The organism is Sphingomonas aerolata (genome assembly GCF_023935825.1).
In the GTDB taxonomy this organism is placed as follows: domain Bacteria; phylum Pseudomonadota; class Alphaproteobacteria; order Sphingomonadales; family Sphingomonadaceae; genus Sphingomonas; species Sphingomonas aerolata.
Map to the genome: position 1 here is coordinate 3,623,629 of NZ_CP098762.1, position 115,343 is coordinate 3,738,971.

Here is a 115,343-nt window from a genome sequence, read left to right on the forward strand (position 1 = left end):
GCTCGACCCGGATCGGCAGACGCCCCTGCAATTCGGGCAGCAGGTCGCTCGGCTTGGCGACATGGAACGCCCCGCTCGCGATGAACAGGATATGGTCGGTCTTCATCGGGCCGTATTTGGTCGCGACCGTCGTCCCCTCGATCAGCGGCAGCAGGTCGCGCTGCACGCCCTCGCGGCTCACCGATCCGCCGCGCCCGTCGCTGACCGCGATCTTGTCGATCTCGTCGAGGAACACGATCCCGTTCGCCTCGGCATCCGCCAGCGCGACGCGGCTCACCTCGTCCTGGTCGAGACGCTTGTCGGCCTCTTCCTCGACCAGCTTGTCCCACGCCGCGGTCACCGTCAGCTTGCGGCGCTTCAACTGCTGCCCGCCGCCGAGCGACTTCATCATCTCGCCGATGTTGATCATCTGCGGCGCACCGCCGGGGATCTCGAACGGCGTCGTCGGCGCCTGCTCGACCTCGATCTCGACCTCGGCCGCGTTCAGATGCCCGTCGAGGAACCGCTGCTTGAAGCTCTCGCGCGTCGCGGTGCTCGAATCCTTGCCGACCAGCGCGTCGAGCAGCCGGCCCATCGCCGCCTCCTCGGCCTTGTCCTTCACCGCGATCCGCCGGCGCTCCTTCTCCAGCCGGATCGCCTCCTCGACCAGGTCGCGCGCGATCTGCTCGACGTCGCGCCCGACATAGCCGACCTCGGTGAACTTGGTCGCCTCGACCTTGACGAACGGCGCATCGGCGAGCTTGGCCAGCCGCCGGCTGATCTCGGTCTTGCCGCAGCCGGTGGGCCCGATCATCAGGATGTTCTTCGGCGTCACCTCGTCGCGCAGATCCTCGCTGAGCTGCTGGCGCCGCCACCGGTTGCGCATCGCCACCGCGACCGCGCGCTTGGCGGCGGCCTGGCCGATGATATGCGCATCGAGCGCGGCGACGATTGCCTTGGGGGTAAGCTGGTCGTTCATGATCACTCTTCTTCGCCCCTCCCCTTCAGGGGAGGGGTTGGGGGTGGGGACTATCCGCGGGCGGAGCGCTTGATGAAGCCCCCCACCCCAACCCCTCCCCTGAAGGAGAGGGGCTTCCGGGTCTTCAGCTGGTCGAGTCCATCGACTCCACGGTCAGCCGGTCATTGGTGTACACGCAGAGCTCGGACGCGATTCCCATCGCCTTGCGGCACAGCACCTCGGCATCGCTCTCATACTCGACCAGCGCGCGCGCCGCGGCGAGCGCATAGTTGCCGCCCGATCCGATCGCCGCGACGCCGTTCTCGGGCTCGAGCACGTCGCCATTGCCGGTCAGGATCAGCGTCACGTCCTTGTCCGCGACGATCATCATCGCCTCGAGGTTGCGCAGGAACTTGTCGGTCCGCCAGTCCTTGGCGAGCTCGACCGCGGCCCGGAGCAACTGCCCCTGATGCTGTTCCAGCTTGCGTTCGAGCCGTTCGAACAGCGTGAAGGCGTCCGCGGTCGCGCCGGCAAACCCGCCGATCACCGACCCGTCGCCGAGCCGCCGCACCTTGCGCGCATTGGGTTTCATGACCGTCTGGCCCATCGAGACCTGGCCGTCGCCGATCACGACGACCTTGCCGCCGCGCCGGACCGAAAGGATGGTGGTGCCGTGCCAGACCGGCATGGCGTGGGGATCATTTGCACTCATGACCGCGATGTAGGGTGCGCTTTCGACCACGCAACGGTCCGCTGCACCCACCCCCTGCACCACCCCCTCACCCTCCCGCTCGACTTCCCCCTCAGCTTCCCGCTTTACGTCATCCTGACGAAAGTCAGGATCCAGAGCCCCGAACGCCACGGGCGCCGCTCCGATACCAGCCCCGCTCACCGCCGCTTCCCCCACTCACGCGCCGCGGTATACCCCAGATACCCTGTCCCGAAGAGCGCGTAGAGCGGCTCGGGGATCGCCCCCAGATACGCCCCCACGCCCGCCGCGATCGCCTGCGCCGCCGCCGGCCGCACCGCCGCGAGCAGCCCGACCGGGATCGCCCCCAGCAGCAACGCGTACATCACGTACAGGAACCCCGGCCGCGCCCGCGTCACCCACGGATCGGCGGGCAGCTCCGCCCCCTCCTCAACGCCTCTCGTCATGACACCCCCCTGGAAAAGTGGCGTTTTCCGCCTCACGCCCGGTTCGCGAGCCAGCCATAGAGAAACGCCTCGTTCGCCGGCCGCCGCTCCGCCAGCGCGACATAGCGCTCGCCCTGCAGCGCCTCGATCGCCTTCAGCAGCACCGCCTCGCCCCCCGCCCCGCGCCGCTTGAGGAACCCCGCCAGCGCCGCGAGCGTCCCCGGCCCGATCCGGCCATCGACGACGAGATCGGGATAATCGCTCGCCCCGCGATTGAGCGCGTTGAGCGCCCGCTGCAGAAACCCGCTCGCGACCGCCGGCCCCATATTGACCCCGGTATCGAACAATTCGCCCGCAATATCCGGCGCGAGCCGGCCAACCCCCTCATATCCGGGGTCAATCCAGTAAGCCTGCCGATAGATTGCGACCGCCGTCGCCCGCGGAAACACCCGCATGTCCCCCGCAAACCCATGCGCCCGCGCCACCGCCTGCGTAATCCCGAACCGCGTCGCCCCCCCGCGATCCGCCGGGTGGTCGCCGTACCCGCCCTCACGATCGATCACCGCCTCGATCAGCCCACCGATCTCCATCCCCGATCCCCCCGATTCGCCGCGCACCCTATAACCATATGGGTTATCCAAAAGCAAGATCAGCGGCGCAAATGGTAAAATACGAACACCCACTCCCATCCGTCATCCTGACGAAAGTCAGGATCCAGAGCCAATCAAACCCACCCCCTGATCACCCGGCAACCCACTCCCAGACCTCAGCTTTCCTCCCCATCCAGCCGCGCCCCATCCAGAACCCGCTCCCCCCGCGCCCGCTCCTCAGCATCCCGCGCGCGCTCCGCCTTGGTCCGCCCGAACGCCGCGCGGTTCGCGTCCGCCACCACCCCCGCCTCGCGCCGCACCCGCGCTTTGCGCGCCCGCCGCAAATTGATGATCTCGCCCATGAAAACCCCTGTCACACCGCTTGCCAGCACCCCGCCGGCGCTACAGACTGCCCCTCCTATGCGCCATCCCGTCCTGCTGTCCGCCCTCCTCCTGCTCCCCGCCGCCGCCTCGGCGCAGGCGCTGCCGCCCGGCGCCTGGGCGATCACCTCGACCGCGGTCGAGCTCGTTATTCCGGGTGCGCCGGGGTTTATCCTGCGGATGATGCGCGGAAAATCGAAGACCGAGCGCAAATGCCTGCCCCCCGAACAGGCATCGTCGGGCGTCGCCGCGCTGTTCGTCCCCAAGCCCGAGGCACGCTGCACCGTCGAGCGCGCGCAGTTCTCAGGCGGCCGGATCGACCATGTCATGACCTGTCCGCAGAAAAAGGGGTCGCCGATGCGGATCGTCCGCGCGGGCAGCTATGGCGCGACGGGTTTCACCGCGCGGATGACGATGACCGGCGAGACCGACAAGGGCGCGATGCGGATCGTCGCGGATCAGGTCGCGGCGCGCACCGGTCCTGTCTGCAAACGCTGACGCCAGGATCTGGAATGGCACGACATTTCGTGCCCGGGAGCGGCATCGCCTCTGGCGGCAGGCTCCGGAAATTTCTGGTCGGGGCGACAGGATTCGAACCTGCGACCCCCACACCCCCAGTGTGATGCGCTACCAGGCTGCGCTACGCCCCGACCGAAGGGCGCGCATTATGCGGATGTTGCGCGCGATGCAAGCACGCGATTGCGGCAAAGCCCATATTCGTCCGTCTCATCGCGGCCCGGCCACGCTTCACCGGCGCACATTGGTTGCGCGGGGCGGCAACCGGTGATAGCGGCATCGCCCATGCGAGCGCGGGCGTATGGCGCCTGCCCACCAGCCAAAACGGGACTCCATGTTCATTTCCCCAGCATATGCGCAGGCCGCCGGCGAGACGGCGACATCGGGCGGCATCGCCTCGTTCCTGAGCCTCGCGCCGCTCTTCCTCGTCTTCGTCGTCTTCTATTTCCTGATGATCCGTCCGCAGCAAAAGCGGATGAAGGCGCTTCAGGCGTCGGTCGCGGCGGTCAAGAAGAATGACAGCGTCGTCACCGCGGGCGGCATCATCGGCAAGGTGACCAAGGTCGAGGACGCGATCGTCGAGGTCGAGATCGCGCCCAATACGCGCGTCCGCGTCGTCAAGGCGACGCTCACCGACATCACCAGCCCGAACACGAAGCCGGCGAACGACTGATGTTGGATTTCCCCCGCTGGAAGGTCGCGTCGATCATCGGCCTGCTGGCCGTGCTCTGCGCGCTTGCGATCCCGAGCTTCTTCTCCGAATCGACGACCAGCAAGTGGGGGGCGATTCCGCATAAGCGGATCAACCTGGGTCTCGATCTGGCGGGCGGCAGCTATCTGCTGCTCGAGGCGGACACCGCCGATCTCGCCAATTCGCGGATCGAGGCGATGCGCGACAGCATCGCGGGCACGATGCGCAACGGCACGCCGCGGATCGCCATCGGCGATATTTCGGTGCGTGGCGGGCAGCTTAGCTTCCTGCTCCGCGATCCGAGCCAGGTCGATGCCGCGCGCGAGCGGCTGCTCTCGATCACCGGCGGTGGCGCCGGGATGAGCGGCCAGCGCGAATGGGACATCAACGTCGTCGATACGAGCCGGTTCGTGCTCAAGCCTACCGAAGCTGGACTCCAGCAGGCGATCGACACCGCGATGAAGGACGCGACCGAAGTCGTCCGCCGCCGCATCGACGAACTCGGCACCAAGGAACCGACGATCGTCCGCCAGGGCGCGACGCGTATCGTCGTCCAGGTGCCGGGCCTGCAGAATCCGCAGGCGCTCAAGAACCTGCTCGGCAAGACCGCAAAGCTCGAATTCAAGCTGGTCGACGAGACCGCGAACCCCGCAGATCTCGTCAAGGGCATCGCCCCCGTCGGCAGCCAGGTCATTCCTTATCCCGGCAATCCGCAGGGCATTCCGTTCATCGCAGTCAAGCGATCGGTGATCATCTCGGGCGATCAGCTCGCCGATGCCCGCCAGGAGTTCGAGCCGCAGACCAACGCGCCGCAGGTGGCGATCACCTTCGACGCGGTCGGTGGCCGACGTTTCGCCAAGGTCACGCAGGAGAACACGAACAAGCCGTTCGCGATCATCCTCGACAATTCGGTGATCTCCGCGCCCAACATCAACGAGCCGATCCTCGGTGGCCGCGCCTCGATCTCGGGCAATTTCACGGTCGAATCAGCCAATTCGCTCGCGATCTCGCTGCGGTCGGGCAAGCTGCCGATCAATCTGAAGATCATCGCAGAGAGCACCGTCAGCCCCGATCTCGGCAAGGATTCGATCCGCGCCGGCGTGCTGGCCAGCATCGTCGCGGCGCTCGCGGTAATCGTGTTCATGTTCGTCACCTATGGCCGGTTCGGCCTCTATGCGAACCTCGCGGTGGTCATCAACATCCTCGTGATCGTCGCCGTGATGGCGATGCTCAACGCGACGCTGACGCTGCCCGGCATCGCCGGCTTCGTGCTGACGATCGGTACTGCGGTCGACGCCAACGTGCTGATCAACGAGCGTATTCGCGAGGAACGCCGCCGCGGACGCAACATCGTCCAGGCGGTCGAGCTCGGCTATAAGGAGGCGTCGCGGACGATCTTCGAAGCGAACGTCACGCACGCGATCACCGGCGTGATCATGCTCCTGCTGGGCTCGGGCCCGGTCAAGGGCTTTGCGGTCGTGCTGCTGATCGGCATCTGCACCAGCGTGTTCACCGCGGTGACCTTCACGCGGATGCTCGTGGCGCTCTGGCTGCGCAAGAACCGCCCCACCACGATCAATATTTGAGGCGGGAGACATCATCATGCGCCTGCTGAAACTCGTACCCGACAACACCAACCTGAAGTTCGTCTCGCTCCGCAAATGGGCGTTCGGGCTGACCATCCTCCTGTCCGTTCTGGCGGTCGGATTGGTCGCGGTCCGCGGCCTCAACATGGGCGTCGACTTTGTCGGCGGCGTGCTGATCGAGGAGAATTTTGCCACCCCGCCGTCGATCGAGGCGGTCAGGACCGAGGTCGACCAGCTCGGACTCGGCGAAGCGTCGATCCAGTCCTTTAGCGATCCCCGGACGCTGTCGATCCGCCTGCCGCTGCCCGAGACGAACGACGAGGGTGCAACCAACGCGCTAGTGAAGAGGGTGTCCGACGACTTGGCCGTCAAGTTCCCGGGCGCAACCTTCTCGAAATACGACACGATTTCGGGCAAGGTTTCGGACGAGCTGATCCGCAACGGTGCGCTTGCGGTGGCACTGGCCATTCTCGGCATCGGCCTGTTCGCAGTGGTCCGCTTCGAATGGCAGTTCGGCGTGTCGACGATCGTCGCGATCGTTCACGACCTGTTGATGACGCTCGGCTTTTTCGCTTTGATGCGGGATTATTTTGAGGTCGATCTCAACATCGTCGCGGCGGTGCTGACGATCATCTCCTATTCGATCAACGACAAGATCGTCATCGACGACCGTATCCGCGAGAATATGCGCCGCTACCGGAAAATGGACATGCGCGAGATCATCGATCTGTCGGTGAACGAGACGCTGCCGCGTACCGTCATGACCTCGGTCACGATCCTGCTCGCACTGACCGCGATGCTGGTACTCGGCGGCCATGTGCTGCGCGGCTTCACCGCAGCGATGATCCTCGGCATCGTCGTCGGCACCTATTCGTCGATCTACGTGTCGTCGTCGCTGCTCATCACGCTCGGCCTGCGCGCCGAGCCCGAGGGCCGCAAGGGCGACCGCGACGACGCCGAGCGCGTGGGCCCGAAGGCCGGCCGCTGATGCGCGGCGGGCCCGGCGCGTGAGGACAAGCACGTGAGGATGGACAAGGAAAAGACCGACGGGCCGATGATCTCGGCGATCGGTCATGGCGGGTTCCGGGTCGACGACGGCTATTACACCGCGTTGCTGATCACCCCGTCGCGCGCCGACGGCTGGACCCCGCCGCCGTTCGAGACACTGGGCGCGGACGATGTCGCCAGCGTCCTCGCGCTGTCGCCCAGACCCGAATTCCTGCTGCTCGGCACCGGATCGCAGTTGCGCCAGCCCGCCGCCGCCTTCCGCCGCGCGGTCGAGGCGCAGGGCGTCGGGATCGAGGCGATGGACAGCCGCGCCGCCGCGCGCGCCTGGGCCGTGCTCCGTGGCGAAGGCCGCTGGATCGCCGCCGCGCTCTACCCGCTCGAAGGCTGAGGCTTTTCAGGCGCTTGGTCGGGCGCGCTAGGCCCCGCCCCCGACCAGCCCGGCCAGATGCGCGAACAGCGCGGCGCTGTTGGCCTCCCAGGTAAAGCGCGCCGCGACACGCCGCGTCGCCTCCCTCGCCGGCGGTGCCGCCAGGATCCCCGCGATCGCCGCGCCGAACGCCGCCGCATCGCGCGGCACGATCCGGCCCGCCTCGCCCGACGTGACCACCTCGCCTGCGCCGCCCGCATCGGTGATCACGATCGGCGTCCCGCAGGCGAGCGCCTCGACCCATGCGTTCGCGAGCCCCTCGGACGCCGAGGCCAGCGCCATCACGTCGGCGGTCGCGACCAGCCGCGGAATCGCCTCATGCGCGACGCTGCCGAGCAGCCGGACCCTGTCCCCCACGCCGAGCGTGCGGATCAGCGCCTCCAGCCGCGCCCGGTCGCCCCCCTCGCCCGCGATCCTCAGCGAGACACCCGGCAGGCGCGCGACCGCCTCGATCACCACGTCATGTCCCTTGCGCGGGATCAGCGCCCCGACCGACAGCACCAGCGGCCCCGTCACGCCCAGCCGCGCCGCCTCGGCCGCACGCGCCGCCGCGTCGATCGGGCGGAACCGGTCCTGGTCGACCCCGGTATGATGCACCCGGATCCGCGCCCCCGGCATCCCCATCGCGATCATGTCCGCCCGCATCGCCGCGCTGACCGCGAGCAGCCCGTCCGCCGCGCAGCCCGCACGCCGGATCTGCTCGCGTGTGCCGGCCGCGCAACCCCAGTGATGAATATCCGCACCGCGCGCCTTGATCGACACGGGCACGCCATAGCGTCGCCCGAGCGCGACCGCGGCGACGCCGTCGGGAAAAAAGAACGACGCATCAATGACATCGAATGGAAAATCCGACCGCACGGCGTCGAGCACCGGGATCAGCGCGCGGGTCAGCGCCGCGGCATGCCACCGCCCCCCGGTCGCAGGGATCGTCGTGAACCGCGGCCGCTGCACGCCCACCCCGCGCCACGTCTCTTCGAGCGGCAACCGAGCGAGCGGCGCGAAACGAGGCATCAGACGCAGCGGTCCGGGCGGCAGGCCGATCGGTGCAACGACACGCAGATCGACCCCCGGATGCGCCGCGAGCCCCAGCGTCTGCCGCTCGACGAAGACACCGAAATTGGGCCGGCTCGCATCGGGAAACAGCGTGGACAGGGTCAGGACGCGCATCATGGCCCTCGGTATCGCCGCCGGGTTAAGAACCCTGTCGCCGCGATTATTGCAGGTCGACCGGCCCGGTCGCGATCACCCCCGCGCGCAACGCATCGTCATAGAGCAGCGCGCTTTCGCGCTGCACCTGATGCGTCAGCCGCGCGAGCATCGCCTCGGCCTCGCCGCGGAACTCATACCAGTCCGCAGGCTCGATCGTCGGCAGCCAGTGCGCGATGAACACCCGCCATTCGCGCCGCAGCGCGTCGAGTTCGGCGGCCATGACCGCGACCGTCTCGGGCGAATAGTCCGCCTCGGTCGCGATCGCGGTCAGGTCGATCACCTCGTCCTCGACGCCCAGATGATCCGCGACCAGCACCGCGAGCTCGAGCAGCTTGCGCGACGCCGCCGCGCAATTATGCCCGCGCCGCTGCAACAGCGCGACAAGGTCGGCGCAGCGTTCGGCGATACGGTCATGATCGTCGATCAGGCGTCGCCACGACGTCCGGTCGTCACGCTGTTCGGCGAGTCTTTGTGAGGTGACTTCCATCGAACTTCTCCCCTTTTCAACGCGCGCCCTCGTCCGTCATGCCCCAACCCCCGACCGCCGGCGGGTGACGATGCGCGCTACTCCCGATAGGCGGTGGTTATCGCTTCGACTTCTGCCGGATCGCCCATGATCAGGCCGATCCGCTGGTGCAGGCTGCTCGGCTCGATCGACAGGATGCGCTGCTCGCCATCGGTGGCGGCGCCACCGGCCTGCTCCATCAGCATCGCCATCGGATTGCCCTCGTACATCAGCCGCAGCTTGCCGACCTTGCCCGGCTGGCGGACGTCGCGCGGGTACAGGAACACGCCGCCGCGCTTGAGGATGCGGTGCGCGTCGGCGACCATCGATCCGGTCCAGCGCATGTTGTAATCGGTGCCGATCGGCCCGTCCTTGCCCGCGATCCGCTCGTCGATGAACCGCGTCACCTCGGGCGACCATTGCCGCGCATTCGACGTGTTGATCGCGAATTCGCGCTTGCCACCGGGCATGCGGATGTTGGTGTCGGTCATCACCCACGACCCGATCTCGCGGTCGAGCGTGAACTCGTGCACCCCCGCGCCGACCGTCAGCACCAGGATCGTCTGCGGACCATAGACCGCATAGCCCGCCGCGACCTGGGTCTGCCCCGCCTGGAGGAAATCCTGCTCGGACACATCGGCACCCGACGCGGTCTCGGCGGCGCGCAGCACCGAAAAGATCGTGCCGACCGACAGGTCGACGTCGATGTTGCTCGACCCGTCGATCGGATCGAACAGCAGCAGATATTCGCCCTTGGGATAGCGGTTGGGGACGAGGTGGATCGTCTCCATCTCCTCCGACGCCATCGCCGCCAGATGCCCGCCCCACTCGTTCGCCTCGAGCAGCATCTCGTTCGCGATCACGTCGAGCTTCTTCTGCACCTCGCCCTGGACATTCTCGCTCTCGAGGCTGCCGAGCACGCCGCCCAGCGCCCCCTTGCCGATCGCATGGCTGATCGCCTTGCACGACCGCGCGACGACCTCGATCAGCAGGCGCAGCTGCGGCTGCAGCGTGCCGGCTTCGCGTTGCTGTTCGATCAGGAACTGGGTCAGCGTCTTGCGCTTCATGGGCAGGGTACCTTCGACCGGAATGGAGAATGCAATCGTGGTTAGCCAAGCCGATCCTGCTATACCATAGGAGAGAAATGCCCGATCCGTTCGAACGATCCCTCTTTATGACGGGGTGTTTCGGCCAACCGGCTCGCGCTGGCGCGGCATTGCCGTTAGAGGCTGCCGCGATGTCCGCGTTCGACCAGCATCATCGCGACCTCTCCGCGCTTGCCACGGCAACGCGTCGCCGCGCGCTGATCGCGCGGCAAGGGGTTGATTTCGCCTCCAATGACTATCTCGCGCTCGGCCAGAGCGGGCGGATCGCCGCGGCCGTCGCGGCGGCGCTCGCGCGCGGCGTCGCGGTCGGTTCGGGTGGATCGCGGCTGCTCCGCGGCAATGATCCCGAACACGCGCTGCTCGAAGCCGAGGCGGCGGCGTTCTTCGGCGCGGAGACGGCGTTGTACTTCTCGACCGGGTACGCCGCCAACGCCGCGCTGTTCGCGACGCTGCCGCAGACCGGCGACCTCGTCGTCCACGACGCGCTGATCCATGCGAGCGCGCATGAGGGGATGCGGCTCGGCCGCGCGGCGACGGTGTCGGCGGCGCATAACGACGTCACCGCCTTCGCCGATGCGATCGCGCAGTGGCGCCGGGCGGGCGGCACCGGCCGCCCCTGGATCGCGGTCGAAAGCCTCTACAGCATGGACGGCGACCGCGCGCCGCTCGACGATCTCGTCGCGCTCGCCGAGGCGCATGACGGCGTCGTCCTGATCGACGAGGCGCATGCCACCGGCGTGTTCGGCGACGATGGCAGCGGCCTCGCCGGGCATCTGGAGGGGCGACCCGACATCGTTACCTTGCGCACCTGCGGCAAGGCGATGGGGTGCGAGGGCGCGCTGGTCTGCGGCCCCGAAGTTGTCCGCGACTTCCTCGTCAACCGGGCCCGCGCGTTCATCTTCTCGACCGCGCCCTCGCCGCTGATGGCGAGCGCCGCGCGCGCGAGCCTGCAGATCCTCGCCGACGAACCCGAACGCCGTACCGCCCTGCGCGCGCTCATCGCCACCGCCGAAACCGTGCTCGCGCCCTACGGCGTCGTGCCGACCGGATCGCAGATCCTGCCGCTCGTGCTCGGCGACGATGCGACGACGATGCGCGTCGCGGCGGCGGTCCAGGCGGCAGGGTTCGACGTTCGCGGGATCCGCCCGCCGACCGTGCCCAAGGGCACGTCGCGCCTGCGGATCTCGCTCACGCTCAACGTCACCACACCCCAGATCGCAGGGCTAGGCGACGCGTTGCAAAAGGCCCTGTCATGACCCGTCTCGTCGTTACCGGCACCGACACCGATGTCGGCAAGACCGTCTTTGCCGCCGCGCTCGCGGGCGCGCTCGACGCAAGCTATTGGAAACCCGTCCAGGCCGGGCTCGACGGCGGCAGCGATGCGTCGCGCGTCGCCGCGCTGTCCGGCCTCGCGCGCGAGCGGATCCTCCCCGAGGCCTATCGGCTGATGACGCCCTGCTCGCCCGACCGCGCGGCGACGCTCGACGGCGTGACGATCGACCTCGACCGGCTCGTGCCCCCCGCGCTGCCCGGCCCGCTGGTGATCGAGGGGGCGGGCGGGGTGATGGTGCCGCTGACCGACACCCACGTCTTTGCCGACCTGTTCGCACGGTGGCGGCTGCCCGTCGTGATCGTCGCGCGCACCGCGCTCGGCACGATCAACCACAGCCTGTTGTCGATCGAGGCGCTGCGCCGCCGCGACGTGCCGATCCTCGGCGTCGCGTTCGTCGGCGATGCGGTCCCGCACAGCGAGGCGGCGATCGTCCGGCTGGGCGAGGTGCGGCATCTCGGCCGGCTGCCGATCCTCCCCCGGCTCGACGCCGCCGCGCTCGGCGCCGCCTTCGCCGCAAGTTTCCGGCTCGAGGATTTCCGATGACGTCGCCGATCTGGCATCCCTTCACCCAGCATGGTCTCGGCGATCCGATCCCCCGCATCGTCCGGACCGAGGGGGCGGCGCTCCACACCAGCGACGGGCGGCGGATCGTCGACGCGATCTCGTCCTGGTGGGTGACGACGCACGGCCACCGCCATCCCCGGATCATGGCCGCGATCACCGAGGAGGCGGGGCGGATGGACCAGATCATCTTCGCCGGCTGGACGCACGAGCCCGCCGAGACGCTCGCGCACGGCCTCGTCGCGATCATGCCCGAAGCGCTGCGCCACGTCTTCTTCTCCGATTCCGGTTCGACCGCGGTCGAGGTCGCGCTGAAGATGGCGCTCGGCTACTGGCGGAACCGCGACGAACCGCGCGACCGGATCCTGGTGCTCGAACACAGCTATCACGGTGACACGATCGGCACGATGTCGGTCGGTGAACGCGGCGTCTACAACCGCGCCTACGCGCCGCTGCTGTTCGACGTCGGCACCATCCCCTTCCCGCACCCCGGCGCCGAACAGGCTACGCTCGACGCGCTCGAGGCAGCGTGCCGCGCCGCGCCCGCCGCGTTCATCGCCGAACCGCTCGTGCTCGGCGCGGGCGGCATGCTGATCTATCCGCCGCGCGTGCTCGCCGAGATGCGCGCGATCTGCGCCCGTCACGCCGTGCTGTTCATCGCCGACGAGGTGATGACCGGCTGGGGCCGTACCGGCACGCTGCTGGCCTGCGAACAGGCCGGCGTCGTGCCCGACATCCTGTGCCTGTCCAAGGGCTTGACCGGCGGCGCGGTCCCGCTCGCGGTGACGATGGCAACCGCGGAGATCTTCGACGCGCACCTGTCCGACGACCGCGCACGGATGTTTTTCCACTCCTCGAGCTATACCGCCAACCCGATCGCCTGCGCCGCCGCCAACGCGAACCTCGCGATCTGGCGCGACGAGCCGGTGCATGACCGGATCGCGACACTCGGCGCACGACAGGCGGCGCATCTCGACCGCATCGCCCGCCTGCCCGGCGTGACCAACCCGCGCCGCATCGGCACGATCGCCGCAGTCGACCTGCAGGTCGGCGATCGCGGCTATCTGTCGGATCTCGGCCCGAAACTGCTGCGCTTCTTCACCGCACGCGACCTGTTGCTGCGACCGCTCGGCAACACCGTCTACGTCATGCCGCCCTATTGCATCAACGAGCCCGATCTCGACGCGATCTATGCCGCGATCGAGGAGGCGTGCGCGACCCTGCTCTAGTCCTCGCTGTAGCGTTCCTCGGCCCAGGGATCGCCGCGCCTGTGATAGCCATTGACCTCCCAGAAGCCCGGCTTGTCCGCGCCAAGGAACGCGATCCGCGAAATCCACTTCGCGCTTTTCCAGAAATAGAGATGCGGGATGACGAGGCGGACCGGGCCACCATGCTCGCGCGTCAGCGGCTTGCCCTGCCAGCTGTGGACGAGCAGCGCGTCCGCCGCGGCGAAATCGGCCAGCGGGACATTGGTGGTGTAGCCGTCATAGCCGTGTAGCGTCAGGAACGCCGCCGCATCGACCGGGCCGACATGGTCGAGCAGGTCGCGCGTCGCCACGCCCGACCAGTCATTGTCGTAGCGCGACCAGGTCGTGACGCAGTGAATGTCCGACCGCACCGCGGTCTGCGGCAACGCCATGAACCCCGCCCAGTCGAGCGTCACCGGCCGCTCGACCAGCCCGTCGATCGTCAGCCGCCACCGCTCGCGCGCGATATCGGGCTGCTGGCCGAGATCGAGCACCGGCCAGTCGCGGACCAGATGCTGCCCCGGCGGCAGGCGTTCGCCCTCCGCGCGGTTCGTCGCTCCCGTCAGGAACTTGCCCTCGCTTGCCCAGCGTTGCTTCGACCGCGTCAGCTTGGTCGGTTCGGACCTGTCATCATCGCTCATGCGGCACAGACTAGGCGGCTTGCGGCGACGGGGCCACTGTCGATTTTCCGGGGGATTTCCCAGGGGATTTCACGCTGCAGAGGGGGTATTCCCCGACAATGCCTCAACCGATCACCTTCTATGTCGGCCATCAGGGCCGCGGCCATGCCAATCGCGCGATGGCGATCATCGACGCGTTGCCCGCCGGCCGCGCCGTCACGATCCTGACCGCACGCCCCGCATTGTTCGACGGGTTCGCCCGCGCCGTCACGCTGGTGCCCCTGCCCGACGAGGGCGCGGTCAGTGACAGCCCCCCGCCGGCCCTCGCCGCGCAGCCCACCCCCGACATCCTCCACCGCGCACCGATCGGCGACGCGGCGATCCGCGCGACGATGCGGACGATCCTCGACCATCTCGATGCGGTCGATCCCGCGCTGTTCGTGGTCGACGTCTCCGCCGAGATCGCGCTGCTGGCCCGCATCGCCAGCGTCCCCGCGATCGGGATCCGGATGCACGGCAACCGCGGCGATGCTGCGCATCTCGCCGGCTATCGCGCCTGTGTCGGCCTGCTCGCGCCCTTTGACGAAGCGCTCGAACAGCCCGAGACCCCTGACTGGATCCGCGCCATGACCCATTATGCGGGCGGGTTGTGCACCGCGCAGGACGTCGTGCCGGGCAAGGCGGAGGCGCGGGCGATGCTCGGCCTCTCCCCCGACCGTGAGATCGTCGTCGTGCTGACCGGCGGCGGCGGCGCAGGCACGCCCTATGCACCGCTCACCATGGCCGCGCGCGCGCTGCCAGAGACCGACTGGCTGGTGCTCGGCCCCGTCCAGCGCGAAGGCCATGAGACCGGTTTCGGCAATCTCCACCTGCGCGGCTGGGTCTCGACGATCACCGCGCACATCGCCGCGGCCGACGTCGTCGTCGCCTCCAGTGGTGATACCATCGTCCACGAAATCGCGCGCGTCGGCCGCCCCTATGTCTGCACGCCCGAGTGGCGCTATTTCGACGAACAGATGCGCAAAGGCGAACGCCTGGCCGAACTCGGCGCCGCGATCCTGGTGCCAAGCTGGCCCGGCGCATCGACCCCATGGCGCGGCCTGCTGGACGCCGCCAAGGCGCTCGACCCCGCCGCACTCGCAAGCCTCCACACCCCCACCGCCGCCGCCAGCGCCGCGAACTATCTCGACCGGCTCGCCACCGATCTCTGGACACGCTGAACCGGCATTACCGGGTTGAAAGACGGGCGGGTCCGATCCGGATGTTTTTAGCTGTATCCAGTGCAATGGCAGGCTAGCCTGCGTCATGCACCTGACCCGCCCACAGGCCGACTCGCTCGCCCGTGAGGGCATGACCGCGCTGCGCAACGGCAACGCCGCTGTCGCCTATGAAAAATTGTCGCTGTTGCGCGACGGCGCACCGGGCATGCCCGCGCCCTGGTTTTTGATCGCGCAGGCGGCGCAGGCGCTCGGGCGCGACGACGAGGCCGACGACGCGCTCGTCCGCTTCCTCGCGACCGAGCCGCGGCATCTCGGCGCGCTGCTGACGATGGCGGCGCTGAAGCGTCGTCGTGGGGACGATCGTGCGGCGGAGTCCTTCTATCGCACCGCGCTGTCGGTCGCCTCCCAGCCGGGTGCGACCATCGCCCCCGCGCTCGTCCCCCTGCTTCGGGCGGGCGAGACCTTCCTGACCGAAGTCGCCGGCCGTTTCTCGGCGCATCTCGACTCGGCTCTCAAGGACATGCCGCGCACGGCGGGTCCCCGGATCCGCCACGCGCTCGACCTGCTGCTCGACCGGAGCGAGCTCTATCTTCAGCAACCCTCGATGTTCTATTTTCCGGGTCTGGCGCAGCGTGCCTATTTCGAGCGCGACGAGTTTGACTGGGTCGCCCCGATCGAAGCGGCGACCGGCGCGATCCGCGACGAACTCGACGCGGTGCTCGCGGCCGGACAGGGCTTTGCACCCTATGTGCAGACGATGGCCGGTCGACCACCGCCCGCAAACCCGCTGCTCGACGATCCGGGCTGGGGCGCCTTTCACCTTTGGCGTGGTGGCGTGCCGGTCGAGCCCAATGCGACGATGTGCCCGAACACGATGGCCGCGCTGTCGCTGGCGCCGATCCCTGTGATTCCCGGCAGGTCGCCGATGGCGATCTTCTCGCGCCTGACCCCCGGCACGCATATCCGCCCGCATCACGGCATGCTCAACACGCGGCTGATCTGCCACCTTCCCCTGATCTCGCCCGACGGATGCGCGCTGCGCGTCGGGTCCGAGACGCGGCCGTGGCGGGACGGCAGAATGCTGATATTCGACGATTCTTTCGAGCACGAGGCGTGGAACCGGGGGACGCAGACCCGGATCGTCCTGCTGTTCGAAATCTGGCGTCCCGAACTGACCGCAACCGAACGCGACGCGCTGACCGACATATTCGCCGCGATCGACCGGTATCAGGGTCCCGTAGTCGATACCGGCTAGACGCGGCCGGCGTGTCGATCAGTCGCCCGGCATCGCGCGGGTATGCATCTCGCGGGTTTCGTCCTGCGCCAGTTCATACTGGCGTCGCCACTCCGCCTTGGTCAGGCAGATGCGCTGGCTTGCGACGAGCGAGCCCGTCCTCGCCTGCGCACGACAGATCTTCTTCTCCGGCAACGGCCCCGCGGTTGCTGACGCGGTCGTGGGTCGGACACCCGCAGGCAGCGTCCACACGACTTGCCCCTCCTGCCGGGTCGTCGGCCCGCCGCCGCCCGGTGCGACATAGGCCGCAATCTGCGCATGCGAGAACAGGAAGTCGCACGTCGCCTCGTCGAGCGCGGCAAAGCCGCTGCTCTTCGAAACCGCACATTCGCGCAACCGCCCCTGCCGATCGACGGTGACGCTGATCCCGACGGTTCCCTGCTCGCCGCGACGCAGCGCTCCGCGCGGATAGTTGGCGAGCTGAACCCGTGCATTCTTTTCCCGGAGCGCCTGCAGCGCGGGATCGTCTGCAGATGCAGTGGAGACGGGTGCGATTTGCGCCCCGACGGCTGATAGGCCGACCATACCCCCGACGAGCGCGATGACCCACGACCCTCGGCTTGCCCATGACAGCGTCGTCCGCATAGTTTCGTCTCCCAGCCAGTATTTCACCACCGCAGCCTCGCGCGGGCAAGCTCAATCCACCACGTCGCCCGCCATGCCCAGCTGCGCGCCGAGCGTCCCGAACATCCGCCGCATCATCGCGATTTCGCTCGCGGTGAGATGCGGGTTCCAGACGTCGACGATCAGGACGGCACGAATCTCGTCGCTGTCGTTCCACGCCTCATGCTCGATCGTGTCGTCAAACACGAACGCCTCACCGACGCGCCACGCTCGGGTCTCGCCACCGACCCGAAAGCCGCATCGGTCGGGAACGATCAGGGGGAGATGCACGACGGACCGGATATTGCTGACCCCCGTATGCGGCGGCAGCCGCGTGCCGGGCTTGAGGACCGAGAAGAACGCGGACGGCCCGCGGCCGGGAATGTCCGCCAACGGCAGCGTCTCCAGCATCGCCGCGGTTTGCGGGCACCGCGTGCACACCGCATCGTCGCGCACGCCATACCGCCACAGATATCGGGCGCTCCAGAGATCCGACCCGTCGAGCGGGGTCCACCGGTTCGGCGGCGTGCCCGGCGTCATCGCGACATAGGGCGCGAAGCCCGGTGCCCCATCGGCAAGAAGGTTTTCCAGCTCTGCGCGGATCGCCGGCGTGGCCGCTTCGAACGCGGCCAGCCAAGGAAAATGCCGCCGCGGAAAGAATTCGTCGGCGGGCAGGAATGGAAAATGCAGCCCATGGGGTACCGGCGCATGGATCGCCCGACGACCGAGCATCGCATCGATACAGACGTCGATGCGACGTCGGTCGTCCGCGGCCGCATCCTCCCGCAACGGTGCAAGCGCCGTATCGATGGCATCGGACAGCGCACGTGTATGCTGCGCGATCCTATCAGACGCACGGACGAGGAGCTGGCTTAACGCCGGCGACCGCTCGGGGAGCGACTGAACGATCGTGGCCACCCCACCCCAGCGAAATGCCGCCGCCGCAGTGTTACCGACGCGGTCCTGCAGTTCGGCCAGCCGGACGTTCGCCATCAGATTGCGCTGGTCGAGCGCAAGTGCGCGTTCGAGCGCGGTCTGTTCCCCCACGCTATCGCCAAGCCCGCGATAGGCACTCGCCAGGTTCATCCACAACGGCGTCGCGGCAGGGTCAGCCGTCGTCGCGCGCGCGAAATAGCCGACCGCCATACCATCGCCCCGCGCCAATGCGTCGAGGCCCAGCGCGTTGAGCGCAACAGGATGTTCGGGCGCAATGCCGAGCACGTCGTGAAAGACGGCGCAGGCCCGCGCACCGTCGCCGGCACGCTGCGCGGTTTCGGCGGCTTGCAACAACATCTCAAGCGACGGCCCCGGCTGCTGGCGCATCACCGGGGCGCCGTTATTGCGCACCGCTACGTGCGGCACGTTCGACCATTTCCTGTCCAGCGGCACGTCCCGCCTGCGCGATCTGGTCCCATTCCGCGCGGGTGTGGCATTCGCGTCGCGTCTCGATCAGCGATCCCGACGGCGCCGATCGCTTGCAGATCCGACGCTCGGCCGGCGGCGTCGCGGCCGGTGGCGCCTCAGCGCGCTGCGCCATCGTCGCGCCGGCCGCTGTCACAGCGAGCGCGGACGGCGCCGCCACGATCAGCGACGCCGCGGCAAGACCCGATCGGACCGCCGATCCACACCATGTCGTCCGCATCATCGTGCCGCTCCGCAATGCATTGCCGGTACGCATCATGACGGGTCCTTTCAGTTTCGCAACGAAATTTTGGCCGATTCGGACGTACCAAGATCGGTGGCGGTCGGGACTATGATATGCGATCCCGATGCCATGACCCGTCCGACCCGCCCGCCCGCCCCCTTCCGGGAATCCGCCACGTCCGTCGGCGCACAGATCGGCGATCCGTGCTGGCTGGCCCATCGTTACGATCCGGACCATGATGCGGTGCATTTCATCGCGGCGGACCGGGCGCAGCGTGGCGTGGCGACCTTCCTCACCGACGAGTATCTGCCGTCGTCGGCCACGCCGATCGTGGTGCCACGCCGCGACGCCGTCGCGGCCGCCCCGCCCGCTGCATCGGTTCATTTCATTTTCCACTCGGCCTATTGCTGTTCGACGATGCTGGCGCAGGCACTCGACATGCCGGGCTTCGCCACCGCGCTGAAAGAGCCGGTAATTCTCAACGATCTCGTCGGCTGGCGTCACCGCGGCGGTCATCCCGCGCGCGTCGGTGAGGTCCTCGATGCGACGCTGAGACTGCTTGGCCGCGCCTTCGAGCCCGGCGAGGCCGTGGTGATCAAGCCCTCCAACGTCGTCAACGCCCTCGCGCCGGCGATGCTGGCGATGCGGCAACAGGCTCGCGCCGTGCTGCTCTACGCGCCGTTGCGCATCTATCTGACGTCGATCGCACGAAAGGGCATGTGGGGCCGGCTTTGGGTGCGCGAGCTTCTCGCCAAGCAGCTCGCCGATGGCATCGTCGATCTGGGCCTCACGCCCGAGGACATCTTCAGGCTGACCGATCTGCAGGCGGCAGCGGTAGGGTGGATCGCGCAGGCGGATCTGTTCGCTGGCCTGGTCGCCCGCTTTCCGGACCGCGTCAGAACGTTGCAGAGCGAAACCCTGCTCGCGAACCCCTTGGCCGCGGTGACGGCCCTGGCACGATTCTATGCGCTGCCCGACGATCCGGCGACCGTGCAGGTGCTGCTCGACGGCCCTGCTTTTGCGCGCAATGCCAAGGACGGCAAGAGCTATGGCGCGGCGGACAGGGCACGCGAGCACGAGACCGGCGCGGCACTCCACGCCGACGAGATCGACAAGGTGGTCATCTGGGCAGAGGCGGTCGCACGCACCGCCGGCGTCGCGCTTGCTCCCCCGGCGCCCCTGCTGGGCTAGGCGCTCGTCCCGCCACCACGCGCAGCCGATAGTTTCGCGGTCGAGCCCGGACAAAAAAAGGGGCGGTTCCAAAGAACCGCCCCAATCCAGACCGAGATGGCCTGACCCTAGAAGTGCAGGTTCGCACCGATCGCAAAGCGGCGGCCCAGTGCGTCATACGTCGACGGATAGGTGTTGCCGCTGTTGAAGCTCGTCGAACCCACCGTCGAGCCGACGAGCGGCGGCTGCTTGTCGAACAGATTCTGGACCGTGACGGTCAGGTCGAAATTCTCGGCAATGCCGATCCGCGTCGACAGGTCGATATAGTCGTAGGACGGGATCCGCGTGAAATCCGCAGACTGACCGGCAAGAGCGCCACCGGTGAGCGTACCACTGAACGCCGCCCCGTTGCCGTTGACGACATCGTCCGGCTCCTGCTGGACGTTATCGATGTGACGCCACAGCACCGAAACGTCGATGTTGTCGACGAAGGTGAACGTCGCACGAGTGTTCCAGGTGAATTCGGGCTGGATCGAGCCCGAGCCCCCAGCCGCAGCGCTGGCCGCGCCACCGCAATTGACCGAATAATAGCCGATGCACTCACGGGTGATGAGGCCCGGTGCGGCCTGGAAGGTCGCAGAGTTCGACCAGTTGCCCTGGAACGACAGGCCCAGTTTGACACCCTGAGTCAGCGGCGTGCGATAGTTGATCGCGAGATCGATACCATCGGTCTTGACGGTGCCAAGGTTCGAGATTGCAGCCAGCAGACCCCGCGTGGTTGCCGGATCGCCGTCGAGGCCGCCCGTGACCGGGTTTCGCGAGATCGCGAGGCAGGCCGGGCTGGTGGCGCTCGCCGCGGTGATGGTGTCGAAGCAGTTGGAGATGATATCGCCCGGCGCGAACTGCGAAATCGCGCCCTTGATCTTGATGTTGTAGTAATCGACGTTGATCGAAAGGCCGGGAATGATCTGCTGCGGCTGGATGACGAGGCCGAGCGTGTAGCTGTCCGACTTTTCCGGACGCAGGTCGAGGTTACCGCCGGACGTGATGTTCGCCTGACCCGCAGTCGGAACCGCAATGAGACCGATGGTCGAGGCCGGTGCACCCTGCGCAAGGCAGACGGCGCGCAGATTGGCATCGTTGACCGGCGCTGCACCGGCGCAACGATCGGTCGCCAGGTTGGTCAGACCCGTATTCACCGGCGAGAACAGCTCGCTGATCGTCGGTGCGCGGACTGCACGCTGATAGCTGCCGCGAACCTTCAGGCCCGTGACAGGCTCCCAGCTGCCGCCGCCCTTGTAGGTGGTCGTGTTATACGAGGGCGAGTTGGCCGCGAAGACCTTGTAGTGCGAGTAGCGGACGCCCGCTTCGAGCGTCAGGCTCTGGAAGAACGGACGATCCTGGACGAGCGGTGCGATGAGCTCGCCAAAGCCTTCGCTGACTTCATAGCCACCGTCGATGTTCGGCGCGGCGCCACCGGCGCCACCAAGTTCGCCAGCGGTCTGTGCCAGCGTATCCGAACGCTGCGACGCACGGTACTTGCGATACTCCGCACCGGCCGCGAAACCGATCGAGTCGCTCGCGAACGGCGAGGCAAAGCCGAAATCACCGTTGAGAACCGCGCGGGCCTGCGCCAGCGAGGTACGAACGGTCGTCGTGCTCTCACCCGTGATATACGAGGTCATATCGGGGGTGATCGAACCGTCGGCACCGAAGACGTTGAGCGGAACGCAGCCGGTTCCCGCGTCGATCGCCGCACCGCCGGGCGCACCGCCAAGGCAGCTGGTGGTATTGGTTGCATAGACCGCGGACCGTACGCGCGACGTCAGGACATAGCCCTGCAGCGTCTGCGTATTCTCCGATTCACCGTAACCGCCCGAGACGTCGAGCTTGATACCCTCGGTCAGCCCGACCTTCACGCCGGCACGATAATCGAAGATCGTCGTCTGGAAGTTCGAGATGCGCGGCCCGACCTCGGTCGTCCGGCGCGACAGGTTTGTCGTGATCGTGCGGAAGTTCGGGTTTGCGGTCGTCACGCCGCCCACGGTGACGGTAGGGCTGGTCGCGGCTGCGGCAAGGTCGCACTGCGCCTGCGTGATGCTGGCGGCGGCGCAGAACTGGTTTCGCGCACCGGCCGGCAGATAGGGGTTCGACAACGGAACAACGATCGACGAGTTGAACACACCCGACGGCGCGATGATCGTGTCGACGGTGTTCTTCGAGAACAGGCCGCGCGTATAGATTTCGACGCTGTCCGACACTTCGTAATGGCCGGCGCCATACATGTTGAACCGCTCGAACGGCGTCTGGAAGATGTTGTACGGGTTGAAGTTGAAAGGAATGACCGCCGTCGTCAGCGAGCCCGTGGCCGGGTTGATCTGGCGACGACCGCCAAGCGTGAAGACCGATGGGACCGTCGTGCCCGAGCCGCTGCTCGCGCCCGAGAACGAGTCGTAATTCTGTACCGAATAGTCGCGCTCGCCCTGATAGACGGGATCCGACTGCTGGTACCCGACCGAGAAGACCGCGTTACCGCGGCCATCGTCGAAATTGGCGCCGATCGTGATGTCGCCGCGGAAATACGCGCCATCGCCACGCTCGGTGATCTGGTTCGAAACCGAGGCGTCGATGCCCGAGAAATCCGACCGCGTGATGAAGTTGACGACGCCCGACACGGCGTCCGCGCCGTAGGTGGTCGCGGCGCCGCCGGTCAGCGTGTCGACCCGCTCGACCAGTGCGAGCGGGATGTTGTTGAGATCGACGCGACCGAGCAGACCCGAGGGTGCGATGCGGTTGCCGTCGAGCAGGACGACGTTGCGGAACGAGCCAAGGCCGCGAAGATCGACATAGGACGCGCCGCCGTTACCGTTGTTGACGGCCGAACCGATGCTCGGCGTCGCACCCGGCAGCGTGCGCAGAATGTCTTCGGCGGTGTTCGACTGGCGAAGCTTGATTTCCTCCTGGCCGATGACAGTCACTGGCGATGAGGCGATCAGCGCGGGGTTCTTGATCAGCGAGCCGGTAACGACGATGTCACCCTGGCTGTTCTCCGTGCTCGGCGCGGCTTCCGACGTCGTCATGCCGACTTCGCCCTGGGCGTTGGCGCCCGGCGTGGTCGACTGAGTCGCGGTCGCGCCGCCGGCGCGGATCCCTGAATTGTCACCTTGGACCTGTGCGAAGGCTGGCGTGGCGAACGTCGTCGCCCCCATCAGCAACGTGGTCGCAAGCAAATGGGCGCGAGCAGCAGATGTCATAAATACCCCTTTGTCGCCGGTGATTGCACCGTGCATTTTCTCCGGTTTTTCCGGTTCTGGTCACGATCTATCCAGCCACGCCATTGCGCTGCAACAATTATCGTCGATTCGGACCTTTTCTCATTTCGTTTGCGACATCACCGTGACATAACCGCAACATAGTGTCGTATGGTGAAACTCGAGGCTGGGTTCTGCCAAGCCAAAGCTCATAAGGCGATCATATGCGAATGTTGTCGGCCATCTCTGTTACCCTGTCAGCGCCGCTCATCGGCGCCCTGCCGATCGCCCCGGCTGTTGCCGCGCAGGCCAGAGAAGACTCTTCGAAGACATTGGATGCGCTGGCCGCGTGCCGGGACATAACGGCCGATGCAACCCGGCTTGCCTGCTTCGACACGACCGCCGGGCAGATTGCGCGCGCGCGCCAGGCAGGCGACCTGCTTGCGCTCGACCGCGGCAAGGTTATCGAGCGCAAACGCCAGCAATTCGGCCTTGCCGATGCCGGTCAAAGCCCGCTCGGCGGCGGTGAGGCGGATCGCGTCACACGCGTTACGGAGGTGCAGACCACGATCACCACGGCAAAGCCGGCGAGCTATGCGCGGTTCGCGCTGCAACTGGCGAACGGCATGGTCTGGGAAACGATCGAACCGCTCTCGCTGCAACCCCGGCCGGGTACCGCAATCACCATCCGGCAGGCCGGCTTTGGCGGGTTCAAGGCGTCGATCACCGGCGAGCGCGCGATTCTGGTCAAACGTCGGCGTTGAACCCCGTCGCTATCTTCGGCACCTCGTGAAAAGGTGGCGTCCTGCGGTCGTGGACGGGCTTCAGATCAGGGCCGACATGCTCGGCGCGCCCGCGGGATATCGATCAGCGTCACCGCCGGGGTGGTGTCACGGGTGAGCGGTCGGGCGGTCGCCGCCGGATCGTCAAGTATCGGCGGATGAAAGGGTCCCCATTCGACCACCGCGGCGCAACCCCGGTCGCGAATCACCGCAAGCGCGGCGGCGGGCGACAAATGCGTGCCCGAATACAGCCCGTCGGCCCAGCGTTCACGATAGGCCGACTGAACGACGATCGGTCTCGGGCCCTTGAGCTCCGCGTTTGAGCGATAGCGATCAAGCGCCAGCGCGACCGCATCGTCGCCGACGATGACGAGCGCGGGCTTATGGCTCCCGATCAGGGCCACGGCCTGGTGCCAGTGCTCGCGCTCACGGCTGGGCAGCCAGCTCGCCAGGCCGATGGCACTCAGGCCGAGCAGGATGGCGCCGCTTGCACGGGCGACGGGGGGCGACTTTATGCGCGTCACGCCGAGCGCCACGAGGACCAGCTCGGGTCCGCTCGCCCAGCTCAGCGTGCGCGGCAGGAATATCGGCACCCGCTGGCTGATCACGAACAGCAGTAGCGGCGCGCCGATCGTCAGGACAGCGAGCAGCCGCACTTCCGGTCGCGCCGCACGTACCGCACACGCTGCGAGCCCGGCGAACAGGCCTGCCAGCAGCAGCATACCCGCAATCCCCGTCTCATGGGGAAAGAGCGGCAGATAGACCTGCGCCGTCATCGCGACCGCGTCGCGCCAGGACGGCGTGGCGATCCACGCGATATTGGTCACGGGCATTGTCATCTGGCGGACGCTGATCATCGCCCACCATCCCCAGCCTGCCAGCACCGCGACGTTCGTCGCCAGCCACCGCGCCTGTGCCCGTCGGTCACTCCACAGCAACCAGAGCATTGTCACCCCCGCCAACCCGGCAAACAGCGCGACCGTCGTATGCGTATACAGGCCGATGAGCGTCGCAATGCCGTAGAGGACTAGGCCACCCAGCGTCCGGCGACGCAGATAGAGCACCATCCCGGTGCAGGCGAGCAGCACCGCCAGCTGCGCGAGCGCATAGCCGCGCAGCTGTTGGCTTAGATCCGTGCCCAGCGCGGAGAGCGACAGCAGCGCGGCGGCGAGCAGCCCGGCCTTCGCATCCCCGACCGCTCGCCCTAGCCCGTATGCCGCGCCGATCCCCGCCGTCCCGATCCCGATCGGCAGGAGCCGCACCGCGACATCATCCTGGCCGACCAGCGCGATCCAGCCCGACAGCATCGTGTAGAACAGTGGCGGGTTGGTCTCGCGCAGCATCCAGCTGCTCCACAGCCGCGACACGGGCTGGCGCGCGAACTCGAGCGACGCCAACTCGTCATACCACAGCGAATACTGCGCCGTGTGGATGCGGAATGCCGCAACGGCGACGAGCATCAGCGCCAGCATCAGCGGCGCGCGCAGGCGTCCCGCCGCCGCCGGGGAACCACCATGCTGATCGACCCGCTTCACCCGCATCGCCTTTCCCGATCACGCGCGCCCGCACAAGGGGCGGCCTCACCGCATCGACGATCGTCAGACGAGCTGGAACTCCCCGGATACACCCTCAGCCTGTGCGGACGGCGCGATCCACAGGTGGAAGCGGCCCGGCTCGACCGTCGGCACGAGATCCCGGCCGATGAAGAGCAGGTCGTCGCGACGCAGCGTGAACGACACGACCTGCCGCTCGCCCGGTTTCAGTGCGACACGGCGAAACGCTTTGAGTTCGCGCACCGGACGCGTCACGCTGGCCGCCAGATCGCGGATATAGAGCTGCACGACCTCTTCGGCGGCGCGCGTGCCGCTATTGCCGATCGTCGCGCGCACCGTCAGCGCGCCATCGGTCGACAGACGCGCAGCGCCGAGATCGAGCGCTTCGTATTCGATCGCGCCATAGGTCAGGCCATGACCGAACGGGAACAGCGCCGCGTTGGCGAATTCGCGGTAGCGCGCCTTGTATTCGAGCAGCGGGCCCGGCGGGTTGGGCCGCCCGGTGTTCTTGTGATCATAATGATAGGGCTCCTGCCCCGTGGCATGCGGAAAGGAAACGGGCAGCCGCGCCGACGGCCCGGTCTTGCCGAACACGATGTCGGCGATCGCCGGCCCGTCCTGCGACCCCAGGAACCAGGTGACCAGGATCGCCGGCGCCTTGAGCACCGCGTCGCTGAGCACCAGTGCACGGCCGGTACGCAGCAGCACGACGATCGGCGTGCCGGTCGCGGCCACCGCCTCGACCAGCGCCATCTGCGCGGCGGGGATCACGATTGACGCCCGCGACTGCGCCTCGCCCGACATGCGCTGGCTCTCGCCGACCGCCAGCAGGACGACATCGGCCGCGCGTGCGGCGGCCACAGCTGCGGCAATCCCGCCGGGGAGCGGATCGTCGATCCCCGACCCCGGCGTCACGCTGACCTGCGCCGGGTCGGCCACCGCTGCACGGATACCGGTCGCCAGATCGACCGCTTCGGCGTCGGTGCCGTACACGTTCCACGGACCGATCAGGTCGTGCTGCCCGGCCGCGAACGGGCCGATCAGCGCGATCCGCCGCCCCTGTCGTGGCAGCGGCAGCAATGCGCCCTCATTCTTCAGCAGGACGATCGACCGCGCCCCCGCATCGCGCGCCAGCGCCAGCGTCTCGCGCGTCCGGATCCGCGTCTTCTCGCGACGCGGGTCGATCCGCCGGAACGGATCGTCGAACAATCCGAGCGCGACCTTGAGCGCGAGGACGCGGCGGACCGCCTGGTCGAGCCGCGCCATCGGGACCTCGCCCGCCGCGACGAGCGCCGGCAGATGCGCCAGGTAAAACCCGCTTTGCATGCTCATGTCGACGCCGGCCATGAAGGCGAGCTTGGTCGCTTCGCGCGCATCCGTCGCAAAACCGTGCGCGATCAATTCCTCGTCGCCGGTATAGTCGGACACGACCAACCCGCCAAAGCCCCATTCGCGGCGCAGGATCTGCGTCAGCAGCCACGCATTCGCGGTCGCCGGGACGCCCGAAATCTCGTTGAACGCCGCCATCGTCGTCGCAGCGCCGGCGTCGAAGGCCGACTGGAACGGCGGAAAATACACCTCGCGCAGCGTACGCTCGGACACGTCCACCGTGTTGTAGTCGAGCCCGGCTTCTCCCGCGCCATAGGCCGCGAAATGCTTGGCGCAGGCCGCGACCGCGTCCGACGCCGCCAGTCCCCGCTCGCCCTGGAACCCGCGGACCCGCGCGGCCGCCATCATCCGGCCGAGCAGGACATCCTCGCCCGCCCCCTCGACACCACGGCCCCAGCGCGCGTCGCGCGCGACATCGACCATCGGCGCGAACGTCCAGTCGATCCCCGATGCCGCCGCCTCGGCCCCCGCGGCCCGGGCAGTGCGCCGCGCAAGTTCGGGATCGAAGCTTGCCGCCTCTGCCAGCGGGACCGGAAACACGGTCCGCAGCCCGTGGATCACGTCGGCGGCGAACAGCAGCGGGATCTTCAATCGCGACTGGCGCATCGCAGCGGTCTGCATCCGCTGTGCCATCACCGCGCCATTGCCGTTGAACACCCCGCCCAGACGCCCGGCGCGGACCTGCGCGAGCTGTTCGTCGAAACTCGACGACCCGCCCGCGGGGTTGAGCGCGGTCGCCGCCCCCCCCGCCCAGGCCGCAGCCATCAGCGTCAACTGCCCGGCCTTCTCGACGACGGTCATGCGCGCAAGCACGGCTTCGACCGATGCGGGCAGGGCACGCGGCTGTGCCGTCTGCTGCAGCAGCGCGCGCGCGGGGCTCGCCGCCCAGGCGGTCACCGCCCCGGCCCCCATGATCATCGCCCGTCGTGAAATCGTCCGTTGTGCCATCGTCGCCGCCGTCATCCGCTAACCCTTTGTCCGTGCCTGTTTCGACCGCCCGGCTCCACCGGGCTGATGATCGTTGCAAGGTTCTTGATCCCCGTTTCTGGATCATGTAACCGGTTACATCAAGAACAACATTTCCAGCCGCGAACGACGGCCGACGCCAGAGGGGATCCTGACCAGCCATGTCGCACGCCACTATCCGTGATATTGCCCGCGAGGCGGCGGTGTCGGTAGCGACCGTGTCGCGGGCAATGAACGGGCTGGCCAGCGTCCGCCCCGAATTGCGCAAGCATATCGAGGAGGTCGCATCGCGGCTTGGCTATGTCCCGCATGCCGCGGCGCGACACCTGAGCTCGGCCCGCTCGGGGATGATCGGCGTGGTGATCCCCGATCTTCACGGCGAATTCTTCTCCGAACTGCTGCGCGGCATGGACCGCGAGGCGTCGGAGCGCGGGCTGTACCTGATGCTGATGAGGATGCACGGCGACGCGGCGCGCGGTGTGGCTGCGCTGAACGCGATGCGCGGTCGGGTCGACGGGCTGCTGGTGATGGCCCCTCAGGTCGCGGCGGACGAGCTGCTCGCGCACCTGCCGCGCGACATGCCTGCGGTGCTGCTGAACTGTGCGCCGGGGCAGCCCGGCCGCGCCGAACTGCGCATCGACAACGCCGCCGGTGCCGCCGCTATCGTCGAGCATCTGATCGCAACCGGCCGCCGCCGGCTGGTTCATATCACCGGCCCCGAGGGGAATATCGATGCCGAGGAACGGTGTCGCGGCGCGCGCGACGCCTGTGCGCGTGCAGGCGTCGCGCTGCGCATCCTGCCGGGTGACTTTAACGAACCCTCGGGCATCGCCGCCGCCGCGACCCTTCTCGACGAGGGGTGCGACGCCGACGCGATCTTTGCCGCGAACGACATGATGGCGATCGGCGCGATGATGACGCTGAAACGGGCCGGGATTGCCGTTCCGGAGCAGATTGCGATCGCCGGTTTCGACGACATCCCGCTCGCCCGGCTCATCACGCCGTCGCTGACCACCGCGAGCATCGACATCGCGGCCTTCGGTGCGCGCGGCGTCGCACGGCTGGCAGGCGCGATTGCCGGGCAGGACGATGGCCTGCCCGAGCAGCGCGTCCCGGTCGTCGTCATACGGGAATCGACCGGCCAGCCCGACCCGGCACGACCCAACGCATTTCTATCCACAATCCACAACGAGACACCCGATCAATCGGGAACAGGGGAACGACCATGACCAAGATGATGTTGCGTGCGGCAGCGCTTTCGCTGACGGCGCTGTCCGGCGGGGTGCTGTTCGCCCCCGCGCCGGCAGCCGCCCAGGTCGGCCAGGCGTCGTTACGCGGCACGATCACCGCGCCGGCGGACAATCCGGTCGTCGAGGTCACCGCGGTCGAGGTCGCGACCGGCCTGCGTCGCACGGTGCCCGCTGACGCCGCTGGCGGCTACAACTTCGCGTCGCTGCGCGCAGGCACCTATCGCCTCGAGATCAAGCAGCGCACCGGTACGCGTAATTCCGACAGCTTCACGCTGCGCGTCGGGCAGAGCGCCGGGCTCGACCTCGACCTGTCGAGCGCCGCGACGCCCCCCGCCGCCCAGCCGACAACGCCCGGTGCCGAGCCTGATCCGACGGCGGACACCGGGGCGACCCCGGCTGCCGGCGGCACGGGCGACGAGATCGTCGTCACCGGCAACCGGATCCGCTCGCTGTCGGGCGGCCAGGTCGGCAGCAACATCACCCAGCGGCTGATCGAGCAACTGCCACAGAACAACCGCAACTTCCTTGCCTTCGCGGATCTCGCACCGGGCGTTCGCTTCATCGAGGACGCCAGCGGCGCGTCGCGCATCCAGGGCGGCGGCCAGGACAGCCGCACCGTCAACGTCTTCGTCGATGGTGTCAGCCAGAAGGATTACGTCCTCAAGAACGGCATCACCGGCCAGGATTCGTCGCCCGGCAACCCCTTCCCGCAGCTCGGCATCGGCGAATATCAGGTGCTGTCGTCGAACTACAAGGCGGAGTTCGACCAGGTCAGCTCGGTCGCGATCACCGCGGTGACCAAGTCGGGCACGAATGAATTCCACGGCGAAGGCTTCTTCGACTACACCAACCAGAAACTGCGCGACCGTCGCCCGAGCGAGATTTTCCCGACCACGATTCCCAAGGTCGACACCAGCAACAAGCAGTTCGGCGCGGCCCTGGGCGGCCCGATCATCAAGGACAAGGCGCACTTCTTCTTCACCTATGAAGGCAAGCGCATCACCAGTCCGTACGACGTGCGGCCCGAGAACGGCTATCCGGTCGCGTCGATCCCCGAACAATATCGGGACGATTTCGGCACCTTCGCGCAGCGGTTCAAGGAAGACCTGTATTTCGGCAAGATCGATATCGTGCCGACCGACAATGATCTGATCGAGCTGTCGGGCAAATATCGCAATGAATCCGGGCTGCAGAACGCGACGGGTATCAACGCCGCGAGCACGTCGACGCTAAACAAGGTCGTCGACAAGCGCGGCCTGCTGCGCTGGCAGCATACCGGCAATACGTGGATCAACGACGCGCGCGTCTCGTATGAGGATGTAGTCTTCTCGCCGACGCCCGCGACCGACGGCATCACGCAGTTCTTCCAGGCGACGCAGCGGATCGGCAGCGGCACGCAGCGCACCGATCTGCTTCGCGCCGGCGCCGGTGGCAACTTCCAGACCAAGGGGCAGAAGGGCTGGACCGTCCAGGACGATTTCACCTTCACCGGCCTTCAGGGGCACACGATCAAGGTCGGCGCCAAGGCGAAATGGGTGAAGCTCAACACGCGCGAGCAGAATCTGACCAACCCGCAATATACCTATGACGTCAACGCGATCCCCGGCGTCGCCTTCAACGACACGCTGCCCTACCAGCTCCAGTTCGGCGCCGCCGTCGCGGCGGGCAACCCCAACGTCCGGTCGAACAATTTCCAGATCGGTTTCTACGCGCAGGATGATTGGGACGTCACCGATCACCTGACGCTCAATCTTGGCCTTCGCTGGGATTATGAGCGGACGCCAGCCTATCTCGATTATGCCACCTCGGCAGAGAATGTCGCAGCGGTGTCGCCGGCCAATTACGGCAACCTCATTGGCGCCGACTACGACATCAACGATTATATCTCGACCGGCAACAACCGGAAGGCGTTCAAGGGTGCGTGGCAGCCGCGGCTGGGCTTCACTTATCGCTTCGACGAAGCCGGACGCTTCTCGATGTTCGGGGGCTATGGCCGCTCCTATGATCGCAACCAGTTCGACTTCCTGCAGCAGGAGGTCAGCCAGGGCGCGTATCAGGTCCGCACGTTCAACTTCATCGGCAATGATTCACTCAACCCCTGCGTGCCGAGCCAGACCTGTATCGCATGGGATCCGGTCTACCTGACCGAGGCCGGACGTCAGCAGCTGGCGACCTCGGCGAGCGGCGGCGGCCGCGCGATCGTCATGATGAACAACGACCTGAAGCTGCCCTATTCGGACCAGTTCAGCCTTGGTCTGCGCGGCCGCTTCTCGCCGGTCGAACTCGAGCTCGGCTTCACGCATATCGAGAGCAATGACGGGTTCGCGTTCCTGCTCGGCAACCGGCGCCCGGACGGGAGCTTCTTCTTCAACGATCCGGCCAACCCGACCGACGTGCCGCAGTCGCCGTTCTCCTTCTCGCCGAACGGCTTCGGGTCGATCATTCTCGGCACCAATGGCCTGAAGACCAATTCCGATGCGGTCTATTTCAAGCTGACCAAGACCTATTCGGCGGCCTCGCCGTGGAGCATCGACGCGACCTACACCTACACGCAGGCCGACGAGAACCGCCAGTTCGGCGAAACCTATTCGCTCGATTTCGCCCAGCTCTCCGATTATCCGACCTTGCGCTCGTCGGGCGTGCCGCGTCACCGGTTCGTCATCGCGGGCAGCGTCGATACGCCGATCGGTGTGACGATCTCGACCAAGTTCCAGATCGAGTCGCCGATCTATCTCAAGGCGTTCATCGACAATTCGGATCCGTTCTCGCGAACGCTGGTCGGGCGCGAGGCCGATGGCCTTGGCGATCTCTGGGGTCGCCGACAGCTCGATTTCGCGTTCACGAAATATGTCCCGCTCGGCTTCATCTCCGATCAGACCAGGATCCGCATGCGGCTCGATATCCTGAACGTGATGAACGACCGCAATTACGTCGATTTCAACAACAGCCCGCTCGATCCGAATTACGGTCGGCGGTCGACCTACAGCACGGGCGGCAACGCACCGCGCACGGTCAAACTGTCGGCGGGTTTCTCCTTCTGACCTGCCCCGGGGGACGTGGCCCAGCCACGCCCCCGCTCCTTTTGAAGACCAGACCCGAAGGACATCATGATCGATCGCAGGCAGATGCTGGGCCACAGCACGCTCGGCCTGGCGGGACTCATGGCCGGTTGCGCCGCGCCGTTCCGCCCCAGTGCGCCCATCCCCAGCGCGGCCCTACCCCGCCCCGGGACCATCGCTACGCCGATGCCGAGCGCGTTGCTCGCGGACCTCCATCACCGCAGCTTCCGCTATTTCTGGGACACGACCGATCCCGTCACGGGGCTTGCACCCGATCGTTGGCCGACCCCGTCCTTCGCGTCGATCGCTGCGGTCGGCTTCGCGCTCACCGCCTGTCCGATCGGGGTCGAGAATGGCTGGATCACGCGCGACCAGGCGCGCGCGCGGACCCTGGCCACGCTCGAATTCTTCGCAGCCGCCCCGCAGGGCGACAGCCGTAGCGACGACAGCGGCTTCAAGGGCCTGTTCTACCATTTCCTCGGCAGGACCAAGGGTCACCGCTTCGCGCGGGCTGAACTGTCGACGATCGACACGGCGCTGCTGATCGGCGGCGTGCTGTTCGCCCAGAGCTGGTTCGATACCGAGCATCCGGGCGACGTCCGGATCCGTGCGCTGGCGGACCAGCTCTATGCCGCGATCGACTGGACCTGGATCACCCCGCGTGCGCCGTTCATGGCGATGGGCTGGCATCCCGAAAGCGGCTTCATCCCGCATGACTGGAACATCTACAACGAAGGCCTGCTGCTCTATATCCTCGCGCTCGGCTCGCCGACGCACGCGCTACCGGCAGAGAGCTGGGATGCGTGGACGAGCCGGTTCGATGCGCAGTGGGGCGACCGCTGGGGCGGCGAGCCGCACGTCCAGTTTCCCGCACTGTTCATCCATCAGTACAGCCATTGCTGGATCGACTTCCGCGGCATTCGCGACCGCTACATGACGGCGAAGGGCATCGATTATTTCGAGAACAGCCGCCGCGCCGTCCGCGCCCAGCGCGCCTATGCGATCGCCAACCCCGAAGGCTGGGTAGGCTATGGCCCCGATGTCTGGGGGCTGACCGCATGCGACGGCCCCGGCGATTTCGCCATCGACATCGGTGGCCGCCGCCGCGAATTCTTCAGCTATGCGGCGCGCGGCGTCGGCGACCGGGACGACGGGACGCTGGCCCCGACCGCGGCAGCGGCATCGATCGCGTTCGAACCCGAATTGTCGAGCCGCGCGATCGAGACGATGCACGCCCGCTACGGCGCCCGCATCTACGGCAAATACGGCTTTCTCGATTCGTTCAACCCGACGCTGACGGCCACGTCGGTGCCGCTCAAGCATGGCAGCGTCGATCCCGCTGCGGGGTGGGTGGACGACGATTATCTGGGCATCGACCAGGGCGCGATTGTGGTCATGATGGAGAATTGGCGTACCGGCCTCGTCTGGACGACCATGCGCCGCAATCCGCATATCCGCCGCGGCTTGCAGCGCGCGGGGTTTACCGGGGGCTGGCTGACCTGATCGCAGCACCGGGCGATGACGTGATAACAGGTGCGCACGGCAGGCTCGGGCGCGATAGGATGACGCATGCATCGCCCCAGGACCACCATCCGCCAGCTCAGCTATTTCGTCGCGCTCGCCGAAAACGGCAGCTTCACCCGCGCGGCCGAACGGATGGGCGTGTCGCAGCCGTCGCTCTCGCAACAGATTCGCGCGCTCGAGACAATTCTCGGTGCGCCGCTCTTTGAGCGCGGCGGGCCTGCGATCCCGACGCCGCTCGGCCGCGAGCTTCTCGAGCGCGCGCGTCGGATCCTGTTCGACCTTGCGGACCTGGAGGAAGTGCGCGTCGCTTCAGCGGACGCGCTGGTCGGGACGATCCGGCTGGGCGTATCGCCGACGCTCGGCGCCTATCTGCTACCGACCTTCGTCGCGCGTCTGCACCGTGACCATCCGACGCTGCGCATCCATGTCCGCGAAGGCCTGCCCTCCGCGCTGACCGCCGGACTCGCGGCCGGGGACCACGACCTGATCCTCGCACAGCTCCCGGTCGCGGGGCGCGGATTCCACACCGAGCGCCTGTTCCGTGAGGCGCTGTATCTGGCGATGGCGGCGGACCATCCGCTGGCCCCCAAGGCTGGAATCGAGATGGCCGATCTGCGCGGCCAGAACCTGCTGACGCTCGTCGCGGACTATCGCCTCGCGCAACAGGTCGCCGCGATCGCCGGCGAAGTCGGCGCGGTCGTGCTCAATGATTATGAGGGCACCAGTCTCGACGCGATCCGGCAGATGGCCGGGATGGGCATGGGGCTGGCATTGCTGCCCGAACTCTATGTCCGCCAGGAAGTGCGTGACGGTGGCGACGTCATCGTGCGGCCGTTCAGCCATGGCCGACAATATCGCGAGATCGGACTGCTGTGGCGCATCGGCGCAGGCCGTGCTCCCGCCTATCACCTGATCGCCGACCTGTTGCGCGCGGTTGGCCCATAGGTTTATCCTATCGATGATATAGCCGCCCCGTAGTTGTATCAATAACACTGTGCGGCAATTCTGATTGCGGACTCGAGCAGTTGGATGACGCAGGTGGCAGGCAAACGAATCGGATGGCGTGAAGCGCGCGGCTGGCTGGGCGAGATCGTCGGACCCGATACGCCCTATCTCCGCCTCGCAATGGTGTACGGCGTCGCGATCAGCCTGTTGTCGCTCGCCACGCCGATCTCGGTGCAGCTGCTGATCAACAGCGTCGCCAACACCGCGCTGCCCGCACCGTTATGGACGCTGGCCGGGCTGTTGCTTGTGCTGCTGCTGTTCGTGGCCGGGCTCAGCGCGATGCGCTTCTGGGTCATGGCGCTGTTCGAACGGCGCTTTTTCGCGCGCGTCGTCGCCGAAATCACCGAACGCGCCGTCCACGCGCAGAACCCCTTCTTCGCCGATCAGAATCGCGGCGACCTGTTCAACCGCTATTTCGATCTCGTCGTGGTGCAGAAGGCGGTGCCGAGCCTGGTGATCGGGGCGTTCACGATCATCCTCCAGTCCGCGGTCGGGCTGGTCGTGACGAGTTTCTACCACCCCTTCTTCCTCGCGTTCAACGCGCTGCTGATCCTGCTGGTGCTCGCGATCTGGACGATCTGGTCGCGCGGATCGATCCGCTCCGCGGTCGCGCTCAGCCACGCCAAGCACGAGGCGGCCCGCTGGCTCGAAAGCCTGGGCGGATCGAACGGCTTCTACAAATCGAGCCGCCATCTCGATTTCGCGATGGATCGGTCCGAAGCCGTCACTGCCACCTATGTCGACCGGCACGAACGTTATTTCCGCTACAGCTTCGCGCAGACCGTCGCCTTCCTGCTGCTCTATGCCTTTGCCAGCGCGGCGCTGCTTGCGCTTGGCGGCAATCTGATCCTGCGCGGCGAACTGTCGATCGGACAGCTGGTCGCGGCCGAGCTGATCCTGAGCGGCGTATTCTACGGCGTGTCGCAGCTCGGCTGGTATCTCGACACACTCTACGACCTGATCGCAAGCGCGGAGGAATTGTCGCTGCTGTTCGCGATACCGCAGGAACAGGCGGCCGCCACCGCGGGACAGGCGCCCGGCGATGGTGCCGTCCGGCTCGAGGCAGTCGAAGTGGAGGGTGCGCGCTTCGACTTCTCGCTGGCGGCGGGCGAACAGCTCGTCACGCTAGCGGATGGCGGGGCGGAACGGCTGCTGGCGATGGTGCTCAAGCGGCACATCGTGCCCGAGCGCGGGCTGGTCACGGTCGGGGGCGCCGACATGGCGACGTTCGACATGTATCTATTGCGCTCAGCGGTTGTGGTTCTCGACCGGCCGACCATCGTCGAGGTCACGATCCGCGAATATCTGTCGCTTGCCGCGGCGGCCGGATCCGACCCGGGCGGGATGCTCGAAGTCCTCGATGCCGTGGGCCTGCGCGAGCGGGTTGCGCAATTCCCGCACGGGCTCGACACCCCTCTTGCCGCGTCGGGCTATCCGCTGGCGATCGGCGAGGTCGTCGCGCTCAAGCTTGCCAGCGCGCTGCTCGTGCGACCACGCGTGCTGATGCTTTCGCAGCTGTGCGACCTGATCCCCGCGGAGCGGCTGGCGGACGTGCTGCGCCGGCTGAAGGCGGCCGGGACGACCACCTTGCTGTGTACCGGCCGGCCCGAGGACATCGTCCTCGATGGCTGGTTCCGCCTCGAACCGCATCGCCAGCGACGCTTCGCCACCCATGCCGCGCTGATCACCGACGCGCATACGGAGTCGAACGATGCCGTATAGTCCCGATCGCGTTGCGCATTTCCCGACACTGGCGAAGATGCGCGCCCCGCGCAGCGCGGTGACGGTCGCGTGGCTGCTGTTGATCGGCATCGCGGTCGCGATCGCGATCATGGTGCTGGTCCCCTGGGTGCAGACCGCCAACGGCACCGGCCAGGTCGTCGCGCTCGACCCCGACGATCGGCAGCAGCAGGTGACGGCGTTCGTGCCCGGCCGCGTCGAACGCTGGTACGTGCATGACGGGCAGCATGTCGAACGCGGCGATCCGATCGCCCGCGTCGTCGATCTCGACCCCGACCTGCTGTCGCGTCTGCGGGCCGAGCGGGCGCAGGTCGAGGCGGAGATCGCCGCGGTCCAGCAGAGCCGCGCGGTCGCCGGCATCGACGTGTCGCGTACCGCGCAGCTCTTCGCCGAGGGGCTGGCCGCGCGGCGCGACTATGAGCAGACCCAGATCAAGGTCGCCGATGCGGGCGCCAAGCTGGCCGAGGCGCGCGCCAAGCTCAACCGGATCGACATCCAGCTCAACCGCCAGTCCGCGCAGATGGTCCGCGCACCGCGCGACGGTCGCGTCCAGCAGCTCAACGCCACGACCGGTGGATCGATGGTGTCGCCCGGCACCGTGCTCGCGGTGATCGCGCCCGAGCGCGTCGAGCGCGCGGTCGAACTGTTCGTCGACGGTCGCGACGTGCCGGTGCTGCGTCCCGGCCGACCAGTCCGCCTTGAATTCGAGGGCTGGCCCGCGATCCAGTTCAGCGGCTGGCCATCGGTTGCACAGGGCATGTTCGACGGCCGCGTCCGCACGATCGATCCCAATGCCGCGCCAGACGGGCTGTTCCGCATCCTGGTCGAGCCCCAGCCCGGCAAGCCTGCCTGGCCCGCGCGCGAATTCGTCCGCCCCGGCGGCAAGGTGCGCGGCTGGGTGCAGGGCGAGACGGTGCTGGTCGGCTATGAACTCTGGCGCCAGCTCAACGACTTCCCGCTTGAATTCGGGCGGCGCCCGGCGGCAGCCGCGAAGGGCGAGGCCAAGGCCATGGACGCGAAGGCGTCCGACGAGGAGGGCGGCAAGAAGTGACCCGATTCTTCGCCGCACTGCTGATGCTGCTGTCCCCAGTGGCGGCGATCGCGCAAGCCGCCCCACTGACACTCGACGAGGTGCTGCGTGCCTCCGCGCGGTCCGCCCCGCAGATCGTCGAGGCACTCGCGCGCGTCCGCCAGGCGGAGGGGCGATCGCTGTCGGCGGACGGCGCGTTCGACACGGTGTTCGACGTCGACGGCAAGTCGCGCGTCGCGGGCTATTATGACGGCACCGTGGTCGAGAGCCGTGTGACGCGGCCGCTGACGACCAATGGCGGCTATGTCTATGGTGGCTACCGCGCGTCGCGGGGCACTTTTCCGGTCTATGAGGATCAGGCCTATACCAACCGGCTGGGCGAGGCCAAGGTCGGCGCGCTGTTCGCGCTGCTGCGCGACCGCGTGGTGGACGAACGCCGGACGCGGCGCAGCGTCGCCGGCGCGGACATCGACGTCGCGCGGTTCGAAGCCCAGATGGTCGCGATCGGCGTCCAGCGCCGCGCGGTCGACGCCTATCAGGCCTGGGTCGCCGCGGGGTTGCGCCTGCGTGCCTATCGCGACCTGCTCGATCTGGCGGAACGGCGGCGCGGCGCGATCGGGCGGCTGGTGACGCTGGGTGCACGACCCGAAATCCTGTTGACCGAAAACGACCAAAACCTCGTCCGCCGGCGCGCACTCGTCGTGCGCGCCGAACAGGATATCGCCACCGCCGCCAACACGCTGTCACTCTATCTGCGCGACGATGCGGGGGCGCTGCTGCTCGTATCACCCGACCGGCTGCCCGCGGACACGAGCGCGCTTGCCGGCGTCGCGCCGACCGGATCGAGCGCGGCCGCGGTCTCGCGGCCGGATTACCGGGCGATCCTGACCCGGATCGACCAGTCGACCGCGCGGCTGATGCTGGCGGAAAACGATCTGTCGCCTCGGCTCGATCTGCGCGGTGAAGTCGGCAAGGATGTCGGCCCGGTCGGTCTGGGCGGACCGAACCGCACGCCGCTCGAAGCGGCGGTCGGCTTCCGCTTCAGCGTCCCGCTTCAGAATCGCGCCGCCAAGGGGCGCGTGGCCGAAGCCCGCGCCGAGATCGACGCACTGGTACAGCGCAGTCGCTTCCTGCGCGACCAGATCGCAATCGAGGTCGAGGGAATCGTCATCGCGGTCGGCGCGACCGAACGGCTCGCCGGTATCGCGGAGGAGGAACGCAGTCTTGCCGACCGGCTCGCGGTTGCCGAACGCCGCCGTTTCGAGCTGGGATCGGGCGACTTCTTCCTCGTCAACCAGCGCGAGGAGACCGCGACCGATGCGCGCGTCCGCCTGATCGACGCGCAGGCGCGGATCGCCTCCGCGCGCGCCGAACTCGCCGCCGCGACGGCCGACCGTGTCGCACTGGGGCTGGACCGCTAGGCCAGCCCCGCCCTGCTCAATAGGCCAGTGCGCAGCCATCGGCGCGCATCTCGCTCGCCGCGGCATAGACGCGGGTGTCGCCGTCCATCCGGTGCTCGACACATTCATAGCGCCCGAAGCCGCCATCCGGCTCTCCGATCGTCCACCCCATGTCGGCCAGCCGCTTCCGCGTCGCGACCGGCACCCCGGTTTCTAACCGTAGCAACCCGGTGGGCCCGAGCCCGGGCGTATCCTCGCCCATCGATTGCGACGATCCCTCGTGATGCCAGCGCGGCGAATCCCCTGCCGACTGGATCTCGAGCCCGTAGTCGACGCGGTTGACGATGATCTGCGTCTGCCCCTGCGGCTGCATGTCGCCGCCCATCACCCCGAAGCTCATCCACGGCGTGTTGCCGCGGGTTGCGAAGCCCGGGATGATCGTCTGGAACGGCCGCTTGCCCGGCGCATAGATGTTGGGGTGCCCGTCCTTGAGGCTGAACAACTGCCCGCGATCCTGAAACATGAAGCCGAGGCCATCGGCGACGAGGCCCGATCCCATCCCGCGGAAGTTGGACTGGATCATCGACACCATCATGCCGTCCTTGTCCGCGCAGCTGAAATAGGTGGTGTCGCCGTGACTTGGCGCCTGCCGTGGATAGACCGGGGTCAGCAATCGGTCGGGGCGGATCAGCTTGGCGCGCTGTGCGGCATAATCCTTCGAGATCAGCCACTCGACCGGCACCTTGGCGAAGTGCGGATCGGCATAATAGCGCGCGCGATCCTCATAGGCGAGGCGCTTGGCCTCGGCCTGCAGGTGGATCGACAGCGCGGACTGGAAGCCTGCGCCCTTCAGGTCGAACCGTTCGAGAATGTTGAGCATCTGGAGCGTCGCCAGCCCCTGCGTGTTCGCGCCGAGCGCGTGGACGGTGGTGCCGCGATAGTCCGTCGTGCTGGGCGCGATCCATTCCGAATGGTGCGCCGCGAGGTCCGCCGCCGACAGCCACCCGCCGATCCGCTTGAAGTAGCGCTCGATCTTCTGCGCGATGTCGCCCTCATAGAACGCATCGCGTCCACCGTTTGCGATCGCGCGGTACGTGCGCGCGAGATCGGGATTGCGGAACACCCCGCCCGCCGCCGGGCCCTTGCCGTCCGCGAGGCCATAAGTGCGCAGCGCGTTCTGCGATTCCTCCAGCCCGTTCCCCGGACGGCGGAACGCGGTGAGGCTGCGGCGGATGTAATAGGCAATGATGTCGGGCACCGCCGCGCCCGCTTCAGCCAGCGCGATCGCGGGTTGGAACAGCGCCGCCCAGGGCAGCTTTCCGTAGCGCTGGTGCATCGTCCACCACGCGTCGACCGTCCCGGGCACCGACACGCTGAGCGCGCCGAGCGGCGGCAGTGCGCCGTTCTTGGCGCGCGACCGCACCGTTTCCAGGCTCAGGCCGCGCGGCGATTTACCCGAACCCGCGAGCCCGACGACCGCCTTGGCCTTGGGATCCCAGATCATCGCATAGGCATCCCCGCCGATCCCGCTCGACGTCGGCTCGAGGAAGCCGAGACACGCGTTGATCGCGATCGCCGCATCGACCGCCGACCCACCCGACCGCAGGATGTCGATCCCCGCCTGCGTCGCGAGCGGGTGCGCGGTCCCCGCCGCGCCGTTGAGTCCATAGACCGCGGTGCGCGACGCGAAGCTCGCGCCGATCGGCCGGTCGCCGGCATGGACGTCGGGGCGCAGGAAGCGCTCCTCGCCGGGCGCCCAGAATGTAGGATTGGTATCCGTCGCGGGCGCTGCCCCCTGACCCGGGCCGGGGGCGGGGTCGCTGCTGGCTGTACCGCGCTGCGCAGACGCGAGTGTCGGAAGCATCGCAGCCGCCGGCAGCGATGCGATGAAGGTGCGACGATGCATTGGCGAACTCCCAGGACCCGGCATGGTTGTTGCCCGCAGGGGCGATCGGCGCAAGTGGCTGAAATCGGCGGTGCCTCGACGGATCAGCGCCGGCGTCTGGCCGCGACGACCTGAAGCAGCACCGCCGCCGCGGACAAGGCCGCGCCTAGCCCCGTGACCGCGACCCAACCGTCCATGTGCCATGCCCAGGTCGCACCGGCCGATCCCGCCGCGCCGCCGAGGAACATCGCCCCCATGAAGATCGTGTTGAGCCGGGCGCGGGCCTCGGGCCGCAGGGCGTAAACGACATGCTGGTTGGAGACGAGCGCGCTCTGCACACCGAAATCGAGCAGGATCACGCCGACCACCAGTCCGGCAATCGAACTCCACAGCGCAAAGACCGCCCAGCTTGCCAGCGTCAGCACGGCCCCGAGCAGGATCACCAGCCTGGGACCGCGGCGGTCGGCGATACGCCCGGCGACCGGCGCGGCGAGCACGCCGACCGCGCCGACCACCCCGAACAGACCCGCAATATCCGCCCCCAGACCGAAGCGCGGGCTCTGCAGATGGAGTGCGAGCATCGTCCAGAACACGCTGAACGCGCCGAACAGCAGCGCCTGCGTGATGGCCGCCTTGCGCAGCGTGCCGAACTCCCGCCAAAGACCGCCGAGCGACCGCAACAGCCCTGCATAACCGAGATCCGCGGTCGGGACGCTGCGCGGCAGCCGCATCGCCATCACCACCCCCGCGCCGAGCGCCATCGGCACGCCCAGCCAGAACATCGCCCGCCATCCGGCATGCGTCGCGACGAAACCCGCCAGCGTCCGGCTGAGCAGGATGCCGCACAACAGCCCCGCCATGACCGTCCCGACCGTTGCACCGCGTCGTTCCGGGCTTGCGAGATGCGCGGCGAACGGCACGACCTGTTGCGCGACGGTCGACAATATCCCGACGAGCAGCGACGCGGCGATCAGCATCGCCGCGCTCGGGGCGATCGCGGCGAGGATCAGGGCCGCGGCCAGCCCCAAGAACTGCACGACGATCAGACGCTGGCGTTCGACCAGGTCGCCGAGCGGTACCAGAAGGAACAGTCCCGCGGCATAGCCAAGCTGGGTCGCAGTCGGCACCAGGCTGGTCGCGGCCCCGGGCAGGTCGCGCTCGATGATCCCCAGCATGGGCTGGTTGTAATAGATATTGGCGACGGCAACGCCGGCCGCCGCGGCCATCACGAACGTCAGCCCCCGACCGAGATGGTGTCCGCCCGACGGGCCTGGCATCGACGCATCCGTCTCCAAGGGGCCACGGTCCTGCGCAATACTCGTCATACCAAACTCCTCTGCGACCGCGTGCCCGCTATGTGGACCATGGTGCAATGCCCGATGAGAGCGCGTCAGTGGCGAAGATGGGCTCGCGATCAGCGGCGGATCAATACGGCGCGGAAGGTGATCGCGAACCGGGTCCGCCCCGGCCGCGACGCGAGCACCACCCGCGTCGCGTGCGCCTCCGCGACCTGCGCGACGATCGCCAGCCCCAGCCCGCTGCTGGCGGATGCGGCACGATCGCGTTTCCAGAAACGGCGAAAGATCGACGGCTGATCCGCCTCGGGGATGCCGGGGCCGTCGTCGCAGACCGCCAGCGTGCCGTCTGTCCCGATCGTCACGTCGATCCGACGGCCAGGCCCGCTATGCTTGACCGCATTCTCGATCAGGCAGCCCAGCGCCTTGGCGATCCAGGCCGCATGGCCCGCGACCATCACGCTGTCCGCCGCCGTCGACAGCGCGATCGACTTGCCTTGGCGGATCGCCAGCGGTGCGATCGAAGCCACGCCGTCGGTCGCGATCGCGACGAGATCGACAGATGCCGCGGTATCCAGCGCGACGGTTTCCAGTTCGGCGAGCTCCAGCACCTGCTCGACGATGCGGCCGAGCGTGTCGAGATCGCTGCGCAGCGTCGCTCGCAACGTAGCATCCTCGACCTCCTCGACACGAAGCCTGGCCACCGCGATCGGCGTGCGCAGCTCGTGCGCCGCATCGGCGATGAAGTCGCGCTGCATGCGGTAGCTCGACGTCAGACGCTCCAGCAACGCGTTCACCGCGCGCGCGAGTGGCCGCACCTCGGCCGGAAGCCGGTCGTCATGCAGCCGCAGATCGAGCGGCAGCGCATCGTCCGTCCGCAGCGATGCGGAGGCTCGCCGTACCGGCGCGACCGCACGCCGGATAATCAGCACGTCGATCGCCAGCAGCAGCAGCAGGACCGGCGTCACGATCGCCAGACCGTAGAGCAGGAACTGCGCGAGCAGGTCGTCGAGAATATAGTCCGGGTGGGTCAGATTCTGCAGGACGACGATCCAAACGCGTGCGCTTCCGACGCGCGCCGGGCTGCTGGCGCCGGCATAGAAGGCATGCCGCGACTGCCGGCGGAAGAAGCGCTCCTCGTCGCTCAGCGGGATGGCCGCGAGCGGCACCATGATCGGCGAATCCGACCGGAACAGGACCGCACCACGCGGATCGACGATGCGGAATGCAAAGCCCGCCCCCGGCGCGAACACTGCGGCGCTGGTCCCGTCCTGGGTCAGGTGCAACCGGCCGCGCGCGTCCTGCGACAGCGCCTGGCGCAGGGCCTGGGTATGGACGTGGACCGTCTGATGCTGGATCCGCGCCGCCGTCGTGTCGAGAAACAGATAGACCCCGCCGGCCACCGCGACGGCGGTGATCAGCACCGCGATCGCGTGCCAGCGCAGGATCTGCGCCATCAACGACCGTGGCGGCCGCGTCACGCGTCCCGCTCCAGCATCATGTAGCCGACCCCGCGGACCGTGACGATGTCCGCGGTCGCCTGCGCTTCCGCCAGGCGACGCCGCAGCCGGTGGACATAGACCTCGACCGCATTCGACCCGAGATCGTCGGCGAGCCCGAACAGCAATTGTTCGAGATGCTGCTTAGTCACCACCCGGCTTGTGCGGCGGATCAGCCCGGCGAGCACCTCCAGTTCGCGCGCGGACAAAACGGTCGGCCGGCCGGCAACGGTGACCTCGCGCGTTGCCGGATCGAACCGGACATTGCCGCAATCGATCGTCCGATCGACAATCGTGCCGCTGCGCCGGAGCAGCGCCTGGATGCGCGCGAGCAGTTCCTCGGGCGCGAACGGCTTGGCGAGATAGTCGTCGGCCCCCGCCTCGAGCCCGGTCACCCGGTGTGCGACGCTTGCCCGCGCCGTCAGCGCGATGACCGGCGTGGGATCATCGCGGTCACGCAATTCGCGCACGACCGACAGGCCATCGCCGTCCGGCAGCCCGAGATCGAGGATGACCGCGGCATAGCGCGTATAGGACAGGATCAGCCGTGCATCGGCGGCCGTCGCGGTGGCGTCCGCGGCATAGCCCGCCTCGCCGAGCAGCCGGATCAGCATCGTGACCAGATCGGCATGGTCCTCGACGATCAGGATCCGCATCGACGCTCCCCGGTCGGGCTGCCCGGAGCGCACCGCCCGCGCCCATCGCCGCCTGTAAGGCTGGCGTAAGCCGGACGGGATAGGCCGACCGATCCTCGATCCCGATCGATGTCGCGCGATGCGCCGTCAGCAAAAATCAGAGTGTCTCCATGTCCGATATCCTTGGCCCGTTCGAACGGCTTGCAGCGACCCGCGCCGCGGTGTCCCGCGTCCGTGCGGCGCCCTACCAGCCGCGCCGGATCGCCCTGTTCTCGGGCAACTACAACTATCTGCGCGACGGCGCCAACCAGGCGCTCAACCGCCTCGTCGGGTATCTCGAGAGCGGCGGCGTCGAGGTCCGGGTCTATTCACCGACATCGCCCCGCCCCGCCTTTGCCCCCGCGGGCACATTGGTGTCGGTCCCGTCGGTCCGGATTCCGGGTCGCGGCGAGTATCGGCTGGGGCTCGGATTGCCGGCGGCGGTCCGGCGCGATGTCGAACGTTTCCGCCCCGACATCGTCCACCTGTCCGCCCCCGACTGGACCGGCGTTGCCGCGCAGCGGCTGGCACGGACAATGGGCATCCCGGTCGTCGCCAGCCTGCACACGCGGTTCGAGACCTATGCGCAATTCTATGGTGCGGGATTGATCCGGCCAATGATGGAACGGCATCTCGACCGGTTCTACACCGGCAGCGACGCGATCCTCGTGCCCACCCCTCCCATCGCCGCCGAGTTTTCCGCCAAGGGGCTTGGCGAGCGGACACGTCTCTGGGGTCGCGGGGTCGATCGCGACGCCTTCTCTCCGCGCCACCGCGACCTGGCCTGGCGCCGGCACATGGGCATCGCTGACACCGACATCGTCCTGCTCTTCTTCGGCCGGCTGGTCCGCGAGAAGGGACCGGCGCTGTTCGCCGACATCGTCGACGCGGTTCGCAAGGGTAGCGGAGATCTGTGCGGATCATCCGCCACGATCCGGGCCGTGATCGTCGGCGACGGGCCCGAACGGGACTGGCTAACGCGGCGCCTGCCGGACGCGATCCTCCTCGGCAGCCTGTCGGGCGACAGACTGGCTCGCGCAGTCGCCAGCGCGGATATTTTCGTCAATCCGAGCATTACCGAAGCCTTTGGCAACGTAACGTTGGAAGCGATGGCATCGGGATTGCCGAGCGTGTGCGTCGACATCCCCAGCGGACGCAACCTGCTGCGCAGGGAAACGGGCATGTTCTTCGCCGCGAACGATCTCGATGCGGCGGTCGCCGCGGTTCGCCGTCTTGCGCTGTTCTCGGATCTGCGCGCGTCGATGGGCCGGGCCGCACGCGCGGCAAGCGCGGCCTATGACTGGGACACCGCGTCGGCGATGGTCCTCGACGCCTATCGTGCGCTGTCGGGCACGGACACGGTGTCGACAACCGCCGATCCGGGTGCCGCGCCGGCACTCTGGCGGAACCGGTCGGCCGCGGGCTGAGCGTCGTGACAGAACAGTGCAGCGCCCGGACGCCGTCAGGCTGGCGACGTCTCCTGTCATCGTCGTCGGTGCGAACGGCAGCCGCTGCTGCCGCGATGCTCCCCGTCGTCGCGATCGCCCTGTCGGCGCTCGCAAGCCTGCTCGACGGGGTCGACTGGACCGACATCCGCGACGCGCTGACGCGGATCGGCTGGGTCCGGCTGCTGCTCGCGGCCGGGATCACCGCAACCAGCTACGGCGTGCTGACCGGCTATGACGTGATCGCGCTGCGGGTCATCGGGCGACGGGTTGCCTATCCCCGGGCGGCGCTCGCCTCGTTCACCAGCTATGTTTTCAGTCACAATTTCGGGTTCGCGCTGCTGACCGGCGGAACCGCACGGTTGCGGATCTACCGGCCCGCAGGGCTGACGATCGGCGAAGTCGGTCATGTCATGGTGCTGACCGGCCTGACCTTCTGGTCCGGGGTGCTCCTACTGCTGGGGATCGGGCTTGTCGCCAGTCCCGACAAGCTGGCGATTGCCGGCATTGCGATGTCCTACCCGGTCCACGCCGCGATCGGCACGGCGAGCCTTGCCCTGCTGGGCGTAGTGCTGATCCTGCTCCACCGGCGTGGCGGTCGGATGATCGTCGCATTCGGCCGCTCGATCCCCGTGCCTCGCACGCGGCAGGCGCTGATCCAGATGATGCTGGCGAGCATCGACCTCGTCCTTGCGGCGCTGGTGCTGGTCGTCTTGCTGCCCGGCGCGTCGCTTGCCCTGCTTCCCGGCCTGTTGCTCGGGTACCTGGTGGCGATCACGACGGGATTGATCACCCATGCCCCGGGCGGCGTGGGCGTGTTCGAAGCGGTGATGCTGGCGAGCTTGCCCGAGATCGACCGCGCGACGCTGTTCGCCGCCTTGCTCGCCTATCGGATGGTCTATTTCCTGATCCCGCTCGCCATCGGGATGGTGCTGTTCGCGCTTCATGAAGTCGACCTGCGGGCCCGCGTAAGGTCGGCGTAAGTCGGCGCGGCGATGAGCGCATGTCCTCATGCTCTATCCACCGGAACCCGTCACCATGATCATCCGCGCGCGGCCCTGCGCCCACTTCTCCCTCGCAGCGTTCTGCGCCCCCGCCCTCCTTGCCGCCAGCACCGGCGCTGCCGCGCAGACGCGATCGGCAGAGGCCCAGCCGGTACCGGGCGCGACCGCGATCGCGGGGGCGACGTCCGCCGCGATCCCCGCCATCCCCGAACCGATGATCTTCGACATGGTCCGGCCACTCGGCGCACGGCGCGGCGAGCTCGAGACCAACACGCTCGCCCAGGTCAATCTCAGCGGACCGTCGCGCCATGTCGAATGGGCGCCCGAGGTCGAGTATGCGGTCGCCGACGGCTTTGCAGTCGAACTCGAGCTGCCGTTCACCAATGGCCGGCTGACCGATCTCAAAATGGGGCTGCAGGGGACGTTCGGCACGTTTCGCGGCGGACGCAGCATCCACGGCGTCCAGTATCTCGGGCTTCACAATCGCCGCGACGGGGGGTGGTCGAGCAGCCTGGTCTATCTGCTCGGCAACCGCTTCGGCGAACGGTTGAGCACGATGACGATGATCGGCGCGGGCGACGTGACGCTCAGGAGCACGAAGGGCACCGGGCTGATCGTCAATCACTCGACATTCTGGGATGTCGATGACGGCACCGTGCTCGGGTTCGAGGTGAACCGGCAGACGGGGGCGAGCAGCTATTGGCTCCTGATGCCACAGCTGCACCGCGCGATCGGGCGGAAGGTCTCGGCGCAGATCGGTGCGGGCGCCGAACGGGCCGTGTCGGGTCCATTCCGACCGCGCGTCGGCCTGCGCATCATCCGCGAATTCTGAGGTGCCAGCTGCCACGCAGGCCGGGCCCGCTGGTGCCGGCCCGCCCGACATGCCACACCCCTGACATATCAGAACAAGGGGTTATGAATGCGCGCCAGTGCCTGTTTGATCGCTCTCCTCCTCGTCACCACGACCGCTTTACCCGGCGCGGTGGTCTCCGGCGCCAGCGCGCAGACGCCGGGCACGCCCTATCACCGCGCGCCCGATGCGATCGCGCGGGCGCTGGAGACGCCCCCGACCCCGGGCGTCTCGGTCAGCCCCGACCACCGGACGCTCGCGATTCTCGGTCGCGAGAATCTTCCGTCGATCGCCAATCTGTCCAAACCGATCCTGCGGCTCGGTGGTTATCGCATCGATCCCGCGACCAATGGTCAGGCCGAGGTCCGCGTGCAGTGGTTGAACGCGCTGCAGTTCAAGGATCTGGCGAGCGGCAAGACCATTAATGTCGCGCTGCCTGCCGGACTGCGCTTTGCCGCACCTGACTGGTCGCCCGACGGCACCCGCCTCGCCTTCTACGCGCAGCAGCCCGACGGTCTCTCGCTGTGGATCGCCGAGCGTGACGGCAGCGCGCGCATGGTGGCCAGGGGCCTGAACGGGACGTTCGGCACGCCGTTCACCTGGATGCCCGACAGCACGGCGCTGATCGCCTACACCGTCCCCGCGAACCGCGGCCCCGCGCCCGTCGCCGGCGACACGCCGACGGGCCCCGTCGTCCAGGAAAGCGCGGGCCGATCGTCGGCGGCGCGAACCTATGAAGATTTGCTCGGCGATGCGCACGACGAGGCCCTGTTCGATCATTATTTCACGGGCCAGCTCGTCCGGATCGCGCTGTCGGGCGCCACCCGGCCGATCGGGGCGCCCGGGCTCATCACCGAGTTCAGCGTCTCGCCCGACGGCCGGTATCTGCTGACCGAACGGCTCAAGCGGCCCTATTCCTATCTGCTGCCCGCGCGCTATTTCCCGACCGAGATCGCCGTCGCGACGATCGATGGCCAGCCGGTACGGACGCTGGTCGATCGCCCGCTCGCCGACGATCTTCCGGTCGACTTCGACGCCACCGTCAAGGGTCCGCGCGAGGCGATGTGGCGATCCGACGCCCCCGCCACGCTCGTCTGGGCCGAAGCGCTCGACGGCGGCAATCCGCGTGCGAAGGTCGCCTTCCACGACGTGGTCAAGATGCAGGCGGCACCGTTCAAAGCGGCGCCGGTCGATCTCGCGATGACCCCGGCGCGCTATGCGACGACCTTCTGGGGCGATGACGGCTTCGCGATGGTCGTCGACCGTGAATGGCGGTCGCGAACCGAACACCGCCTCGCGGTCGCACCGGCGCGACCGGGCCAGCCGCGCACGCTGCTGACCCGCAATTACCAGGACCAATATGGCGACCCGGGTCGGCCGGTCGTCGAATCGAACGCCGCGGGAAAGCCGGTGATGCGCTTTACCCCAGACCATAAGGCCGTCTACGTCACCGGCGACGGTGCGACCAAGGCGGGCGCCTTCCCCTTCCTCGCGACGCTGCCGCTTACAGGCGGCGAACAGACGCGGCTATGGTCCGCCAAGCCGCCCTATTACGAAACCGTCGTCGCGATGCTCGACGATACCGGGCAGCGCATTCTCACGCGCCGCGAAAGTGCGAAGCTCGCTCCCAATTACGTCGTGCGCAGCGTCAGGGGCGGCAGCGCCAAGCCGGTCACCGCGTTCGCCGATCCTGCCCCGGTGTTCGCCGGCGTGACGCAGCGCACGATCACCTATCCTCGCGCCGACGGGCTTGCACTGTCGGGGTCGCTCTACCTGCCCGCGGGCTATGACGCGAAGCGCGACGGGCCGCTGCCGACCTTACTCTGGGCCTACCCCGCCGAATTCACCGATGCGAAGGTCGCCGGGCAGACCGTCGACCAGGGCAATCGCTTCGTGCGCCCACGCGGCATCAGCCACCTGTTCCTGCTGACCCAGGGCTATGCGATCCTCGACAATCCGGCGATGCCGATCATCGGCGAAGGCGGCACGGAGGCGAACGACACCTACGTCAAGCAACTCCAGCAGGATGCGCAGGCGGCGGTCGATGCCGTCGTCAAGCTCGGGGTCGCTGACCGGACCCGCATGGCGGTCGGCGGGCACAGCTATGGCGCGTTCATGACCGCCAATCTGCTCGCGCATACCGATCTCTTCCGCGCAGGCATCGCCCGGTCGGGCGCGTATAACCGCACGCTGACCCCGTTCGGATTCCAGGCCGAACAGCGGACTTATTGGCAGGCGACGCCGACCTATACCGAGATGAGCCCGTTCACCTATGCCGACCGGATCAAGGCGCCGATCCTGCTGATCCACGGCGGCGCGGACGACAATAGCGGCACCTTCCCGATCCAGTCCGAACGCATGTACGCTGCGCTCAAGGGCAATGGTGCGACCGTGCGCTACGTCGTCCTGCCGAACGAACCGCACGGCTATCGCGCGCTCGAGTCCACCGAAGAGACGCTGTGGCAGATGACGGACTGGCTGGACCGCTACGTGAAGCCGGCAGCGGAGACGGCGGAGCGCCGGCCATGACCGGGTGTCGTGCCTTTCCACAGGCTTGCGCGACGGCCGGTCCCATCGCATCGGCACCCCATGTGTAATCGCGCGCGGTTCGAGGGCGAGCCCGAAACCCTGACCCAGGTCTTTGGCGCGGGCTGGCTGACGCCAAGGCCGATGGATAACCGGTTCAATCCGACCGAGCTCTACCCCAAAAGCCGCGCCTATGTGATCCGCGAGCAGGACGGGGCCCGCGGGCTCGACGTGATGCAGTGGGACGTGACCGCCGGGCAGGCGCCATGGCCGATGACCAACGTCCGCAACCTCGCGCTGCCGCAGTGGAAAGCCCTTGCCGCGAACCCCGAGAACCGGTGCCTGATCCCGCTCACCGAATTCTGCGAATGGACGCCCGACCCCGTTGATCGCGGCGACGGGAAAAAGCCGATGAAGGGCGAGATGTGGTTCGACGTCATCGACCAGGACGTGTTCGCGATCGCCGGATTCTGGCGCCAGATTGGCGAGCAGCGGTATTTCGCGATGGTCACCTGCGACGCGAACGAACTGGTCGCGCCGATCCACCCCAAGGCGATGATCACCATCCTGCATCCGGACGATCACGCGCTCTGGCTCACCGGTCGCTACGACGACGTCGTCGCACTGCAGCGCCCCTATCCCGCCAGCCGGATGACCGTGCGCGGCCCCGTCTTTCCGACCCGCACCGCCGCACCGACGGGCCGCACCCTGCTATAAGCGTCGAACCACCCGGCGCGGCATCGGGCCGCGCGCCGACGCCAAGCGGCAATCACCCGCAATCATGGTCAGGCGGGCGGCGTACCGCCCGCCTGACCGATCGTCACTTGGGGGCGGACGGCGCGGCGGGCGCGACCGTGGTGGCGACAGGCGTCGCTGCGATCGGCGCACCCGGCGAAGCCACCGTCGCGGCCGGGGATTTCATCGTCTGGCGGATGAACACGGTCTGGTTGATCTGTTCGAACGCCGTCTGATAGACCGACACGTCGTAGATCGGCTCTTCGTCCTGCGCCCCCGAGCCATAGACGGTCGATTTGACTTTCCCCATGACGAAGCTCAGCCGCACATGCGTCGTCGACGGGCTGGTCTGCTCGATAAAGGCCGAGACGATCGGCGTCTTCTTCGATTTACCGAAACCGGTCCACAGGCTGTACGACATCTTGCCCTTGGTCGAGGCGATACCGGTGATCAGCCCGGTGTCCTTGTCGGCGGCCTGGATACGATAGCCCGAATCCTGCAGCACCGACATGACGGCGCCGAACACCTGATCCTTGCTCGCCTCGATATCCCGACCCTGCAGCTGCTGCAGTTCGAGCGACGACATGACGACCGGCTTTTTTGCAAGGACGACAGACGCGTCGAGGCATGCACCCGCCATGGCGAGCGCTACAAAAAGCTTCTTCATTGATATTCCCCCTTAGAACGAACTGCTGCGGCTTTGGAAATCGCTGACGACCTTGTTCGCGTTGAACTTGATCACGAGTGTCATGGCGCGCGACGACTGGCTCGACCGCGACTTCTTGTTGCTGAACCCCAGACCGCCCAGCCCCGCGGCGCCGCCGCCACCACCGCCGCCGAACAGGCCAATCGAAAACCCCGATGTCTTGTCGTAAGACACCGTGGCATGGCGGTCATAGACCCACATTTCCTGTCCGGAACCATCGATAGTGGTAATGTTCGGCCCGCCAAACGCCTCGATGATCTGTGCCTGCGTCGTGGTGCCGACCTTCAGGTTCATCTGCACCATGCCGTGCGTCAGCGTGTTCGGATCATCCTTCGCCAAAGCCCCTGCTGGAACCGTCGCCGCAAATGCCGCAGCCAGAATGATTGCTCGAATCATAGATCCCCCCGTAATATCCCGCGCTTATCACTGTTGTTTGTGCGCGAGAAGGTGGAGCCGGAGGCAATAGATCGATATCTGATGTATTGTGACGAAGCGAAGTATTAGAATAGCCAGATCTAGTCGGAGATCGTGCCGTCAGCGAAGGCGCGGCGGCCGCCGCTGACGGCGATCCGGCGTCAGGCGTGCGCCGGCCTGGCGTGAACGATCGCGGTCGCCGCGGACATCAGGATCGCGTCCTCGACGAACCCGGTGCTCGTCTGCCCCCAGCGTTCCATCGCCCATTTGCGGGCGGCGAGGCCACCATAGGATGACAGGATCGCCGCGCCGATCCCGACCGCTGCGCCCGTCAGCTGACGCTTTGGCGGGGCGAGCGCCGCGCCGGCAAAGCCGCCCGTGATCGTGCGCGCGAGCAGACCGAGGAACACGGTACGATCGGGCGCGGTCTTCATCTTGTCGCCCGCCATCTCGGCCGCCGCCATCGCCACGCCCCCGGCGCTGATCAGCGGCACCGCCATCAGACGCGCTCCAGCGGTATCCTCAGGGAGCGTGCCGCGCTGTGCGGCGCCGGCCAGTGCAGCAAGCGGCGTCATCGCACGCTGGCCGGCCACCAGGCCTATCAGAAGGGAACGAAGCATAAGGGATCCTGTCGGTTGGAGCGATCGTCTGATCGGCTCCGTCAACGGATGACACCGTCAATGCGCTCCATACCAGCGCGCCGCTCGATCCCGCACCGACCCGGGTATCACCCCGATACGCAGAGCGGCGCCCGCAAACGCGCTTGAACGTCCCCGATTTGCGCATATGCCGGAATGTATTGGAGCGAACGATGAATGATCCGGCGAATACCAAAAGCGCGGCGTGCGACGGGACCCTAGTCAAAATCTGGCTCGAGCGGCGGCTTGCCGCGGCGAAGCTCGACCAGGCAATGGCGGACCGGCGCGGCTACGAGGCGCAGGACGATTATGACAAGGCGGCTGCCGAGGAATGGGCCTGCCGGGCGCTGCAGTTGCCGGACTGCACCGAGGATCAGGCCGGTTTTGCAAAACGGCTCAAGGACCTGATCGCCCAGGACGACTATTCCGCGACCGGTATCTATGACGATATTCGGTTCCAGCGCCATGTCCGCGGCCAGCTGCGCAAGATTGCCAAGATGGCCAAGACGAATGAAGGGTTCGGAAAGACGCTCCGTTACCAGTAAAGCCGGGCTGCGAGCGCAGCGCAGCGCAGCGCAGCGCAGCGCCCGAATCTCGCGGTACCGCCGGCCTAGGCCGGCCGCATCCTCACGAGGCCCGTGCCATCCCGCCACTGCCGACACGCCGCGCCTCGCGCTGCCCGTGCATCGCCAGAAGCGCGGTCGTCGCATCCCGGTCGACGGCGGGGGAGAATACGAATCCCTGGCCGAGCACGCAGCCGATCGCGCGAAGCTGCGCGATCTGCTGATCCGACTCGATCCCCTCCGCGACGATCCGGATGCCCATTTTCTTGGCGACGCGGATCAGCCCTTCGACGATCGTCGCGCTGACACTGTCGGGTTCGAGATGATCGACGAACGTCTTGTCGATCTTGATCACGTCGACGGGCACCGTGAGAAGATGCGTGAGCGACGCGAAACCGGTGCCGAAATCGTCGAGCGCCACCCGGATGCCATGGTCGCGCAGCGCGCGGATCGCCTCTTGGATCGCCTGGTCGCCTCGGCCCATATACACGGTTTCGGTGACCTCCAGGATGACATGCTCTAGCGAGACGTCATGGCGTTCGAACGCCGATGCGAGCACGCGCGCAATCGCCCCGCCGCTCAAATCCTCCGACGAGACGTTGATCCCGACATGCTGGACCGCGAGACCCAGATCGAGCCAGGTCCGGATGTCGGCGGCGACAAGCCCCATCATCCGCTCGGTCAGCGCGGTCGAAACCCGCGCATCGCTGGTGGCTTCGTGGAACGCGGCGGCGGAAATGATCCGGTCGTCAATGCGCATCCGGCACAGCGCTTCCAGACCGACGATCTCACGCGTGTCGAGCCGGAAGATTGGCTGGTAATAGGCCTCGATCCGTCCGTCACAGAGTGCTGCGCTGACATCGCGGATCGCGTGCAGGCGCCGCGTCATGCTCGAACCCAGCGCGGCCGAATACATCACGAAGCTGCCGCGCGCGGTATCCTTTGCATGGTACAGCGCGAAATCGGCGTTCTGGCGCACTGGGGCGGTCACGGGATCGCCCGCGATATAGACCGCGCCACCGATGGTCGCGCGCGGCACGACGATCTGGCCGCCGCAATCGGCGGGTCGGCCCAGCGCATCGAGGATCCGCTGCGCGATCGCATCGGGTTCGGCCAGGTCGTCCGCCGACTCCAGGATCAGCGCGAATTCGTCGCCCCCCACCCGAAAGGTCCGCCCGGGCTCTCCCGCCGCCGCGATCCGCTGACCGACGATCCGCAGGACAGCATCGCCGGCCGGATGCCCGAACGTGTCGTTGATCACCTTCAGATTGTCGAGATCGAGCACGAACAGCGCCCAGCGCTCGACCGCCCGTTCCCGGATATCGGCCAATGCCGCATTGAAGGCGGCCCGGTTGGGCAGCTCGGTCAGCGTGTCGGTAAAGGCGCGCCGCTCATGTTCGACGACGCGATTATGGCGGTCGATGGCGATCAGGCAGAGATGCACGCAATGCTCGACGAGCACGCGTTCGAACGCCGTCGGCCCCCGCGCTTCGCGGTAGTAGAAAGCAAAGGTCGCCACGATAACGCCGTCCGGATTCGATATCGGACTCGACCAGCAGCCGCGCAGACCGAGCGGCGCCACCAGATGCTTGAAATCGGCCCAGCGCGGATCGGTCGCGATATCCGCGACGCTGACGTCGGTGCCAAGATACGCGGCGGTGCCGCACGACCCCGCCAGCGGCCCGATCGCGGCGCCATCGATCGCCTGCGAATACGACTCCGGAAGACTGGGGCCGGCCAGCGGATGCATCCTGCCCGCGCGGTCGACCGTCAGGACCGAACAGATCACGCCGGGCACCAGCTGCTCGACCTGCTCGCATAACGACCGGCAGGTCACGTCCAGACTCTCGCCCCGTGCAATCCTCTTGAGTATCGCGTTCTGGAGTTGCAGCACCACACGCTGGGTATCATCACCGACTGGATAGGATAGATCGGTCATGGAGAAATCATAAGCCATTGATGCATCTGAGAACAATTTCTATTTACTTTTCATGAACATCCCAAACGGCTATAGTTCAGCCCGATTTGGCATGTATCCATTCGTCAACGGACGCGCACCCAGAACTGTATTGCACGAGCCTTCCGGAGTCCGACCGACACGCACGGACTTCACCGCCGATTAAGGGTCCTTAGCCAAAGAACATATAGCGAACAATAGGTCTTGTCGCGATCTGGTCCCGCGCCTAGGACGCCGCATGGCTGGCACTCGCCGGCGGCGGAACACACGCGGGCGATGCTGCGCGAGGGGCTTGACGATGACGGACGCAGATCGGTGCTATTTCGAACGGCGAGCTGAGCAGGAAATTGCAATGGCCGCCGCCACCGAAGATCCAAGCGCCTGCGCCCGCCATTACGAACTCGCGAACCTGTATCTGTCGCTCATTTCGGAAACGCCCGTCAGCACGGCCGCCTGACGAGGACATCGGCATCGGTCAGGCATCCAAGTCGCGGTGCCCGTCGATGCTATGTCAATCGAGATATCCGCAAGGACCTCGCTACGCATCGGCACGCAAGCGGTAGCCGACGCCCAGTTCGTTGGCGATCACGCTGCCGACTGGTCCCGGATGCTCCAGCTTCTGCCGCAGGTTGCGGATGACGATGCGGAGATATTCGACGCGCGGATCCTCCTCGCCGCCCCAGGCCGCGGCGAGCACGCGCTGATGCGTCACGACGCGGCCGATGTGCCGGGCAAGCACCGCGAGCACGTCATGCTCCTTGCGGGTGAGATGCAGTTCCTCAGTCCCCCGGAACACGACCCGACGATCGAGATCGATACTAACGTCACCGGTGCGCACGATCTTGGGCGTGCTTTCAGACAGTCCATGATGACGCAGCGCCACCCGCAGGCGGGCGAGCAGTTCCTCGCTGTCGAACGGTTTGGTGATGAAATCATCCGCCCCCAGGTCGAGCGCGGTAACCTTCTCGTCGACCGCATCGCGCGCCGACACGACCAGAATCACCGCATCGCCATGCGTCCGCAGCAGCGGGATTAGGCTCAACCCATCGCGGTCGGGCAGGCCGAGGTCGAGCAGGACCGCGCTCGGATGCTCGACCGCCGCCTGCTGCAGCGCCTGCCGCCCGTCCTCGGCCTCGACCACGGCATAGCCCGCGCGGGTGAGCGTGTTGCGCAGCAGGCGGCGGATCGCGGCTTCGTCGTCCACCACGAGAATCTTTGCGGGCATTCAGGCGATGCTTTCGGGTTTGAGATCGCGGACGATGAGCGCGCGGGGGAAGATCAGTGCGAAGGCGGCTCCGCTACCATCGTCGCGGTTCCCGGCCTCGACCATCATGTCCATCGCCTCCGCGAACGCCTTGACGATCGCGAGGCCGAGACCCGTTCCGCCCACCGCGCGATCGGACCCTTCGAGACGGCGGAACGTCTCGAACACTTCGGTTTCCTTGCCCGGCGGCAGGCCGGGTCCGTGATCCATCACGGCCAATCGAAGCTCGCCGAACCGGTGCCGCCCCTCGATCACGATCTCGGTCCCGGGATCGCCGTAGCGGCCGGCATTGTCGAGCAGGTTGAGCAGGCAATGATGGAGCAGCTGAGGGTCGGTGTAGACCAGTGGAAGATCGGGCGGGACGTCGAGCCGGACCGCATGGCCCTCCAGCGCGCGCCGCGCGTCATGGGCCGCGCCGGTCACCGCATCGCTGAGGTCGGTCGGTTCCACGTTGAGCTTCAGCGCGCCCGCCTCGACCCGTGCCATGTCGAGCAGGTTGGCGACGAAACGATTGAGCCGCGCGGCCTCGGCCTTGATCGTCGCGATCAGGTCGGGCGTCGCGCCATGCTCGAGCTGGTCCGCCGCGGCAATGACCGCGGTCAGCGGGGTGCGCAGGTCATGGCTCACCGAGGACAGCAGCGCCGCGCGCAGGCGGTCGCGCGTCCGCACGGTCTCGACATCGCGCATCTCGACCTCGAGCCGCAACCGCTCGAGCACCAACGCGGACTGGTCGAGCAGGCTGCTGAGCAGCGGCAGCTGGTCGGCGCGGACCGGGTCGGCTGCGCTGTCCTTCGCCACGCCGAGCACGCCGAGTACATGGCCCCCGGCCTTCAGCGGCTGAAACAGCCACTCCGATGCCGCGAGCGTTCCCGAGCCCTTCCCCGCCGCCATCCCCGTGTCGAGTGCCCAGGTCGCCGCGGCGGTATCCATCGTGCCGAGATGATAGCCGGCATCGCTGGCGGCGAGGATCTCCAGGTTCTTGCCGATCCCGGGCACCAGCAGGACCACCTGTACGTCGAGCAATCCGCGGACGTCGTCGCAGATCATCTGCGCCGCGACGTCGATGTCGTTGACGCTCGTGATCTGGCGCAGGAAACCGGCGAGCGTCGCGTTGGTCCGCGCACTCGCCGCGGCCAGATCCGCCTGCGCCCGGACACGTGAGGTCAGTTGGCTCGTCACGACCGCGATGGCGAGCAGGACGACGACAGAGACCAGATTTTCGGGATTGCTGATGCTCAGCGTACCGACCGGCGGCAGGAAGAAGAAATTGTAGGCAAGGCTGGAGGCGATCCCCGCGTACAGCCCGGTCCGCAGGCCATAGAGGCTGGCGGCGGCCATGACCGGCAACAGGTACAACAGCGCGACGTTGCCGAGATCGAGGATGTGAAACAGGGCACTGGCGACCGCGGTGACGCTCGCGACGAGTGCGGTCGTAACCACATAGCCGGCGGGCGTACCCCACCGCGCCGGCCGGCGGCGACCACGGTCCCGACCGCGCGGGTCTGCAGCCACGGGCAACACATGGACGGTGACGCCCGGGGTATCGCGGATCACCCGGTCGACGACCGAACCGTGCAGGAACTCGAACCACCGCGACCGGTGCGACTTTCCCATGACCAGCTGCGTCGCGCGCGCATCGGCGAGAAAGCCCTGAATACCCGCCACAACATCGGTCGCGGGCACCGTCGCGACGGCTGCACCGAGCTGCGTCGCCAGCGTCATCGCCGCGGCAACGCGCTGATGTTCGGCGTCGGAGAAATTCGCGACGCGCGGGGTTTCGATGAAGAGCGCGGTCCAGGGGCCACGCAGACCGTCGGCCACGCGCTTGGCGGCGCGCACCAGCGTGTCGGCACCGGGCAATTCGTTGATCGCGACGACGATCCGGTCGCTGCCCGCCCAGGTGCCGCCGAGACCCAGTGCACGAACGTCGTCGAGCATCCGCGCGTCGACCGCCTGTGCCGCGCGGCGGAGCGCCAGTTCGCGCAGCGCTGACAGGTTTGATTTCGAGAAGAAGTGCGACAGCGCCCGCGTCGCTTCGTGCGGCAGATAGACCTTGCCGGCGCGCAGTCGCTCGATCAGCTCGTCGGGCGGGATGTCGACGACCTCGATCTCGGCCATTTCCAGCACGCTGTCGGGCACCGTCTCGCGCACCCGGACGCGGGTGAAACTGGCGACGATGTCGTTCAGGCTCTCGACGTGCTGGATGTTGACGGTCGAATAGACGTCGATTCCGGCGACCAGCAGTTCCTCGACGTCCTGATAGCGTTTGGGATGGCGACTGCCCGGCGCATTGGTGTGTGCGAGCTCGTCGACGAGGACGAGGCGCGGCGCGCGCGCGAGGATCGCATCCAGATCCATCTCCTGGAGCGTGCGACCTTCATAGGCGACCGCCCGCCTCGGAATGATCTCGTGCCCGCGGGTCAGCGCCTGGGTTTCCGCCCGGCCATGCGTTTCCACCACGCCGACGACGACGTCGACGCCGTCGCGGCGGCGCGCCGCGCCCTCGGACAACATCTCGAACGTCTTGCCGACTCCAGGCGCGGCGCCGAGGAACACCTTGAAACGCCCCCTGCCCTCCTGCGCGGCGGCGCGCAGGAGGGCGTCGGGATCAGGTCTGCCGTCGCCCGATACCGGCATCAGCGCGCGGGCGCGCCCGAGGCCGACAGAGCGTCGAGCGCGCGGTTGAGCACTAGCACGTTGACGTGCGGCTCGCCGAGGATGGACGCATCCGTCGCATCCGTGACCAACGCGCGAACCCGCTCGACCGACACGCCGCGAACGCGCGCGATGCGCGGTGCCTGCGCCAGCGCGGCGGCGGGCGACAGGTCGGGGTCGAGGCCCGAACCACTGGCGGTGACCAGATCGGCAGGCACCGGACCAGCCACACCCTCGGCACGGCGTTTCGCGACGTCGGGCGTCACGCGATCGACCAGCGCATGGCTAGCCGGTCCAAGATTCGACCCCGACGACGCCAGACCGTCATAGCCCTTGCCCGCCGCCGATGGCCGCGTCTGGAAATAGCGATCGGTCGTGAACGCCTGCCCCACCACGGTCGAGCCAATGACGGTCCCGCGCGCATCGCGCATCAGGCTGCCGTTCGCCTGAGAGGGGAAGATCGCCTGGCCGATTCCGGTCATGGCGAACGGGTAGACGAGCCCGAGAAGGACCGCGAACAGGATCGTCATGACGATCGCCGGCCGCAGCGCGGAGGTGAAATCCTTGCCCATGGCTGTCTTTCCTTATGCGAGACCGAGGCCACCGACCACAAGGTCGATGAGCTTGATGCCGATGAACGGTGCGACCAGGCCACCAAGGCCATACACCGCGAGGTTGCGTGCGAGCAGCGGTCCGGCTGCCATCGGCCTGTAGGCGACGCCGCGCAGCGCCAGCGGGACGAGGCAGGGGATGATGACCGCGTTGAAGATGATCGCCGACAGGATCGCGCTTTCAGGACTCCCCAGCCGCATCACGTTCAGCACGCCGAGCCCCGGATAAAGCACGACGAACATCGCCGGGATGATCGCGAAATATTTCGCGACGTCGTTGGCGACCGAGAAGGTCGTCAGCGCCCCGCGCGTCATCAGCAGCTGCTTGCCGAGGCCGACGACCTCGATCAGCTTGGTCGGATCGCTGTCGAGATCGACCATGTTGCCCGCCTCGCGCGCGGCCTGCGTGCCGGTGTTCATCGCGACACCGACATCGGCCTGCGCGAGCGCGGGCGCGTCGTTGGTGCCGTCGCCGCACATCGCGACCAGCCGGCCGCCGGTCTGTTCCTTGCGGATCAGTTCCAGCTTGTCCTCGGGCGTCGCCTGGGCGAGGAAATCGTCGACGCCCGCTTCGGCAGCGATCGCCGCCGCGGTGAGCGGATTGTCGCCGGTGATCATCACCGTGCGGATTCCCATCGCACGCAGCTCGCCGAACCGTTCGCGGATGCCGGCCTTGACCACGTCCTTGAGGAAGATCGCGCCGAGCAGACGCCCGTCCTGCGCGACCGCCAGCGGTGTCCCGCCCGCGCGGGCGATCTCGTCGGTGATCCGGCGCAGTTCGGTCGCCGCGGCGGTTTCGCCCGATCCGGCATTGGCGCGCAGGATCGAATCCACCGCGCCCTTCTGGATCAAGGTGTCGGCCATCTTCACCCCCGAAATGCGGGTCTGCGCGGTGAACGGGATGATCTCGGCCCCGGTAGGGAGCGTGGTAGTCGCGACGTTGAACGTCTGGCGCGCGAGCAGCACGATCGAGCGGCCTTCCGGCGTCTCGTCGGCAAGACTGGCGATCAACGCGGCTTCGGCCAATTGCTGGGCGCTGGTGCCGGAGACCGCGCGGAACTCGCTCGCCTGCCGGTCGCCGATCGTGATCGTGCCGGTCTTGTCGAGCAACAGGACGTCGATGTCGCCTGCCGCCTCGACCGCGCGTCCCGACTTGGCGAGCACGTTGAAGCGCACCAGCCGGTCCATGCCCGCGATCCCGATCGCCGACAGCAACGCCGCGATCGTCGTCGGGATCAGCGTGATCAGCAACGCTGCCAGCATCGCCACCGGGATCGACCCGCCGGCATAGGACGCGAAGCCCGGGACGGTGCCGACCGCGATCAGGAAGATGACCGTCAGCCCGACGAGCAGCAGCGTCAGCGCGATCTCGTTCGGCGTCTTCTGCCGCTCGGCACCCTCGACCAGCGCGATCATCCGGTCCAGGAAGCCCTTGCCGGGTTCGACCGTCACCTTGACGCGGATCTCGTCCGAGATGACGCGCGTCCCCGCGGTCACCGCCGAGCGGTCGCCGCCCGCCTCGCGGATCACCGGCGCGCTCTCGCCGGTGATCGCCGCCTCATTGACCGAGGCCACGCCCGAAACGACGTCACCGTCGGACGGGATCAGGTCGTTGGTCTCGACCAGCACGATGTCGCCGACCTTGAGCTGGCTGGCGGGCACCGCGTCGAACTCGCGCCCGTCGCCTTTCAACCGTTTGGCGGCCAGTTCCGCCTTGGTCGCGCGCAACGACGCCGCCTGCGCCTTGCCGCGCCCCTCGGCGAGCGCTTCGGCAAAGGTGCCGAACAACACGGTCAGCCACAACCAGATGACGAGCTGGAGCTTGAAGCCGATCGACAGGCTATCTTGCCCGACCACGAGCAGCACGGTCATCAACGCCGCGACCACGGCGGTGACGAACATCACCGGATTGCGGATCAGTTCCTTTGGATTGAGCTTGAGGAACGACGCCTTGATCGCGGGCACGACGAGGTCGGCCGTGAACAGGCTTTTTGTCTGGGTCTTTGCCATGGTGGCCCCCGATCAGGACAATGTGCCGCTGATCATCGCAAGATGATCGGCGATGGGACCGAGCGCGAGGCCCGGCAGGAAGGTGAGACCACCCAGGATCAGGATGATGCCGACCAGCAGCCCCACCCACAGCCCGCCCGTCGTCGGGAACGAGCCCGCGCTTTCGGGCGTGTACTTCTTGGAAGCGAGACTCCCCGCGATGGCGAGCATCGGCACGATGATGAAGAACCGCCCGACCCACATCGCGACGCCCAGCAGCCCGTTGTAATAAGGCGTGTTGGCGGTGAGCCCTGCAAAGGCGGAGCCGTTGTTGGCGACCGCGCTGGTGAAGGCGTAGAGGATCTCGCTGAAGCCATGCGGCCCCTTGTTGAGCGGCCCCGCCAGCCCTTGTTGCAGCACCGACGACAGCGCGGTCAGCCCGAGGATCATCAACGGCAGCACCGCGATCGCCAGCACCGCGAGCTTCACTTCGCGGCTTTCGATCTTCTTGCCGACATATTCGGGTGTGCGCCCGACCATCAGCCCAGCGACGAACACCGCGAGGATCGCGAACAGCAGGAAGCCGTAAATCCCTGCGCCGACGCCGCCGATCACGACCTCGCCAAGCTGCATGTTGAACAGCGGAATCATCCCGCCGAGCGCGGTGAAGCTGTCATGCATGCTGTTGACCGCACCGCACGACGCCGCGGTAGTGACGACCGAGAACAAGGCGGACGCGGCGATCCCGAAGCGGACTTCCTTGCCCTCCATGTTGCCGCCCGCGACGCCGAGGTGGTGCAGCACCGGGTTGCCCGCGGCTTCCTGCCAATAGGTGACGGTGACGCCCGCGAGGAACAGGATCAGCATCGCCGACAGGATCGCCCAGCCCTGGCGCGTGTTGCCGACCGCCTTGCCGAACGTCCAGGTCAGCCCGAAGCCGATCAGGAAGATCGACAGCATCTGGACAAGGTTGGTCAGCGCGGTCGGGTTCTCGAATGGATGCGCCGAGTTCGCGTTGAAGAAGCCGCCACCATTGGTGCCGAGCATCTTGATCGCCTCCTGGCTCGCGACCGGGCCGAGCAGCAGCGACTGTTTCGCGCCCTCTAGCGTCTGCACGTCGACCACGCCCGCCATCGTCTGCGGCACGCCGCTGGCGATCAGGAACAGCGCGTAGACGATCGAGATCGGCAGCAGGACGTAGAGCGTGACACGCGTCATATCCGCCCAGAAATTGCCGATCGCCTTGGATTCACGCCGCGCGAAACCGCGGAACAGCGCGAACGCCAGCGCGATCCCGGTGGCGGCGGACAGGAAATTGTGGATCGTCAACCCCAGCATCTGGCTGAGGTTCGACATCGTCGATTCGCCGCCATAGCTCTGCCAGTTGGTGTTGGTGGTGAAGCTGATCGCCGTGTTGAACGCGAGGTTCGGGCTGAGCCCGGCCAGCCCCTGCGGGTTCCCCGGCAGCACGCCCTGCAAGCGCAGCACCGCATAGGTAAACGCCATCAACGCAACGTTGAAGAACAGCATGTGCAGCGCATACCGCCGCCACCCCTGCTCGGCATGCGGGTCGATGCCCGCGAGCGTATAGAAGCCGCGCTCGACCGGGCCGAGCACGACATGGAGCGGTGTCCGCCGTCCCTCGTACAGCGTAAAAAGCCAGGCGCCGACCGGTTTGGTCAGCGCGAGCAGGATGGCAACGAAGCCGAGGATCAGGATCCAGCCCTGGAATGTCATGGTGTCCGCCTCCTTCAGAAGCGTTCGGGGCGGATCAGGACCGCCACCAGGTAGATGAGAAGGCCAAGCGCGGTCAGCGCCGCGAGCCAGAGGTCGAGCGTCATGCGTGCGTCCTCATGCGTTGTCGCAGAGCCGGGCATAAGCGAGCGTCGCCGCCACCAGCCCGACCATGACGAGGATCCAGATCAGGTCGTCCATCGCCACGTCTCCTCAAAAGGCCGCGGTCAGCGACGCGACGATCGTGCCGCCGGCGATATTGCCGCTGCCGTCCTGCCCCTTGCTGAAACTGGGGCGCAGATAGGTCGCCTCGGCACCCGAAATGTCGGTGTCGATGTACGACACGTTGAAGGTGAGGTTGTGCCAGGTCGCATCCGCGCCGAGCGACCAGTCCCAATATTCGCCGGTCGGCGCGACCGCAGTCGCGTTGGGACCGAGCCCGTCCTGCCCCCAGCTGTGCCCGACATGCGCCTTGGCGGTGATCGGCGTACCGGCCAGCGCAAGCGCGCCGTCGCCCCACAGGTACAGATTGTCGTCCTTGTCGCCCGGACTCGTATAGACGCCCGCCGCGGCATCGGCGCCGGTCGCATACCATTTACCGATCGCCTGCTGCTGGGGCGCATAGGCCGCACCCGCGGTCAGCGTCGCCGGACCGGTCGTCCCGGTCAGCTTCACATAGGGCTCGGCGAAGTCGGTTTTATCGGCGCCGCCCGGATACATGTACCAGGTGAGGCCCACGTCGAGCGTGGCGTTGTTGGCAAGCTTCGCCTTGTAGCCGCCGATCAGATCGAGCTCCATATTGGCACCGCCGAACGTCCCCCAGCCGGCAAGGTTCGATCCCCAGACGCCGGCATAGAGACCGCTTGCGTGCGACACCGTGATGCCGCCCTGGACGGCCATGTGCCGGTCGGACTGCGACACGCCGCGAAACCGATAGTCGGAGGCGATCGCCGCCGAACCGCTGACCGTCAGCGTTGCCGGGGGAGCGGTGTCTGCAGCGGCCTCGGCCTTGTCGCCGGGTGTCGATTGCGCCTGCGCGGTGACGGGAAGAGCGAGGATCGCGACAAGCACTGCCGCATGACGGAACTTCATTGATGCACCCCTTGAACGGCGCTCGTCACACGACGATGCCTTCAGGGATGTGCGATTAGGCGCATCGATCGTAGCAATTCGAGATCGATTCCGGGAAATGGCATATAGCGCGCATATAGCTGGCGCATTTTTACGCTGTGGGCCGATATGCCCGGTGATAAACCGGCGCCAAATTAGTGATGACGCGCGCGGCCTCGCCGCGGGGGCGATGTGGATCGAGGCGCACGGGCAGCTTTGCGAGGGCCGCTTTGCCGCATTGGAGAATGTGATCGGTGACCTGAAGCGGGAGGCAAACGATGGACAGCCAGGGTAGCAATGCGGTCGAGCGCTGCGGCGATCGCGAACTCGTCGTAATGCGGACATTCGATGCACCGCGCAGCACCGTCTATGAGGCGTGGAGCCAGGCCGATCTCTTCCAGCGATGGTGGGTACCGAAGTCCGCCGCCGGCATTTCGCTGGTCTCTTGCGACCTCGACGTCCGCACCGGCGGCACATACCGGCTGGGGTTCAGCGCCGGCGGCTCCGATATCATGACCTTCTACGGCAGCTATATCGAGGTGGTACCGAACGACCGCATCGTCTGGACCAATGACGAAGGCGAAGAGGGCGCGATCACGACTTTGACCTTCGAGGACCGCGATGCACAGACGCTGCTGACGTTTCGCGAATTCTATCCGTCCCGGGAGGCGCTCGACGAGGCACTGCAGGGCTCGGCGGCAGGATTGCCGGAGCAATTGGAACAACTCGGCGAATTGCTCGCCGGCCAGGATCGATAGCGCGGGTCGGGAACCGCCGCTCTGGGAATATATGCTCGCCGGAGTCATGGAGCGTTTGCCAGACCCGCCCGGCTGTCCGCTTCGGCATGGAATCCGTGCCCTGGCCAAAGACGAGAAAAGCGCCCCGCATGTCCGTGTGAAAGATCATGGCGGGGCGCTGAGGGTACTCGTCACTGGAGGCGAGAGCCTCGAGTGCTTGATTAGGATCAACTAGTTGATAATGTGTGAAGCATCCCGCCCGCTCCGTGTGACACCGTCGATGTCGCGGGCGGGATGCCGAGCTCTTACCGTCTTGGAGCAGTAAGCTCTGCGACGAGCGTCTAAAATATGGCCGCGGCGGACAAGCCTCATGTCGTCCGCGAATCCCGGATCGAGACAGACGGCGCCCCGTCACGCGCCCTGCCGTCCTTTTCCAACGGCAGCATCACGATCGCGCGATCGTCCAGCGGCCTTTATCGGGTCGCCGCCGTCGTCTTGTGATGCTTCTGCCATCACCGGGCACAGGCAATCGGCGGGCGGCCGTTCATAGGTCGGCAGGCCGCGCGCCTTGCGCAGGCCGATCAGCATATCGACGCTGAGCGGCATCCCGACCTGCCGGCAGATCGCGCTGAGATAGGTCCGGGCATAGGTCGCCCGCGTGTCCGGCGTCCGCGTGATCGCATTGGGTGCCGCGGTGACCACCCGCCAGAACTGGTCGAACGGCGACCGGTCGCCCTCACCCCAGAAATGCAGCAAGGCCAGCGCCAGCCGCAACCCCGGATTTGGCTTCACCGGGTGCGGACAGCAATCGTCGATCGTCTGGTCGAGCACGCACAGCGCGGTGTAGATCAGCCGCGCACGCGTGGGCGGTTTTGCAGGATCGGACATTGGTCACGCACGGCGCCCGATGCAGCGCCGCGTCACGTGCGTGGAACCCAGATGTCGCGAATCCCGAGCCCGAACTCCCCCGCGCCGAGATACGTGCAGAGCCGCTGGTGGTTGTCGCTGGTCAGGGCCGCCGGACGCCCCTCGCTGATGAAGCGCGCCAGATAGCCGGGCGACCGGTCGATCATGCGCGACAAAGCGGAAAGGCTCTCTCCGCGCTCGTCGGCCAGCTGGCGCAACGCCTGCCGCGGATCTGCCGGCACCAGCGCCAGGCGAAGTCGCGCGCCCATTACTGCACCATCCAGTCCATTTCGGCATCGTCAATCGCTGCGAACGCATCGCCATCCGCCGACATCTCGCGCAGGCGCTTGCGTACGGCTTCCGGGTCGCCGTTCTTCGGAAACTGACGATCGGCGCGTGCTGCATCCGCGACCGGATCGATCCAGTCGCCGCGATCGCGCTGTTTCAGCAGCCACCTGCCGAATGTCTCGCGCGTCGTTTCAACCCCGTCATCGTCCCTGTCCATCGCCTGATCCTCCTGCCGACTCGATGACGGCACGTCTATCCTGTTCCTGTTTCGTTCTCAATGGGCTTGGGCCGTTCATGTGCGATCGGTCAGCTCCGGGCTGGAGGAATCGGCACACTGACTAAGGGGTTTCCCTTAGGTCGCCGGCAACAGGCCGGAAACCAGTCCACCGGCACAAGCAGCGTTCACTGCCATTTCCGGGACGGCGCTCATGTGGTCGAAGCAAATCAACGCGAACAGCGTATCGGCGATGTTTCCAGCGGCGCCCGATCTGGTGATCGTGTTCGGCCCGACCGACCGCCTTGCCGATTGCACGCTCATCGACCGTCTCGCGCACCGCTACGACACCGCGATGATCGTCGGCTGCAGTTCGGGGACGATGGTCGAAGGTGATCGGCTCGACGACGACGGGGTCGTCATCCTCGGCATGGGATTCGACCGGACCGAGCTGCGCCTCGCGGTCCAGCCGCTGCCGTCGTCAGGCCTGTCGTTTTCAGCCGGTGCCGCGCTTGGCAAGGAGCTCGGGGGCGACGGGCTGTCGGGGATATTCGTCCTGTCGAACGGCCTGAACGTCAATGGCAGCGCCCTCGTCGCCGGTCTGCGCACGGTGATTGGCGATCACGTCGCGCTGAGCGGCGGGCTGGCGGGCGATGGCGCGCGATTTGCGGACACGCGGATCCTGGCACGCGGCGAACAGGCGGGCGTTTGGGAGCGCCGCAGGGTAGCCGTCGACCAGGAACCGAAACCCCCACTCGGCGCCATCGCGCGCGGTCACGGCTATGTCCGCCGTGGGCCATGCGATCCGCAGTAGGCGCCAACGTCCTCTCGCCTCGCCGATGGCGAAGTCCGGGCGTTCCACATGCTCGTGGAACGCCCGCTCGTCGGCCGCGACCAGCGCGTCCATCAGCCTTGTACCAGCTTCTTACGGACTAGATCGAAGACGACCTCGCAGCCCCTTTTCGCTAGACTGCCCAGATGGGCGCTCGCCGGAGGCTGCTCGGTCGAGCCGTGCACCTGCAGAACGTGCTCCTCGGCCTCCTCGCGGCCGAGACCATCCCAGCACGGCGCTGACGATCGCGCGCAAGCTCGGACTTGAAGTCCGCGAGGATCAGGTGGTGACAGGCACGCAGATGAGCGGGCTGACACACAAGCTGGCAGAGCTTTCGACGCTCGTGCTGGCGGGGCGTGTGTTCGCGCGGATCGAGCCAGTCCAGAAGCTCGAGATCGTCCAGATCCTGGCCGCCAGCGGCGAGCTGGTCGCGGTGACCGGGGACGGCGTCAACGACGCCCCAGCGCTGCAGGCGGCGCATATTGGCGTCGCGATGGGCATCGCCGGCACCGACGTTGCGCGCGGTGCGGCTGATCTGGTGCTCGCGGACGACAATTTCGCCTCGATCGTGGCGGGCGTCGAGGAAGGTCGGGTGACCTATGCCAACGTCCGGCGGATCGTCATCATCCTGCTGGCGACGGGTATGGCCGAGATCGGTATGTTCCTTGGCGCCGTCGCCTTCGGCCTGCCGATGCCGCTGACCGCGGTCCAGCTTCTGTGGCTGAACCTCGTTACCAACGGCGCGCAGGATGTGATGCTGGGGTTCGGCCGCGGGGAGGGCGACGAGTTGCGGCAACCCCCGCGCGCGCCGGGCGAACCGTTGCTCGATCTCAGCGCGATCGCGCTGATGATCCCGCCCGCCGTGGTAATGACCGGCTTTGCACTTTTCCTCGTCTATACCCTGCGGCGAGACGGGCATCCCCTTTGGGCGGAGGACATCGGTGCTGCACCAGGAGAGCCGGAAACTCTCCCTCCCGCCTACGACGACTTGGCGCGGCGCGGCGTCCTCGACCAGTGCGGCCTGACTCGGCTCGCCGAGGTCGCGGTCGGCGCGCCATTTGTGGGCATGGTCGCCTCGGCGATGCTGGTTTCACAGGCCATGCGCATGGTGGTGGACGGGGTGCGTCCTGTTGTGGTCAACTTGGACCTGCGTTCCGTTCAGCACCGCAGCGCGGTGTTACGCGACGTGTACGACATCGTCCTGTTTGGAACTACGAGAGCTCAGAGCTAGCAACCGCCGCGATCTCTGACGCAATTGTTGACTAGGCCGGAATACGCGCTCGGGTGAACGCCGGCAAAGCGGAAGCCTTTGGTAACGTCTGCAAGACAGGCGTTCTCGCTAAACCAGAGGTTTCTAGTCCTTTCGCTCTGTAAGTCAGCTTACGGGCGCAAGACAACCAGATTGGTTAACCGTCGCCTTTTGATTCTTGGTGTCACAACCGGACGGTTCTGACACCCGGCAAGGACGCGGCAAGCTGAGGTAAAAAGGTCTACCTTTCTACCTGGTGAGAAGAGATAGAGTAGGTGTCACAACCGATTGGTTCCGGCGCCGGCAGGCGCGAGGAGCAGAGGCGAAAAGGTCAGCCTTTCTAGTGAGGTGGGTTACGACGCGGCGCGGCACAATTGTTCAATTGTGACACCGCCTGATCTAAATCTTTGGAGGAGAACGGCCATGGGAGGTCTTAGTTGACCCTTTGATTGCGTTATTTTGGCATCTACGCCAACCTGGTTTGCGTTAGCGGGGGGCCAAGAGCGCATGTTTCCAACACTTCCAGAAGATGTGATCAACGCAGCCCGTGCTGCGTTTGCAGATGCCAACGATCGTGTGTCCCAGCTGCTGGTGCGGCAACCAGCGATGCACGAAGAAGGCTTAGACTTCCATTTGGTCTCAAGGCTGGATGAGCAGGGGGCACAGATTCTTCCGTCGGGAACTGCGCTTGTGATCGAGACCCATTGGCTTGGTGGGCGACGCCATTGGGGCCGCTGGGAAATTTCTGACATAGCCGTCGTGATCGCCGTACGGGTTCATGGCGGATTGATCGCGCGTAAAGTAGCCTTGCTCCAGACCAAGCGGCTCTACTCGAAAGAAATACCAGTCGAGAGCACTGATCGGAGCGATTATGAAATTGGGATCGGTCGTTTAGTAGATCGCACCGACAAGATCGTGCCGCTTTTCAAGCAACGAAAATTTACGTTCACCGAAAAGTGCGTCTACGGCGCAATGTCGTCCGGAAGCGAGCAGGTGGAGCGGATTGATGATTACGTTGATCAGCGGGGTATTCCAGTCTATTACGCGCTCTACAATCCGCCCAAGGTGCCCAGCTCGGGTTTGCATCCAGCATTTGGTGGCATCAAACCACTGGAGGACAATGAGGTAGGTTGTCGCGTGCTTAAAAGGGAAGAGGTTAACGATATTCTGGGTGAACTCCCGGTCGGGGCCACACCCTCATTCGGCGAAATGCAGAACCCCGATCGGAAAACATCCTTTGATCCTTTCGCGGTCCATGGCTGGCGGCTTGAGACCTTTATTGCGGACGAGGTGATGCGGTGTCGAGAAGGCCGCTTGTTCGAGGATACGCAGGACGAAACGCTAGCAAGTCTGCTTTATCGTCGAACGGCGCCTATCGCCGCAGCTATAATTATGACGGTCGACCTATCTGAGGGCGAATTAGCATACGACTATGGAGAGTCTTGATATTTAGTCAGCAGACTTATCGGCGTGACCGACTCTGATCTTCGCCGGTGTCACAACCGGTCGGTTCTGACACCAATCGCTTCGCAGTCGTCAGCGCTTTGCTCAGTGCTTTAGGTGCATTGGCGCGCCGTTTCGGGAAAACTCAATCGGGAACAGGTACTAAATAACGAACCTGCGAGACGGCTTAAGGACCAGACTACCTGCTCATGTGCCGTGAAAGTCTTTTTTTACGACGGGTTGCTGTGACAATGCCCTTGCTGGAACTGGCCTAGGCGCAAGCATGTTGGGTGAGACAGTTCTGCGAGACGCGCAACTCGGGTATTGCTTAGTCTCGCCGGGCTACTACGATGAACTTGCCTGCGTAGCTTTCGACCGTCGTTGACGCGTCACGGGGAGGACGGACACGACAGCGTATTAGGTCACCCGACTCCCCGCTTTGTCCGACGGTTCGGTACATGACATCGGAATGACCCTCGATTTCTGCGACGATGTGGACAAGCGCTTCTGCAGTATCGCAAACGAAAATCTGGATATCCATATCTCAGCTCCCCAAGCCGCAGCTGGTAGACAGCGCCGCCAAGATGCGGTCTTCTGCGTCCGCGCTTAGGCCGGTGAGATAATCGTAGACGGCCCGATTACCGCGTTTCGCAGCGTCAATGAGGGGCTGCGCATATGGAGCAAGCGCGTTGTCCAAGGCGAGCGCGCTCTGCATTGCTTTTTCGCCAGCTGGATCGACCGCGCAAACGTTTAACCGCGGAGTGACGGTTTCCCGCCTTTCCCGAGCTCTTCGCCCGCTTGTCGAGGCCGCTTCAAACTGCTGGTCTGACAGACCGTACTCGCGGGCGAGACTGCTCTGCTCGGCTCTGACCTTAGTCAAAAGATAGATCTGACATTCTCGCTTGATGTCCCCATCCGGAAACGCGCCAGACGCACCGTAGAGGGTCCTGATGCAGAACAGCTGGGTTTCGTCTTGATGGAATGTCCGCTCAACGATCTTGTCGACGACATCTGCGACAGCCTTAACAGCTTCGGGTCGGCTCGCCTCCTCGGCAAATGCGGCCTTGCCGCTCGTCGATGCTGTCGATGTACCCACGGCGCTCTTGCTGGCGGCCAGCAAGGATTCATAATGAGTCTGCGCCGCGTCGCGCGTTGCTTTTGCTGTTGTGTAGGCGGCATCCGCGTCATCGCAGGCCTTGAGCTTGTTGGTGTCTTCGGCGGTCATTGCAGGAGTTCCGTCCGCTTTCTTCTTCCGCGTCGTAGTGCAGATGCCTTCTGGCGCATCGACCTCGATCTGCTTCTTCGCCTTCGCTGTCACATCTTCATCCAAGGTCAGAACGGTCGCCCGAGCGGCTCCGAGCGCTTTGATCAATTCGGTAGGGTCCATTCCGTTCGACGCGCTTCCCCCAGACGTGAGAAGCGCCGCCCGGGGCGTGACGGAACCGGTCAATTGTTCGATCGCGAGGATTGACACCATAATCCGTTGATCGCGCGCTGCGACGATCGGCATTTCTGCGGCAGAAACAGCGCCGCTGAGATAGCGTTCGCAGGTGCGAAACATCATTTCTCGGAGCATGTTGAGCGTCTGCGTGCGCGCGATGGTTGCGCCGGTCTCGCTACTTGAAAATGCAGCCTGGAGCGCAGCGTTGACGCTCTTGTTAGGTCCAAGGCCGAGACTTCCGCCTCCGCTGCCAGACGCAGCCATTACAGTGAAAACATCCGGGCTCGGCTCAGCGCAAAACTGGCGATAGGCCGGATCGTCTGTCTTCACCGGGCTGGCTTGGCTCACGACTAACCTCTGGCGTGCGTCCACGGTGATCGCTGTCGGACTAGTTCCCGCGATGGTCCTCTGCCGATAGATCGATCCCGAACACGCAGACAGTAGCGATGCCAAGCAAGCAGCAGCGCAAACGAATTTCTTCATCGAGACCTTCCCTTCGTCTCGCGAGTTTTAGGCGGCGAACGTGGCTGGCGCAGCACGGGCGGCGTCGGGTGGCGGCATCGAACTGGGACGGTCACCGACGCGCTCAATGCTGCCCTCCTCGTCGATCGTTATCCAATGACCGGCGAAGGTCGGCAGCGCCCAGACCGGCAAGCTTGGCTCGCTTTCGACCACCTGAAGAGCGAGTTCCTGAAGCAAGCCCACCGCTATTGCCTCACCAAGTGCGAGCGACTTGGCATAGTCGCTGCGATAGTGGACGCCGGCCGCGTTGCGCCCGATCGCTATGTTTGCAGCTAGCTTGTTGAGCTCGTGTTCAACAGTAAGGGTGTCTCGGTCGGCTCCGGTGTATTCCTGAAACGTTCCATTTGCGTCAGTCACCGCTAGACCTGTAATTACGTCGATCTGGCTATCGCCAGGGGCGCCGCGATCGGCGAACAGCTCCTGAAGAGGAGCTTCGGGTTCGAACAGCGCCTTCAGAATCGTGACACAAGCGCCTGCGACAGTGGCGTGCCCTGCGCCATAGGCAGGATGCATCGGGCTGCCTTCGGCGAACGCCATGGGCAGGAGGTGTGTGCCGTTTTGCGCGGCGGCCGCGATCGCTTGGAACGCCGCACCGGCAGTGCCGCCGCCGGCGTCGGCAAGGAGGGAGGCATGGACTAGATTGCTAAAGCCGTGCGCATTAGCGGCGTGGATCCGACCGCCCATCGCCTCGGGACGAAGCCGGCGGTGAACGAACCACTTCTGGTGCCATACCGCCTTCAACGCGCGGGTCGCGACCTCGGAGAGGATGACAAGCGCTGAAGGGGCTCCGAACGTACCGAAGCCCTCTTGGCTGAATATGTTGCGCGCGCGCGGGGGCGCGCCGACGGAGCGGGCGTACGGGTTGGTGGGATTGAGCGGCGCCTTAATATCGATGAGGATTAGGGCAGCGTTGAAGTAAGCTTCGTGCAGTGCGTCGAAGTGGACGTAATGAGCTAGATCGCGCAGCGTGCTGATTGGTCGAAGAACAGGCTCAGGTCGTTCGTAGGCCGATGGTCCCGGCGGAGACGTGCCATCCAAGCTGCCAAGTCGTTGCACCGCGAGCCAGTCAGCCTCGCTGGTCATGAAGTCGCGGCCGGGAATGGTTGCGCGGTAGAGCTGGTCGACAACGAGAGTGCCGAAGCGAAAGCTGCGCTGTAGGAATTGCGACAGATAAGGGCCCTTATTAACGCCATAAGCCGAGCCCCGGAACAATGTGTTAGCATCGATTGTCGGCGACCACCCGGGTGTCATTCGGTCGGTTGAAGGATGGTGCTCGGCGAAGCCGGCATTCGCATTCAGCGCGTCGAGATGGCCGATGGCGTCTTGGATGTCGCTATTTCCGCCCCAGTCAGAGAACGTAAGGTCGCGGACTTTGGCCATCCAGTAGAGTTCAGCCATTTCGCCGGCCATCAGCGAGCCGTCGAACTCGGGCGCGGGAGGAATGGTAATGGCGAGAGAATCAAGGGTGTTAGTTAGTGCCCCAACGCCCGAAAGGGCGTTGGTATATGGCCGCCGCGCGCCATCTTGATCGGGGCGATCGAGTTCGTCCAAGGCCTCAAGTGCGGTCTCGTCACCGATCGGCAGCGCGCGCGCATTACCGGCAACGGCGTTTAGCCGCTGCGCGAAAGTGCGGTAGGCGTCTGGCTTGACCAGCCCGCCCCCACTAAGTGGCGCATGCTCCAGCCCCTTTGCAAAATTACCAGCGAAGTCGCTCAACCCAGTACTGTCCAGATGCCGGGTGTCGCCATTGGCTTCTTGGCGCCCGCCCTCGATCAGGTGCACGCCAGCATAGGGGCCCTCTGGTAAGCCGTTTGCGCCATAGCCGCTCAGCGCGGCAGTGAAGTTGGCGTGATTGCGGCTGGCATCGAGGTCAGCAAGCTGTGCTCGTAGGTCAAGGATAGCGCTCTGACGGCTACGGTGGCGATTGACCTTGGGTCTCAGCATTAACGTGCCCTTTCCAGCCAGAAGATGTGAATCTTCGATCTATGGCCGGCAGCGATACTGGCCGGTAAGCGTTTTTCCTAAATAGGTAATTTGATGAAATTAAGTACTCTTGCCTGCGACTCGTTCACGAGGGTTCTTATATTTCAAGCGTACACTCATGGTTTTGAAATAACTAACGGATTCTCACGATACCTTTTGGTTGCTGACCCAAGCCAGTTTCTCGCTGTGTCGGTGTACGAGCCTCGCATCGCAACTGCTCAAGAAATACATTTAACGTCCGCTTTCGCCCGTTCTTCAAGGCCGGAAATACTTTACGCATAAGTAGCCAGCTTACAGCATAGGGGTGTCACAACCGAACGATTTTAGCGCAGCAGGCTGACGCACCGTTTTTCGCGGGTTTACAAGTGTCAGAATCCCATGTCAGAATGGAGGCATGGAAGTCGGCTACGCGCGGGTGTCTCGCGGTGATCATCAGGACCTCGCTGCCCAGCTCGCTGCGCTTACGGCAGCCGGGTGCGATCCGATATTTCAGGAAGAAGCATCCGGTGGCCAAGCTAATCGGCCTGAATTAGCGCTGGCAATTGGCGCACTGAAGCCTGGCGATGTGTTAGTGGTCTGGAAGCTCGATCGGCTGTCGCGCTCTCTGCGTGATCTTCTGTTCACCCTGGAGGCAATCGGCGCGGCTGGCGCCGGTTTTCGGTCACTTACCGAGGTGGTGGATACAACGACAGCTGCAGGCAGTTTGATGATGCAAACTTTGGGGGCGTTCGCTGAATTTGAACGCGCTATGATCCGCGAGCGAACTATGAATGGGTTGGCTCACGCCCGCAGCGCGGGCCGGCTGCTCGGCCGTAGGCCAAGCCTTACCGGCCCGCAGCGTGCGGAGATCATTGCCAAGGCTGAATCGGGAGAAGGATCGCCATCACAGCTTGCCAGCCTGTTTCGAGTGTCCCGATCGACGGTACAGCGCGTACTCCGCGAGCATCGTAACCGGTCGTCCGCGGCGTGAGCTCGCCTAGGCGAGCGTCCCAGCATCAGGAACGATCAAGGGGCGTATGATCGTCGAAAATACGGACTTCCTGATCGAGGTTTGCCATCCGTTGAAGGGCATTATGGCGAGGCATATCGGTAGACCCAGCTTCGCTTAGCGTTGCCCAATCATCGGGAGGATTTCCCTTGTCGAGCATCCCCTTGAACACGGCATAGGCATCTGTTTTGGAGCCGTACGTTCGCAGCGTGGTGTCGTCGTTCACCCAGGCGAAGATGATGACCTTGGAGCGGCTGTCATAGCGAAAGAACAGGCGGAAGCGCCCGTTGCCGAACTTCGCCCGAAACCAGTGCTTTCGGGCGGCGCCCAGTGTGCCGCCTTGCCGATATTCGGGTCGAGTAGGATCGCTGGGAACTGTCTCGAACATGAGGGATCGCACAGCCGCCAATACCTTGGCGTTAGCGGTCCGAGTCCAGCCATGCGAGTCTTTTGCCCTAGCCTTCTCGACGGCTGTGGTCAGCTTTTCCAGCTGATCGAGCAGCAGCGGGTGCGCGTAAATGGTCCAACCGTTGACGACGATCATGAGTCAGAGCGCAACCGGTCCGTCGATTTCCTCATCCAGGTCGACCCGGACATGCTCGGCTAGCGCTGCCATGCGTTCGGCCAGAATGGGCGGGAAGGCGACAACGTTCTGCGGCGTTCGCAGCATGTCCTGTTCCAAGAAGCCTAGGAACGCTCCGATCACCGGATCGGCTTCCTCGACCTCGACGCGCCGAACGCTGACGCCATGCTCATCAACTACAAAGGCGATCTCACCGCCATAGCTGACCCCAAGCGCCTGGCGCACAGCCTTCGGCACGGTTGTCTGTCCCTTGGCAGTGATCCTGCTGCGCTCTTGAACAATGGTAGCCATGAAATCCTCCAGATAGGGAATGTAAGGAATAATCCTTACTTTTACAATAAGAGGTTTTAGCTTGTAGCTGAGGCCGTCGCGTCGTCACTCTGGATGCCTGGCAGCGCTCATCGCATGTAGGCATATAACGATCGGCTGTCGTCGAGCATGCTGATCGGCGTGGGCGTGATCCAGTCGCCTCCCAGCATGGGGTAGGGACCGTGAAACAGGTCGCCTAGTGCGCGCCTGTAATGCGCATTCATCCAACGCCGGCGTCGATGTTCGGGACCGTCATGGATCATGTGGCATCGCTGACAGAGCGCTGCCAGCTGGTGGTGCGCGCTGTCGCTGGGATCATGGTTGAGGTGAGCACAGGCCAGTACCACTGGCGTCCACCGGCCCTGTATCAGGATGTTCTCTGTAGGCCGTCGCACGCGCCGGCCTCGGCCATTGCGCCAGCATTGCCGGCTCCCATCCCACCACCGTCCGTCGCCCAGGTGGAAGACCTTCTGCATATGGGGACGCCCACAATGCTCGCAGCGTCCCCCTGCCCGTACGAAGCGTATCTGGTGCGAGAGCTGGACCCAGTCGATCGGGTACAGGAACACGTGCTCGGGACGGATAGGCATCAGGCCTCCCCTTCCGCAGCGTCAGGTTGCGGAGTGCCCGGCATTATGGAGTCAACGCTGCAGCGGTCAGTGCCCGGTAGAGCGTCGCATGGTGGCATTTGAGCAGCTTGGCCGCTTCCCGCACGGACGTGCCTTCGCTCACCAAGCGCTCACCCAGTGCGATCTGATCAGGAGTGAGCTTGGGCGGCCGACCGAAACGGACTCCCCTTGCCTTTGCTGCTACCCGCCCGCTGCTGGTGCGCTGGTGAATCAGCTCACGCTCGAACTCGGCGATGCCGGCGAACACGGTCAGCACCATGCGGCCCGCAGGCGAGGTCGTATCCGCCCAAGGCTCAGCCAGCGAGCGCAGGCCAGCGCCGGCCTCCTTCAGCTTCTCGGCAATGTCGAGCAGGTCGCGGGTGGAGCGTGCCAATCGGTCGAGCCGTGTCACCACCACAGTATCTTCGTCGCGCAGCTGCTCGATCATCTTGGCAAGCTGAGGCCGGTCACGCTTTGCGCCCGAGATCTTTTCCTCGAACGTCCGCTTGCATCCGGCCTCTTTCAACGCGGCGCGTTGCAGCCGGAGATCTTGGTCATCGGTGGACACACGGGCGTAGCCAATCAGCATGTCGCACAACTGTATCGAAACAAAAGTATTATGCAATCGACTTTTGCGACACCGGCACGTGAGAGAAGACGAGCGTCTGGCGCCCCGTCGCAAAACTTAGCACTTCCGCGACAAGGCTATGTCCGCTTTCGCTCAACTCCCGTCTGAAAGCTGCCTGTCCGTTCCCCACCAAGTCGAGCCATTCCGCTTCCGCCCACTTGCAGACATTCGAATGGATAAATACGCTGTCAGAACCTGAATGATGGAGCGTAGTAGAATGAGCCGCAAGCTGGTGGATTTGGGAAACGCAGCATTGATTGTATGCGGAGTTTTCACCGCGCTCACTTGGGGTGGCCGCATAGCCTACGTCGCGGGGGTGTGGTTCGGCTCACACTAACTGCCAGCGTCCGCTTTCCTTTCTATCCATGCAGCTCATTTACGCCCACTTGCAGACATCGAAGGCGCATGTGAAGTTAGCCTCGATGGAGAGCTTCTATGACTGTATCGGCCATTTCTCGCGCAGCTAATCTCGGACGCTGGCGTCTAGCCCTCTGGGCTTGCCTCGGAGGCTTACTCCTCCTTCCGGCCGTCGCCATGTTGTTCACCGACGAGGTGCGTTGGACAGCTGCGGATTTTAGCGCGGCTGCCGCCATTTTCGCCGTTGTCGGCTTTGCGATTGAGCTGATTGTTCGGGTCGTTGACCAGTCGGTCTTACGAATGTCTCTCGTTTGCGGCGTCATCTTAGCTGCGTTGGCGATCTGGGCCGATGGTGCAGTCGGCATCCTATAGCTTGTGGATCGGGACGGCGACTTTCCACCACGTCGCGACGTTCGCGATCGTCAAAGCGGCCCCTGAAAGCCGCCTTTCCGCTGTCGCCCAAACCCGGACCTTCAGGCTGGCGATCCGGGCGCCCAGTAACGGCCATTCGTTAAGCGCGATCTTTCCCGTTTCTCCGTCTCCGATTGGCCATTTCGGGAAAGAGCAATCGGGAACAGATTTTGGGAAAGCGAAACCCGTAGGCGTTCGTCAGCGCGATCGAGGCGGGAGGTTCCCGCCCGACGTTCGTCTTCGAGACAGCGTCGTCTCTTACACAAGTCTCCAAACGCGTTTAGTGCCGCAAAAGCCGAGACATACGATACGTCCGAAACTCAGCATATTCGCGACACGCCAATGTCGACTTCGCGCGGTCACGAGCATTTTAAAGGCTGGCGTGACTGCGGGTCACATGCCGGGTAGGTGAGATCGCTAATGGCGATCGGAAGTCGGTCAGCCTGCAGGAGAGTATGCATGCTTTTTCACACCATGGTCGGATCGAACGACATTGAACGGTCCAAGCGCTTCTACGACACGGTGCTCGGCACTTTGGGTGCAGGGGAAGGGACGCGGAACACCGCCGATAGCGGCCATACACGTCTGATCTATAATAATGGCAACGGGACCAACTTCATCGTAAGCCAGCCGATCAACAACGAACCGGCAAGCATTGCCAACGGCAGCACCGTCGCCTTTTCCTGCAACTCGCCCGAACAAGTGAAGCAGCTTCACGACACCGCCGTTGCCGCTGGCGGAACCTCGATCGAAGCGCCGCCCGGACCGCGCGAAACTGCCTCCATGGGCACCATCGAGCTGGCCTATTTTCGTGATCCCGACGGTAACAAACTGTGCGGAATTCATTTTCCAGCCTGATCCGTTCGGCGCGAGCCCCCTTCTGACCTTAGCGGAACTCGATCATGCGATCCCGCGAATGTCCGTTTTCCACCGAAGCGGACATTCCCATTACGGCATCCTTTTTGGGAAAGGCAACAGTGTCAGCCGACGTCCGCTAACGCCATCTGCCTTCCCAATAGCGGTCCGTCCGCTTTCCACCACAAAGCGACCTTCGGTCCGGTGATCGACCGGACGACCGCTAACGCCCACTTGCCGCCGTTCACTTGGCAATGCAGGTTTCCCGTAAGCGGACGCAGGAACTAGTCGGTATGCTGGCAAGAGACGATGAAGAACACTCCGTGCCGTCGGAGCTACATGCCACGTTCCGGGAAATTGCAGACGCCTTCGCGGTCGGAGATTACTGCCTGCGCGATCACGCGATCCGGTGTGTGTGCGAAGTTAGTCCTTCGACAGCGAATGCAATCGCCGAGAGCGTGTCGGCCTACGGAGACAGATTGGCTCCCCTACACCGGTCCACGTGGGGATATGCGGTTTACCGCTGGATGGGTGACTACTGGCAGATGCTGGTTGATTTGACGACGGAGGGTGAGGAAGTGAGCGATCTCACACTTCATGCCAAGCTCCACGACACCGAACCGCCCACGCTGGAAATCGAGTCGGTTCATGTCGCCTAATTGATCACAACGCCCGAAAGCTGCCGGTCTGCTCCCCACCAATCCCGGCCATTCCGCTCCCGCCCGGGTAGCGACGTTCGCGCGGCCGATCGACAACAACCCGAAGCGGCCAGTCTGCATTCGCCCATAAGCGGACAAAAGCCCGCTAGACTTCAACTCCGCGTTGACTGCATGCTGCTCGCGCATCGAAGGAGTTGATTAATGAAGACAGTAGCAAGACCGGGGATGGCACTCGCAGCGGTTTTTCTTGCGGCGATGGTGCCGATTGCTCAAAGCGCTCCAGTGTCTGACTTTGTAAAGGGTGGCGTCGTCGGCTTGCTTCTTGTTGCATCGTTGCTGCTGATCGCGTTGGCCGTAAAGCCGCGTCCCGCCTGACGGCAGCTTCCCACCAAAAGAAGGCGACTTCGTCAGGGTGCAATCGTCGCCCTAGAAGCAATCGCTCGATTGCGTATGCTGAGGGCTTCCTCGTCGCTATCAACAATTTGGCACCCTGCCTTCCGTGCTCGAGCGATCCACGCATCATAATCGCGATAGTCGTCAGGGGGAGATTCTCGGCATATCGCTGGTGACGACGGCCCCGGCTCGCTGCGGCTACACGAGGATAGAAGAAGCAACGTTACAGGACCAAAAAATGAGACGGCTTTCATTGATTGAAACTGCCCACCTTTGAGCACTCTGGCAACGGTGTCCGTTTCCCACGTCGACCGCTGCATAGCGGCCATTCCGCTTTCGCCCACTTGTCGACCTTCTTTGGTTCTGTGACGATGCCTGAAAGCTGCCGTTCGTTTGGTTGATAGGCAGCTTAGGTTGATAGGCAGCCGAAACGGTGAGGTCGACCATGTGGTTACGTTCGGCGGTTTTTGTTGCTGGTCTCTGTTGCTCGGTTCCGACGATCGCCCAGGGCAATCCGGTTACGATCGGGCCACAAGATGTAATCCTCACCCGACAGCGGGCAGACCAGATGTCGCCACGAAATCTGGAGGCAATTGTTCTGCGGGACTTTCCGCACGGTGATATTCGCAAGGTCGAGGTGGGGCGGTCGATGAAGGGCTTCCCCGAAACGCCCCTATCTTATGTGCTTTTCCACGAAGCAGGTACGGCTGCTGGCGGCAGGTTTTGTACCGCACGCCGGATCGTTGTTCATTTCGACACGCTCCACGGGCAGATACCGCAGAACGCGGCCGAGCAAGCAGCGAATGCGCCTCGGCGCCGCTTTGCTGTAAACGCAGCGCCGCTTGCCACCGTTCTAGATCAAATGGCGACGGATGCCGAGTGCGCTCGCGTGGAAAACTTTGCTCAATTGCCACCGGGTGAACCACAGCTCGGTCGCGGGATTGTCGAGGCCGTTCTCGATCTCTCAGTCGAGGCAGCAACGACGGGCCGTGCTTCGGTTCCGGTCACTTGCTTAGACGACACCACTCCTAAGGGTAACCGGTGCGATGGAGTCCGCGTGCTGGCCGGGCTCAATTGGCGCCATCTGGGGAACGTCGATTTGCCAAGTTCGGTTCGCGGGCCGGCAACGGAACTTCAGTTTTGGCAAGATGACATGTGGGTAGTGGAGGTGACAGGTTATAAACCGATCATCTCCTTACAAATATATCGGAGGTATCCCCCGCCATTTTAGTCTCGGACTTTCTTCAGCGCGTGGTCTCCTTTCGATGTCGGCGCTTCTGTTAACGGCAGCTATCGCCACATTCGTACCCAAAAGCGGCCTGTCCGTTGACCACCACATTCAGACATTCCGACGCGGATCGCGACGAATGACCGAAAGCGCCCAATTGCAGACATCGCGGATGCATGCCATCTTCCCGAAATGGCTGCCGAGGGGACTTCTGTGTCGCTGATTATTGCCCTTCTGCAGGTTGCGGCTGTCGAGCCGCTGCCGCATCAGTGGGCAAAGTTCAGCCGTGGTGGCGGCCTCAGCCAAAACACTGAGACCGTCGAAATATCGGTAGCAAAACGAAGCGATAGCAGAGACTCGTCTTACCGATTGCGCTTAGTCACACAGTCTATGCGAGGCGTCGCCGATATCCGGTGGGCTGACAGCGCAACCTGTCCTGGCATGCAAAGCTTAATTGAAAGCATGAGGGATATTCAGATGCCCCCTCCTGCGCCGCCTAGCCTTGCTCCCGATCAGACAATTATTTCTATGCTTGATGGCCTTGAGTATACTCTCACCACTCGAACATCAGACATAGACGGATCCGTAACATTGCGTTCGAATACTAGGTCCTCGACAGCGAAGTGGATCGATACGCTTTTTGACAAGATTTCGCCATGCCTCACAAGAGTTAGCCCTTGAAGGCTTGATGCGCGCAATGGCTAGGCCGAATTTACATAGGGTCGCGACGTTCTGCTGCTCTCTCTGCGTTCAGAAGGGTTGAAAGCCTACCGACCACTGCTGGGCAGGAGAGCGGCCTGGCGACAAGCGCCCATTAACGGACATTTCATATCTGCTACATAGACGCAGATGGCCAAGACGCCCGACCCCAATCGTTTTCACCGAATTGTAGGCTGGGTCTTCGCTACTGGCTTTCTGATGCTTATAGGTCTGCCAGTGCTGCTAACCAGCACGATGGGCGAGTGTCTGCCTCACGATCATCTACAGGTGTCCGACTGCCTTGCTAACAAGCGGATTGAGTTCCTCGCATTGATATTTGGCCTTCCGGTTCTGGCCACCGTGGTTGGCTGGCTGACATACCGATGGAGCAGATTTCTTGGCTGACTATAATGTCCTGATCCGATCGATCAGAGTAGGAAGACGAGGATCGCGAGCGGCAGCTTACCACCAGAAGCGGCCATTGACGCTGTCACGTTGCAGCCTCAGAACCTAATCCATGACGTTTAAGAGCGCATTGATTTGGCTTGCGAGCACAGCGGCCGTGTTCGTCATGTGCTCATTCGTCATGCTTCGCTTTGGCGGTCACATGAACGCGCCAGCCATCGTCTACCCGTTCATTGCGACTTGGGGGATTAGCGCGCTATTGTGGCCGCTGTTCGTGGTGCTCGCGTTCCGCGCGCGGAACGACCGCTAACCACCAAAAGCGGACGTTCCTGCTGCGCCTTAAGTGAGGTGAAACCGTGCCGTACGAGGGGATGTCTCATTCGCTGAGGCCGTTGAGCGTTACCACAACTCTAAGCATCGATCGAAACCGGCCGCTTCCTGACGTTTGATGACGCATATATTGAGATCCGGCATCATAACTGCCATAATCAATCAATCGCTACGACTAGTCTGAAGCACGGTAGTGATGGACGTGGTAGACATGTCCGCTTGTCATGGAGCGAGACCATGCCTGAGGTGAACGAACGTGCATATTACGCGCAGCGCGCTTCTACCGCCGCTAAATTAGCGGACTTGGCTGAAGATCCGAAAATTGCTGCCATTCATCGTGGCATGGCCGCAAGTTATCGCGAACTCGCTGAAATGCCACCTGCGACACGACAGCTTCGCTGGGCCGACTAGGCACATATACATGATGTATAGTACGATATTAACGTAACACCGAAGGACCCATTCTCTTGACCCCCAGACATGCCCTGCAAAAGTGTTTTGCTAAAGCAGGCGCTCTAAACCAGCGGCCTGTCAGCTGGTCTTTAGACGTTGAGTTTGTCGTTCGGCTTGCTATCGATACCGAAGCTGTATTGGGATATTACCCCGACTCCCTCAAGAAGTTTTTGGGGCTGCCCATTCGATTGCGGCCATCAGGCTATGGCAATCGACTGATAACGGAAGAAGGCTGGATCGCCGTTCCTGATCATGCACTGATCGACATTCGACCAGTCGCATTACCGGTATCAATTTCAAAGCTATTAAATTACTCGTAGAGCTATAGCCAAGTCGGGAAGAGGGCCTGATTGTCGAGGCGGTGAAGAAGGGCATTCGGTACTATCAAGGCGGCTCGGGATGATTATGAAGAGCAGTTGCTTACCCTAACGCTCTCCTGACAGATTCACATTGCGGTCATACCGCCTTTGGACGATGCCACTTATCCCACGATCCAGGTGACGACGTTGTATCCGGGCGCAAGTCCCGAAGTCATCAGTCAGGTGGTCACAGCACCGCTGGAGCGTCATTTCGACAGTCGACGCGATAAAGGCGCGCCTCCCCCAATTACAGGCTGCGTTGCCGGCTGGTCTTGACGTCACGGTGCTGGCCGATCGGACCACCAGCATCCGCTCCTCGATCAGCCATGTCGAAATGGAGCTGCTGCTCGCGGTCGTCATGGTCGTGCTGGTGATCTTCCTCTTTCTACACTCCGCACGGGCGACGCTGATCGCAGCACTGGCCGTCCCGATCTCGCTGATCGGCGCTTGCGAGGTAATCTACCTGCTTGGTTAATCCGGGCGATTAGTGGTGGCTGGTTAGGCGTTGAAGAAGCACCTGAACCGTCATTATCCTAACACGCCTTATCTCGTGATTGTCGCAAAAGCGGAGACATACGCGACATCCGAAACTTAGGAGATCAGCGACAAAGACGGGCGATGACGGCAAGCGATAAAGATCGTACCCCACAGCGCAATGAATGAACTTGTCGCTTTGAAACGACGGATGCGCTGGACGGAGCAGCTGGCCTCCTGCGGCTCGACCAGACCTGCTGCGCTTCGCCCCGACGTCGCGGCGAGGTTTGGCATCACTAATTAAAATGCGGCGGTACTCGCCGCAGATGAGGCCAGACTTGAACGCAGCGTCGATGCGGAAGAAAGGGCCGATGTCGATGAGGGGCAGCTTAGGGCAGCCAAATAGATCCGATCGCCACGGTTCAGAACACCTAGCGCACGCCGCAATAGGGTAGCTCTTCGCCAAGCCAGTCAAGGAAGCGATCAAGCCACTGGCGCTTCCAACAGCTCTTGTAGCGCAGGTTCACCATCCCGGACTAGCTCAGCTTGCGCTCCAGAATGTCCGGCCGCCAGACAATTCCTCTGCGCGAGGATGCCATTGCAGATTGAGGTCGTGTAGCCCCTCGTTATGCAAAGCCAAGAGGTACAATAAGTGCACCTCTTGGCTTCATACATCATCGCCTAAGACCCAACCTTAGGACTAAAGAGCTTTTGCCATGTTGAGATGCGCTGCAACCGTCGGTGCCAATCCCGACGCGAACGTCTTCAACTGCGGCACGTCGCCGGTTGCAGCATATCCCTTGAGCGTATCGAGCGTCTCCTGATGCCCGGCGACCTGGGCAGCCACGTATGCGGTGTCGAAATCAGTGCCCTGCTTGGTCTTCAGATCGGCAAGCTTCTGCTGCTGCTCGGCATTCAGCGCCGGGTTGGGCGTCAGAGCTGGTGACAGCGTCGCGGTAAGGGCATTCAGCTTTGCAGTCGACCCCTGATGTGCGGTGATCATCTGGCCAGCGAACTTCTTTACCGCAGCAGATGCGCCGTTGGTTACGGCCAGCTTCGAGGTCTCGATCTCGAACGCATCGCTTGCAGCCGCCATGTTGGCGAAGGCCTGTCCACCTGAGGCCGGTGCTGCCATCGCATCATTGAAACCAGCTGCGTTCACGTCCGTGGCGGTCGTGTTGGCATAAGTGCTGTTATCAAGGGCAGTCGTATCTTCGGCCTTCTTGCCGCACGCGGCCAATGACAGGGCCGCTACCGACACTAGTGCCAGAGTCTTGAAGTTCATCATCGTCTCCATCTGCTCGCATATTGCCGCTGCCCGCTTAACGCGTGCCTTCGAAGGACCGTTCCGCACCAGCAACGAGCTCCGGACCGATCATAAGGCGCGTTCGTTCTGGATGTCTGCCGGCACAGCTGCCGGCTTATTGGGACACGGTTATGAGCATCTTCAGCACGATCATGAACAAGGTTTTCCATCACAAGTCCGCGCCAGCCGCAGCGCCGACTCCTGCTCCTGCCACTGCTCCGCAGGCCTCACGACAGGCCGCCCCAACCGTTGCCGCTCAGCCCGCCCCAACGGCGCCTCAGCAGTCCGTCGACGTCGGTGCGGTCCTTAGCGAGATGGCATCGATGAAAGATGGCGGCGGCAACTATCACAGCTCGATCGTCGATCTTCTAAAGCTGCTGGACCTGGATTCCAGTCTGACGGCTCGCAAGGAGCTTGCCAGCGAACTGAACGTCCATGCAGCCGCCGACGGCTCAGCCGAGCAGAACATCGCCCTTCATAAGGCAGTGATGCAGAAGCTTTCCGATAACGGCGGTATCGTTCCAGACAGCCTGCGCAACTAACGCGCACAATCCGAAGGGGACCGCACCCTGTGCGGTCCCCTTCGGTCTTAGACTGCTGGCTTAACTGTCCTCAATTTAGCGAGCTGGACTAGTGTTCGGAGGCGCTACTGCTACCGTCCCCTGCGCTGCCTGAGCTGGCAGCGTCTGACTACCACGCGGTGGTCCATTCGGCTCTTTGTGAAAGCCACACGCGGCGAGCCAGCAGATCGTGACTACGAGTGCCACGATCATCACGAAGATGACAATTGCCACAGGACCGGCTCACTTGTTTCCTCGTCTCCGCATCACATGCGCTCCCCAGTTATGCCGTCGATGTTATCGTCGTGCTGTAGCCACGTGGCGACGGGATGTTTCTTGCTCTCAAGACCACCGGTTTGATCGAGCAGGACGGTCTTATGTCCGGACGGCTCTATCGCCGCTCGCCAAATACCGAACCAAGAATGCCCCCCAGTCCGCCGCCAAGACCGCCCCCAGGCGCAGCGCCTACGACTCCGGCGCCACCCAGGCTACCGAGTACAGATCCCAAGATCCCACCAAGGCCACCTTGCTGCCCGGCCGAGCGCCCTGTCAGATGGCCGGCCACCAGCATGACCAGGATCGGCAGCATCTGCTTCAGAAGCTCCGGTGCCAGGCCGCTGCTTTGCGCCGCGTTGTCGGCGACCTCACGACTGCCGTCCTTCGATCCGAAGATACCGCCGAGGATCTGATTACCGTGGTCGATTTGCGTCGGCTGGTTGCCCAACACGTTCGAAGCAAGGTCTGCGCCGCCAAGCGTGTTCACATGGGCGTCTAACTGCGTCGTGTTATTTCCCATGCCGCCCAGAACCGACGGCAGCAGCGCTTCTGCGCCGCGCTGGGCTTGGTCACGCGGTATGCCTAGCTGGGCGGCGAGTGCATCGATGCCACCATCAGGCAGCAGGTCATTGAGATTCATGTCGGCTTCCTTGTTGTGACAGGTACCAACAGATGCTGGGACCTATAGGTCCGGTCACCTTCGATCGAGCTAAGGACCTTGGATCGGCAGGCATGCGCTGTCTGCGCAATATTAGTCAGGAAGCTCGGGCGTAGCTCAGCACTACGGTGCCCAGCATCGGCACCATGGCGAGCACGCCGCCGAAAGCCACGCCGGAGGCTACAAGGCTGATGTTATCCCGACCTTCTTCCTTCCATGCTCGCAGAGTAATGTCTTTCCAGCCTTTTGCAGGGATAGCCCAGGGACTGCCAGCGCCGTGCCCTCTCGCGTTCCCCTTGTTCGTCTTGGTCATGCCTCGTCCCTTTACGCGTCTCTTGCATCTGGCATGCGATCGCCGTTCTCACGCTACCCTGATGCAGATTTGCCTCAAGCCCCCACGGCGGGAGGCGCATCCTTGTCTGGATCTCGCCCATGTTGCTGATCGAGCAAACGCATGATTGGCGTCACGGTGAGGCCGTGCAGAACGATCGAAAACAGCACGACCAGTCCGAGGAGGCCCCACAGACGTTCGGCCGCATCGACGTGGATGTGGTTCAGACCATAGGCCAGATAATAGATCGATCCGACGCCGCGGATACCGAAGAAAGCCAGCGTCAGCTTTTCCGAGCGGTCAGCCCGGTGGCTGGTCAAGCCGATCAACCCAGTAATCGGGCGGATGACCAGCAGGATCACGAGCGCGATCAGCGCATCCGTCAACGATACCGAATTCAGGAGCCCGCTGACCAGCGCACCGCCAAACAGCAATAGCAAGACCATCATTGCCAGCCGTTCGATCTGCTCGGTGACGTCGTGCATGTCGTGATGAAAGTCGTGCGTTCGGTGCGTCCCTCGAAACGTCAAAGCAGTCACGAACACGGCGAGGAAGCCGTAGCAGTGGATGATCTCGGTAAAGCCGTAGGAGATGCAGGTCGCAGCCAGCGCGATCAGGCCGTCACCGGTCTGCGCAAGCTTGGTTTGCGGGTACGTGGAAGGTCAGCCAGCCAAAGGCCCGACCGATCAGCCAGCCAGCACCGACGCCGGCGCCTACTTCCCATAAGACCCGGTATGTCAGCCACTCACCCAGCCACGGCTTGCTGCTCCCGGCTGCGGTTGCGGCTGCCAGCATAATGGCAAGATGGACGAACGGAAATGCGAAGCCATCATTGAGGCCGGCTTCGGAGGTCAGCCCGAACCGTACCTCGTCTTCGTCCTCGCTCTTGGGCGGCCCGACCTGAATGTCGGCTGCCAGGACAGGATCCGTGGGGGCCAAGCTGGCAGCAAGTAGCAAAGCGATCGCCCATGGCAGTCCCATTCCCCATGCCGTCACCGCCGTGATAGCCAGAATGCCCAGCGGCATCGTAACCGCCAACAGCCGCCAGGTAACCGCCCAGTCCTGCCATCGGAACACACGGTCGATCTTCAGACCAGCCCCCATCAGCGCGATGATCACGACAAACTCGGTGAAGCGTTCAGTGATCTCGGGATAAAGAAGCGGCAGCGGCCTGAGCGTGACCTGCGGCAACGAGAACAGCGCAGCGCCGAGCGCGATACAGACGATCGGCAACGACAGCGGTAGCTTACGAAGCGCCAGCGGTAACCAGACAACCAGCGCGGTAAGCAGGCCAAAGCCGGTGAGAATGAGGATATATGGGTCGGGGAGCCCGGAAGCGGCTATCATGACGGGTCTTTCCGGTGGGAAATGAGATTGTGCCGCAGGAAACCGCGCATTCTTAATCGCTAAAGAACTAAGAGATGGTGAGCGATGGCAATGCCATCGCTCACCATCATTTTAGTCTATGAGCGGTCTGGGCCCTTGCCCTGCTCACTCTCACCACGACGTTCCTGCTCGATACCGTCGTGTTTCAGGTTCTCGTTTCCAAACACGCTGCCGGTTGCCTGCTTGACGTTACCAAGCGCCTCGTCAGCCATGCCCTTCGCCTTGCTACTAATGCTGTGGTCGTTGCCGTACGAGCGTACCCGCGACGAACCACGGTCTAGATCTCGACGGCCGTAGATCGATGACGTGTTAGCAGGTGGTACATCGTCACCAGACGTTGCAAATGCCCGATCCGGCGAAGCATCGAGACCATAGCTGGCAGCGGTAGCCGCTGCCTCGGCTGGCTCGTAGTTCCAACCCGACGAACGCCAGGATTCGGCACGTTCATCGATATCGACCGTGTTTGCTTCTTCCAGGACGCGGACGGCCTCACCGACGGCATCGTCATCGACGTCTGCGGTCAGAAGGAAGCCGCCACGACGCACGCCCTCTTCGTATATGTGGCGGTCATGGTCAGGCAGAAATGCATTCTTGATCGACGCCCAAATGCCGCGATCCTCGTGCGTCGAGCGCGTGGTTTCATTGTAGCCGTCGCTGGTCTTGTCATGGATGCGGATGTGATCGGCATCCACGCGTGACTGCTTTAGGCGTTCCTGGGCCGCTTCGGCGTCGTTACGGTCATCGAATAAGGCGGTGATGGTACGGGTCATGATTGTCTCCAGATGTGTCAGTGCATTAGCGCGAGGTTACGACCAGTTCGGTGCGGCGATTCTCAGCCTGACCGGCAGTTGTAGCGTTGGTGTCGACCGGATCGGTCTCACCGCCAGACACGGTTTCGATGCGAGCGGCATCGATACCCTGCGCAACCAAGGCCGCCTTGACCGCGTCGGCGCGCGCCTTGCCAAGAGCAACGTTAGCCGCTGCCGGCCCCCGAGCGTCGGCATAGCCTGCGATGCGGACGCGTGTGTTTGCATACTGCTTGAGGACAGTAGCAATGGTCGCCACTTCCTGTGCGTCGCCGGCACGCAACGTGCTCTTAGCCGTATCAAAAGCCAGTTGTTCGAACTGGAATGTCCGCGGCGCAGCTTCGGTACCATTGAGGTAACCACCAAGGCCTGAGGTGCCCGAAAGCGCTGTAGCCGACGACGCGCCTGGGGTCGTTGCAACGACTTCGGTCGGCGACGAACTGGGTGTCGGTGCAACTGCGACTGTCTCGTCATGCCCGCAACGGCTGAGTGTAAACAGCAGCGCCAAAACACCTGCGGCAAGCGCAATCCAGGCAAGCCAGTTAACTTTTTTCTTCTCGATATGAATCGAGCGCGGAGGAGCCCCGTCCTTGTTGTGTGGATCGGCCATTATGTTCCCCTATCATCGCGCCATCGTAGCGCGACATTTGATACTGGAGCGTAACGACTGATGCGGGGCATTAGGTTCCTGATCCATCCAGACCATTGCTCCAGGTCTATACGATTATCGGAAGGTCGATCGTGGTCCCGATGACTATCGTTTCTCGGAATGGGGCAGGTCTAAGAGCGGCATGATGCAAGCGCGCCGGCGTCGCAAAAGTCGCGACATACGAGACGTCCGAAACTTGGCGAAGCCGAACGGAAACGGGGAGGGCTCGCCTCCCCGCTTTCGTTTATGCCTCCTCGGCTACCTTGGTTGCGCGAGGTTTGCGGGGAGCCTTAGGAGAATGATCAGTAGCCTTTTCGGCTGTCTGACCAGGTTTACGCCCCAAACCAATCGACTTTGCCATGGTCCGCCGTGCTTCCGAGTACGATGGTGCGACCATGGGATAATCGGCCTTCAGGTTGTAGCGTGCTCGGTATTCCTCGGGCGTAAGGCTATTGCTCGACAGATGGCGGCGTAACGTCTTGTATGACTTGCCGTCGATCATCGAAATAATGTGGTCGGGCGACGCCAGCGACTTACGCACCGTGACAGCAGGTTCATAAGATTGAGTAGCTTCTTCCGGGGCTGCTGAAGTAGCTGTGCCTGACAGTTGATCGACAGCGGCATGCATTGACCGCAAAAATTCAGGCACATCCTCGGCATTCGTGCGGGTGTTAGGATTGGCCAACCACGCAGCGGTCAGTTCAGCGGCCAACTCGACCGCGTTGATGTCATCGTTCATTATAATCTCTGTATCTTGGGGGGGGGCATGCAATTAGGTTCAACCGCTTCGAAGTTCAAGATAAACAGATATTTAACGAGGAAGCGATCCGTTTGCCGAAAGCTCACGAAATTGCCGATCAATGGTCCATCTTGGGACGCACCGCATATGATGAGGCACGAGTTGCCCGTCGTTTGGCGCCGTGATTACGGCATATCGCGTGGGATGAGCGACCTTGCAGAGCTTATTCTCGATTGCCGTGTGTTCTTCGGACAGACTGCTTGATGCGAGTTAGGTCTTCGCAGGTGCGGTCCAGCCGATCCGGACCAGGGTGCCGATTAGCGTCGAGCGCGGTACCTTGAAGGTTCGGCAGACAGATGCCTTGCTGGCCCCACCATCCAGCGCGGTTGTAATCCGTTCGAGGGTTTCGGTATCGATCATCGGCGGGCGGCCACCCTGGCGTCCGCGACGCTTTGCCGCAGCAAGCCCAGCCATTACGCGCTCGCGCGTCAGTGCGCGCTCATACTGTGCGAGTGCGCCGAAGAGGGAGAAGAGCAATTCGCCGTGCGGCGTGGTCGTATCCATCTGCTCGGTTAGCGAGCGGAAAGCGATACCGCGCGTCTTCAGATCTGTAACGATCGCCAGTAGGTGCGGCAGCGACCGTCCAAGCCGGTCGAGCTTCCATACTATCAGCGTGTCGCCCGGGTTCAGATAATCGAGGCAGGCTTTCAGTCCCGGCCGATCGTCGCGTGCGCCGGATGCCTTGTCGGTATGGAGATGACGATGATCGACACCGGCTGCGACTAGCGCGTCCCGCTGAAGATCGACCGTTTGGCGGTCATCGGCCGACGAGACCCGCATATATCCAACCAGCATGTACGACAAACCCCCGAAAGCACGTTCTCGAACACCCTATCAAAGCGACCGGGTTTGTCGAACGTTATGACCGAAGGCGGCTTTGATTCGGCGAAGGTGAAAACCGGGGATGTCGTAAATCATGTGTTTTTCGATAGGGCGTAGCTGCACCAATCGGTCAACAGCGGCTGGGCCGATTTCCTGCATACACAAACGTTAAAGTAGGTAACTCGAACTCTCGGATGGATAGTATCCTGCTAAATCGTGCAAGCCATGCTCCAGGTTAACGATGGGGAGGCTAAACGGGAATCATACGTTAAGTGTCTTGGTTGTACTGCGCGACAAAACCTGGCCCCTATGAGGAGGCCAGCTCAGACTCACTCGGAGGGTACCGCTTTTGGCTTTTTCGGTTTTGCCGGAGCCTTCGGTGACGTGCCATCGCCCTTGCGGACGCTGCCCAGGCCAATCCTGTGGGCCATCGCACGGCGCACTTCAGAATAGGTCGGAGCAACCATAGGATAATCGTTCTTCAGGTTATACCGCAGGCGATATTCCTCTGGCGTCATGCCATGCTTTGAAAGGTGGCGACGTAGAGTTTTATACGCCTTTCCATTAACCATGCTGACGATAAAGTCGGGGTTCGCCAAAGACTTTCGCGTCGAAACTGCGGGTGAGTAATCCTGCACGCCAGCAGCAGGACCGTCTGTTTCTTCCGCGCTGCTCATCAGAGACTGAACGCTCGAATGCATCCGGACGAGAAACGCTGGAACCTCATCGGCGGATGTTCGGGTATTAGAATTAGACAGCCACGCAATTGTCAATTCGATGGCAAGCTCGACAGCGTTCAGCTGGATATTTTCATCAGTCATTCTATGATCCACTAAGGTTTGCGATTTAGGAAAATTATTTACGATGAAAAACTACTTCTGTACTAAACGCGTAATCAATCAAGGCCCTCCTTGAATAACGCTGCGATGCCAAGGATATACAACAGCTAAGTCCTTTTACCACTTAGCCGCACCAAGGCCATACAACGTCAAGCTCACGTGAGCTGGACCTCGTCTTATGCTGCAATTTTCACCGCCCTGTGTGAATTTGAATGCCAGATTTCCGAAGCAATAAATGCGTGATCATTCGCCTCTGCGAGACTCCAGGCGTAGTCAGCATAATGCTCTGCACGAATATGATATCGATCTCGCTCAATGGGATCTATGGTTTTGGTCGATGCAGCTCTCGCAATCGCTTCTTCCTTAAGCCATTGAGAAATCTGGTTCTGCTCATGTAAAAAAGACGACATACCCACTTCTCCTGAAATATCTATAGACCTATAATGAAATAGCTGGCCCTTAACGACTCGTGATTTGTACAAACTATCAAAGTGTATTGTCTGTATTAATGTATATAATAGAAAAGTAATATCTATTCAATAGAGCATTTATTGATAGCATATTATAGAGATTTTAGTTGTAATGAAGCCAGCATTTAGAGAGGCTACCCTGCAAGATTGCCAATATATAATTATTTTATGTCTTAGAGGTGTTGTAGTTGGTTAAATCTATAGTAGTATTACGCTATATATTTATACGCTGGGCCTTTCCGTCATCATGGTATAAATCAATGTGCCCTGTTTCGGAACGGACAACTACCTTAGAGAATATGATTCTTATTACTTTGTTTATGGCAATGGACGACTTTTTATCATGGCGACCTGTCGAAAGGCATCCGATGGCCTCAGATAGCTTTTTTTCTAGTTTGCTAGTCGCAGAGTGTTGATACATATCCGCCTTATCTAATAAATCCTGCTCTAATAGATAAAGGGTATGGCGCATCTCTTCCAATAAATCGGTATGAGATGAGCTAAGGCTGACCGCGAGAAGCTCGCGCCTGGCTCGATCGACATTGTTTTGAGCTACAGAAAGGCGCCTGCTTCGGCCATATCCAGGTGCGCTAATGTCGCAGGCAGTGAAAATTGCGGATAGGCCTTGGCGAAGAGCGGCATCAACGGGGCCATAGGCGATGGGCGCATAATGGGCTGCTGTTCCAGCTACGGATGCCGAGCATATCATGCTCGGGCCATTCGGGGCTGATGGACTAATAATCATCAAACTGCCGCAATTTTCACACACTGCAATTTGATTAAGAATATAGCCAATACTTCCATGGCCAGCCCAATTGCTGGTCAGGCGACCGGTCTGTACTTGCTGAAACGTGTCTACTGATATGATAGCAGGATAGTATCGACGTATAGGCGGACAAGGGACGCGTGTCTGCCTCCCGTCTTTCCATTCTATGACATGAGGAATAAAGGTTCCTATGACCGCGCTTGATCTGGCAATCCAACCCACTTTGTCGCGCGTCCAGAGACTATCTGACTTCCAAGCTGGCACCTTATGGCGGTTAAACGTTTCTGCTATTTTAGTATTTGATACGCCCTTTTGAGCAAGTGAAAATATATCTCTGACTACCTTTGCCCTCGCTGGTATTATTGAAAATGTCTTGTCATTCTTATTAAGTGAAAGCCATCTCGGACAGCTGGATGTGATCGGCTCGGACTCTGCGATCGCCCTTTTCGCGCTCCAACTTGCCTTCCCCCTAAATGACTTTAACTCACTTTCTTCGTTCGCACGAATAAAGTTTATCAGCGCGTATATTAAGCCCATCGGGTCTCGACGTAACTCATCGATCGAGTAAGTTCGCCGATCGGATAGTGTGACAATCGTTATCCCAGCAAGAACAATCTGTGTCAGCAGACTCTGAGCATTCAAGGCGCTTTCTCGACTTAGTCGGTCGAGATTCTCGACAAGCAAAAGGCTGCCTTGTGGTACGATTCCTAGAGAAACTGCCCCAAGGAAATCTCCAAGGCGCCCTGACGCAGAGTTCTGACCCCGGAAACCGGATATACCATAGTCTCTGTAAGTAAGGCGATCGTCGAGAATGAGGGAGAACTCATCGGCATAAGAAACAGCCAGCGCCGTCTGGCGCCTGATGCTATCGCCGCTCATCTGCTCGGGGCTGCTGAAGCGAACATATGAATAAGCGTATCTTTTTGCTACAGATGTATCTGACTGAATCACGGCGGAGTCTCCGATAGGCAGTAACTATCATATCAGCGATATATTCAAATCAAGCGGTGTTCCGAGGCGGCTATAGCTCCAACGCAACACTGTCGATGGATCGGCGCCCAACCCAAGCTGGCACCCCCCCTTGAACGCTTAGTCCGTGGTCGGCGTCGGCTCTGGAGGCTCCGAGAGCCGCAGCTGACACATTTGGGTCATAGAAACGGGGCGGCCGCCTTGCGCGCGAAACCCGCATCGGCGATCGCTCACCAGCTTACCCTGCTCGAACTTGCGGCACTTCAGGGATATCAGGTGTCCAGGCGGCCGACTTCATCTCAGATCGTATTTTCCACTGCCGCTTGAACCCGTGCGACGCCGTTGGGGCGGCCAATTTTCCGAAGCGGGTATTAAGCTCGTTGAGAACGCCCATCAGCCGATCGCGCTTGAGGGCAGATGTACAACGCAAAGTTGCCGAGCGCGTCTACAGCCCTCTACCGAACGATGGATGTCGACACGGGGCAGCTTTGTTTGCCGCTTTACGCGATGATCCGACCATAATCTAAATTGATAAGCGGTGCCGTTAATCATTTTCGGCTACATGATCACCATGCGCCGAATGTTTGCACGGTTAGGCTATTCGCCGCTCGGTCCAGCGCTGCTCGGCATCGCCTATTTTGCCTTCGCCGTGTTGTCGCTGATCGAGGCGCGGGGGTCTCACGGAATAGCTGCAATCTGGCCGCCGAGCGGCATTCTATTAGCAACGTTGCTAATCGTGCCCCGGCGCGCGGTTTGGCGGTTCGCTATAGCTGCTATCGTTGCGAGCCTGGCGGCAAACCTTCTTGATGGAGCAGGATTCGGCGTCGCTGCTGGATTTACTGCGGCAAACGGGATCGAGGCGATGGTTGCCACGCTGATATTGCGCCGGCGAGCAGGGCGGCGGGTATCTTTTATCGATCCATCAGGCTTGTCCACGTTCTTCATCGCAACGTTGATCGCCGCGTCGGTAGGTGCAGGAGTGGCCGCCTGCATTTCTCCCCAGCCAAGCCGCGAATTCACGTTAGCTTGGCTTAGCACGGTATGGCTAGGCATGTTGCTCGTGACGCCGCTGCTGTTTGCCATATTTGAAGTAGCGGCGTCAGCGAAGCAAGCGGTGTCGGTACGCGAGTCGCTGAATTTGATCGGCATCGTGGTGCTGACGTTCGTCGCGACCGGCGTAACGTTTTACCAAAGCCAGTTTCCAATGCTTTTTGTCCCTATGATGGTCATCGTGATCGCAGTCCTGCGCGGCGGCATGCTCGGCGGGGTCATCAGCATTATCGTCGTTGTGGTGCTCGGATCTCTTGCGCTTTGGTTGGGCTCGGGACCTATCTTCCTGATCCGTGCGTCGCATGAATCGCGTATTCTGTTTTTTCAGTTCTACCTTTTGTCGCTAATCATTTCCGCGCTCCCGATGGCAACACTTCTTGCCGCTCGCGATCGTTTAAGGATCAATCTTTCGGAACGTGTCCGTTTGCTCGATCAAGCTGAGGCGGCCGCGCATATCGGGCATTGGCGTATCAATCCCTCCAATCAGGCGATCTTCTGGTCGCCTGAGGTATTCCGCATTCACGGCCTGCCGGACGGCCAGCCCCCAGCACTCGATCAGGCCATCGATTTGTATCATCCAGGTGACCGGCGGCGTGTATCGGAGGCTGTAACGCGCGCACTCACGGATGGTCAGCCGTTTGCATTCGAAGCCCGGCTGGTACGTTCCGACGGCTCTGTCCGGCACGTCGAGACGCAAGGTGAGCGCGTTTACTCGTCGAGAGACGATGCGATCGGACTCTTCGGTTTGATCCGCGATGTCACAGAGCAAATCGAGGCGCGACAGATCTTAAGAGATGCTCGCGACACAGCCGACCAGAGTGCTGAGGCTGCGATGTTACTCGCCTCAACCGATGCTTTGACCGGTCTCGCGAACCGGCGGCGAATTGTAGAATATCTCGATGCCAGATTGAAGGGCGTCGCCGCCGGAGGAGCCAAGCTATCGATCGTTTTGTTCGACATTGACCATTTCAAATTGGTCAACGATCACTACGGGCATGATATTGGCGACGAGGTTCTTAAACGCGTCGCGTCGGCCGCCGCCGAGGGGCTGCGGAACACCGACCTTATCGGTCGCTATGGCGGGGAGGAATTCGTCATCATCCTGCCCGATACCGACGCAAGCTGGGCGTTGCAGATCGCTGAGCGCGTCCGCTCCAACGTTCAAGCGTCGCAGGATGCCGCACAACCAATGGTTACCGTCAGCCTTGGCATTGCCTCAACCGTGGGCGAGGATACCTGCAATGGTATTCTCAAGCGTGCCGACGTGGCGTTATACGACGCAAAAAGCGCAGGCCGGAATCAATCGCGCTTGGCTTAATAAGTCAAATGCGCGATGGCGCTAAACCGTTGTCTCAGACGCAATATCCGATGGCGTGCGAGGGATGAATATCCAGAGCGTATCAAAAAATCTGATTATCTTTAAATTTACGTATCCTCGATAGCACCTAGCAGCAGATCGCTCTGTAGAAAATATACCGTCGATATTGGGCTTGCTTGGTCGTTGAGCAATAAGTTATTCCTAAACGTAGGTGATCGATCAAATGAATGAAGTTGGCTACGCTGTGTAACGACCCTTTATCAGTACGTTGCGACCCCAAGACCAAAGGATCTTCCATACCTCGTCTGCCTTCCATAAAATAGACGTGGTTGCCTTGCAACGAGGGTGGAGGAATAACTGACTCAGAGCAGCAGGCCCTGAAAGCCGATCGTGTCAGCAATTAAGCGCCGCTACACCGGATAGGCACTGTGAAAAAACGACGTCGTGTAAGTTCGGGGATGTCGGCCGCTGGCCGTGCAGGGCTGAAGAAGAAGCCTTGTCCGATATCGCAACCGGCACGGCGTAGCAAAAGCGCCTGTTCTGCCGTCTCGATACCTTCAGCCACGGTTTTCATTCGAAAACCCGTCGCGAGGCCAATCACGGCGTTCACGATCGGCGCGTCGCTGCAGTCCGCCAGTAGAGGCGTAACGAAGGACCGGTCGATCTTCAAAACCGACATTGGAAAGCGTTGGAGATGCGACAGCGAGGCGTAGCCAGTACCGAAGTCGTCGAGGGAAAGAGAAATACCCGCCCGGCTTAAGATGGCGAAGGCCTCCTCCACGATGTCGAGGTCCCGACCGAGAAACACTGACTCGACAATCTCGATCTCCACCATGGCAGCAGGTACGCCCGCGGCCGCCAGACGCCCCAGTAGCTCGTCGGCAAAGCCGGGGCGGCGTAGGTCTACCCCAGAGGCGTTCAGCGCGACATGGCCGAATGCCACCCCCGATTGCAACCAATGTCGCATGTCACTGATCACCTGGCGCTGCATGAACGCGCTAATCTGACATCCAAGATCGCGGTCGTCGAAGGCGGCTGCCAGTGTGTCAGGCGTCTGTACCCCCCGCGTGGGATGATCCCAGCGCAGCAATGCCTCGAAGCCAACGACCTTACCTGTGATAAGATCTACCTTGGGCTGGTAGAAGGGCCTAATCCACTCGGCGCTTAGCGCCTCACGACCTACAGCGAGCATGGACACCTGGCGCTGGAGCTCAGCGCGCAGTTCTGGCCTGAATGGGCGCAAGCAATTTCGACCACTGGCCTTGGCATCGTACAGCGCGAGGTCAGCGCTCCGGAGCAGCTCCTCGGCCGTGGGGCCATGCAAGGGGTAAATCGCAAGCCCTGCGCTCACCTGACATTCGATCCGGATATCGTCCACCTCTACTACACCGTGTAGCGCGGAGACTATGTCATGCGCCTGCTGTTCAACCCCCACTTGATCAGCGGCCTGAAGCAGCACAGCAAACTCGTCGCCGCCAAGCCGCGCCGGCGTGCCGCACTCAAGGACCGTCAATCGTTCCGCGATCCAGCGTAGTACAGTGTCGCCAGCTGCGTGGCCGTATCGGTCATTGATGAGTTTGAACCGATCGATGTCAAAAATGATCACTGCCGACGGACCGCCCCGCGATGTAGCGCGCTGCAATGCGCCCTCGAGGCATTTCTGGAACGTGGCGCGGTTGGCGAGACCGGTCAGCACGTCATGGCTCGCGCGCCACGCCACATCCAATTCCGCCAGACGCTGCTCATGGACGTCTTCGGTCGTGCCATACCAGCGTGAAATAACGCCGGTGTCGTTGCGCAAAGGGGCACCGCGCGAGCGCATCCACCTGAACGACCCGTCCTGCAGCATCAGGCGATAGATACAGTTGAGCGGCTGACCGGTCGCGATGCTTTGCTTCCAGTGGCTCCGGAGCCGGGTCACGTCGTCAAAGTGGACGGAGCGCAATAAACGTGTCCCGAGCGCTTCCTCAAGCGGGCGCCCGGTCAGTCGCGACCATGCCGACCCGACCTCAATTAACGTGCCGTCATGCGAAGCGGTCCAAGCGATCTGCTCGCACAATTCAATTGTATAGCGATAGCGCTCCTCGCTCAGGTGAAGCGCAGCCGCGGCGCGGTTGCGTTCGGTCATATCCATCATCGCCCCGACCATGCGGGTGGCTTTGCCATTCTCGTCTGTCACCACGAACCCGCAGTCGACGATGTCCGCATACCGTCCATCACCGCGTCGGAAACGATAGCACTCCCGCCATCGCTCGCTTGAACCGGTGCTTATTACCTCTTCGATGCTGGCAGAAACGCGCGCTCGGTCGTCGGTATGAATCTGCGCCTTCCACCAATCCCCGTGGTTTGTTTCGGGGCTGAGAACATGGCCCAACTGGCTGCACATCGCTTCGCCCCAGGTCAACTGACCCGTATTGAAGTCCCAGTCCCATACCACGTCGTTCGTCGCCTTGGTCGCGAGGCGGTAACGTTCCTCGCTGGCGCGCAACTTGTCCGTCGCGCAACGCCTCTCGTCGCAATCCTCGGCGGTGCCGCACCACCGTAGGATTTGGCCGTATGGATCCCGTAGCGCGGTGGCGCGGACGTGGAACCAGCGGTATTGCCCATCCGCCAGACGGATGCGACATTCAATCTCCAGGGCACAGTCGCCCTCATTCGCGTTACGCCACGCCTGCTGGAGAACCTTACGGTCGGCTTTGTGGATTGCGCTTCGCCACTGTGCGCGCAACACCTCGTGCGTCGCGAACCCAAGCTTCTGAAGCCCGCGCGGTCCCACATCCACTATCGTGCCATTCGGGAGTGCTATCCAGGGGATAATCGGGCCGAACTCGACCAGATAGGCATATCGCTCGGAAGACTGCCCGAAGGCGTCGAAGACTGGCGCGGCCGCCCGATCATCACGGCCTGGGGAAGGCTCCTTGCGCGCAGTGGCCTCGATGTGAGCCGCAGCGCGGTGCAAACGACTTTCCTCGCTCATCTGGAACCTGTCCCCCAGCGAAAACAATAGGCACCGAGTCTTAACTATGACTCAGACCCATTGAGGCCCTTTGGCAGGTCGTAACATAGAGAGCTGATCGCGACCACGGTCGAGACCGTAGTCAGTTGGTCAACGGCAAGTCGTTTAGACTTAACCGGCTATAAGAGTGAGGTGAGCAGCGGCAAGGTTTCTATCTCGGTGTTTTCGTCCCCTAAAGCTCTGACAGCGCCTCGCAGGTTTCGCAATGAACTCGCGTGGTGATCGATAGCGCAAAGCGCGGTGCAGATGCACCTCGTTATAATGGGCAAACCAGCCAGGCAGTTGGTCGATGACGCTCTGCGCATTCGGCCTGGGGTTCACACGGACGTAATCGCGCTTGAGAGTGCGAACGAACGCCTTAGCCATGCCTCGATTGAGGACTGCTGACCGGGATCGTACACGCGATCAACCCGATGTCTCGGGCGAAGGCGCGTGTGCCGCGACCGGTGTAGCAGCTGCCGTTGTCGGTAAGCCACTCGATCGGCTCGGGCACTCCGTTCACCTGTCCGTAGCTTAAAAAGATTGCTGTTGTCGGTTAGGTTACGAGATATCGGCCGCGTAAGGCGACGGGGTAAACGCTCACCCCTTTCCAAATGCACTTTACCTTTTTAAGGTTTTGACGTGGTGACGGGCTTACGCCAACGAGCAAATTACCCGCGCTTTAATCGATTCGTACGGATAGCGATCCGGAAAACTTGTGGAACCCCGAAGGGCAACCGCTGACGCGTCGTCTTCGTCTGGTCGAGTAGGGCCAACCGTTCAGCGCTAATTCCGTTTTGGAAAAAATCGGCGGGATCAATCTCTATCCTTGGAAGGTTTGTCGCGTCAGTATTGAAACAGAGGCGGGGCGCTGAGACAGATTATGCCAAACGAGGAAACAGAAGATCAGCACGCTCGTGTTGCCCGGGAGTTAGGCATCGATCCAAAGGCGATTCGAAATCATCCCTATGACCTCGAACTGAGAAAAAATGGCTCTCTATTGGTTCGCTGGCACGACCAAGCACCCGACGGAGTCATTCGAGAAGGAAAGCTTGGCTCATACACGACACCCATTCAGCCCGCTAATGACTCTTTACCTCAGAAGTTTGCAGGGGAAATCGTTCGACATTCTGAATCAGGTTAGAGGATGCAGAACGGTAACGACCCTCTGGCCGCACCATATCTCGACATCGTGTTTTCGGGCGTAGGTCTTTCCGTCCGAAACGGCCTTTGCATCATTTGGACACTCTAGATCGATGCGCTCGATAATCCTACCATCGTTACCAATAACATATACGCGATATTCAAGCATCACTATTCTTTCGAGCCCATTATGGGAGAGCCAACCTGAAAGACGGTCAAGTTTGCGTAAAGCGGTATCGCAACCGCTACGGTAAAAAGAAACGTCCAAATTGTTCAGATGTTAGCAGATGTTGCTGTCCAGTCGATTTATCCAACAGGGGCGTTAGCGTAGCACCATGACGATAATAAGTCCGTGGGGCCTGCTGGTGGCGCACCCAGGCAGAAACGCGATGGGCTAACATCGATATTAGCAAACGCTGACCGACTTCGATGAAGATGTTGCGTTAACGCTCAATATGATGCGTTATGCGCTATCGAACGATAGAAAAAATGGTGTAATCCAGCCTACGGCTTTCCCGACTGGCATGCCCTACGTGACATTCTCTTACGGCCTGTAAACTATAATAGTGGCTATAGCCAGCTTGACGTCCGCTCGCGTTATTGCATCTAACCGTTGTTAATTGTGTCAACCGCAGACGCGATACGCGCCCAATCATGTAGATCAGCCTCATCGCTTACAATTTCCAACAAGGTATCGACCATAGGCGCGGTCGCAACGGTTCTACGCGCCTCGACGATCGTCATTGCCTTCAACCAGACTTGGCGGGCGGTCATCATATCTTGAGGTTGCGACGGGCGGGTTCAGCAAGCAGCGCTTCCACCATCGCCTTTAGCGCCAAGCCATCTGATTGAAGATATGTCTCCCGCAGGCTCTGACGGTAAAGGAATTCGATCACGTCGGGATGTAGGGGCAGTGTCGTCATCGCCTCGAGACTATGCGCGTTTGACCGACTCAGGCAAACGATCTGCATAGGCGAATGAAATGCGTTCTTTGCACGTCGGGTAACTTGGTCGAGCTACGTCTCAAGCCTACCAACCCGTCCGATGATAGTACTGCGCGATTCGGCTAACGCGACCCGGCATCGCAGGCGCAACCGATCCAGTTTTGGAATGCGCTTGAGATGCGCAAACAGCATCTAGATCTTCTTCTGCTGGCGACGGGGAGGTCCAGGTCATGCGCGCCTTCATTACTGAAGCAATTGACCTTGCGAGCAGGTATGTTGGGCTTGCGACATTGCCGCAGTTTGCAGCTGGCGCAATCCTGCTGGCGGGCGCGATAACAGATGAAGCCATCCTGACCGGCATCGCCGCGGGCCCGCATGGAAAGTGGTTGCATGGGCCCAGGCGCTTGATCGGCGACCTTGTCGATGGCAACTCTACCCTTGCCTAATCAGACTACACACGCCAGCTCCGCGATAAGTTAGTCTTCCGTTTACAATATCTAGTCCTTTGACCGGTTCGTATATCAATACCTCTAAAGCGCGCAAATCCGTTGTTGTCGGTTAACGTGCTTTAAACCTAATGCGGTGACGATCACTGAACAGATTAACGTCATAAGCATTTATGTCAAAAGACGTATTTGTATTTAACTCGGGGGTTAATATGCGCTACTGGCCTATCGGTAAGCCCGTCAGGGTCTAATTGAAACAACAGCCTCTGGAATTGTCATATTCAGATTAAAGTGTTCCTGTAACGCCTTACTCGAAGAATGATAAGACGGAGAAATGCTAAACTCGAAAAGATGCCCGGCTTTCCAAGTCGGGCATCCCTTGCTATTTGACCTCGCCATTTTATTGCTGCTGTTAGAACTGGGCATCGCCTCGAAGGCGACCCGCGACACTTTGTTGAAGCTTCAAGCTCGGTTCTCATTTGACGTCACGGCGATCCGACGCGATTCGACCTCGCAGCGCCTAATTAAAGACGAAGAGGCAGGCGAGCGCCCGAAGCCGCTCATGTCGTGGAGTTCGGCTAACTAGGACTTCGTACCGTTCAGGAGTAGCGAGCGGACGCCAGGAAGCGCTCCTTCTTCAGCCGCCCAAAACGAGTTATTCAGGGCGTAATTTTCTCGCGGAAACTGGCCACTTGTTCATCATGGGCCGTCCCTTGCAACTGTATTCTTGCGCTTCGATGATGACGGCTTCGATCTTGGTTGTAAAGCCGCCTCGTCTGGCACCGAGACTGGCCGTTAGGGTCAGGACCCATTGCTTTGAGCGGCTCGATCTGATTCAGGCTCCGTGAGGAGACCGAGGATGAGTGACCTGTACTGGCTGACCGGCGAGCAGATGGCGCGGCTTGAGGCCAGGTGAGCGACTACACCGGCGCTGCCGCGTTGCTTGAGGATTTACCCAAGGCGCAGTGGATGCTGGCCGACCGAGGCTATGACGCAGACTGGTACAGGGACGCCCTGCAGGCAAAGGGCATAAGGCCCTGCATTCCGGGGCGAAAATCCCGGATCATCCCCGTCAAATATGACAAGCGCCGCTACCAAAGTCGGAGCCGTATCGGGATTATGTTCGGTCGTCTCAAGGACTGGCGCCGCGTCGCTACCCGCTACGATCGATGCCCGACCGTCTTCTTTTCCGCTATCGCGCTCGCCGCCACCGTCATCTCCTGGCTCTGATCAATGAGTCGTGACCTTAGGGCGTATCAGCCTTGTTCCACCACCTTCCGGCTATGACAATCCTCACAAAGGCCAAGTGTTGAAACCAATCCGGCTAGATGACAAAGTCTCGGCGCGTGCCTTTCCTACCTTAGGTTAATAATGCTAAGGTGGGCTTGTGATCCCCCATTCATATCCGCCGAAAAGCTGTGGTCGTTCGATAAGCAGGACAAAATAAATGCCTCGGCCTGACGAAAATCCACTCGCCCGGATTGTGGAGAAGCTAGGCGAATGCGCTCGTATCCCGGACAAGGCAATTGAAGCAATCCTACGGATGCCTTATGTGGACAAGCAGTTGCATCCAGGAAGCTTTTTCGTTCGGGAGGGCGCTTTTGCCAACAAGTGCGGCGTACTGGCGTCAGGCTTGCTTGTTTACCAGAAAACAAGTCGCAATGGCGACCGCCAGATTCTTTCGATCAAGATGCCCGGGGATATGTTAGGACTGGAAAGTCTTTACCTGGATACGCCAGATTACAATATCCAAGCACTTACTAGATCCAAAACAGTCATCGTACAAAGCGATCTGTTAAAGTCCATCTCAGACGAGTTTGTGGTTGTACGTCATGCCATAAGCAGGATCATGTTGACCGAAGCGTCCATCCTTCGCGAACTGATATTGAACATAGGCAGACGAGACGCCCGCGCCCGGCTCGCGCATTTCCTCTGCGAGTTTGCCGTTAGAACTGGCGGCACAGATAAGATCAACAATCGATCTTTTGAACTTACACTGACACAGGAGCAGCTTGGTGATGCTCTTGGGCTTACCGCTGTTCACATAAACAGAACGCTTCAGCTTTTGACCCGAGATGGTTTGATAGCACGAGATGGGAAAAATATTCGTTTTGTCAATTGGAATCGGCTACAAAGCATAGCTGACTTTAGTACTCGGTACCTGCATTCTAGAGAAGTAAGGCTAGATGTTTAATTAGCCGGTCAATCTTTTCGGCAAAGCTTCATTCACATCGATAGTTTCAATCCGGCTGCCACGCTGGAATCCGCCATGACGTTTTCGGACGGTCTGAGGCGTTTTGCGTCATCAAGCTACCAGCCGGCGCGGGCTTTCACCAGATCACAAAACTGATGAGGGATGCCTCGTCACGGTTTTCAAAGGTCGTCACTGCCGTGGTGGAAAAGCCGGAAACTACCAAGCACGCGGCTGCCCACCGACCCGCTTAGCTGCGGCCGATTCTATTTCGTTTAAGTCGGCTTGCGTCAGAGCGCCGGTTGCGAGCATCTTTCGCATCAACTCGTCCAATAGGGCCGCAAGGAAGTGTATTTCACGTCGTTCTGAGCCCGTGTCTTCGCCCTCAGTGTTCACTTCCATGCGCCGTTCCTTGGTTAGCCGTGCACTTTAGACACGGCCATTAACGTCCGCCAGGCGAGCATGTTGCACACCCCGCGTCATAAATCCGGGCAAACGTTCTCGTCGCGGAAGGATCTACGTCACGCAAAACGTCGGACATAAATACGTGGTTTAGGAGTGTATCTGAGAAGTTCGACCTGTCGTCACTGACTGGTGCACGACAGAAGGATATCCTCCGACGACAGCCTCTTGATCGTCTCAAGACGCGATCGCCGATCCTGCCTGTGACGACTTACGTGTTTTTTCCGACAGGGCGTTCGATCATGTTTACATCCTCCCGGATCATCAGCCGTCCGCTCGCGCCCGCGCAAACAGTCGTTTAAAGTCACTTGTCTCGATCGCTCCCATCGCCAGCATACGTCCGGCGAGATAGCCCGGGGTGCCGGTCAGACCGATCGAATAGGCCTCTTGACCGTTTGCACGTAGGCGCGCGGCGACGGCTTCTGCATGTAAAGCAAGCCACGTCGTCGCGCGCTGCCAGTCCCCTCCGGCACTGGTAACGACGTCTCGCAGCATGTCGTCGTCGATTATACGACTGTCGGTCATCAGTTGGCGATGAATGGCCGGATAGATCCCCTGTTCGGCACAGGCGAGCGCGATGCTCGCAGCACGTTCGGACGGTGGACCGAAGATCGGCCAGTCCTTATAGACGACCCTAACCTTTCCATCGCGTTCCACCGCCTCTTCCAAAGCGTGGAAGGCATGACGGCAGGCGGGGCAGCGGTAATCGGTGAAGACGGCAAGCCGGAGCGTCGCATCGGCTGGACCTTGCTCGGGTGAATTTCCACTGGTCAGGATCAGGTCGGCGGTCGGCCCAACACCCCGACCGATTGGAGCCGTGCGACGCAGCACCTGCCCGACTGCCCAGCCAGCCACCACGACAGCCCCAAGCCCTACCGCCTGCCTCCGATTAAGTGGCTCTGGCATGTTCAGCGCGTCCAAGGCTGGCCAAAAGCTGCTGAGACAAGATGGCGTAAAGTCGGCAGATCGATCGCCTCGGCTACCACCTGCATGCCGACGATCAGCGTTCGTGGCGCGTTCAAGTCAGCGCCGCCTGTGATTGAAAAGACACAGCTGTCCCGAAAATAGACATCATTGGGCTAACGGCTAATTTCAGCAATATATCGGTTTGTGAGTCGTCATGACCTCCATTATACTTTTGTTTGGCATAAAGTGAAGGAGGCCGTCATGAAGCGTCTACTTTGTTCGACTATGGCATTTGTATCAGCGTTCGCGATGGCCCCAGCGGCTCACGCAATTGATTACACTCCTGGCGACCCGGAGTTCACGGTCAGCGGTGACATCACGAATGGTACCGTTTCGGCAGATTTCGGTCGTTCGGGCATCGGGATGGGCGCATTCCAAGATACCTTCAATTTCGTCATTGATCAGGCCGGTCTGGCTAGCGGTACGTTGAGCACGAACACCACGCGGCTGACGAGCTCTACCGACCTCGACATACTGTCGGTGTTTATCAATGGCTTCGCAGCGACGAAGACCATTGTGGGCAATGCTGAATTTTTCGAGATCAACAACCTGGCTATTGCTTCGGGTGCGCCGAATCAGATCGTGGTGAACGGCATGTCGCGTGGCAACGGGTCCTATGCTGGCACAGCAACCTTTGAGCCTTCGGCAGTTCCCGAGGCAGGTACCTGGGCGATCATGTTGTTCGGTATTGGCGGGATCGGTGCATCGATGCGTGTTCGCCGTCGCCAGGCAAAGGTCGCATACGCCTAAGCACATTTGATAGTTGTTCCCAGTGTCCATCTATCTTAAAACACCCGCCATCCTTTCGAGGTTGGCGGGTGTTTCTATTTGAGACTTAGCAAGCTCGGGTCTACGCAATGAACGCCATTGATCGGTGAACTCTAAAGCGAGTCAGACGGTACTGCGCTCGATGGTAAAAGGCCCTAGATCGCAAACCCGTTTTAATCATCCCTATTAGTTACTGAACACAAAGTCTTGTATCGACATCCATCGGTTTACAACCACACACCGCCACCATCCTCGGTATTGCACGCTCGGCGAATACGTGGCCGAGCTGATGGAGGCACAACAGAAGCGAAGGTTCGTCGACCAAAACTAAGCCAGCTGCGGCTCATTGGTATGTCACCCGATTGCTGGGGGCATTAACACCCTGTTTACCGTTTACCGGCAGGCTTGGGGTGGGGGACATGGTATGCGATATAGAATTTATGAGCTGGGAAGTTCTGGCGAAATCGTAAGAGGGGCGGACCTCTCAGCGCTGCACGACGAACAATCGATTGCTGAAGCTGCCGATCACATCAATCGTTGCGGACTTGAGATATGGCAGGGGAATCGCAAGGTTGCCGTTATAAGTCCATTCAAGCTTGGCTAAAATATGCGTCTCAGGACAACGCCTGGTCTGGTGAGAGAACTAGGCGTTCATTAACGGCGGAGATCGTTCTAGGCCATCAGGCATTCCTACTCGAGTGCCTCACCTGATATTGGTGTTAGACGACTCCACCCGGGGTGTTGGTGGTATAACACGGGCCATTACTGGTGTGATTTTCGCGATCGACTCAGCCACTGCAGGTCCAGGGGACATGTTTGCCGCCCAGATTTGGTCTGCGATGGACAGGCCGAGCGGCACACCTCCCACCATTTCGCCTGCCGTCAGATCATAGTTGATCCGGCAAGGATCCTTATACTTGGCATTATTCCCGGTCGGGTTGCTAAGCGCATCGGAGGCGCGGAACGCATCGAAACGCCAGTGGACGCCGAGAAAAATACGACTGAGCGAGTTTTCGAAAATTGCGTGCCACAGGCTGGGGAACGATCGCGAGATCCGGGTGCGGATCGTTCCCGGCTGATCGGCGATCGGGCGCGCGGCGTTATAGGCCTGGTGAAGGTCGCGACTGTAACCATCGAGTTCGTCTGAGACGAACGAGAAGCCGATCTCATCGCAGTCATGGTCGCCAAAGGATAGGTTGTTGCGGTCTTTGTAGAACAGCCGGACGATCTGGAAGCAGGCGGCACCAAACGTTGCATGACCCGAGGGGTAGGCCGGAAAGGGCGGCTTGAACGCGATCTTGTCAGTGTTAGTCTCGGGTGCACCTAACGCCTCCCAAAACGGGTCGCCATCGCGCATACCGTCGGTTGGCTCGCTCACCGGCTGTTCGCTCGACAAGGTCCCCGCGGCGTCGTCCCACTCGGGACCTTGGATGGCGTCATGCTCGCGGACCCCCGACAGTGGGCGCCAGAACTCGTACCGGTACTTCTCGCGCCACGAGAACTTGCCGGCATCAGCCATCGCCGTGTTCGCGAGCGCGAAGACCCGGACGAACTCGTCCACCTGCAGCGCCGGGTCGGCCTGCATGCCGCGGCGTTCCCAGGCGATGGTTCGGACAATCTGGTTGTATAGGCGTGGTGGTGTCCCGATCAGGTTGGCGCCGTCATAGGCCCAAAAATAGGCCGCGACCGTCTGGTTCGGCGTCCGCGTCGTGCCAGCGGCATGGGCCGCCCCTCCAAGTCGTTTTACCTCGCGCAGAGCCGCGCGATACTCGGCACGCTCCGGCCCGGAGTTTGCAGGCTCATCTTTAGGTGGGGGTGCCAGGATTAGAGCGTCCTCGTTCGTCACCGAGAAGGTCGCGACGGTCGTACCATAAAATGGCCCGTGGTATATTCGCATTGGCTTGTCGCCCCGATCCGGATGGTCGGGGTCGATGACGGGGAGCCTGACCGGGTTGACCGGTTCATCGCGAAAATAATAGCGATCGGTACGAGGCTTATAATGACCTTGTCCGGCACCGATCTGCCCCGGTTGAACGGCGAGCAGCGTGAGAATCCTGCCAGCTACTTCCTGTCCAAACGCGAATGCGGGATCGAGTGCGTTTAGCTGGAATGGCACGTCGGTTATCATCTTATCGAGCGCCGACACGAGCTGGTCCCTGGCGAGCACGGAAATGCCAGCGCCTGCGCTCCGGTAGAGCGCGTCCAGAACCGTCACGGCAGCGCCGCCAATGGCCACCTCTTGAGCGGTAAGGCCGAGCGATCCGCCACCAGTCGGCAAGACGGGCAATGACATGCCGAGATAGGGCGGGAATGTCGGCGAGGTCTGCAGGCCGAACCACGCATCATGAATCGCTAGGTGAAAGAGACCGAGCGCACGCGAACTCATTGTTGGCCCCGTTTGCGGACCGCTCAAGCTGTGCGTTAGGCGATTCATCTCCAGCGCGACGAAGTTCCAGTAGAAAACTGGGACCGCATTACGCAGTTGATCAACTGACGAGATCGGCGCCGCTTCAAACACGAGTCACCTCCATGCTGATTAAACCGAGTCGGTCTATTGTGCTAGCGAGCAATACATTATTTTGGAGACTTAGAACAGGATCAGCATCTATCGGCGAGTATTTGTAAAAAAGAACCTTTGTATTTCGTATCACCCTCACCAACCGTTGCCGTCGCAACGGGTGTGATCAAACAGGCCCGTGTTACCGTTCAAGAATGCACCTATCCGCTTGCGAACGCGGCTGACCGGCAAACACCATGGCCCAACTTCGCAATCGTTGCCTTCAGCCCCTTCGCAACCAGCCCTTTTTCAACAGTCTCGAACGGTTTTGACATCAGGTACCGACGGGAAAAGCAGACGGGCAGGAAAGTCCCCAATTCAAGTCATCGAGCAACCAGATGATGGAAAACCCCGGTTGCCGTCACGAATGTGTGAGAAACAGGTGATTTCGGACGCTTGCAATGGGCTGACGGCGCTGGCGTATATCTGGGTCCGTTCTATGTACCGGCGCCATTTCGGAAAACGTTTTGGGAACGGTTTTTGGGAAAGCGGGCTTGCAGCGGTGGGCGTTCGCTTGACCATGTTGCCCGCCGTTCCGTGTCGGCCCCCAACCAATACAATTTAAGGCGGGGCGTTACGCCCTGAAACAATGTCGTCGTATATCAGCACATAGACAAAAATGTGTCTTGTATACTAATCGATCACGTTTGTAAGTTTGTCGCTCCCCGGCGAATAGCCTTATGTAAAATGTGGGAAAGCTGCTCCAGGGAGTAGGGCTTATGCAAAAGCTCGAACCCATGCGCACCGTTTTCTGCAAGAACATGGCTGTAGCCGCTCGTAAGAATTATCGGTAGATCCGGGTAGTGACGTCGAACGCGCTCTGCCAATTCAACGCCGCTTACTCCGGGCATGACTACATCAGTGAATAAGACATCAAACTTTTCAGCGTCCTTTTCCAATTCAGCGAGGGCCTTTTCTGCGTCCCGGGCGAGGACGCTGGCATAGCCCAAGTCCTGCAACGCGCTGGTCGCAAAGTCTCCGACGTCAGCATTGTCTTCGACGATGAGTACGCAGATGCCGCGTCCGTCTATGCTCTCCTCAGCCAACGGCTCGTCCTGTCTTCCGGCGTCTGTCAGCATCCGTGGAAGATAGAGTGTGAAGGTACTTCCCTTTCCAAACTCACTCTCCACCCTGATATCGCCGCCGGACTGCTTGGCAAAACCGATGACCTGGCTCAGACCAAGTCCCGTGCCGTGCCCGGCCCCCTTGGTCGTGAAGAAGGGTTCAAAGATACGGTTGAGATTCTCTTGAGCAATACCGGTCCCTTCATCCGTCACCGCCACAGCGACGAAGTCGCCAGCAACCGCCTCATGCGCTCGACGTGCAGGCAAACCTGAAACGGCGCCTAAAGCGATTGTAAGCACTCCCTCGCCATTCATGGCGTCACGCGCGTTAATCGCGAGATTAACGATCGCGGTGTCGAACTGGCTTCGGTCAGCCTTGACCAGCAACGGCTCTTTTGGGGATTTCAATTCTAATTCAATACGCCCCCCCGCTAGAGTCCGTACCATCGTGGCCACGTCCAGAATACTCTGACCTACGTCAAACAGCTCCGGCATCAGCGCCTGGCGGCGCGCAAAGGCCAGCAACTGACCCGTCAGCTTCGCGGCCCGATCAGCAGTATCGCCGATTGCGGCGATATATCGGTCGCGCCGTTCGGCCGTAAGGTTCGGACGCCGCAGCAGATCGACCGACCCCCGTATCACGGTGAGGAGGTTGTTGAAGTCGTGAGCAACCCCACCAGTAAGTTGCCCGATCGCTTCCATCTTCTGTGCTTGGCGCAGGGCATCCTCAGCCAGCTTCAGTGCTTCGGCCTGCTCCTTCTCGCCTGATATGTCGCGGGCGACGGCATGGATTAAACCTTCACCGGGCACGGCGGTCCATGACAGCCAGTGATAAGTGCCGTCCTTACGTCGATATCGGTTTTCAAACCGCATGGTGGTCCGCCCTTCGGACAGCTTTTCCACTTCATGCAGCGTGGTTGCTACATCTTCCGGGTGGACGAGATCGATAAAGCGCCTCTCGACCAATTCACTTTCGGCCCAGCCAAGAAGGGTCGTCCACGCAGGATTCACGGCTGTGACCGTCGCGTCAAACCGAGTGACCAACATCAGGTCCGTCGAAAGCAGCCACATACGGTTACGATCGGCCGTGCGTTCGGCCACCTGCGCTTCAAGAGACTCGTTTAGCTCGCGAAGCCGCAACTCGTCAGCCTTGCGCGACGTGATGTCGACAGCCGTGCCGATCATGCGATAACATGTGCCCTCGGCATCGAACAAACCACGGCCTTTTGCGGCCACCCACCTAACGACGCCGTCTTCCCTGCCGATCGTTCGATATTCGACATCGTAAAGAGGACGATTCCGGGGGTCGGAGGCTGCTTCGTAAGCTGCAAGGGTCTTTTCCCGATCATCCGGATGCACGCCGTTGGAATAGTCTGCCAGCGTCACCGGAACATCGGGCGAAATACCGAACATCGCTTTCACTCGCGGTGGCCAGAACATAATTCCGGTGTCGGTATCGACATGCCACTGCCCGATCTCCGCAACCTCAAGTGCGAGACGAAGTCGCTCTTCGTTGAGTGCCAGCTTGTCTTCTGCCTCTCGACGCTCGTCGATGTCGATGACTGAGCCGACATGACCAAGAAAGCTTCCGTCATCGGCGAAGCGCGGCGCGGCAGCGTCAATTGCCCACCGATACACGCCATCGGCACGGCGCAGCCGATACTCGACGCGAAACGGACCTTGAACGGCGACCGCAGCAAGGAAAGTGTCCTCGGCTAGCTTCTGGTCATCCGGATGAGTCGCTGCCGTCCAGCCCAGACCGAGCGCTTCTTCCTCGGTTTGCCCCGTAAACTCATACCAACGCTTATTGAGATAGCTGCAGTAGCCATCTGGCTCTGTAACCCACATCATGACCGGGGCATGGTCGGCCATATTCCGAAACCGGGTTTCCGCTTCGTGCTCGCTGGCATGGCCGGAACCGCTTAAGGGCATCGTCTGGTCTGCCTCGGACTGTTTCGACATTGAGCCTGGAGTTCCTTGCACAACGGCAAGGGGCATACCTTCCGTTATCTTATCAGCGCGCTACGGGCATTGCCGTGCGACAGGCGAAAACGATCCGCCGCATCGAAAACTAGCCCGTTCCCGGCGAGCATCCAATGTCGAGAATGCACAATCGCCATGCCACAATCAACGATCGCGACAAGAAATGTCGCCTGCGATCTGGCTCTAATGGAACGATATTCCTGTAAACGACGTTCACGCATGCGTGGAGCCTTCCGGCCTTCGCTGGAGGTAGCTTTGAAACAACGTGACGACTGGCATCTAACTGACGTACTGGATTACGAGCATGGCCGAGGCGACCCCTTTGCGGCAGCCGTTCGCGCTACACGGATGCCGATGGTCATCACCGACCCGGCCCGCGATGATAACCCGATCGTGTTTTGCAACGTCGCGTTTCAGGAGTTGACGGGTTATTCCCGTGACGAGATCCTCGGACGAAACTGCCGCTTTCTACAAGGCCCCGAAACCGACCCTGCGACAATCGATAAAGTCCGCGAAGCCATCAGGGTCGGGCAAGCCGTTGACGTCGATCTGCTGAATTATCGCAAGGACGGAACGACGTTCTGGAACGCGCTGTATCTGTCGCCAGTCAGGGATAACGAGGGGATCGTCCGCTTTTTCTTCGCATCACAGCTTGACGTTAGCGATCGTGTCGAGGCTCAAAATATTATCAATGATCAGAAGCTGCTGGTCGAACGCGAGGTCGAGCGTCGTACCGCCGATCTGCGCGCCGCGCTGGATGCCAAGACCATCCTTCTTCATGAGGTCGATCATCGGGTTAAAAACAACCTTACGATGATCGGATCGCTGTTGCGCCTTCAGGTTCGCACTATCGACGATTTTTCCGTGGCATCGAAGCTGGATTCCATGCTCGAACGTGTCGATGCCCTCGCGGTGGTCCATCGCCAGCTCTACCAATCCTCCGACATCGCACGGTTCGATATAGGTAGCTTCGCGCAAAGCCTGGTATCGGATGTGGTCGGGTCAAGCGGTCGTAGCGACATCACGTTGGACGTTAAGGCTCAGCCTCTGTTCGTGGATGCAGCCAATGCATCCGCGCTCGGGCTGATCCTCAACGAGATTCTAACGAATGCCGTCAAGCACGCCTTCACAGATGGCCGGTCGGGTCACCTCAGTCTCGTTGTCGAAGGAGGTAACGACTATGGGACCATCCAAATATGCGATGACGGCCCGGGCATGCCTTCAGCCGCCCGCAGCAAGAGCATTGGCACGTCGCTGATTACTCGTCTTGCGCGCCAAGCTCGCGCGGAGGCTACTTGGCGCAACAATATGCCTGGAACATGCGTGACGATCACGTTTCCTCAGACCGAAGCGCGATCATGACCAATACAATGCAAGTTTTGATTGTTGAGGACGAAATGCTCCTCGCAATGGATATGGAGGCGATGGTCGAGGATAGTGGACATCGCGTTCTGGCTGAGGCGGCCAGCCTCCATGACGTTGAGGCGCTACCCGACGATCTCAATCCGCAGCTCGCGTTTGTTGATATTCATCTAGCGCATGGCTCGAGCGGCCTGGACGTGTGTCGTTACATACGGACGCACTGGCCGGACGCGCTGATCGTTTTCGTCACGGCCAACGTCTCGAAGATACCGGCGGATTTCTCCGGTGCGCATGGAGTGATTGCCAAACCTTTCTCCCATGCAGGTGTCGTTAATGCCATCAACTACTTGGCGAACGGTGTGTTTGCACCACCGCCTAGCATGCCGCGGCCAGCGAGCCTCATTCCATCACCCAGCCTCGAAGGCCGGTGGGCGAGGACGGTAGCGTAGAAGCCTTATCGACGCCGACCGCCACCATACCACTATCTGAGAAATACGAACCTTAGTAACGGCCCCACCAACAGGCGGCATCCGCTAACGCCACATGCACTTCCAATAACGGACGGGCTGCCTTCCTCCCCCGTTATCGTCATTTGGCGATCAGATGTGTGAAAAACCCGGTCGTAAATATCGTTGTGCGACAAACTGGTGATTTCAGACGGCAGCCTCCCGACCGTCGCAAAACGCCGTCGCCAACCCCTACTGGCGTTTATCGTGTATTTTGCGCCGCCTAATAGGCGTTTGGCCGCTTGCGTGTCGGCTTCTGAAAGCAAATATGACACCTGCATCTCCAATTCTCTGGCTGCATATTGAGAAACCGGGGCTTATCAACCTACACATCATCTATTGGCTGAAGATTTCGCGATGAGCCGGGCACGGATGCCGGCGATCGTGTCCTCGGCACCGCGCGCTGCCAAGCGGAGTGGATCCGGCACGGTCGCTCGGGAAATAGTGAAGGTTCCCGATGACGATCGTGCGGCGAGAGCCAAATCTCGCTGAGCGACCCGCCCGATAGGCGTCAAGCCACCAGGCGTTCAGCCATGATAGCGATCATAGCTGCATTCAGCGTCAGCCTATTACCGCTGTTCTTCTCAATCACCAGATAGCTTTGCGTGCGCCTAAGTGGATCAAGTCCGTTCCAGCGACGCAGGCATTCGCCTAGCGTTGCCTTCCAAGGCTGATGGATGGTTTCGATCAGTTCGGCGCGATTGTCTGGATCGGTGATGGGCATGCCGCCGCCATAGTCCAGTCTGCTGAACGCTCTGCTAACGCTGCCGCGCACTTCTGCATCTCGTAGATCGGCGTTGTCAGCAACCGCGAACGCACGTGTGTTGCGAGAGGTGTAGCAGTTGCCGTTATCGGTCAACCACTTGATTGGCTCGGGCACGCGGTTCAGACCGCACATGCCTCTTAACCGCCTGTAAAGCATATGCTAACCATAGGCTCAAACGATGCTAAAACACTATTGGCCTATGATTTCTAGGGGAGGCAGACGAGAAGGCCGATCGGGTATGACATACGTTCCTCCAACGATCAGTATGCCCCGTCATGTGAAGCCCACTGCAACCGTTGCAAGCGTCGTGTTATGCCTGGCTCTCGCCGGGATCCTTGCGATCTTGCTTGCCGGACTCTCAATGAATTCCGATGCAATGAACACGCAAAGGCAGCTAATTGACAATGCTGTCAGCCAAGACGTGGTGGAAGCCTTAAACGAAATTCAGAGTATCGCATTTTGGGACGTCGCAGCCGAGAAGACCACGACATCGGTTATGGATGTTGACTGGTTTAACAATGAAATCGGTCAATATCTCAGCAAGG

101 protein-coding genes, 1 tRNA gene and 6 pseudogenes (2 of these 108 only partly in view) are annotated in these 115,343 nt (G+C 62.9%); 47 read left to right on the top strand and 61 right to left on the bottom strand.

Annotated elements, in window-relative coordinates; genetic code table 11:
- The 5 genes and pseudogenes from hslU to NEF64_RS16610 all read right to left on the bottom strand — a co-directional run.
- Positions 1–958, bottom strand: partial view of an ATP-dependent protease ATPase subunit HslU gene (hslU, locus tag NEF64_RS16590; protein WP_037530944.1) — the 5' portion only. It extends 338 nt beyond the left edge of the window; only the first 958 of its 1,296 coding nucleotides appear in the window; it begins with the start codon at positions 956–958; its stop codon lies off the left edge, out of view.
- Positions 959–1,082: 124 nt separating this feature from the next.
- A complete protein-coding gene (hslV, locus tag NEF64_RS16595; protein WP_081874259.1) occupies positions 1,083–1,625 on the bottom strand; it encodes an ATP-dependent protease subunit HslV in 543 nt (180 codons plus the stop codon).
- Positions 1,626–1,825: 200 nt separating this feature from the next.
- Positions 1,826–2,053 (bottom strand): annotated as a pseudogene (locus tag NEF64_RS16600) (3TM-type holin); the annotation flags it as partial.
- 71 nt (positions 2,054–2,124) lie between these two features.
- Complete coding sequence (locus NEF64_RS16605) at positions 2,125–2,661, bottom strand: glycoside hydrolase family 108 protein (protein ID WP_056409040.1); 537 nt, start codon at positions 2,659–2,661, stop codon at positions 2,125–2,127.
- A gap of 176 nt (positions 2,662–2,837) precedes the next feature.
- On the bottom strand, positions 2,838–3,023 hold the full coding sequence (locus NEF64_RS16610) for a DUF4169 family protein (RefSeq protein ID WP_056409275.1): 186 nt from the start codon (positions 3,021–3,023) through the stop codon (positions 2,838–2,840).
- Positions 3,024–3,081: 58 nt separating this feature from the next.
- Here NEF64_RS16610 and NEF64_RS16615 point away from each other — a divergent pair, with 58 nt between their 5' ends.
- Positions 3,082–3,540 (top strand): DUF3617 domain-containing protein, encoded by a 459-nt coding sequence (locus NEF64_RS16615; RefSeq protein WP_082447041.1) that lies wholly within the window; start codon positions 3,082–3,084, stop codon positions 3,538–3,540.
- A 75-nt stretch (positions 3,541–3,615) separates the two neighbouring features.
- Here the strand turns inward: NEF64_RS16615 and NEF64_RS16620 are convergent.
- Positions 3,616–3,692: transfer RNA gene (locus tag NEF64_RS16620), tRNA-Pro, on the bottom strand.
- A gap of 200 nt (positions 3,693–3,892) precedes the next feature.
- Between NEF64_RS16620 and yajC the strand changes: the two genes are divergently transcribed.
- Genes yajC through NEF64_RS16640 form a run of 4 tightly spaced genes read left to right on the top strand, consistent with a single transcriptional unit; the run spans position 3,893 to position 7,231 of the window.
- On the top strand, positions 3,893–4,231 hold the full coding sequence (gene yajC, locus NEF64_RS16625) for a preprotein translocase subunit YajC (RefSeq protein WP_056409038.1): 339 nt from the start codon (positions 3,893–3,895) through the stop codon (positions 4,229–4,231).
- Complete coding sequence (gene secD, locus NEF64_RS16630) at positions 4,231–5,835, top strand: protein translocase subunit SecD (protein WP_056409036.1); 1,605 nt, start codon at positions 4,231–4,233, stop codon at positions 5,833–5,835. Before yajC ends, secD begins: the two co-directional genes overlap by 1 nt.
- Before the next feature lie 16 nt (positions 5,836–5,851).
- On the top strand, positions 5,852–6,823 hold the full coding sequence (gene secF / locus NEF64_RS16635; protein ID WP_056409034.1) for a protein translocase subunit SecF: 972 nt from the start codon (positions 5,852–5,854) through the stop codon (positions 6,821–6,823).
- 39 nt (positions 6,824–6,862) lie between these two features.
- Positions 6,863–7,231 carry an Mth938-like domain-containing protein gene (locus tag NEF64_RS16640; protein WP_082447040.1) on the top strand — a complete coding sequence of 123 codons (369 nt, stop codon included), beginning with the start codon at positions 6,863–6,865 and terminating at the stop codon, positions 7,229–7,231.
- 27 nt (positions 7,232–7,258) lie between these two features.
- Here NEF64_RS16640 and NEF64_RS16645 read toward each other — a convergent pair whose 3' ends face one another.
- From NEF64_RS16645 to NEF64_RS16655, 3 genes are all read right to left on the bottom strand, one after another.
- The gene (locus NEF64_RS16645) at positions 7,259–8,440 is read right to left on the bottom strand and encodes a glycosyltransferase (RefSeq protein ID WP_056409031.1); all 1,182 of its coding nucleotides are present in this window, start codon (positions 8,438–8,440) and stop codon (positions 7,259–7,261) included.
- Between the two features lie 43 nt (positions 8,441–8,483).
- A complete protein-coding gene (locus tag NEF64_RS16650; protein WP_056409029.1) occupies positions 8,484–8,966 on the bottom strand; it encodes a hemerythrin domain-containing protein in 483 nt (160 codons plus the stop codon).
- A gap of 77 nt (positions 8,967–9,043) precedes the next feature.
- The gene (locus tag NEF64_RS16655) at positions 9,044–10,051 is read right to left on the bottom strand and encodes a class 1 fructose-bisphosphatase (protein ID WP_031395046.1); all 1,008 of its coding nucleotides are present in this window, start codon (positions 10,049–10,051) and stop codon (positions 9,044–9,046) included.
- A 170-nt stretch (positions 10,052–10,221) separates the two neighbouring features.
- Here NEF64_RS16655 and NEF64_RS16660 point away from each other — a divergent pair, with 170 nt between their 5' ends.
- From NEF64_RS16660 to NEF64_RS16670, 3 genes are read left to right on the top strand one after another with little or no spacing between them, the layout of a single operon-like run.
- Positions 10,222–11,346, top strand: a complete 1,125-nt coding sequence (locus tag NEF64_RS16660; protein ID WP_056409027.1) for an 8-amino-7-oxononanoate synthase — start codon at positions 10,222–10,224, stop codon at positions 11,344–11,346.
- A complete protein-coding gene (gene bioD, locus NEF64_RS16665; RefSeq protein ID WP_056409025.1) occupies positions 11,343–11,966 on the top strand; it encodes a dethiobiotin synthase in 624 nt (207 codons plus the stop codon). The genes NEF64_RS16660 and bioD overlap by 4 nt, the downstream gene beginning before the upstream one ends.
- The gene (locus NEF64_RS16670) at positions 11,963–13,213 is read left to right on the top strand and encodes an adenosylmethionine--8-amino-7-oxononanoate transaminase (protein WP_252574163.1); all 1,251 of its coding nucleotides are present in this window, start codon (positions 11,963–11,965) and stop codon (positions 13,211–13,213) included. The genes bioD and NEF64_RS16670 overlap by 4 nt, the downstream gene beginning before the upstream one ends.
- Here NEF64_RS16670 and NEF64_RS16675 read toward each other — a convergent pair.
- A complete protein-coding gene (locus NEF64_RS16675) occupies positions 13,210–13,872 on the bottom strand; it encodes a sulfite oxidase-like oxidoreductase (protein ID WP_252574166.1) in 663 nt (220 codons plus the stop codon). The two genes, NEF64_RS16670 and NEF64_RS16675, sit on opposite strands and share 4 nt — an antisense overlap.
- 98 nt (positions 13,873–13,970) lie before the next feature.
- Here NEF64_RS16675 and NEF64_RS16680 point away from each other — a divergent pair, with 98 nt between their 5' ends.
- Positions 13,971–15,071, top strand: a complete 1,101-nt coding sequence (locus NEF64_RS16680; RefSeq protein WP_056409019.1) for a hypothetical protein — start codon at positions 13,971–13,973, stop codon at positions 15,069–15,071.
- 85 nt (positions 15,072–15,156) lie between these two features.
- Entirely contained in the window at positions 15,157–16,326 is a 1,170-nt protein-coding gene (locus NEF64_RS16685; RefSeq protein ID WP_056409017.1) for an aspartyl/asparaginyl beta-hydroxylase domain-containing protein, read from the top strand.
- Positions 16,327–16,344: 18 nt separating this feature from the next.
- Here the strand turns inward: NEF64_RS16685 and NEF64_RS16690 are convergent, their stop codons facing one another.
- The 3 genes from NEF64_RS16690 to NEF64_RS16700 form a co-directional block, all read right to left on the bottom strand.
- On the bottom strand, positions 16,345–16,890 hold the full coding sequence (locus NEF64_RS16690; protein WP_052149179.1) for an energy transducer TonB: 546 nt from the start codon (positions 16,888–16,890) through the stop codon (positions 16,345–16,347).
- A 111-nt stretch (positions 16,891–17,001) separates the two neighbouring features.
- Positions 17,002–18,330, bottom strand: a complete 1,329-nt coding sequence (locus NEF64_RS16695) for an aspartyl/asparaginyl beta-hydroxylase domain-containing protein (RefSeq protein WP_235516508.1) — start codon at positions 18,328–18,330, stop codon at positions 17,002–17,004.
- Entirely contained in the window at positions 18,305–18,649 is a 345-nt protein-coding gene (locus NEF64_RS16700) for a hypothetical protein (RefSeq protein ID WP_056409013.1), read from the bottom strand. Before NEF64_RS16700 ends, NEF64_RS16695 begins: the two co-directional genes overlap by 26 nt.
- Positions 18,650–18,742: 93 nt before the next feature.
- Between NEF64_RS16700 and NEF64_RS16705 the strand changes: the two genes are divergently transcribed.
- Positions 18,743–19,804, top strand: a complete 1,062-nt coding sequence (locus tag NEF64_RS16705; RefSeq protein WP_235516507.1) for a hypothetical protein — start codon at positions 18,743–18,745, stop codon at positions 19,802–19,804.
- A 107-nt stretch (positions 19,805–19,911) separates the two neighbouring features.
- On the opposite strand, the gene NEF64_RS16710 is transcribed toward NEF64_RS16705, so the two are convergent.
- Complete coding sequence (locus tag NEF64_RS16710) at positions 19,912–23,037, bottom strand: TonB-dependent receptor domain-containing protein (protein WP_056409011.1); 3,126 nt, start codon at positions 23,035–23,037, stop codon at positions 19,912–19,914.
- 227 nt (positions 23,038–23,264) lie between these two features.
- On the opposite strand from NEF64_RS16710, the gene NEF64_RS16715 reads away from it, so the two are divergent.
- Entirely contained in the window at positions 23,265–23,798 is a 534-nt protein-coding gene (locus NEF64_RS16715; RefSeq protein ID WP_031394532.1) for a hypothetical protein, read from the top strand.
- Positions 23,799–23,863: 65 nt separating this feature from the next.
- Here the strand turns inward: NEF64_RS16715 and NEF64_RS16720 are convergent, their stop codons facing one another.
- Positions 23,864–25,351: a glycosyltransferase family 39 protein gene (locus NEF64_RS16720; RefSeq protein WP_159043715.1), complete on the bottom strand. Its 1,488-nt coding sequence runs from the start codon at positions 25,349–25,351 to the stop codon at positions 23,864–23,866.
- A gap of 63 nt (positions 25,352–25,414) precedes the next feature.
- The gene (locus tag NEF64_RS16725; RefSeq protein WP_414711859.1) at positions 25,415–27,721 is read right to left on the bottom strand and encodes a glycoside hydrolase family 3 N-terminal domain-containing protein; all 2,307 of its coding nucleotides are present in this window, start codon (positions 27,719–27,721) and stop codon (positions 25,415–25,417) included.
- Positions 27,722–27,885: 164 nt separating this feature from the next.
- Here NEF64_RS16725 and NEF64_RS16730 point away from each other — a divergent pair, with 164 nt between their 5' ends.
- The 7 genes from NEF64_RS16730 to NEF64_RS16760 all read left to right on the top strand — a co-directional run bounded on the left by NEF64_RS16730 (position 27,886) and on the right by NEF64_RS16760 (position 38,753).
- Positions 27,886–28,953, top strand: coding sequence for a LacI family DNA-binding transcriptional regulator (locus tag NEF64_RS16730; protein ID WP_081877600.1), 1,068 nt, complete (start codon positions 27,886–27,888; stop codon positions 28,951–28,953).
- Entirely contained in the window at positions 28,950–32,015 is a 3,066-nt protein-coding gene (locus NEF64_RS16735; RefSeq protein WP_235516506.1) for a TonB-dependent receptor, read from the top strand. The genes NEF64_RS16730 and NEF64_RS16735 overlap by 4 nt, the downstream gene beginning before the upstream one ends.
- A 66-nt stretch (positions 32,016–32,081) precedes the next feature.
- On the top strand, positions 32,082–33,536 hold the full coding sequence (locus tag NEF64_RS16740; protein WP_056409006.1) for a glucoamylase family protein: 1,455 nt from the start codon (positions 32,082–32,084) through the stop codon (positions 33,534–33,536).
- A gap of 66 nt (positions 33,537–33,602) precedes the next feature.
- Positions 33,603–34,502: a hydrogen peroxide-inducible genes activator gene (locus NEF64_RS16745; RefSeq protein ID WP_031394538.1), complete on the top strand. Its 900-nt coding sequence runs from the start codon at positions 33,603–33,605 to the stop codon at positions 34,500–34,502.
- A 93-nt stretch (positions 34,503–34,595) separates the two neighbouring features.
- On the top strand, positions 34,596–36,284 hold the full coding sequence (locus tag NEF64_RS16750; RefSeq protein WP_056409265.1) for an ABC transporter transmembrane domain-containing protein: 1,689 nt from the start codon (positions 34,596–34,598) through the stop codon (positions 36,282–36,284).
- Complete coding sequence (locus tag NEF64_RS16755; protein WP_252574169.1) at positions 36,274–37,353, top strand: efflux RND transporter periplasmic adaptor subunit; 1,080 nt, start codon at positions 36,274–36,276, stop codon at positions 37,351–37,353. Before NEF64_RS16750 ends, NEF64_RS16755 begins: the two co-directional genes overlap by 11 nt.
- Complete coding sequence (locus tag NEF64_RS16760; protein ID WP_107046034.1) at positions 37,350–38,753, top strand: TolC family protein; 1,404 nt, start codon at positions 37,350–37,352, stop codon at positions 38,751–38,753. Before NEF64_RS16755 ends, NEF64_RS16760 begins: the two co-directional genes overlap by 4 nt.
- Positions 38,754–38,769: 16 nt before the next feature.
- Here the strand turns inward: NEF64_RS16760 and NEF64_RS16765 are convergent, their stop codons facing one another.
- From NEF64_RS16765 to NEF64_RS16780, 4 genes are all read right to left on the bottom strand, one after another.
- Positions 38,770–40,638, bottom strand: a complete 1,869-nt coding sequence (locus tag NEF64_RS16765; protein ID WP_252574171.1) for a gamma-glutamyltransferase family protein — start codon at positions 40,636–40,638, stop codon at positions 38,770–38,772.
- Positions 40,639–40,721: 83 nt separating this feature from the next.
- Entirely contained in the window at positions 40,722–41,894 is a 1,173-nt protein-coding gene (locus tag NEF64_RS16770; RefSeq protein WP_056409262.1) for an MFS transporter, read from the bottom strand.
- Between the two features lie 137 nt (positions 41,895–42,031).
- Positions 42,032–43,393, bottom strand: coding sequence for a sensor histidine kinase (locus tag NEF64_RS16775; protein ID WP_156360469.1), 1,362 nt, complete (start codon positions 43,391–43,393; stop codon positions 42,032–42,034).
- Entirely contained in the window at positions 43,390–44,067 is a 678-nt protein-coding gene (locus NEF64_RS16780) for a response regulator transcription factor (protein WP_056409260.1), read from the bottom strand. The genes NEF64_RS16775 and NEF64_RS16780 overlap by 4 nt, the downstream gene beginning before the upstream one ends.
- 149 nt (positions 44,068–44,216) lie before the next feature.
- On the opposite strand from NEF64_RS16780, the gene NEF64_RS16785 reads away from it, so the two are divergent.
- The 5 genes from NEF64_RS16785 to NEF64_RS16805 all read left to right on the top strand — a co-directional run bounded on the left by NEF64_RS16785 (position 44,217) and on the right by NEF64_RS16805 (position 50,627).
- Entirely contained in the window at positions 44,217–45,512 is a 1,296-nt protein-coding gene (locus tag NEF64_RS16785; protein WP_081877770.1) for a glycosyltransferase family 4 protein, read from the top strand.
- Between the two features lie 68 nt (positions 45,513–45,580).
- Positions 45,581–46,513, top strand: a complete 933-nt coding sequence (locus NEF64_RS16790; RefSeq protein ID WP_156360468.1) for a lysylphosphatidylglycerol synthase domain-containing protein — start codon at positions 45,581–45,583, stop codon at positions 46,511–46,513.
- 28 nt (positions 46,514–46,541) lie between these two features.
- Positions 46,542–47,366, top strand: a complete 825-nt coding sequence (locus NEF64_RS16795) for a hypothetical protein (protein ID WP_234387766.1) — start codon at positions 46,542–46,544, stop codon at positions 47,364–47,366.
- A gap of 105 nt (positions 47,367–47,471) precedes the next feature.
- Positions 47,472–49,913, top strand: a complete 2,442-nt coding sequence (locus tag NEF64_RS16800; RefSeq protein WP_252574173.1) for a prolyl oligopeptidase family serine peptidase — start codon at positions 47,472–47,474, stop codon at positions 49,911–49,913.
- A gap of 60 nt (positions 49,914–49,973) precedes the next feature.
- Positions 49,974–50,627 (top strand): SOS response-associated peptidase family protein, encoded by a 654-nt coding sequence (locus NEF64_RS16805; RefSeq protein WP_056408996.1) that lies wholly within the window; start codon positions 49,974–49,976, stop codon positions 50,625–50,627.
- Positions 50,628–50,730: 103 nt separating this feature from the next.
- Here the strand turns inward: NEF64_RS16805 and NEF64_RS16810 are convergent, their stop codons facing one another.
- The 3 genes from NEF64_RS16810 to NEF64_RS16820 form a co-directional block, all read right to left on the bottom strand.
- On the bottom strand, positions 50,731–51,312 hold the full coding sequence (locus NEF64_RS16810) for a hypothetical protein (RefSeq protein ID WP_156360467.1): 582 nt from the start codon (positions 51,310–51,312) through the stop codon (positions 50,731–50,733).
- Positions 51,313–51,324: 12 nt separating this feature from the next.
- Complete coding sequence (locus NEF64_RS16815; protein ID WP_056408995.1) at positions 51,325–51,747, bottom strand: hypothetical protein; 423 nt, start codon at positions 51,745–51,747, stop codon at positions 51,325–51,327.
- Between the two features lie 179 nt (positions 51,748–51,926).
- A complete protein-coding gene (locus NEF64_RS16820) occupies positions 51,927–52,385 on the bottom strand; it encodes a hypothetical protein (RefSeq protein WP_056408993.1) in 459 nt (152 codons plus the stop codon).
- A 191-nt stretch (positions 52,386–52,576) separates the two neighbouring features.
- On the opposite strand from NEF64_RS16820, the gene NEF64_RS16825 reads away from it, so the two are divergent.
- Positions 52,577–52,948, top strand: coding sequence for a hypothetical protein (locus NEF64_RS16825; RefSeq protein WP_252574175.1), 372 nt, complete (start codon positions 52,577–52,579; stop codon positions 52,946–52,948).
- A gap of 82 nt (positions 52,949–53,030) precedes the next feature.
- Here NEF64_RS16825 and NEF64_RS16830 read toward each other — a convergent pair whose 3' ends face one another.
- The 8 genes from NEF64_RS16830 to NEF64_RS16865 all read right to left on the bottom strand — a co-directional run bounded on the left by NEF64_RS16830 (position 53,031) and on the right by NEF64_RS16865 (position 64,268).
- Positions 53,031–54,905, bottom strand: coding sequence for a putative bifunctional diguanylate cyclase/phosphodiesterase (locus NEF64_RS16830; RefSeq protein ID WP_235516504.1), 1,875 nt, complete (start codon positions 54,903–54,905; stop codon positions 53,031–53,033).
- Positions 54,906–55,461: 556 nt separating this feature from the next.
- Positions 55,462–56,148 carry a response regulator transcription factor gene (locus NEF64_RS16835; protein ID WP_056408988.1) on the bottom strand — a complete coding sequence of 229 codons (687 nt, stop codon included), beginning with the start codon at positions 56,146–56,148 and terminating at the stop codon, positions 55,462–55,464.
- Positions 56,149–58,824, bottom strand: a complete 2,676-nt coding sequence (locus NEF64_RS16840) for a sensor histidine kinase (RefSeq protein ID WP_056408985.1) — start codon at positions 58,822–58,824, stop codon at positions 56,149–56,151. It lies immediately after the preceding gene.
- A complete protein-coding gene (gene kdpC, locus NEF64_RS16845; RefSeq protein WP_056408983.1) occupies positions 58,824–59,414 on the bottom strand; it encodes a potassium-transporting ATPase subunit KdpC in 591 nt (196 codons plus the stop codon). The genes NEF64_RS16840 and kdpC overlap by 1 nt, the downstream gene beginning before the upstream one ends.
- Positions 59,415–59,426: 12 nt before the next feature.
- Positions 59,427–61,463 carry a potassium-transporting ATPase subunit KdpB gene (kdpB, locus tag NEF64_RS16850; RefSeq protein WP_252574177.1) on the bottom strand — a complete coding sequence of 679 codons (2,037 nt, stop codon included), beginning with the start codon at positions 61,461–61,463 and terminating at the stop codon, positions 59,427–59,429.
- Between the two features lie 12 nt (positions 61,464–61,475).
- Complete coding sequence (gene kdpA / locus NEF64_RS16855; protein WP_056408979.1) at positions 61,476–63,179, bottom strand: potassium-transporting ATPase subunit KdpA; 1,704 nt, start codon at positions 63,177–63,179, stop codon at positions 61,476–61,478.
- A gap of 14 nt (positions 63,180–63,193) precedes the next feature.
- Entirely contained in the window at positions 63,194–63,283 is a 90-nt protein-coding gene (kdpF, locus tag NEF64_RS16860; RefSeq protein WP_022685962.1) for a K(+)-transporting ATPase subunit F, read from the bottom strand.
- 106 nt (positions 63,284–63,389) lie between these two features.
- Positions 63,390–64,268 (bottom strand): TorF family putative porin, encoded by an 879-nt coding sequence (locus NEF64_RS16865; protein WP_031395975.1) that lies wholly within the window; start codon positions 64,266–64,268, stop codon positions 63,390–63,392.
- A 296-nt stretch (positions 64,269–64,564) separates the two neighbouring features.
- On the opposite strand from NEF64_RS16865, the gene NEF64_RS16870 reads away from it, so the two are divergent.
- The gene (locus NEF64_RS16870; protein ID WP_031395974.1) at positions 64,565–65,044 is read left to right on the top strand and encodes an SRPBCC domain-containing protein; all 480 of its coding nucleotides are present in this window, start codon (positions 64,565–64,567) and stop codon (positions 65,042–65,044) included.
- Positions 65,045–65,434: 390 nt separating this feature from the next.
- On the opposite strand, the gene NEF64_RS16875 is transcribed toward NEF64_RS16870, so the two are convergent.
- Genes NEF64_RS16875 through NEF64_RS16885 form a run of 3 tightly spaced genes read right to left on the bottom strand, consistent with a single transcriptional unit; the run spans position 65,435 to position 66,434 of the window.
- Positions 65,435–65,911, bottom strand: coding sequence for a hypothetical protein (locus tag NEF64_RS16875; protein ID WP_031395973.1), 477 nt, complete (start codon positions 65,909–65,911; stop codon positions 65,435–65,437).
- 32 nt (positions 65,912–65,943) lie between these two features.
- Positions 65,944–66,198, bottom strand: a complete 255-nt coding sequence (locus tag NEF64_RS16880; protein WP_051916617.1) for a helix-turn-helix domain-containing protein — start codon at positions 66,196–66,198, stop codon at positions 65,944–65,946.
- Positions 66,198–66,434: a YozE family protein gene (locus NEF64_RS16885; RefSeq protein WP_031395971.1), complete on the bottom strand. Its 237-nt coding sequence runs from the start codon at positions 66,432–66,434 to the stop codon at positions 66,198–66,200. The genes NEF64_RS16880 and NEF64_RS16885 overlap by 1 nt, the downstream gene beginning before the upstream one ends.
- A 250-nt stretch (positions 66,435–66,684) precedes the next feature.
- Between NEF64_RS16885 and NEF64_RS16890 the strand changes: the two are divergent.
- Positions 66,685–67,116 (top strand): annotated as a pseudogene (locus NEF64_RS16890) (FIST N-terminal domain-containing protein); the annotation flags it as partial.
- Here NEF64_RS16890 and NEF64_RS19385 read toward each other — a convergent pair.
- Positions 67,105–67,338: pseudogene (locus NEF64_RS19385) on the bottom strand (DUF7665 family protein); the annotation flags it as partial. The pseudogenes NEF64_RS16890 and NEF64_RS19385 overlap by 12 nt on opposite strands.
- A 211-nt stretch (positions 67,339–67,549) precedes the next feature.
- On the opposite strand from NEF64_RS19385, the gene NEF64_RS16895 reads away from it, so the two are divergent.
- Together NEF64_RS16895 and NEF64_RS16900 are read left to right on the top strand one after the other, a co-directional pair.
- A complete protein-coding gene (locus tag NEF64_RS16895) occupies positions 67,550–68,494 on the top strand; it encodes an HAD-IC family P-type ATPase (RefSeq protein ID WP_252574181.1) in 945 nt (314 codons plus the stop codon).
- A 525-nt stretch (positions 68,495–69,019) separates the two neighbouring features.
- Positions 69,020–69,958, top strand: coding sequence for a hypothetical protein (locus NEF64_RS16900; RefSeq protein ID WP_252574183.1), 939 nt, complete (start codon positions 69,020–69,022; stop codon positions 69,956–69,958).
- 541 nt (positions 69,959–70,499) lie between these two features.
- Here NEF64_RS16900 and NEF64_RS16905 read toward each other — a convergent pair.
- Both NEF64_RS16905 and NEF64_RS16910 read right to left on the bottom strand, forming a co-directional pair.
- The gene (locus tag NEF64_RS16905) at positions 70,500–71,744 is read right to left on the bottom strand and encodes a hypothetical protein (RefSeq protein ID WP_252574186.1); all 1,245 of its coding nucleotides are present in this window, start codon (positions 71,742–71,744) and stop codon (positions 70,500–70,502) included.
- A 162-nt stretch (positions 71,745–71,906) separates the two neighbouring features.
- Positions 71,907–73,862, bottom strand: coding sequence for a vanadium-dependent haloperoxidase (locus tag NEF64_RS16910; RefSeq protein ID WP_252574188.1), 1,956 nt, complete (start codon positions 73,860–73,862; stop codon positions 71,907–71,909).
- A 433-nt stretch (positions 73,863–74,295) separates the two neighbouring features.
- Here NEF64_RS16910 and NEF64_RS16915 point away from each other — a divergent pair, with 433 nt between their 5' ends.
- Positions 74,296–74,871 carry a recombinase family protein gene (locus NEF64_RS16915; protein WP_252574189.1) on the top strand — a complete coding sequence of 192 codons (576 nt, stop codon included), beginning with the start codon at positions 74,296–74,298 and terminating at the stop codon, positions 74,869–74,871.
- 25 nt (positions 74,872–74,896) lie between these two features.
- Here NEF64_RS16915 and NEF64_RS16920 read toward each other — a convergent pair whose 3' ends face one another.
- From NEF64_RS16920 to NEF64_RS16930, 3 genes are all read right to left on the bottom strand, one after another.
- The gene (locus tag NEF64_RS16920) at positions 74,897–75,433 is read right to left on the bottom strand and encodes a type II toxin-antitoxin system YhaV family toxin (protein WP_252574192.1); all 537 of its coding nucleotides are present in this window, start codon (positions 75,431–75,433) and stop codon (positions 74,897–74,899) included.
- 3 nt (positions 75,434–75,436) lie between these two features.
- Entirely contained in the window at positions 75,437–75,763 is a 327-nt protein-coding gene (locus NEF64_RS16925) for a type II toxin-antitoxin system PrlF family antitoxin (RefSeq protein ID WP_252574194.1), read from the bottom strand.
- Positions 75,764–76,414: 651 nt separating this feature from the next.
- Positions 76,415–76,978: a recombinase family protein gene (locus NEF64_RS16930; protein ID WP_252574197.1), complete on the bottom strand. Its 564-nt coding sequence runs from the start codon at positions 76,976–76,978 to the stop codon at positions 76,415–76,417.
- Between the two features lie 573 nt (positions 76,979–77,551).
- Between NEF64_RS16930 and NEF64_RS16935 the strand changes: the two genes are divergently transcribed.
- The 9 genes and pseudogenes from NEF64_RS16935 to NEF64_RS16975 all read left to right on the top strand — a co-directional run.
- Complete coding sequence (locus tag NEF64_RS16935; protein ID WP_252574200.1) at positions 77,552–77,746, top strand: hypothetical protein; 195 nt, start codon at positions 77,552–77,554, stop codon at positions 77,744–77,746.
- 498 nt (positions 77,747–78,244) lie between these two features.
- Positions 78,245–78,643 (top strand): VOC family protein, encoded by a 399-nt coding sequence (locus tag NEF64_RS16940; protein WP_252574203.1) that lies wholly within the window; start codon positions 78,245–78,247, stop codon positions 78,641–78,643.
- Positions 78,644–78,933: 290 nt separating this feature from the next.
- Complete coding sequence (locus NEF64_RS16945) at positions 78,934–79,299, top strand: DUF7668 domain-containing protein (protein ID WP_252574205.1); 366 nt, start codon at positions 78,934–78,936, stop codon at positions 79,297–79,299.
- A gap of 201 nt (positions 79,300–79,500) precedes the next feature.
- Positions 79,501–79,674 (top strand): hypothetical protein, encoded by a 174-nt coding sequence (locus NEF64_RS16950; RefSeq protein WP_159043469.1) that lies wholly within the window; start codon positions 79,501–79,503, stop codon positions 79,672–79,674.
- A 463-nt stretch (positions 79,675–80,137) separates the two neighbouring features.
- The gene (locus NEF64_RS16955; protein WP_252574208.1) at positions 80,138–80,923 is read left to right on the top strand and encodes a hypothetical protein; all 786 of its coding nucleotides are present in this window, start codon (positions 80,138–80,140) and stop codon (positions 80,921–80,923) included.
- Between the two features lie 846 nt (positions 80,924–81,769).
- Complete coding sequence (locus tag NEF64_RS16960; protein WP_192191456.1) at positions 81,770–82,024, top strand: hypothetical protein; 255 nt, start codon at positions 81,770–81,772, stop codon at positions 82,022–82,024.
- Positions 82,025–82,591: 567 nt separating this feature from the next.
- Entirely contained in the window at positions 82,592–82,765 is a 174-nt protein-coding gene (locus NEF64_RS16965; RefSeq protein ID WP_252574212.1) for a hypothetical protein, read from the top strand.
- Positions 82,766–82,821: 56 nt separating this feature from the next.
- The gene (locus tag NEF64_RS16970) at positions 82,822–83,127 is read left to right on the top strand and encodes a hypothetical protein (RefSeq protein ID WP_252574215.1); all 306 of its coding nucleotides are present in this window, start codon (positions 82,822–82,824) and stop codon (positions 83,125–83,127) included.
- Between the two features lie 241 nt (positions 83,128–83,368).
- Positions 83,369–83,635: pseudogene (locus NEF64_RS16975) on the top strand (efflux RND transporter permease subunit); the annotation flags it as partial.
- 705 nt (positions 83,636–84,340) lie between these two features.
- Here the strand turns inward: NEF64_RS16975 and NEF64_RS16980 are convergent.
- Positions 84,341–84,937 (bottom strand): DUF4142 domain-containing protein, encoded by a 597-nt coding sequence (locus tag NEF64_RS16980; RefSeq protein ID WP_159513523.1) that lies wholly within the window; start codon positions 84,935–84,937, stop codon positions 84,341–84,343.
- A 140-nt stretch (positions 84,938–85,077) separates the two neighbouring features.
- Here NEF64_RS16980 and NEF64_RS16985 point away from each other — a divergent pair, with 140 nt between their 5' ends.
- Positions 85,078–85,488, top strand: a complete 411-nt coding sequence (locus NEF64_RS16985; protein WP_159513522.1) for a DUF3597 domain-containing protein — start codon at positions 85,078–85,080, stop codon at positions 85,486–85,488.
- 409 nt (positions 85,489–85,897) lie between these two features.
- Here NEF64_RS16985 and NEF64_RS16990 read toward each other — a convergent pair whose 3' ends face one another.
- From NEF64_RS16990 to NEF64_RS19390, 12 genes are all read right to left on the bottom strand, one after another.
- Positions 85,898–86,422, bottom strand: coding sequence for a DUF937 domain-containing protein (locus tag NEF64_RS16990; protein ID WP_252574217.1), 525 nt, complete (start codon positions 86,420–86,422; stop codon positions 85,898–85,900).
- Positions 86,423–86,537: 115 nt separating this feature from the next.
- Entirely contained in the window at positions 86,538–86,753 is a 216-nt protein-coding gene (locus NEF64_RS16995; RefSeq protein ID WP_252574220.1) for a hypothetical protein, read from the bottom strand.
- 74 nt (positions 86,754–86,827) lie between these two features.
- Positions 86,828–87,388, bottom strand: coding sequence for a cation:proton antiporter domain-containing protein (locus NEF64_RS17000; protein ID WP_338112132.1), 561 nt, complete (start codon positions 87,386–87,388; stop codon positions 86,828–86,830).
- Between the two features lie 4 nt (positions 87,389–87,392).
- Complete coding sequence (locus NEF64_RS17005) at positions 87,393–88,118, bottom strand: cation:proton antiporter domain-containing protein (RefSeq protein ID WP_252574221.1); 726 nt, start codon at positions 88,116–88,118, stop codon at positions 87,393–87,395.
- Between the two features lie 116 nt (positions 88,119–88,234).
- Positions 88,235–88,927 (bottom strand): CsbD family protein, encoded by a 693-nt coding sequence (locus tag NEF64_RS17010; protein ID WP_252574224.1) that lies wholly within the window; start codon positions 88,925–88,927, stop codon positions 88,235–88,237.
- A 25-nt stretch (positions 88,928–88,952) separates the two neighbouring features.
- Positions 88,953–89,573, bottom strand: a complete 621-nt coding sequence (locus NEF64_RS17015) for an OmpA family protein (RefSeq protein WP_252574227.1) — start codon at positions 89,571–89,573, stop codon at positions 88,953–88,955.
- A gap of 283 nt (positions 89,574–89,856) precedes the next feature.
- A complete protein-coding gene (locus NEF64_RS17020; RefSeq protein ID WP_252574229.1) occupies positions 89,857–90,351 on the bottom strand; it encodes a Ros/MucR family transcriptional regulator in 495 nt (164 codons plus the stop codon).
- Positions 90,352–90,621: 270 nt separating this feature from the next.
- The gene (locus tag NEF64_RS17025; RefSeq protein ID WP_252574231.1) at positions 90,622–91,206 is read right to left on the bottom strand and encodes a recombinase family protein; all 585 of its coding nucleotides are present in this window, start codon (positions 91,204–91,206) and stop codon (positions 90,622–90,624) included.
- A gap of 356 nt (positions 91,207–91,562) precedes the next feature.
- Positions 91,563–92,054, bottom strand: a complete 492-nt coding sequence (locus tag NEF64_RS17030; protein ID WP_082447093.1) for a Ros/MucR family transcriptional regulator — start codon at positions 92,052–92,054, stop codon at positions 91,563–91,565.
- 194 nt (positions 92,055–92,248) lie between these two features.
- The gene (locus NEF64_RS17035; protein ID WP_252574233.1) at positions 92,249–92,482 is read right to left on the bottom strand and encodes a hypothetical protein; all 234 of its coding nucleotides are present in this window, start codon (positions 92,480–92,482) and stop codon (positions 92,249–92,251) included.
- 274 nt (positions 92,483–92,756) lie between these two features.
- Positions 92,757–94,259 carry a recombinase family protein gene (locus tag NEF64_RS17040; RefSeq protein ID WP_252574235.1) on the bottom strand — a complete coding sequence of 501 codons (1,503 nt, stop codon included), beginning with the start codon at positions 94,257–94,259 and terminating at the stop codon, positions 92,757–92,759.
- A gap of 256 nt (positions 94,260–94,515) precedes the next feature.
- Positions 94,516–94,671 carry a DUF4113 domain-containing protein gene (locus NEF64_RS19390; protein WP_081874109.1) on the bottom strand — a complete coding sequence of 52 codons (156 nt, stop codon included), beginning with the start codon at positions 94,669–94,671 and terminating at the stop codon, positions 94,516–94,518.
- Positions 94,672–94,839: 168 nt separating this feature from the next.
- Here NEF64_RS19390 and NEF64_RS17045 point away from each other — a divergent pair, with 168 nt between their 5' ends.
- Positions 94,840–96,645 (top strand): sensor domain-containing diguanylate cyclase, encoded by a 1,806-nt coding sequence (locus NEF64_RS17045; protein WP_156360515.1) that lies wholly within the window; start codon positions 94,840–94,842, stop codon positions 96,643–96,645.
- A 400-nt stretch (positions 96,646–97,045) separates the two neighbouring features.
- On the opposite strand, the gene NEF64_RS17050 is transcribed toward NEF64_RS17045, so the two are convergent.
- The 4 genes and pseudogenes from NEF64_RS17050 to NEF64_RS17065 all read right to left on the bottom strand — a co-directional run.
- The gene (locus NEF64_RS17050; protein ID WP_252574237.1) at positions 97,046–99,622 is read right to left on the bottom strand and encodes a sensor domain-containing protein; all 2,577 of its coding nucleotides are present in this window, start codon (positions 99,620–99,622) and stop codon (positions 97,046–97,048) included.
- A gap of 150 nt (positions 99,623–99,772) precedes the next feature.
- Complete coding sequence (locus NEF64_RS19395) at positions 99,773–100,027, bottom strand: integrase core domain-containing protein (RefSeq protein ID WP_081874110.1); 255 nt, start codon at positions 100,025–100,027, stop codon at positions 99,773–99,775.
- 1,529 nt (positions 100,028–101,556) lie between these two features.
- Positions 101,557–101,706, bottom strand: coding sequence for a hypothetical protein (locus NEF64_RS17060; RefSeq protein WP_156360513.1), 150 nt, complete (start codon positions 101,704–101,706; stop codon positions 101,557–101,559).
- 159 nt (positions 101,707–101,865) lie between these two features.
- Positions 101,866–102,095 (bottom strand): annotated as a pseudogene (locus NEF64_RS17065) (IS5/IS1182 family transposase); the annotation flags it as partial.
- 984 nt (positions 102,096–103,079) lie between these two features.
- Between NEF64_RS17065 and NEF64_RS17070 the strand changes: the two are divergent.
- A pseudogene (locus NEF64_RS17070) lies at positions 103,080–103,403 on the top strand (transposase); the annotation flags it as partial.
- A gap of 217 nt (positions 103,404–103,620) precedes the next feature.
- Complete coding sequence (locus NEF64_RS17075; protein WP_082447091.1) at positions 103,621–104,367, top strand: Crp/Fnr family transcriptional regulator; 747 nt, start codon at positions 103,621–103,623, stop codon at positions 104,365–104,367.
- Between the two features lie 723 nt (positions 104,368–105,090).
- Here NEF64_RS17075 and NEF64_RS17080 read toward each other — a convergent pair.
- A complete protein-coding gene (locus NEF64_RS17080; protein WP_252574239.1) occupies positions 105,091–105,747 on the bottom strand; it encodes a DsbA family protein in 657 nt (218 codons plus the stop codon).
- Between the two features lie 246 nt (positions 105,748–105,993).
- Here NEF64_RS17080 and NEF64_RS17085 point away from each other — a divergent pair, with 246 nt between their 5' ends.
- Entirely contained in the window at positions 105,994–106,542 is a 549-nt protein-coding gene (locus NEF64_RS17085; RefSeq protein ID WP_042466505.1) for an FxDxF family PEP-CTERM protein, read from the top strand.
- Positions 106,543–107,263: 721 nt separating this feature from the next.
- Here NEF64_RS17085 and NEF64_RS17090 read toward each other — a convergent pair.
- Together NEF64_RS17090 and NEF64_RS17095 are read right to left on the bottom strand one after the other, a co-directional pair.
- Positions 107,264–109,078 carry a vanadium-dependent haloperoxidase gene (locus NEF64_RS17090; protein ID WP_252574241.1) on the bottom strand — a complete coding sequence of 605 codons (1,815 nt, stop codon included), beginning with the start codon at positions 109,076–109,078 and terminating at the stop codon, positions 107,264–107,266.
- 680 nt (positions 109,079–109,758) lie between these two features.
- A complete protein-coding gene (locus NEF64_RS17095) occupies positions 109,759–112,143 on the bottom strand; it encodes a hybrid sensor histidine kinase/response regulator (protein ID WP_192143150.1) in 2,385 nt (794 codons plus the stop codon).
- A 240-nt stretch (positions 112,144–112,383) separates the two neighbouring features.
- Between NEF64_RS17095 and NEF64_RS17100 the strand changes: the two genes are divergently transcribed.
- Together NEF64_RS17100 and NEF64_RS17105 are read left to right on the top strand one after the other, a co-directional pair.
- The gene (locus NEF64_RS17100; protein ID WP_261362630.1) at positions 112,384–113,526 is read left to right on the top strand and encodes a PAS domain-containing protein; all 1,143 of its coding nucleotides are present in this window, start codon (positions 112,384–112,386) and stop codon (positions 113,524–113,526) included.
- Positions 113,523–113,975 (top strand): response regulator, encoded by a 453-nt coding sequence (locus tag NEF64_RS17105; RefSeq protein ID WP_031439427.1) that lies wholly within the window; start codon positions 113,523–113,525, stop codon positions 113,973–113,975. Before NEF64_RS17100 ends, NEF64_RS17105 begins: the two co-directional genes overlap by 4 nt.
- Before the next feature lie 568 nt (positions 113,976–114,543).
- Here NEF64_RS17105 and NEF64_RS17110 read toward each other — a convergent pair.
- Positions 114,544–114,930 carry a hypothetical protein gene (locus NEF64_RS17110; protein ID WP_252574246.1) on the bottom strand — a complete coding sequence of 129 codons (387 nt, stop codon included), beginning with the start codon at positions 114,928–114,930 and terminating at the stop codon, positions 114,544–114,546.
- Between the two features lie 211 nt (positions 114,931–115,141).
- Between NEF64_RS17110 and NEF64_RS17115 the strand changes: the two genes are divergently transcribed.
- Positions 115,142–115,343, top strand: the start of a protein-coding gene (locus NEF64_RS17115; RefSeq protein WP_252574248.1) for a bifunctional diguanylate cyclase/phosphodiesterase. Its footprint extends 1,979 nt past the window's final position; only the first 202 of its 2,181 coding nucleotides appear in the window; the start codon lies at positions 115,142–115,144; its stop codon lies off the right edge, out of view.

Coding starts and splice junctions, on each gene's coding strand:
- NEF64_RS16705 (WP_235516507.1), top strand. CDS start 18,743: ATGACCCGTCCGACCCGCCCGCCCGCCCCCTTCCGGGAATCCGCCACG.
- NEF64_RS16795 (WP_234387766.1), top strand. CDS start 46,542: ATGCTCTATCCACCGGAACCCGTCACCATGATCATCCGCGCGCGGCCC.
- NEF64_RS16920 (WP_252574192.1), bottom strand. CDS start 75,433: ATGATCGTCGTCAACGGTTGGACCATTTACGCGCACCCGCTGCTGCTC.
- bioD (WP_056409025.1), top strand. CDS start 11,343: ATGACCCGTCTCGTCGTTACCGGCACCGACACCGATGTCGGCAAGACC.
- NEF64_RS16690 (WP_052149179.1), bottom strand. CDS start 16,890: ATGGTCGGCCTATCAGCCGTCGGGGCGCAAATCGCACCCGTCTCCACT.
- NEF64_RS16910 (WP_252574188.1), bottom strand. CDS start 73,862: ATGCTGAGACCCAAGGTCAATCGCCACCGTAGCCGTCAGAGCGCTATC.
- NEF64_RS16755 (WP_252574169.1), top strand. CDS start 36,274: ATGCCGTATAGTCCCGATCGCGTTGCGCATTTCCCGACACTGGCGAAG.
- NEF64_RS16885 (WP_031395971.1), bottom strand. CDS start 66,434: ATGGACAGGGACGATGACGGGGTTGAAACGACGCGCGAGACATTCGGC.
- secD (WP_056409036.1), top strand. CDS start 4,231: ATGTTGGATTTCCCCCGCTGGAAGGTCGCGTCGATCATCGGCCTGCTG.
- kdpC (WP_056408983.1), bottom strand. CDS start 59,414: ATGGGCAAGGATTTCACCTCCGCGCTGCGGCCGGCGATCGTCATGACG.
- NEF64_RS16660 (WP_056409027.1), top strand. CDS start 10,222: ATGTCCGCGTTCGACCAGCATCATCGCGACCTCTCCGCGCTTGCCACG.
- NEF64_RS16765 (WP_252574171.1), bottom strand. CDS start 40,638: ATGCATCGTCGCACCTTCATCGCATCGCTGCCGGCGGCTGCGATGCTT.
- NEF64_RS16675 (WP_252574166.1), bottom strand. CDS start 13,872: ATGAGCGATGATGACAGGTCCGAACCGACCAAGCTGACGCGGTCGAAG.
- kdpF (WP_022685962.1), bottom strand. CDS start 63,283: ATGACGCTCGACCTCTGGCTCGCGGCGCTGACCGCGCTTGGCCTTCTC.
- NEF64_RS16865 (WP_031395975.1), bottom strand. CDS start 64,268: ATGAAGTTCCGTCATGCGGCAGTGCTTGTCGCGATCCTCGCTCTTCCC.
- NEF64_RS16810 (WP_156360467.1), bottom strand. CDS start 51,312: ATGAAGAAGCTTTTTGTAGCGCTCGCCATGGCGGGTGCATGCCTCGAC.
- NEF64_RS16730 (WP_081877600.1), top strand. CDS start 27,886: ATGTCGCACGCCACTATCCGTGATATTGCCCGCGAGGCGGCGGTGTCG.
- NEF64_RS17110 (WP_252574246.1), bottom strand. CDS start 114,930: ATGTGCGGTCTGAACCGCGTGCCCGAGCCAATCAAGTGGTTGACCGAT.
- NEF64_RS17085 (WP_042466505.1), top strand. CDS start 105,994: ATGAAGCGTCTACTTTGTTCGACTATGGCATTTGTATCAGCGTTCGCG.
- NEF64_RS16870 (WP_031395974.1), top strand. CDS start 64,565: ATGGACAGCCAGGGTAGCAATGCGGTCGAGCGCTGCGGCGATCGCGAA.
- NEF64_RS16815 (WP_056408995.1), bottom strand. CDS start 51,747: ATGATTCGAGCAATCATTCTGGCTGCGGCATTTGCGGCGACGGTTCCA.
- NEF64_RS16770 (WP_056409262.1), bottom strand. CDS start 41,894: ATGCCAGGCCCGTCGGGCGGACACCATCTCGGTCGGGGGCTGACGTTC.
- NEF64_RS16965 (WP_252574212.1), top strand. CDS start 82,592: ATGCCTGAGGTGAACGAACGTGCATATTACGCGCAGCGCGCTTCTACC.
- hslV (WP_081874259.1), bottom strand. CDS start 1,625: ATGCCGGTCTGGCACGGCACCACCATCCTTTCGGTCCGGCGCGGCGGC.
- NEF64_RS17030 (WP_082447093.1), bottom strand. CDS start 92,054: ATGACTGATGAAAATATCCAGCTGAACGCTGTCGAGCTTGCCATCGAA.
- NEF64_RS16995 (WP_252574220.1), bottom strand. CDS start 86,753: ATGACCAAGACGAACAAGGGGAACGCGAGAGGGCACGGCGCTGGCAGT.
- NEF64_RS16645 (WP_056409031.1), bottom strand. CDS start 8,440: ATGATGCGCGTCCTGACCCTGTCCACGCTGTTTCCCGATGCGAGCCGG.
- NEF64_RS16825 (WP_252574175.1), top strand. CDS start 52,577: ATGAATGATCCGGCGAATACCAAAAGCGCGGCGTGCGACGGGACCCTA.
- NEF64_RS17020 (WP_252574229.1), bottom strand. CDS start 90,351: ATGAACGATGACATCAACGCGGTCGAGTTGGCCGCTGAACTGACCGCT.
- NEF64_RS16950 (WP_159043469.1), top strand. CDS start 79,501: ATGAAGACAGTAGCAAGACCGGGGATGGCACTCGCAGCGGTTTTTCTT.
- NEF64_RS16925 (WP_252574194.1), bottom strand. CDS start 75,763: ATGGCTACCATTGTTCAAGAGCGCAGCAGGATCACTGCCAAGGGACAG.
- NEF64_RS16650 (WP_056409029.1), bottom strand. CDS start 8,966: ATGGAAGTCACCTCACAAAGACTCGCCGAACAGCGTGACGACCGGACG.
- NEF64_RS16805 (WP_056408996.1), top strand. CDS start 49,974: ATGTGTAATCGCGCGCGGTTCGAGGGCGAGCCCGAAACCCTGACCCAG.
- NEF64_RS19390 (WP_081874109.1), bottom strand. CDS start 94,671: ATGGGCGTTCTCAACGAGCTTAATACCCGCTTCGGAAAATTGGCCGCC.
- NEF64_RS17050 (WP_252574237.1), bottom strand. CDS start 99,622: ATGAGCGAGGAAAGTCGTTTGCACCGCGCTGCGGCTCACATCGAGGCC.
- NEF64_RS16780 (WP_056409260.1), bottom strand. CDS start 44,067: ATGCGGATCCTGATCGTCGAGGACCATGCCGATCTGGTCACGATGCTG.
- NEF64_RS17025 (WP_252574231.1), bottom strand. CDS start 91,206: ATGCTGGTTGGATATATGCGGGTCTCGTCGGCCGATGACCGCCAAACG.
- NEF64_RS16990 (WP_252574217.1), bottom strand. CDS start 86,422: ATGAATCTCAATGACCTGCTGCCTGATGGTGGCATCGATGCACTCGCC.
- NEF64_RS16640 (WP_082447040.1), top strand. CDS start 6,863: ATGGACAAGGAAAAGACCGACGGGCCGATGATCTCGGCGATCGGTCAT.
- kdpA (WP_056408979.1), bottom strand. CDS start 63,179: ATGACATTCCAGGGCTGGATCCTGATCCTCGGCTTCGTTGCCATCCTG.
- NEF64_RS16835 (WP_056408988.1), bottom strand. CDS start 56,148: ATGCCCGCAAAGATTCTCGTGGTGGACGACGAAGCCGCGATCCGCCGC.
- NEF64_RS16745 (WP_031394538.1), top strand. CDS start 33,603: ATGCATCGCCCCAGGACCACCATCCGCCAGCTCAGCTATTTCGTCGCG.
- NEF64_RS16655 (WP_031395046.1), bottom strand. CDS start 10,051: ATGAAGCGCAAGACGCTGACCCAGTTCCTGATCGAACAGCAACGCGAA.
- NEF64_RS17075 (WP_082447091.1), top strand. CDS start 103,621: ATGCCTCGGCCTGACGAAAATCCACTCGCCCGGATTGTGGAGAAGCTA.
- NEF64_RS16710 (WP_056409011.1), bottom strand. CDS start 23,037: ATGACATCTGCTGCTCGCGCCCATTTGCTTGCGACCACGTTGCTGATG.
- NEF64_RS16840 (WP_056408985.1), bottom strand. CDS start 58,824: ATGCCGGTATCGGGCGACGGCAGACCTGATCCCGACGCCCTCCTGCGC.
- NEF64_RS16875 (WP_031395973.1), bottom strand. CDS start 65,911: ATGTCCGATCCTGCAAAACCGCCCACGCGTGCGCGGCTGATCTACACC.
- NEF64_RS16735 (WP_235516506.1), top strand. CDS start 28,950: ATGACCAAGATGATGTTGCGTGCGGCAGCGCTTTCGCTGACGGCGCTG.
- NEF64_RS16680 (WP_056409019.1), top strand. CDS start 13,971: ATGCCTCAACCGATCACCTTCTATGTCGGCCATCAGGGCCGCGGCCAT.
- NEF64_RS16955 (WP_252574208.1), top strand. CDS start 80,138: ATGTGGTTACGTTCGGCGGTTTTTGTTGCTGGTCTCTGTTGCTCGGTT.
- NEF64_RS17100 (WP_261362630.1), top strand. CDS start 112,384: ATGCGTGGAGCCTTCCGGCCTTCGCTGGAGGTAGCTTTGAAACAACGT.
- NEF64_RS17010 (WP_252574224.1), bottom strand. CDS start 88,927: ATGACCCGTACCATCACCGCCTTATTCGATGACCGTAACGACGCCGAA.
- NEF64_RS16615 (WP_082447041.1), top strand. CDS start 3,082: ATGCGCCATCCCGTCCTGCTGTCCGCCCTCCTCCTGCTCCCCGCCGCC.
- NEF64_RS16820 (WP_056408993.1), bottom strand. CDS start 52,385: ATGCTTCGTTCCCTTCTGATAGGCCTGGTGGCCGGCCAGCGTGCGATG.
- NEF64_RS17005 (WP_252574221.1), bottom strand. CDS start 88,118: ATGATAGCCGCTTCCGGGCTCCCCGACCCATATATCCTCATTCTCACC.
- NEF64_RS17060 (WP_156360513.1), bottom strand. CDS start 101,706: ATGACGACACTGCCCCTACATCCCGACGTGATCGAATTCCTTTACCGT.
- NEF64_RS16610 (WP_056409275.1), bottom strand. CDS start 3,023: ATGGGCGAGATCATCAATTTGCGGCGGGCGCGCAAAGCGCGGGTGCGG.
- NEF64_RS19395 (WP_081874110.1), bottom strand. CDS start 100,027: ATGGCTAAGGCGTTCGTTCGCACTCTCAAGCGCGATTACGTCCGTGTG.
- NEF64_RS16915 (WP_252574189.1), top strand. CDS start 74,296: ATGGAAGTCGGCTACGCGCGGGTGTCTCGCGGTGATCATCAGGACCTC.
- kdpB (WP_252574177.1), bottom strand. CDS start 61,463: ATGGCAAAGACCCAGACAAAAAGCCTGTTCACGGCCGACCTCGTCGTG.
- NEF64_RS17105 (WP_031439427.1), top strand. CDS start 113,523: ATGACCAATACAATGCAAGTTTTGATTGTTGAGGACGAAATGCTCCTC.
- NEF64_RS17035 (WP_252574233.1), bottom strand. CDS start 92,482: ATGTCGTCTTTTTTACATGAGCAGAACCAGATTTCTCAATGGCTTAAG.
- NEF64_RS16740 (WP_056409006.1), top strand. CDS start 32,082: ATGATCGATCGCAGGCAGATGCTGGGCCACAGCACGCTCGGCCTGGCG.
- NEF64_RS16980 (WP_159513523.1), bottom strand. CDS start 84,937: ATGGAGACGATGATGAACTTCAAGACTCTGGCACTAGTGTCGGTAGCG.
- NEF64_RS16880 (WP_051916617.1), bottom strand. CDS start 66,198: ATGGGCGCGCGACTTCGCCTGGCGCTGGTGCCGGCAGATCCGCGGCAG.
- NEF64_RS17045 (WP_156360515.1), top strand. CDS start 94,840: ATGATCACCATGCGCCGAATGTTTGCACGGTTAGGCTATTCGCCGCTC.
- NEF64_RS16935 (WP_252574200.1), top strand. CDS start 77,552: ATGTTGTTCACCGACGAGGTGCGTTGGACAGCTGCGGATTTTAGCGCG.
- NEF64_RS16960 (WP_192191456.1), top strand. CDS start 81,770: ATGGCCAAGACGCCCGACCCCAATCGTTTTCACCGAATTGTAGGCTGG.
- NEF64_RS16985 (WP_159513522.1), top strand. CDS start 85,078: ATGAGCATCTTCAGCACGATCATGAACAAGGTTTTCCATCACAAGTCC.
- NEF64_RS16685 (WP_056409017.1), top strand. CDS start 15,157: ATGCACCTGACCCGCCCACAGGCCGACTCGCTCGCCCGTGAGGGCATG.
- NEF64_RS16830 (WP_235516504.1), bottom strand. CDS start 54,905: ATGACCGATCTATCCTATCCAGTCGGTGATGATACCCAGCGTGTGGTG.
- NEF64_RS16900 (WP_252574183.1), top strand. CDS start 69,020: ATGTTTCCAACACTTCCAGAAGATGTGATCAACGCAGCCCGTGCTGCG.
- NEF64_RS16945 (WP_252574205.1), top strand. CDS start 78,934: ATGCTGGCAAGAGACGATGAAGAACACTCCGTGCCGTCGGAGCTACAT.
- yajC (WP_056409038.1), top strand. CDS start 3,893: ATGTTCATTTCCCCAGCATATGCGCAGGCCGCCGGCGAGACGGCGACA.
- NEF64_RS16605 (WP_056409040.1), bottom strand. CDS start 2,661: ATGGAGATCGGTGGGCTGATCGAGGCGGTGATCGATCGTGAGGGCGGG.
- NEF64_RS17015 (WP_252574227.1), bottom strand. CDS start 89,573: ATGGCCGATCCACACAACAAGGACGGGGCTCCTCCGCGCTCGATTCAT.
- NEF64_RS16725 (WP_414711859.1), bottom strand. CDS start 27,721: ATGACGGCGGCGACGATGGCACAACGGACGATTTCACGACGGGCGATG.
- NEF64_RS16785 (WP_081877770.1), top strand. CDS start 44,217: ATGTCCGATATCCTTGGCCCGTTCGAACGGCTTGCAGCGACCCGCGCC.
- NEF64_RS16930 (WP_252574197.1), bottom strand. CDS start 76,978: ATGCTGATTGGCTACGCCCGTGTGTCCACCGATGACCAAGATCTCCGG.
- NEF64_RS16940 (WP_252574203.1), top strand. CDS start 78,245: ATGCTTTTTCACACCATGGTCGGATCGAACGACATTGAACGGTCCAAG.
- NEF64_RS16700 (WP_056409013.1), bottom strand. CDS start 18,649: ATGATGCGTACCGGCAATGCATTGCGGAGCGGCACGATGATGCGGACG.
- NEF64_RS16670 (WP_252574163.1), top strand. CDS start 11,963: ATGACGTCGCCGATCTGGCATCCCTTCACCCAGCATGGTCTCGGCGAT.
- NEF64_RS17095 (WP_192143150.1), bottom strand. CDS start 112,143: ATGTCGAAACAGTCCGAGGCAGACCAGACGATGCCCTTAAGCGGTTCC.
- NEF64_RS16715 (WP_031394532.1), top strand. CDS start 23,265: ATGTTGTCGGCCATCTCTGTTACCCTGTCAGCGCCGCTCATCGGCGCC.
- secF (WP_056409034.1), top strand. CDS start 5,852: ATGCGCCTGCTGAAACTCGTACCCGACAACACCAACCTGAAGTTCGTC.